Raw genomic sequence first — 115,032 nt, 5'->3', positions numbered from 1 at the left:
ACCACGCTGCCGGCGTCGGCCTGGTCATAGCCGGCAATGATGTTGAGCAGCGTGCTCTTGCCGCTGCCCGAGGGGCCGGTCAATGCCACCAGCTCGCCGGGCTGGATCGAGAACGAGACACTGTCGAGCGCGGTGAATGCCTGGGCGTCGCGCCGGTAATGCTTGGACAGGTCGGTAACATGGAGGGCAATCATGATCGCCTCTCAGTATTTCAGCGTGACCGGTACCGTCACGGCGCTGGCGCCGACGGTGACGGTCGCTTGTTTGAATTGCGGCGGACCGAACTTGGCGCTGGCGTTGTGCGAGAAACCGTAGCCTTCGCTCGGGATCCCCATTTCATTACGGTCCATCTTCTGGTTGTCGTTTTCGTCGTGGTAGGCCATCACCGCCCAATCCCCGGCCGGCACGTCCGGCACCTCGACGGTGACCGACCCGGTGCGGGCCGGCGCCATGGCGCCGATCGCGCATTTCTTCAGGAAGCTCGACTGATCGCACACGGCGACGCGCAGCTTGCCCTTGTTGCTGGCCACGCCATCGATTTTCACCTGCAAGGTCGCAGCCGACGCAGCGCCCGACACCAGCAGGGCGCCCAGCAGCGCCATCGTTGGTAAAGATTTCATGATGTTTTCCTTTGTGTGAATGGTGGGACACGCCTTGTGCGGCGATGTGACCATCTTAGGCAAGGGCAGGCAGGGCGGGAACTAGCAGGACTGATAGGGCGGCCGGCTGCGCTGCATGGCCGCAGCGCCAGAAATTGCTAGTAGAAAATAAAAAACGCCGCAGCAGCGGCGTTCGGGCGTCTCGTGGACAGCGGTATTCAGGCCGCAAGCGCCTGTTCGTGGACTTGCAGGTGACACAGCGCCATGCGCAGGCACGGATGGGCAACCCCGGCGGCGGCCGCCCGCCTGGCCATGTCGCCGACGATATGCTCGGCTTCGGTGTTGCGGCCGGCCTGCAGGTCACGCAGCATCGAGGCGGCAAAGCGCGAACCTTTTTCCGTGAAGGCCCGCGTGGCGAACCTGTGTGCCGGCAGACGCACCGGGTGGCCGCTCGCTGCCGCCACCGCTTCGCACTCGGCCAGGGCGTCGCGCATCAGCCGCTCGCCGGGCGCGGTGGCAACGATGCCGCCGACGTCGCTGCGCAGCGCACAGGTCATGCCGGCCAGCGTGGCGATGAAGACGAATTTTTCCCACATGTCCTGGCCGATGTCCTGGCTCAATACGCTATGGAAGTGGGCCACCCTGAACACCTGTGCGACAGCCTCGGCGTCAATGGCGCCGGGCGCCGCTGCCCGCGCACCGAAGCGCAGCTCGTCGAAGCGGTTGTAGTGTTCGATGGTGCCGTCTGCCGCGCGGCCGACGCTGATGTTGCACATGCCGCCCAAGGTACGGGCGCGGCCGAACACCTGGTCCAGCCGCGTCAGGTGGTGCAGGCCGTTGAGCAACGGCAGCACCAGCGTATGCGGCCCCACGGCCGGCGTGACGGCGGCAATCGCCGCCTCCAGGTCGTATGCCTTGCAACTGAGGATCACCAGGTTGGCGCTTTCCTCGACTGCGGTTACGGTCCGCACCGCCAGCGTGGCGTCGCCGCGCACGCTGGTCAGCCTCAGTCCGTCGCGTGCGATGCGCCGTGCGCTGTCCGGCCGCAGCAGGAAGGTGACATCGCAGCCGGCGGCGGCCAGCCGCGCGCCGTAATAGCCGCCGGTGCCGCCGGCGCCCAGGATCAGGATGCGCATCGCATTCTCCTCAGGCGGCCGCGCGCGCGCCGTAGGCTGCCAGCAGGTCCGTCACCAGGATGCCTTCGATGCGCAAGCCCTCGTAGTTCGAGGCGCGGATGTCGGTGTTGACGAAATTGACGTTCTCGAAGCGGGCATTGTCGAAACGGATGCCCTTGAAGCTGGCGTCGGCCATGCTGACCTTGGTGAACGCGGCTTTTTCCATCGAGACCAGGTTGAAACTGGCGCCGACCAGGCCGACATCTTCGAAGCTGCTGCCGGCCAGGTTGGTGTCTTCCACCTCGAGCAGATGGTGGCAGCGTTTGAGTACGATTGCGCTCATGATAGGGTTCCTTTCGTTGTGATGGGTAGGGGTGGTGGTCAGGCGGCCTGCATTTCCAGCGCGTCGTAGAAGCGCTCGCACAGTTTGCGGCGGCGTTGCTCGAAGTGGTCCATGTCGTTGCAGCTGAAGACAAACAGGCCGAGGAAATCGGTGCAGTGGGCCGCTGCCGGCTTGAACACGCCCTGGCCGATATCGATCTGGCGCACGTGGATCCAGTCCTCGCTGAAGTCGCTCTGTTCGGCGGCGCGCTGGATGAAGGCCGACTCCGCGCTGCGCAAGCCCATCAGGCCGACCAGGCCGTGCTGGCGCTGGGGAGGAATGCGCACCTGCGCGCCGTGGCCGGCTTCGAGCATCATCAGCGCGTAGTTGTAATTGATTCCGCAATGCTGTTCGATCATCCATACGATGCCGCCGCCGCCGGGGCGGGCGCCGACCTCGCAGAACACGATTTCGCCGGCCGGGGTGACGAAGCATTCCAGATGGGTCACGCCATCGCGCATGCCGAGCGCGGCGATTACCCGGTCCGAGAATGCCTGCAGCCGTGCCTTGAGTACCGGATCGGTCACCATGGCGCTGACGAACGGCGTGCCGGCCGAGAAATCGATGTTGCCCATGCCGGGCACATAGATGGCACTGGCCGTCAGCAGCGGTACGCCGTCGCGTACGACCGCGTTGACGTGATACAGCACGCCATCGATGAACTCTTCGGCTTCGAATTCGGCGGTGTTTTTTCCCTGTTCATACCAGGCGTTGAGCTCGTCGAGGCTGGCGATGAACACCACGTCGCGGGCGCCCAGGCCGTTGATCGGCTTGACCACCAGCTTGCCGTGGCGGGCCAGCAGCGTTTCCACCGCGGCGCGGTCCGAGACGTGGCAGGCTTGCGGGGTGCGCACCTGCACCTGGTCGAGCACGGCTTTCATGCGGATCTTGTTGCGAAACAGCTCGGCCACGTCGGGCGCCATGCCGGGCAACCCCAGTTCGGCGCGGATCTGGGCTGCCAGGCCCACCAGCTGCTCGTCGAAGGTGGTGACGGCCGTGAAAGGCACGCCGGTATGCAGTTCAACGGCGCGCTTGACGATCGACGGTTCGTCGCTCCAGCGCACCACCTCGATTTCGTGCTCGCCTTCGAGCGCACGCAGATCGGGGCCGTTGCCGCGGTCGGCGAACAGGGTGACGTCGAACGGCAGGCCGTCGAGCAGCGAGCGGCCGTCAACGCCACGGTAGGTGCGGGCATCGCCGCGGGCCAGAATTAACAGATGTTGGTTCATGATGAGATCCTGTAAATAGATTGAAAAATTCGGTTCAACAAGGTGCAGCCAGTTTTTCTCGATCAGCCCGCAGCGGCCACTGGCCCGCCGGCCCGCAGCGCCTGTTCGGCCAGTGCCGCAGCGCGCTCCCTGGCCCGGGCCGGATAGCGGTCGGAAAAGGCGATGGCGGCTGCCAGCGAGACATAGCAGGCCAGCTGCGCGGTCAGTGGCCAGGCCTGCAACCACAGCATCAGTACGCCATTCAGGGCAAACGTCACCGCCCAAGCCAGCGACAGGTGCTGATTAATCCGGATAAACCCCGGATGCAGCCAGAATTCGCGTGGCACGTAGCGACGGCCCTGGCTGGCGGTAAAGGGCGCCCGCAACATGACCGACACCAGTGCGGTGAGCGCCAGCACGGCATAGCACAGTGCACCGGCATATTCATTTGCCCAAGGCAACGTCCCGGTGTAGCCGTTGACGAACAGGGCCAGGAACAGGGCCAGGGCCACGACCGCCACGGGGTTGCCCTCGCGCAAGGCGCGCCATCCGAGGACCAGCTGGCTGGCGATCAGCAGCAGCCAGACCAGCAACAGGTAGCGCGGCGGCGTAAAGTGTAGCAGCAGATTAAAAGTGGCCCACGGCAAGATACCGATGGCCATTTTGCGAGCCAGTTCCATGTCATGCTCCCATCGGGGTCAGCGCAGGCCGCACCCGGCCGTTGAGCAGCTGGGCAGCGCTGGCGCCCCACAGCAGGCCGCCGGTCATGCCCGATACCGCGCCCGTCAGCAGCGCACCGCCGAGTCCCGACAGCGCGACGTGTTGCATTCCTGCAAGCATGCCCAGCCCGAACTTGAGGCAGAACGCTGCCAGGCTGCAGCCGAGCATGCGCCAGCTGCCAGGACGGTACAGTTCGCCAGATGCGCCATCCCATGCATAACCGGGGCGACCGGCAAACAGGGTCCAGCCGGCAGCAGCGCCGATCAGGATACCGCCGAGCGATGCCAGCAGGGCGCCCGGCAGCAGGGGGCCGACGCGCGCCAGGCCCATGATGCCGAGCACGGTAAACACCAGCGGCAGCAACAGCAACCGTGACAGCGTGATGCGATTGGGCTGGGCGGCAGCGATACCACGCTGTACCAGCAGTGCCAGCACGCCCCACACCCACAGGGGCACATGGGTCAGCACGGTACTCATGCTGCCACCTCGGCCGTTTCGCCGTGGGGCGCGGCCAGTCCGACCGGCAAGCCCGCGAAGTGGAACACGCCCTGGGTGTGCACGTCGCCACTGGCGCTGCCGAGCACGAAGCGGTAGCGGCCAGGTTTGCCGTCCGCCGCCAGCTCGCGCAGGGTGCAGAGGTAGTCGATGCCGGGCGTGACGGGACGCACGAAGCGGGCGTCGTCGATGCGCAGTGCGTTGCCGCGCACGCCGAGGCGGCGCGCCACCTGTTCCCAGACGAACGCCAGCACCAGCGAACCGGGCGCTACCGCAAAACCGGGGAAATGCTCTTCCAGCAGCGGGCAGCCGGGATTGACCTGGAAGCCGTAGCGGTCGAGCTGGCCGAACGGTGCCGTCAGGCGGAACAGCGGATCGTCGTTGACCTGCCACTGCAGCGGCGGCACGCCGTCGGCATGGGCGGTGGTGCCGTCTGCCACCGCTGCGGCACCGGCCACGGCAGCAGCAACTTCGGCCTCCATCAGGATCGGCGTCGCTTGCGCGGCCATCTTGCGCACGGTGATGCGCACGCGCGCGGTCGGCCCGAACTGACTGACATCGCCTTCGACCAGGAACGGGCCGAGACCGAGTTCACCGTGCGTGGCCAGGTTGCGTATGCCGACGGGCAATACGCGCAGGCGCCCCTCCATCACCTTAGGCAGCACGGTGCGGGCGAAGCGCACGGCAAACTGGTTGATGCCCTCCGTCAATAGTGCACTCATCGGCAGATCGCGCCAGTTCGAGAAACGTTTCACGTCGATTTCAGCGCAGGCCCGGTAGGGCGAGGTGTGGACCGGCAAGCTGCACATGTCCAGAAAATTCAAAGCCATGGTGTTCTCCAAGGTAAATGATGGGACGTTCAGGTACGGTAGTCGAGGATCTGGCGCTGTTTCTGGCGGCCCGACAGCACGGCCTGCTCCAGCAGCGCGCCGCAGACCGCGACCCGGCCGGCATTCTTCTCGGCCGCTTCGCGCAATTCCGGCAGCGAACCGACCAGCTGGCGCGCTTGCGCCAGGTCGGCGTCGGCAACCCCATAGACGCGCACGGTCAATTCGTCGCGGCCGTCGTCACCGGTGCGCAGCACCACGTCGATCAGCGGATCGGTGACGCCGGTGCTTTGCGCGACAGCGGCGCGCAGGCTGCGCAGCTCGACCAGGTTGCCCATGAAGTTGAAGTCGAGGTTGCTGCGTTCGATGTGGCGTATCCAGGCGCCCTCGGCCGTGGTTTCAAGCGTGATGCGGTCACCGGGCATGTAGCGCACGATCGGGATCGGAGTCGACGCATCGAGGCAAGTCAGCAGCAGACGGCCGTCGGTATCGGTTTCGAGCAGGTAGGCGTTTTCGCGCACCTTGTGGCTGCCGCTGCCTTCATCGCCGATGGCCACGAAGCCGGCTTCCGAAATGCCGTACAGGCTGATCACGCGCACGCCGGGGAACACGCTGCGCAGCAGCGCCAGCTTGGTCGAGCCGAGCCGCTCGCCGGTGAAGGCGATACGCTCGATCGGCACCGAGATCCCGGTACGGCGTACAGCGTGGGCGATCTGCACCAGCGTGCCCGGGGTACCGACCAGCACGTTGGCGCCGACCTGGGTCAGGAAGTGCAGCTGGCTTTCGACGCAGCTCTCGTCCAGGGTGCCAAGCGGAACGATACTCGCGCCGCAGGCTTCCAGCACCCGGTTCATACCGTGGTGCAAGATCGAGAACAGGCCGACCATGAAGCCGTTGGCCACCACGTCGCCGGGCCGGAACACGCCGTTCTGGCGCAGGTTACCGATCAGTTCGCGTTGCTCGTCGGTCGGGGTCGTGCCCAAGCGCGGGGTGCCCGACAACACCAGCTTGGGCTTGTTGGTGGTGCCGCTGGAGCCGCCGACATAAAAGCCGACCGCGGTTTTCTGGGCAAACGTTGCTTCGGCCAGTGCTGCATAGGCGGCGTTGTCGGTGACCGGCACCAGGCGGGCGAAGTCCTCGTAGCTGTTAATTTCCGGAATGCTGTCGGCAGGGCGGCCGCTCAGCGCGTACAGGCGTTGCAACAGGGCGCGCACCGGTGCCGCGTCAAAACGGCTATGGGCGGTGGTACGGACTGCAGCCGGTGCGGCAGCCTGGGTAAGCGTCGGGTTCATGCGAGTTCCTTGGCAAGTGTCAGGTTGAGTTGTTTGAAATCGATCTTGCCGCTCTCGGTGCGCGGCAGCGCCGGCACGATGCGGATGTCAGAATGCTTGCCGCGCAGCGTACGCGCCACCACCCGGCGCAGCTGCACGGCCAGGTCGCTGGCGGGCTGCTCGGCCTCGACGAACAGGCAAAGTTCGTCGACCTGGCCACGCGCATAACCGACGCCGGTCACGGTCTGGTGCGCAAGCAGGTCGTCGGCCAGCGTGCGCAGCGAAACGAATTGGCCGTTGACCTTGATGGTGTGGGCGGCGCGGCCGGCCCACAGGTAGGCGCCGTTGGCGGCGCGGCGGAACAGGTCACCGCTGGCGATCCATTCCGGCGCCGGCGTAACGCTGCCGTCGTCGTTCAGGTAGCCCAGCATGGCGTACGGCGTGCGATAGTGCAGTTCGCCGCAACCGTCGGTGTCGTCGCCGTTGGCGATGCGCAGCTGCAGCGCTTCGAAAGCGGGGAAGCCGGGGGCGATGGTGCCGTGGTAGGTCACGCTGCCGAGGTCCTCGACCTGCGACAGGTTGACAGCGAACATGCGTGGTCCCGACTCGGTCTGGCCGAAATTGTTCCATAACGCGCTCGCGTAAGGCATCAGGGTTTCGGCCTGCCCCCGTGTCAGCCGGTCCGATGCATTAAGCAGCAGCAGGCGGCGCGGCGCATGGCCCAGCTGTTGCCAGCGTTCGGTCAGCCCCTCGGCCCAGTCGCCGATCACCGGCAGCACCGTGACGCCGTGTTCGGCTGCCCTGCTGGCGAGCAGGCCCGGGTGCTGGAAGTCGCAGTAGTCGATGTGGCCGCCGGTCAGCATCGTGCACAGCGACGTCGACAGGCCGTACATGAAGTGCACGGGAAAGGTGCACAGCGTGCGGTCGCTGGACTGCAGGCCGAGGTAGGCGGCCACCATGGCGGCGTTGTCGATGAGCCGGCTTTCGGCGCACAGTACGCGCTTGGGCTTGCCTGTAGTGCCAGAGGTGCTGAACACCAGGCGGCATTCCTGCGCCGGAACCGGGACCGGAACCGGAACCGGGACCGGGACCGGGAGCGGCTCCGCGTCCTCCGCAGCGGCGGCCGGCGACGGCGCCAGGTCGATCAGCAAGGCACCGTGGCGCTCTGCCACCTCAGGCAGCTTGTGGCCGGACGGCGCCACCAGCCGCACTGCCAGGTCCGGGCCGAGATCGTCGAGGAAGCGCGGCAAGGTGCGCGGCGAGAGCACTGCCGCCAGCAGGCCGAGGCGGGATGCGATGCCGTAGCACAGCAGCGTCTCGAGCGGCGTGAAGGCGCAGAACAGCGTCAGTTGCGGCGTCTGCGGTACGGCGGCGGCGCCGGTTGCCGAGCGCAGGGCAACGTGCGCTGCGCACTCGGCCTGGTGCAGCCGAAGGGCGGCCCGTTCGACCAGACGACGCGCCTCGGGCGGCGTCAGCGTGACGTCGCGGTAGCTTGCCTGCCAGGTCGCGTTGTTGAGCAAATCGACGAATCGCATGGCGCGTTCCTCCTGTCAGTGCGGCAAGCGCGGGTTTTGCAGCACCAGCGATGCTGCCAGCCCACCCATGCCGAACGAATTTTTCAGCACGTTATGGACCGGTCCTTCGCGGCGCTCGCGCAGCAGCGGCACGATGGCTTCCTCGTCGCTGTCGCCGAGATTGCGGATGGCCGGCAGGAAGTCGTCGCGGAACGAACCGATCACGCCCAGCACCTCCATGGCGCCAGCGCTGGCGATCAGGTGGCCATGCTGCGACTTGGTGGCCGCCACCGGCGGAATCTTGAAGCCTTCGAACACCTCGGTGATGGCGCGGCTCTCGTGGTGGTCGTTGAGCTTGGTGGACGTACCATGGGTGTTGATGGCCGAGAATTCTTCAAGTGGAATACCGGCGTCGGCCAGCGCCCGTTGCATGCACAGGCGCATTTCGGTGTTCAGGGTGTGCGGTGCGACGATGTGTTCGGCCGACAGACTGGCGCCGTAGCCTTTCAGGCGGGCATAGACCTGGCCGCCGCGGGCGCGTACGGCCGCCTCGCGTTCGATCACGAACAGCACCGCGCCCTCGGCCGGCATGAAGCCGGAGCGGCGACGGTCGAATGGCCGCGAGCGCTCCGGACCGGCCAGCGCCGGGTCGGTACACACCGCGCCGATCGCTTCCAGGCGGGCGATATTCATCGGCGTGACCTTGGCCGAAGCACCGCCGACGATGGCGGCGTCGATGCGGCCGCTGCGGATGGCGTTGAACGCCATGCCCAGCGCCTGCAGCGAGGCCGAGCACAGCCCGACGTGGGTGCGGGCATAGCCGGAGAACGGCACCGCCTTGTGGATCGTGCGCAGCACGGTCGTGGTGTCGATGTCGAGCAGCTCGGAGATGCGCACGGCATTGACCGCGCTGTCGATCAGCGCGCGGCGCTTGCCGATGTTGTCGCGGCCTGCGCGCTGCACGATGTCGATGCAGCGCTGCGGGTTGATGGCCGGTTCGTCGACACCGATCACGCAGCCGACGCGGTCGGCGGCGTAAGCATCGAGCGGATTGAATTGCGCCAGCAGGCTCTCGATGGCACGCTCGGCGTACAGCACTTCGCCGGGACGGGCGCTGTAGCGCCTGTCGTGGTCGGGCCAGCGCATCAGCTCGTTGGCGATGGGCGGCAGGCCGGCCCACTTGGTGTCGAAGGTGTCGGTGTTGAATTTTTCGATCGCTCGGATACCGCTGCGGCCGTCGTAAAAGGCTGCCGTCACGTCGTCCAGCGTATCGCCCAGCGGAGTGACCGCGCCGATCGCGCTGATGCAGATGGGGGAATTATCGTAGTCCATGGTATGCAGTTCTCGTCTGTCGTAAAAGGTTCGATGGCGCGGGCATGCGGGGTCCCGCCGGGCGGCTTGCAGGCCGTCCGTTCGGTCGTCGCGGAAAAAGGGGGGCGCCGGCGCGCTGCTTATTGCAGGACCGGCTGGCCCAGCTTGCGCACCAGCAGGTAGCCGATGCCGAACCCGAAGCCTGCGCCGCATAGCAGCACCGTGGTTCCGGGGGCGATGCGCTCGTCGGCCAGCACGGCGGCCAGGTCGAGCAGGTTGTTGGCCTTGCCCGTGTAACCGAAGTAGCGCTTGTAGTTGCGCGTCGGCACGTTGCCGAATACGGCGTCGCGCGCCGCCGTTTCGGTTTCCTCGAGCTGGCGTGCGCCGTTGGCGTAGGTGACGATCAGGTCGGGCAGGCCGTGGCGCGTGCGCGCGGCGGTAAACAAGGCAGTCCAGGTCGCTACGGAGACGAACGGGTCGGGGGCGAACTGGGTTTGCACCGCCAGCACCTCGGCGACCGGCGCCGGGCCGTCGTCGGCGGCGGCGCTGTCGATGACCAGTGCTGCCGCGCCGTAGGCAGGATCGACCTGCGGGCGGCCGGCATTGTCGTCGAGCAGGCCGAGCTTGCCGAAGACCACCAGCGAATCGAAGCTGCGCATATTGCCGGATGCGACCACGACTGCACGTTCGCTGATGCCGGCGCGCAGGGTGTGCACCGCATCCTCGAGCGCGCTCAGGCCCGACAGCGACATGCTCTGGTTCGGGTAGCCGCCGCCCTGGGCGCCGAAGCGCTTGGAAACATGGTAGGTCGAATTGGTCGACAGCAGGCGCATCATGTTGATCGGGTTGGTCAGCGACTTCAGCTCGCCGAGCCGGTCGATCGCAGCGTCGCCGGCGCGGTCGATCAGGCCGCCGATGGCGGCGAAGGTCAGCTCGGCGCCGTCGGTGCCGGTAAACACGGCCACGTTGTCGGTCTCGCCCATCCAGTCGGTCCCGGTATGACGCAGCGCGTCCGAGATGGCGTTGAGGACGCCGGTCGAGAGTTCATTGAGGGTCGAGCGGTCCTCGCGGCCGATCACGGCCAGACCGTCGGCGCCGAGCCGGATCGCTGGCGCGCTGTAGCGGTCTGCCGAGACGGCGGCCATGCCCGTGCCGAGCTGCGCGGCCAGCTGTGCCGTATCCTGGCAGCGCTCGCTGTTGATGCCGATGGTGCGGATGTAGACTGAAGTCACGATAGTCCCCTGGGTGGCCGATGATCAGAGTGCGCGCAGGCGGTGCTCGACATAACCGACCGAGAACAGCGCGTACAGTTCTTCTGCGCCGGGCGCGGTCGGCACGCTGGCGTGGCCGTCGAACAGGCGCACCAGTTCGGCACGGCCTTCGTCGGTCCAGGCACCGGCGGCATAGAACGACGGGTTGTTCATCATCGTGTTGATCGGCCACAGCTGGTCAGGATCGAACTCCTTGTTGGCGGCGGCCTTGAGCTCGTAGGTGAAGTCGACGAAGTCGAGCGAGGACATGCCGTATTCCTTGAACAGCGACTTGCCGGTGTCGATGGCGCTGACGTCGTCCAGGTACAGCACCGATGCGGCGATTTGCGAGATTTGGTTGGCGTTCATGATGATTCCTTTAAGTGGTTAGAAAAAACAGTTGTTGTGAAGCGGTGCAGCGGATTAGAAAACCAGTTCGCCGTTACCGAGTACCAGGGTGGTGCCGGTGGACTTGATCTGGCCTTTGACAAACAGCAGCACAGTCTCGGCGACCTGGTCTGCAGTCAGTATTTCGCGGGTGGGCATCTCGCGGACGATGTCGCGCGCATTGGCTCCCGAAAACTTGTGGAACATCGGCGTGTCCACGAAGCCCGGCGACACGCACAAGGTACGGACCTTGAAGCGCGCCACTTCCAGCGCCAGCGTGGCGGTGAAGCGTTCGAGGGCGGCCTTGGCGCTGCCGTAGATAGCGTTGCCGGCCTTCGGACGTTTCGCCGCGATCGAGGTGATGTTGACGATGGTCCCGCTGCGGCGCCCGGTCATCAGTTTGCCGATGTGGCAGGCGATGATGACCGGCGCCATGTAGTTGATGGTGGTGGCGTGTTCGAGCCTGGCCCGGACATCGCCGAGCGACAGCGCGTCGGCCGACATGCCGGCGGAGTTGACCAGCACGTCCGGCGCGCTGGCGCTGTCGATGGTGGTCAGGAAGGCCGATACTGCGTCCAGCGAGCCGAGGTCGAGCTGCGAGCAGGTGCACTGTTCGCCATATTGACGGCGGATCGTGTCGGCCTGTTCGCCGTTGCTGTTGTAGGTGAAGTGGACGGCATAACCGGCCTCGATCAGGCCCTTGATGATGGACTGGCCGATTCCGGCGGTTCCGCCGATGACGATGGCTTTAGGCATTGCTTGCTTCCTTCAATCGTTAAGATTTGAGTGGTCCGGCTTGCGCTGCAAGCGCTGTTACCGTGGAAGCATTAAACCAAACTGGCGTTTTTTACATCACTAGTAATGCTGATAGGTAGGGGGAGGGACAGCCAGCGCCGCGCGCCCGGCAACTGGCCGGCAGCCGGTCGGTGCTACTGGCTGGCGGCCCGGCGGCGCACCGCGATGAATTGTTCGAGATCGCGGCTCGCATGCGCGATATGCCGCTTGAGCAGGGCTGCCGCGCCGCGCACGTCGCCGCTGCGGCACAAATCGACCAGCTGCTGGTGTTCCTGCTGCGCCTGGCGGATGCTGTCCGCGCTCAGCGACAGCTGCAGGCGCGTGTAGCGGTCCGTCTGCAGCAGCAGGGTGTCGACGATGGCGGCCGTGCGCGGCTGGTCGGCGCGTGACAGCAGCACCGCGTGCAGCCGCGTGTTCAGTTCACCCCAGCGCGTGGTGTGCTGGCCCGCCAGTTCCTGCCGGTAGTCGGCCAGGATGGCGTCAAGCTGCGCGTAGTCGTTTGCCGTGAGGCGGGGCGCGGAGCGCTTGAGCAGCAGCGGCTCGAGCACGCTGCGCAGCATGAACAGTTCGCTGATCTCGTCGATCGACAGGCCCGCCACCACCGCGCCCTTGTGGGCGACGATTTTCACCAGTCCTTCGCCTTCGAGCTGCACCAGCGCCTCACGCAACGGGATCCGGCTGATGCCCAATTCGGCCGCCAGGGCGTCCTGGCGCAGCGAGCTGCCTTCGGCCAGCTCGCCGGCCATGATCTTGCGCCGCAGCGCGTCTGCCGCCTGGTCGGCAACGGTGGTCACCGCCAGGGCGGCGCGGTTCACGCGGCCACGTCTTTCGACCAGTCGGCGTACCAGCTGCGAAACAGCGCGTACTGCGTTTCGGCGTAGCGGCGCTGGCTGGCGCTGAGGACATCGGACTCGTTGAAGTGCAGCGTGTACTCGGTGTCGCCGTTGAGCACCATCAGGTATTTGTAGAACAGCACCAGGTCGGTGCCCTCGTCGAACGACGACAGCACCAGCAGCGCCGCTTCCAGTTCGCGCGCCTGGCGGCGGGCCACGGCGTCGCCGGCAGCCGCCTTGCGCGACAGGTCCACCAGTTGCAGCACTTCGCGCGGCAGCGCATTGCCGATGCCGGTGATGGCGCCGGTCGCGCCGCAGTTGACGAAGCCGTGGAATACCTGGGTGTCCACGCCCACCATCAGCGTGACGTCATCGTCCTGGCTGGTGATGTGCTCGGCCGCATAACGGAGGTCGGCGGCGCCGCCGAATTCCTTGAAGCCGATCAGGTTCGGGTGGCTGGCGCGCAGTGCGAAGAACAGGTCGGCGCGGGTGGCGAAGCCGTAGTACGGGCTGTTGTAGATCACGGCCGGCAGCTGTGGCGCAGCCTGCAGGATGGCCGAGAAGTGGGCTTTTTGCGCGGCCGGCGACGAACCGCGCGACAGCAGGCGCGGGATCACCATCAAGCCTTGCGCGCCGACCCTGGCCGCGTGGGCCGCGTGCGATACCGCTTCCTTCGAGTTGACCGCGCCGGTGCCGACGATGGTCGGCACGCCGGCCGCCACCAGGCGCGCCACGCCTTCCTGGCGCTGCGCCTCGGTCAGCAGCGGCCAGTCGCCCATCGAGCCGCAGTACACGACGGCGCTCATGCCGGCATCGACCAGCGCGCGGCCCTTGCGCACCAGGGCGTCGAAGTCGGGCGTGCGGTCGGCGCTGCAGGGAGTCATCAGGGCCGGGATGGTACCGGTGAAGATATTGTCGCGCATGGTATTCCTTCAGATCGGGTGAGGGGAGGGCATCGGCGCGATCATACTGCGGTTTTGGATATTGTATACAATCCAAACGCCGATTATGCCGATTTCGTCGTCCCGGCTGCGTAGTTCGGGCGCCTGCTGCGTGCAGCTGCCCTGTGCTGCCTGGCGCTGCCGCTGCTGCGCCGCTGCCCTCTGCGGCCTGCCGGGCCGCAGGCCTCAGCGCCAGCGCGCCAGGCTGCCGGTGGCGCGCAGCATGGCGATGCCCGTTTCCACGCGCGCGGCGGCATGGGCCAGCACCGCGTGCTGCGGTTCGCCCAGCATGGCGCGCAGCAGCAGCGGCGCCAGGACCGCGTCGAGGAACTGCTGCGCCGCCACCCGGGCTTGCGCCATGGCGCCGGCATCGTGCAGGGCGATCACGGCCGCCACGCGCCGCACGCCCGACTGCAGGAACAGCTGGTCGGCGCGGGCGCCGTCGCCCAGCCGCGGCAGCTCGGCCACCAGCAGCCGCAGCAAGGCCAGCGCATCGGGCGCCAGCGCATCCTGCACCACCTGCATGCCCACTGCCGCCAGCCGCTGCTCGAGACCGAGTTCCGCGGCCACCGCGTCGTGCGCCGGCGTGCCGGCCAGCAGCTGGTCAATGACGGCCGAAAACAGCGCCGCCTTGTTGGCATAACGCGCATAGATACTGGCCTTGCCGGCGCCCGCATCGAGTGCGACCTGGTCGCAACTGGTGCCGTCGTAGCCGCGCGCCAGGAACAGCCGGCTGGCCGCTGCCAGCAAGCGTGCTGTCACATCGCCGGCGCTGTCGGCCGGCGGCCGCCCGCGCCGGCGCGGTTGTTGTTGCTCATCCACCATGCTGCCTCTTCCACATTTCAATCGAATCCGCTTTACAAACGGCAAGTTGGCGATTAATCTAGACTGGTCAGTTCAATTAGTGCGCCCGGTGTCTGCCGGCCCGTAACATATCACGCCCAGGAGGCATGTTGTCCACTACCGCCATTCACCCCTTCCACCTTGCCATCCCCGATGCGGCACTGGCCGATCTGCAGACGCGCCTGGCGCTGACGCGCTGGCCCGACGCCGAGACGGTGGCCGACACCAGCCAGGGGCCGCAACTGGCCAGCCTGCGCGCACTGGCCGCCCGCTGGCAGGACGGCTACGACTGGCGCCGCTGCGAGGCGCTGCTCAACGGTTTCAACCAGTACCGCACCGCCATCGACGGCCTCGACATCCACTTCCTGCACGTGCGCTCGCCCGAGCCGGGCGCCATGCCGCTGCTGCTCACGCACGGCTGGCCCGGATCGGTGCTGGAATTTCGCGACGTGATCGGCCCGCTGACCGATCCGGTCGCGCACGGCGGCGTGGCCAGCGACGCCTTCCACCTGGTCATCCCGTCGCTGCCCGGCTTCGGTTTTTCCGGCCAGCCCAGGGAAACCGGCTGGAACGTCAACCGCATTGCCGACGCCTGGACCGTCCTGATGGCGCGCCTCGGCTACGACCGCTATGCCGCGCAGGGCGGCGACTGGGGCGGCGCCGTGACCACGGCGCTCGGCTACAAGGCGCCCCCTGGCCTGGTCGGCATTCACCTGAACATGCTGATGTTCCACCCGACCGAGCAGGAACGGGCCGAGGCGACCGCGCACGAACAGGCCATGCTCGACGACGCCCAGCGCTACGACCAGCAGTTTTCCGGTTACTTCAAGGTGCAGGCCACGCGCCCGCAGTCGGTCGGCTTTGCGCTGGCCGATTCGCCGGTCGGCCTGGCGGCGTGGATCTATGCCCTGTTCCAGGATGTGTCGGACAGCGGCGGCGACGTGGCAAGTGCGTTCGAACTCGATGCCATCCTCGACGACATCATGCTGTACTGGCTGCCCAACACGGGCGCCAGCGCCGCGCGGCTCTACTGGGAAGCGATGCAGGCGATGCGCGAGGGCGGCACGCCGACCGCGCCGATGACCACGCCGGCCGGCATCAGCATGTTCCCCGGCGAACAGCTGCGCCTGTCGCAGCGCTGGGCCGAGCGGCGCTTCGCCCACCTCGTCCACTTCAACGAGCTCGAACGGGGCGGCCATTTCGCGGCCATGGAGCAGCCGGCGTTGTTCGTCGAGGAAGTGCGGGCCACGTTCCGCCAGCTGCGCTAGCAACCGAATCAGAAGGGATTGCGTTTCCCTTTGATCCACTCGGCCAGCCCGGCGATGAATTGCGGAAGGTAGTTTCTCTCCGGCGCCTGAAGTGCGTGCCCTGCGCCGGGATATTCGACAAACGTGAATTTGTTGCCGGGACGGCTGGCGAAAAAGGCGTGCAATTTGCGGCCTGATTCGATTGGGACGCTGTCGTCCTTTTCGCCCATCGCTACGACCACGGGAATGTCGAGTTTTGCATACGTGGGCAGTGGATCGTAGAACAAATGTGAACGCCAGTACCGGTAAGGGTGGCCGAAGAAGCGCTTATCTAGGCTTTCCGGATCAGCCTTGATGGCGGCATACGTCCGCAGCAGCTGCGCACGTGAGAACAGCGTCGCATAGGGGGCAACGCCGCGCGCTGCGAAGATTAGGAACTCTTCGCTTTGCGGCAGCCCGCCGCTGCCCGCCACCGCAAGCCAGCCGATCTTTGCGCTGCCCGCGGCTGCAAGCGGCGCGACCGTGCCGCCCTCCGAAAAGCCGACGATCGCCAAGCTGCGCGGGGCCAGGGAATGTAGTTGGGGCTCGACATCGATGAATGACAGCGTGTCGCCTACCCGACGCTCCAGGACGTCCTCGCGGCTGTACGTCTCGGAACAATGAGCGCCGTCGTCGCCCTTTTCGATGCCCGCCTTTTCCAGGAAGTAGAGATTGATGGGCGCCGGGTAGTGCTCAAAAAAGGACGGCACGCGCGATGCGAAATCGCGGCAGCCCGAGCCGCTGACGAGCACGATCGGCGTGGCTGTTCCTTCCGCGGCGCTGTCGTACAGATGGTAGTAGCGGCGCGATTTGCCATCGATGCGGATCGTAGACTCGTCGTAGACACGTGCCGCTAATGCGGACGTCGCGGCCAGTGCGCCACACAGGCTCAACAGCAGATTAGCGAGGAATCGCCGCGTCATGAGAACGCCAGCTGAACGATAGTTTGATTTTTCGGCATGTATTTGTCCAGTAATTTTGTTGTCCGCGGTTTGCTGTTTGCTCGCTGCGATAGCTCGAGCCTGCCCATCAATCTTAATACGGCCGAGGCGCACGCGTTTCGAGCGACCGCTCTTCGCCGAGATCGGAAGTTCGACCAGTGTACGACAAGCGTTGCCTGTGCCGTAACATCGTGCGGACTATCGCATTTTTCCCGGTAAATTCGGCACGCGGGTTTCACTGATTTGTCGCAGTTTTCATGTTCTGTGTTATCCGACGTGTGCGGCGCGCACCAGGTCCACGAATGCGCGCAGCGTGGCCGGCATTTGGCGGCGCGGGAAATACAGCTGCGGTCCTTCGAATTGCGGCCACCAGTCTTGCAGCACCGGCGCCAGATCGCCGCTGGCCAGGTGCGGATCGAGCCAATTGCGGAAGGTGCAGATGATGCCATGACCGGCGCGGGCCAGGTCGATTGCTGCCGGTGCACCATCGACGCCGATGACCACGCGCGCCGGCGGATCCACCGTCAGGCGCTCGCCGTCGCGCGCGAACTCCCACTGCGTCAGTGCGCCGCTGGAAAAACGCAGGCGCACGCACGCGTGCTCAAGCAGGTCGTTCGGATGGGCGGGATGGCCGCGCCGGGCCAGGTAGACCGGTGCGGCGGCCAGCGCCAGCTGCTGGTGGCGGGGTCCGATCGGCACCGCGATCATGTCCTGGGCCAGGTGCTCGCCGTAGCGGATGCCGGCCGCGCAGCCATCGGCGATGGCGTCGACCAGGCGGTCCTCCACCACCAGTTCCACCCGCACGGCCGGGTAGGTGGCGAGAAAACGGTCGATCAGCGGCGGCAGGATGTCGACCATCACGGCGCCCGTGACATTGAGTTTGAGCAGCCCCTGCACCTGCTGCCCGGCGCCAGCCACGTCGCGCAAGGCGGCGCGGGTGTCGGCCAGCAATGGCGCCAGGCGCGCTGCCAGCGCCTGCCCGGCCTCGGTCGGCGCCACGCTGCGCGTGGTGCGGGTCAGGAGTGGCACGCCAAGCAGGCGTTCCACACGTCCAATGATATCGCTCACGTTGGACGGCGACATGCCGAGCCGGATGGCGGCGGCCCGAAACCCGCCCGTGCTGCATACGGCCAGGAACACGGCCAGGTCGTCGAGTGACGGTTCGCGATTGTTCTCCATGGCGATCAGTCTATTCGATGCGGGCCCCGTTATCAAAGTCCTGCGGGATCGCTACCATGGCGCTCACCATCTTCCCTGAAAGGTCACAGCATGTCGCACCATCCCGACGTTCCACCAGCAGACCGTGCCAGCCCGTTCGCCTCGTGGCACGGCGATCACGCCGGCATCCGCGTCCCGGACTTCGACAGCGCCGTTGCCTGGTACACGGGCAAGCTCGATTTCCGCGTGCTGAGCACCATGGCGCTGGGCGAGAAGACGCTGGCCATGCTGTGCCCGGCCAACGACGACAGCTTCCGCATCGAATTCATCGCCGGCCCCGGCTGCACCGCGCGTCCCGCGTTTGACGAATTGATCGACACCCACGCCATCGGCGGCTGGCACCATCTGTGCCTGCGCGTGGACAGCGTCGACGACGCCATCACCGAACTGCGCCAGCGCCAGGTGCGCATCGTCAGCGCCCCGAAAGACGCGCCGGCGCTGGGACTGCGCTTCGTCTTCATCAGCGATCCGTGGGGGAATCTGATCGAACTGGCGCAGCAGCTCTGATCCGCTTACACCGTCCGCGCCATGCCGGCGGCCGGCGCCTGGCGCCGCTCCATCCACACCGACACGCCGAGCACTGCGATGCCGCCCAGCGCCAGCATGGCGCCCACCAGGCCGGTCGATTGCAGGCCGAGGCCGTGAGCGATCGCCATGCCGCCGAACCAGGCGCCGGCCGCGTTGGCGCAGTTGAAGGCCGAGTGGTTGAGCGCTGCAGTCACGGTCTGGGCGTCGCCGGCCACGTCCATCAGGCGCGTCTGCACGGCGGGCGCCACGGCAATGCCGCAGCCGATCAGGAACAGGTTGATTGCCACCGCCCAGGCATTGGCACTGGTGTAATAGAAGGCCGTGAGCGCGGCCACGTTCCAGACCAGGGCGCCGAAAATGGTGCCCACGCGCGAGCGGTCGGCCAGCCAGCCGCCCACCAGGTTACCGAAGGTCATGCCGACGCCGATCAGCGCCAGCATCACCGCCACCATGTTCGGCGACACCCGGGTCACTTCGAGCAGCGTGGGCGTGACGTAGGTGTAGACGGCAAACAGGCCGCCGAAACCGACCGACACCATCAGCAGCGTCACCCATACCTGGGCGCGGCGGAACACGCCGAGTTCGCGGCGCGGGCTGGCGTCGCCGGCAGCGATGAACGGCACATAATGGCGCACCATCAGCGCGGTGACCACGCCCAGCACGCCGACGACCAGGAACGCCGACCGCCAGCCGAACGCCTGGCTCAGCCACGTGGCCAGCGGCACGCCGAAGATATTGGCAATGGTCAGCCCGAGCAGCACGCGCGAGACGGCCTGGCCGCGTCTTTCCGGCACCGCCATGGCAGCGGCCACCAGCGCGGCCACGCCGAAATAGGCGCCGTGCGGAATGCCGGCCACGAAGCGCGCCAGCAGCAGCGCGCCGTAGCCCGGCGCTGCCGCGCTGAGCAGGTTGCCGGCCGCGTACAGCGCCATCAGCAATACCAGCATCGCCTTCTTCGGCATGCGCGCCAGGAAGATGGCGATCAGCGGCGCGCCGAACACCACGCCCAGCGCATAGGCGCTGATCATGTGGCCCATGTGGGGCAGGTTGGTGTGCAGGTCGCCGGCGACGATCGGCAGGATGCTCATCGAGGCGAATTCGCCGGTGCCGATGGCCAGGCCGCCGATGGCCAGCGCCAGGTTGGCCATGCCGGCGCCGTGCGGCGCAGCGATCGGAACAGGGGGGAGGGAGGTGTCGGAAACAGGATCGGAATGCATTGCTAAGGCCTGAAAATCGTTGGCAAAAAGGGTCAACCTTAGCATGTTTGGCCAAGCTGCGTTGGCGTCCGGTCCGGCCTGCGTAGTGTTACTGAGGTTACTGAGGTTACTGAGGTTACTGAGGCGGCGCCGACGCGGCGCGTAAAAAAACGGCAGGCGTGAGGCACGCCTGCCGTCGATTGCGACGCGAGGGGAATTGCTTAGAACTTGTAGCGTACGCCGACCGACACCATGTTGGCTTTCAGGTTGCCGTTGCTGTCTTCGATTTTCGCGACTTTGCCGAAGTATTCGTATTCAGCAACAACGCTGAAGTTGGTGTTGACCGCGTAGGCAGCGCCAACCGACAGGTAGGCGGTGCTGCGCGATGCTTTGTCGTCTTCGCTGAGGTTGCCGACGGCAAAATTAGCTTTTACTTCGGTGCGCGCTACGCCAGCCTTGGCGAACAGCGCGAACTGCGGATCCAGTGGCAGGGTGCCGGTGGCAGCGAAGTAGACCGAGGTTGGCTCGAAACGCACGCGCGCGACGCCGCCCGAACGCTCCATTTTGCCCAGGTCAACGTAGCCGGCTTCCAGGCCGAAGTTCTGGTTGAAGTTGTAACCACCGTACAGCTTGAAGCCAGTGTCGTGGTCCTTGATCGAATCGCCTTCGATCGACAGCTTTTGCTCTGCACGGCCGACGTTGCCGCCGATGTAGGTCGATTGGGCCGCTGCGGTGCCGGCCAGTGCCGCCAGCATGGCGAACAGGATGGTGTTTTTCATATGTCTCTCCTAAATGGGTCACATCGCGAAATGGCTTCTGGCGAATTTCGCGAAGGAAATATTATAGGTATAAATAATTTATTTGGTAAGGTTTTGTCCCGTTTTGGGGCAGGCAAAAGGGCAAAGTGTCTCTTTTGGTGCACGTTGCTGCGATGTCGCGTGCGTGTGTGCCGCCACAGACAGCGGGCGGGCAGCGCGGCATGATGTGCAACCCAGCCAACCAGCCAGCAGGATACCCCCATGGATTTCCCCACCCGTCACCTGAAACAACCATTGCCCTACGATCCGTCCTACGAAGTGCCCGAGGAAGACGAGGCCGAAACCATTGCCGGCCTGCAGGAGCAGATGCGCGATATCGCCGGCACCGTGCACAAAGACAGCGGCCACGCGCCGCGCGGCGTGCATGCCAAGAGCCACGGCCTGCTGCGCGCCACCTTGCGCGTGCTCGACAACCTGCCCGCCGACTATGCCCAGGGCCTGTTTGCCGCCAGCGGCGAATACCCGGTGGTCATGCGCCTGTCCACCACGCCCGGCGACCTGCTCGACGATAAGGTGTCCACCCCGCGCGGCATGGCGATCAAGGTGATCGGCGTGCCTGGTGCACGGCTTGACGACGGCCAGGGTGACGTCACCCAGGATTTCGTGATGGTCAACGGCCCCGTGTTCCAGGCCCCGACCGCCAAAAAATTCCTGGGCAGCGTCAAGCTGCTCGCGGCCACGACCGACAAGGCGCCGGGCCTGAAAAAAGCGTTATCGGCAGCCTTGCAGGGCGCCGAAAAGGTGATCGAAGCGGTGGGCGGCGAGAGCGCCACCCTGATCAGCATGGGCGGCCATGCGCAAACCAACATCCTCGGCGAAACGTTTTTTACCCAGGTGCCGATCCTGTTCGGGCGCTACATGGCCAAGCTGCAACTGGTGCCCGTCTCGCCGGAGTTGGCCATGCTGACAGACCAGCCGGTCGACCTCGACCACAAGCCCAACGGCCTGCGCGGCGCGGTGGTCGATTTCATGACCGAGCACGCGGCCGAGTGGGAGCTGCGGGCGCAGCTGTGCACCGGCCTCGACGAAACGCCGATCGAAGACCCGACCGTGGAATGGACCACGCCCTGGGTTGCGGTGGCGCGCATCGCCGCGCCGGCCCAGGCCGGCTGGACCCACGGCTTGTCGGTGCTGGTCGATGACGGCATGCAGTTCAGCCCCTGGCACTGCATCGCCGATCACCGTCCGCTCGGTTCGATCATGCGCGTGCGGCGCGCCGTGTATGCGGCGTCGGCCCGCTTCCGCGCCGAGCGCAATGGCACGCCGCTGGCCGAGCCGCACAATCTCGACCACTGGAAGGAACACTGATCGCCGGCGCCGCCGCGACTGCGGCCGTGGCAGGGTGTGCACGCATCCCGGCCGGCTGCCGGCCCCGGGAGGTCATGGTGCCGGGGCAGGGAGCCGTCCTTGCGTTCGCGCCCCGGGTGGACGAAAATGAGCGATGCCCGTGTCTTGCAGCGGTGCAGTGACCACCCGTGGTGCTGCTGCCCGCTTGCCAGGCCCGGTTCTTCCACCCGACCAGAAAGCTCGTGTTGACCTCTGTGCTGGAAATCGCCGCCAATGCGGTCATGACGGTGTCGATCGTCCTTGCGGGACGCAACAATGTGCACTCGTGGTGGCTGGGCATCGTCGGCTGCGGCCTGTTTGCCGTGCTGTTCTACGACTCGCACCTATATGCCGACGTCACCCTGCAAGGGTTTTTCATCGTCACCTGCGTGATCGGCTGGTGGCGCTGGCTGCGCGGCAGCACCGGCGCGCCGCTGCCGATCACGCACGCGCAGCCGCGCGCGCTGATCTGGATGGGATCGCTCGGCCTGGCGGCCACCGCCATCTACGGTCTGCTGCTGCAAGCCTATACCAGCGCCTACGCGCCTTTCCTCGATTCCGGCGTGCTGATGTTCAGCGTGATCGCCCAGCTGCTGCTGATGGGCCGCCGCCTGCAAACCTGGCAATTTTGGCTGCTGGTCAACACCATCGCCGTGCCGCTGTACGCCAGCCGCGGCCTGTACCTGACGTCGGTGCTGTACGGCGCGTACTGGTTCAATGCGCTGGCATCGTGGTTTTTCTGGCGCCGCAAGATGCGCGAGGCCGCGCTGCAGTCGCCGGCCTGAGCCGCTGCGCGGCGGCGCCCTTCAATTCAACGACGACCGCCGCTGCTGGATCGCCTGGCGGTAGGCGCTCGGCGTGACCCCGAGCCGCTCGCGAAAAGCGGTGGCGAAGTTGCCCGCATTATTAAAGCCGATCAGCAGGGCGATGTCCTGCACGTCGATGTCGGTATCCTTGAGCAGTTCCTCGCCGCGCCGCAGGCGCGCTTCGCGGATGAAGGCAAACACCGTCATGCCGGTCTGCTCGCGGAAGATCTGCGACAGCTTTTCGCGGTAGGTGCCCACGCTGCGGGCAATTTCGGCCAGGCCCGGCAGCGAGGCCAGGTTGTCGGCGATCAGGCGCTTGACGGCCGCCACCGTGACGGCGTCCGGATCCACGCCATACGGCGAGACGGGCGCCGATGCCGCCGCAGCCGTCACGCTTGCCGCAGTAGCATCGTTGGCGGGCGCTGGCGGGGCGCCGTGGGCGCGCTGGGCCAGCGTCAGGTGCACCTGGATGCGCGCCGCCAGTTCGCCCGGCGAAAACGGTTTCGAGACGTAATCGACGCCGCCGATCGACAGGCCCATGATGCGCTCCTCGTCGGCGTCGGCGCCGCTGAGAAAAATCACCGGAATGTCCTGGGTGGCAGGATTGGCCTTGAGCAGGCGGCAGGCCGTGTAGCCATCCATGTCGGGCATGCGCACGTCGAGCAGGATCAGGTCCGGCCGGTTGGCCAGCGCCAGGTGGTAGCCCTGCAAACCGTTCGAGGCCGCCGACACCTTGTAGGGCAGCTCGCTCAGCAGATCGACCAGCAAGCGCTGTTCGAACGCCGAATCGTCGACGATGAGAATCTTGCGCATGGGAGTATCGGCAGTCTGCATGGGCTCACCCTGAAGGTTGGTCATCTTTTGATACGGAGTGTTGCGCGCCTGTCGTTATTATGCCCAACTTTGCACATTTTTTTGAGCAGTTTCTACGCACGCAAAATCTTCCTCGCCGCCAGCAAAAGCATGGTTTACCGAGATCATCAATAATGGTATCAAGTGTTGGGAATGGGCAATTTTTAGACGCCCGGACCCGGCGATTCCTTGCATGATCCACCAACCGAGGAGGTTATATGATCACCCGTAAAACCCGCCGTGCCGCGCTGGCCACCGCAACGGCTGTCACGCTGGCGGCCACCCTGGCTGCGGTGGCGCCGCTGGCCGACGCCGCCGTGTATTCGAACGGCAGCAAGACGGCAACCTTCGATGTCACGCTCAAGATCATTGCCGATTGCACCATTTCCGCCACGGCGCTGGACTTCGGCCAGAGCCAGGGCGTGCTGGCCAGCACGGTCACGGTCAACAGCCAGCTCAGCGTTACCTGCACCAACACCACGCCGTACAACGTCGGCCTGAACGCGGGCACCGGCACCGGTTCCACCACGTCCGCACGGGTGATGAGCGGCACCGGCGCCAATACCGGCACCGTCGCCTTCAATCTGTACCAGACTGCCGGCGCCACCAACTGGGGCAATACCCAGGGCACCGACACTCGTTCCGGCACCGGTACCGGCACCGCGCAGACGCTGACGGTCTACGGTTCGATCCCGGCCCAGGCCACGCCGCAGCCCGACACCTACAAGTCGACCATCACGGCGACCGTGTATTTCTAGGCGATGAACTTGTCCTTGCGCCTGGTGTGCTGGATAAAACTCGGTATTCTTGCGCTGATCGGAATGCTGGGGTTGGAAGCGAACGCTGCAAATTTGCAGATTTCGCCCGTCATGATTATTTTGCGTGCAGGTCAAAGTGCCACCGGCATCACCATGCAAAACATGGGCGAAACGCCTGTGTACGGCCAGGTACGCGTATTTTTGTGGGACCAGAGCGGCACCGAAGATGTGCTGACCCCCACCCAGGATGTTGTAGCAAGCCCTCCCATATTGCAGATCGGGCCCAAGAGCAGCCAGATCATTCGCCTCGTGCGACGCAGCAGTCAACTCCCCAGCCGCGAGTTGAGCTACCGGATACTGATCGACGAAATCCCGCGCGAGGGCGAAGGCCCCGCCAGCGGCGTCGATATCCGCCTGCGCTATTCCGTTCCCATGTTCGTCCAGCCGGGCGATGAGCGCAGTGCGCCGTCGCCGGCGCTGACCTGGGCCGTTTTCCGCAAGGACGACCACTGGCACCTGAAGGTGCGCAACAGCGGCGCTGCGCGCGCGCAGATCGGCGCGTTCGAGCTGGCCAACGCCGCCGGCAAGCAGTTCATGATTGCCGAGGGCCTGTTCGGCTATGTGCTGGCCGGCCGCGACCGCGAATGGCGCCTGCCGGTGCCGGCCGACGCCGACCTGCGCGGCACGCTGACGGTCAACGCCAACATCAACGCCAAACCCGCGACTGCCAGCACCGTGGCGGCACTGGAGTAGTCGCCCGATGCGGCGCAGGCTGTCCTGCCTGTCCCAGCTGCTGCTGTCGGCCGCGCTGGCCGGCGCCGCCGTGGCGGGCGCGCGCGCGCAAGCGCCTGCCGCACCGCTGCCAGCAATGGCATCCGACGAAGAGCTATTTTTGGAGGTGACCTTGAACGGCCAGGAAACCGGCTTGATCCTGCGCTTCACGCGCCAGCCCGGCACGGTGCTGGGCAGCTCGGGGCTCAGCAGCACCGTGCAGAACCTGCGCGACCTCGACCTCGACCCGCAGCGCCTCGGGGTGGCGGACCGCGAGGCGGTCAACCTCGACGACGTGCGCGGGCTGCACTACACGTACGACGCGGCCACCCAGCGCATCGCGCTGCGCCTCGACGACGCGCTGCGCGCGCCGGTGGCGCTGTCGGCGCGCAGCCTGCGCGAACCGGGCGAGGCCACCGTCTCGCCGGGCGCCGTGTTCGGCTACGACGTGTTCGCGCGCCGCGGCCAGGAACGCTACCTGTCGGTGGCCAACGAGCTGCGCTACTTCAATGCCAGCGGCGTGTTCAGCACCACGGGCGTGTTCAGCAGCAGCGACCAGCTGCGGCGCTTCGTGCGCCTCGATTCTTCGTGGGTCCATTCGGACCCGCACACGCTGGAAACCTGGCAGGTCGGCGACCTGATTTCATCGTCGCTGACATGGACCCGCTCGCTGCGCATGGGCGGCGTGCAATGGCGTAAAAGCTTCGACCTGCGGCCCGATCTGCTGACGTTTCCGGTCGCCTCGCTGGCCGGCTCGTCGGTGGTGCCGAGCGCGGTCAGCCTGTACGTCAACGGCGTGCGCCAGCTGGAGACAGCAGTGCCGTCGGGCCCGTTCGTGATCAACCAGGTGGCGGGCCTGAGCGGCGCCGGCCAGGCCACGCTGGTCACGCGCGACACGGCCGGCCGCGCGGTGACCACGGTCTTGCCGCTGTACGTCGACACCCGCCTGCTGGCAGCCGGCCTGACCGACTATTCGCTGGAACTGGGCGTGCTGCGGCGCGACTACACGACCCGGTCTTTCGGCTACGACCGCTCGCCGGCACTGAGCGGCTCGCTGCGGCGCGGCGTGACCGACCGCCTGACCGTGGAAGCGCATGGCGAGGCCGGCAACGGCGTGGTCAACGGCGGCGTCGGCGCCATGTGGCGCATGGGCCAGATCGGTGTGCTGACCGGCTCGGTTGCCGGCAGCGCCGGCGGCGGCGCCGGTGCCCAGGCCAGCATCGGTTACCAGTACCTGAGTCCGGGCTTCAGCCTGGACCTGGAAACGCTGCGCGCCAGCCGCCGCTACAGCGACCTTGGCACGGCCGATGCCGGTCCCGGCGTGCTGGCCAGCCATCGTCTCAATCTCAACCTCGGCCTGTTTGCCGGCCAGACCCTGGGCCTGTCGCTGATCGGCCAGCGCACGCCGGCAGCGCCACCGGCGCGGGTGGCGGCGCTGTCGTATGCGGCCACGCTGGGACCGCGCCTGTACCTGAGCGTGAGCGCCTACCGCGATTTTCGGGACCAGCGCGCACGCGGCGTGTATTTTGGCCTCAGCGGTTCGTTCGGCGACCGCTACGCGGCCAATGCCAGCTTCGGCCACCAGAACGGCGTGCAGGCCAGGAATGTTACGCTGGGGCGCACGGCTGACTATGGCGGCGGCTTTGGCTGGGGCTTGCAGTCGCTGCAGAACGATGGCGCGGTCGTGCGCCAGGCCCAGGGTTCCTACCTCGGCAACTACGGCCAGGTGGGCGCCTTTTTGCAGGAGAGCGACGGCCGGCGCGACAGCTCGCTCAGCGCCTCCGGCTCGGTGGTGCTGATGGACGGCAGCGTGCATGCGGCGCGCCAGGTCGGCGCCGGCTTTGCACTGGTCTCGGCCGGCGTGGGCGGCTTGCCGGTGCTGCAGGAGAACCGGCCCATCGGCACCACCAGCAGCAGCGGCTATCTGCTGGTGCCCAATCTGACGCCTTATCTGGCCAACCAGATCTCGATCGACACCAGCAGCCTGCCGCTCGATGCGCGCATCGCCCGCACCACGCTCACCGTGGTCCCGGCCCGGCGCGCCGGCCTGCTGGCCGCGTTCCCGGTCGAAACCTATGCCGCCGCCAGCGTGATCCTGCACGACGCCGTCGGCCGGCCGCTGGCGCCCGGCCTGGCAGTGCAGCACCTCGAGAGCGGCAACACCACCGTGACCGGCTTCGACGGCGTGGCCTTCATCGACAACCTGGCGCCGCACAACCGCGTGCAGGCGACCGTGGCGGGGCAGCGCTGCGTTGCCGAGTTCGCGTACGTGCAGGAGCCGGGCAACGCCTTGCCGACCATCGGACCGGTCGTGTGCCGGAGCGTGCAGTGATGGCCCGCCGCCTGCTGTCGGCGCTGCTGACCTTGTTCCTGGCGCTGTTGTGCTGTGGCCAGGCGCGTGCCGACAATTGCGCCATCACGCCCGCCAATGTCACGTTCCCCAGCGTCAGCTCGATCAGCACCGGACCGGTGTACGCGTCGTCGAGCTTCAAGATCACCTGCACCTGGACCGACATTGTCGGCTCCCTGCTCACGCCCAATGTGACGATCTGCCTGAACCTGGGCGCCGGTACCGGCAACGCCAGCACGGCCAACACGACCATGCGCCAGCTGTCGAACGGCAGCTTGCGCGTCAATTACAACCTGTACACGGACGCCACCTATGCGTCATCCAGGATATGGGGCGGCATGGCCGGCACCACCACGTCGGGCAACGGCATCGTGCTGACCATGACCAAGAGCGGCGGGGTGGGCAGCCTCGACCAGTTCGTCAACATCTACGGCAAGCTCGAGGCGGACACCACGCTGTCCGGCCTGACGGTGGGGCCGGACAACCTCAGCTTCACGTCCAGCTTCGGCGCCGGCAGTGCAGTGATGCAGTACCAGTTTTCGCTGCTCGGGGTGCTCGGCTGCGCGGTGCCGCAAACGGTGGCGATCCCGTTTACGGTCAGTGCGCCGGTGATCAACGATTGCAACATCAATATCGGCAACCTGGCGTTTCCGCAAGCGCGGCTGCTCACCAGCGCCGTGCGCACCACGTCCAGCGTATCGGTCACCTGCAGCAAGAATACCGCCTACCGCATCACGCTGGCAGCCGGCGCCAACAGCGCCAGCACCACCGCGCGGCGCATGCGCAATACCGGTACCACCGAGACGGTCGATTACGTGGTGTCGAATGCGCTGGACGGCCCCAGCTGGGGCGATGGCAGCGGCGGCACGGTGGCGGTCACCGGCACCGGCACCGGGGTGGCGCAGGCGATGACGGTGTATGGCATGGTGCCGGCGCAGAGTACGCCATCGCCGGGGGATTACAAGGATACCGTCACCGCCACCGTGTCCTTCTAGTCGGGGCTGAATCAGCCTCCATGGCGGCGTTGCAGCGGCTTGCCGTACTGCGCGTACTGTCTGCGTCGCTGGGCCTTGCCCTGGAGGCTTATGCGGCCCCTCCGGGGCTGTCCGTGGCGGGGTTGCAGCGGCTTGCCGTGCTGTGCGTATTGTCTGCGTCGCTGCGCCTTGCCCTGGAGGCTGATTCAGCCCCTCCGGGGCTTTCAAAGGTGCGCGTCGGTCAGAAGGTGATGGTCCAGTCCTGGGTGCTGGCTGGGCGTGCGGTGGCGGTGTCGGCGGCGGCTGGTGCGGGTGGGGTGGCGGTGGTCAGGTGAGGGGCGTTGAGCTGGCAGGCCACGGTGGGCGCCTTGGTGGCGGCGGTGCTCGCCTGTACGGTGCAGGCATCGGACACGGTGAAGCTCACTTGCATGGCAGCGGTCTTGGTACCGGCGCTGGCCAGCAGCGGCAGGGTCATCAGGACTACGCTCAGTGCTTTAACAAGAAGTTTCATTTTGTGTCAGGTGAGTAAGTATGCAGCAATCGGAAGTGCTTGTTATCTCGTGCAACAATGAAACGAATTTTAACCTGCATCAACATTCTATCGAATGTTCACATTTCGCGAAGCAATCAACTTCTCGGCAAATAGTGGAATTTGGATAGTTTGTGCGCCCTGTTTTTAGCCTATTTTTGAGGGGTGTCACACCGAGTTAAACATCAAGTTTTCATAGAGAAACATCAGGGTCAACTATCACGACAGGAGAAAGAAAATGAGACACCAAAATACGCACAATGTCACGGATCCTCCGGCAACTGGAAAAGTCACACATTTTCACCTCAATCATGCAAGTCACTGGATTCTCACCGAATCTCACCGGGCACGATGAAGTGACTATCAGGCAGTTTTTCCGACAAATCTGGAACCGAGGAGTACAACATGAAACATACCGACTTTGGCCGCATGCCTTGCCCGATCGCCCGCAGCCTGGGCAAAGTGGGCGAGTGGTGGAGCATCCTGATCCTGCGCGACGCCTTCTATGGCCTCAGCCGCTTCGACGAGTTCGAAAAGAGTCTCAAGATCGCGCCCAATATGCTGACCCGGCGCCTGAACGGCCTGGTCGAGGGTGGCCTGATGGAACGGCGCCAGTACAGCGCCCGTCCGCCACGCTACGAATACGTGCTCACCAAGTCCGGCCGTGACTTCAAACCGGTGCTGCTGGCATTTATTGCCTGGGGTAACGATCACCTGGCACCGGAAGGCGCCAGCCTGCTGGTGGTCAGCCGCGAAACCGGCAAACCGGCCGACCAGGTGCTGGTGGACGCCAACAGCGGACTGGCCATCAACGATGAGGACTATATGTTTGCGCCCGGCCCGGCCGCGACCGACAGCATGCGGATCCGCCTCAACGAGATCAGCAAGCACGCTTCCTGATCGTCCGGTGACCCGTCAGACGCCGGCCTGCAGCGCCGGCGTTTTTTTTATCCGTCAGGCGTGCGCACACGAACCCTGTACGCGATTAAAGATAACAATAATTTCCAAAAAGAAATAGTGTTGCCGGTGACCTGTGGAATAATGCAGCCACGGTCCGGGGTTGGCCGTTTGACAGCAGGAGGAATCACCGTTTGGAAATGTTCGTGCACGATGCAGACCTGGTGCAATGGGAAGCCCCATTGCCCGATTCGACCGCCGCGGCGCGACTGTCGCACCTGACAGCGCTGGCCTGGCACCTGCGCCAGCGCGATCCCGCCCGCGCCCGCCTGCTGTGCGACGATGCCCTGGCCCTGCTGTCGGCTGTGCCATCGGTACCGCCAGCGGGAGTGCCGGTCGTCAGGGCACGGCTGCTGCTGGTCGCGGCCGAGCACGCATGGGTAGCCGGCGACCTCGCCACTGCCCGCTGCCACGCCGACCAGGCGCTGCACCTGCTCGCGCATGACGCCGGCGCTGCCGCACTGCCTGCCGACGCCGCCCGGACCCGTGCCGATGCCTGCTGGGTACAGGCCTGGGTCGCCAATGACCACGGCGACACCCCGGCTGCCAGCGCCTGGCTGGTGCAGGCGGGTGCAGCGGCCGACGCCGCCCACGACCGGGTACGCGGCGACATCATCGCCGCCGCTGCCGGCATCTGCGCCGCATTCACCGACGGCGCCGGCCAGCAACCGGACACCGGCGGGACGCCAGCATGGCGCCTGCGCCTTGCCGCGCTGGGTGTCGAAACGGGGGCGGCAGCGGGGGACGCCACCGCCACCGCAGCGGCAAGAGGAACCGGTACTGGCACGGATGCCGGGACTGCCGCCGAAACCGATGCCGGAATGGACCCTGGAGCGGACCCCGTAGCGGACCCCAGCGCAGGACCCGCAACCGACGTCAGGGGAGATGGCGCAGGCAACGCCAGCCCTGGTGCCGCACTGGACGCGCTGCCGGCCATCGCAGCCGGCTGGATCAGCGATTTTCTCGGCACCCGCGCCTTCCAGCACAGCGAATACGGCGACGCCATCGGCCATCTGATGCGCAGCTTCGACAGCGCCCGCACCAGCGGCCAGCTGCGCCGCGCCATCATCATCGCCACCAATATCGGCAACGCGCTGACCTGCCTGAACGCCCACGAAGCAGCGCTCGAGTGGCTGCAGCGCGGGCTGGACCTCGCCCGCCCGACCGGCTGGCCGCTGTCGATCGGCATGTGCCTGATGCAGACCGCCGAAGCGCTGCGCCAGCTCGGTCAGCGCGAGGCCGCGCAAACCCTGCTGCGCGAAGCGCTGGAGGTGATGACGCCGTTGTCGGGCTCGCGCGCCTACGCGGTGGCGCTCGAATACGAGGGCGACCTGGCGCTGGACCTGGGCAACCACGCAGCGGCGCTCGACAGCTTTACCCGGCTGGCCGCGCGCGGCGATGCGCTGGGCCAGGCCGACTTCCAGAGCAGTGCCCGGCGTGGCCAGGCGCACGCGCTGGCGCACCTGGGCCGCTGCCGCGAGGCGCTGTTCGTGGCAAAGGGCGCACTGACGCTGGCGCGCGCCCAGGGCGACACCCTGGCGCAGATCGCCGCGCTGCAGGTGCTGGCCGACATCCACGCACGTCCGCCAGGCGCCGACGAGCAGCGGCTGGCGCCGCCGCCCGGCATGACCGTGCCCAGCGCGCCGCTCCACTACCTGCTGCTGGCGCTGGACATCGCCGCCACCATCGACGGCTACATCGTGCCCGGCGCCCTGCTCGAAGCCACCGCGCGCGCCTACGCGGCCGTCGGCAACCACGAACGGGCGTATGCGATCGCGCTGCAGGCCGGCGCCGCGCGCGACCTCACCCACAGCCGCGAAGCGACCAGCCGCGCGGTCGCCATGCAGGTCCAGTACCGGACCGATCGCGCCCGCATCGAGGGCGAACACCACCGCCAGCTGGCGGCGGCCGAGGCGCGCCGGGCCGAAGACCTGCAGCGCACCAGCGCCACGCTGGCGCACCTGGGCGCGGTGGGACAGGAAATCACCGCGCACCTGGAATCGGCGGCCGTGTTCCGCGCACTGGACCGCCACGTGCACGGCCTGCTCGACGCCACCCTGTTTTCCATCCTGCTGATCGAGCCGGAGGGCGGCTGGCTGACCAGCGCCTTCGGCGTGGAAGCGGGCCGGCCGCTGCCGCAGCTGCGGGTGGCGCTGGCCGACCCGCATGCCTATTCCGCGCGCTGCGCCCGCGAACGCCGCGAGCTGGTGGTCGCGCTGGCGCCGGGCCAGCCCGATGTCAACCTGATCCCGGGAACGCTGCCCACGCTGAGCATGCTGTTCGCGCCCCTGGCGGTGGGCGACCGGGTCCTGGGCGTGATGACGGTGCAGTCGATGCGCGCCCATGCCTACGGCGAGCGCGAACGGCTGATCTTCCGCACCCTGTGCGCCTATGGCGCCATCGCCCTCGATAACGCCAGCGCCTACCGCCAGGTGGCGGCCACCCGGCAGCAGCTGCTGGACAAGAATCTGGAGCTCGAACGCGCCTACCAGGCGCTGGAAGACGTGAGCCTGACCGACCAGCTGACCGGCCTGCGCAACCGCCGCTATTTCCTGCGCCACGTCGATGCCGACGTTGCCATGAGCTTGCGCGGCTACGACAGCCTGCAGCGGCGCGGGCCTGCCGAGCAGCGTGATCGCCAGGTGCCGCGCGACCTGGTGTTCTACATGGTCGATCTCGACCACTTCAAGCAGATCAACGACCGTTACGGCCACGCCGCCGGCGACGCCGTCCTGGTGCAGATGCAGGCGCGCCTGCGCGAAGTGTTCCGCGAATCGGACTACCTGATCCGCTGGGGCGGCGAGGAATTCATGGTGCTGGCGCGCGCCACCCAGCGCGGCGAGGCCGCGGCGCTGGCCGAGCGCATGCGCCGCGTCGTGGCCGACCGCGACTTCGTGCTGCCCGACGGCGAACTGCTGCGCAAGACCTGCTCGATCGGCTTCGCCTGTTTCCCGTTCCTGCCCGAGCAGCCGCGCCTGTTGTCGTGGCCGCAGGTGGTGGAGCTGGCCGACCAGGGCCTGTACATCGCCAAGCGCTCCGGCCGCGATGCCTGGGCCGCGCTGTACGCCACCGGCGCCGGCGCCGCCGTGGACATCTTCCCGCGCCTGATGCATGCGCTGCCGCAGGCGGTGGCGGACGGCGTGGTGCGCGTGATCAGCAATCTGGCCGGTCCGCTGGAGCTGGACGGCGAGCGCCGCCGCACGGGACTGTCGATCGACCTGGAAGCGTAGGACGTGCCGCGCGGCCGCGCCGGCGCGGTTGTATACTGCTGCTTCGCTTACCGACCGAGTTCCCCCATGACCCTCATCCGCTGCAGCTGGGCCAAGCCCTCCAACCCGCTGTACCTGGCCTACCACGACAACGAGTGGGGCGTACCGTGCCACGACGAACTGCGCCTGTTCGAGATGCTCAACCTCGAAGGCGCGCAGGCCGGCCTGTCGTGGGAAACCGTGTTGAACAAGCGCGAGAGCTACCGCGCCGCCTTCGACCAGTGGGATGCCGAAAAAATCGCCGCCTACGGACCGGACAAGGTGGCCGAACTGCTGGCCAACCCCGGCATCGTGCGCAACCGGCTGAAGGTGGCCGCAGCCATCACCAATGCCCAGGCCTATCTGCGCCTGCGCGCCGGCGGCGGCAGCCTCGATCGACTGCTCTGGTCCTATGTCGATGGCCGGCCGATCGTCAACGACACCGGGCAGCGCATCGTCAAGACAGCGCTGTCGGACCGCCTGTCGAAGGACCTGGCCCGGCTCGGCTTCAAGTTCGTCGGTTCGACCATCGTGTATGCCTACATGCAGGGCATCGGCATGGTCAGCGACCACGATGCTGCTTGCTTCTGCCGTCACCGATGACCGCACCGTACGTCATACTCGACACCGATTTCGGCGACGGCGCGCGCTTTGCCGCCGCCCGCGAACATCATCCGGCGCTGCACTACCTGGCGCTGACGGCGCGCGTGCCCGATGCCGCCACCGTCGCCGATCCGGCATTGCGCGCCCTGTGGCCGCTGGACGTACCGGGCTTTCACCGCATCATTCTCGACGGCGGCCGCGTCACGCTCGACCTGCTGGCCGGCGCTACCGACGCCGTGCTGCCGCAGGTGCGCGCCCGCGTCGACCGCTTCCACGTCGGTGCGCTGGAGCCGGCGCAGGCACGCATGCTGGCGCAGCTTGCAGCGGCCGGCGCCACCCTGCACGCGCGCGCGCCCGGCGACTTGCTGGTGTGGGCGCTGACCGCCGCCGGTTTCGCCTGCCGCCGGCCGCCCGACAGCGACGACATCGCTGCCGACTACCGGGGCCGCCGCGCGCGCCCTTTTGCCGCTGCCATGAGCGCGCCCGCTGCCGCTGCCAGTCCGGACGTTGCTACCGCCACCACTTCGGCTGCATCCCTTGTCAGCACGGCCGCCGCTACCACTTCGACTGCGCCCCCTGTCAGCACAGCCGCCGCTAACGCTTCGGCTGCATCCCTTGTCAGCACAGCCGCCGCTAACGCTTCGGCTGCATCCCTTGTCAGCACAGCCGCCGCTAACGCTTCGACTGCGTCCCCTGTCAGCACAGTCGCCGCTAACGCTTCGRCTGCGTCMCCTGTCAGCACAGCCGCCGCTAACGCTTCAGCTGCGCCCTCTGTCAGCACGGCCGCCGCTAACGCTTCGGCTGCGTCACCTGTCAGCACAGCCGCCGCTAGCGCTCCGACTGCATCCCTTGTCAGCATCGCCGCCGCGTCGCTGCGCGACAGGCGCGCGGTGGTCATCGGCGCCGGTCTGGCCGGTTCCGCCGCCTGCCGGCGCCTGTGCGAAGCTGGGTGGGAGGTGACCCTGGTCGAACGCCACGCGCAGCCGGCGCAGGAGGCGTCCGGTAACCTGGCCGGCATCTTCATGCCGCTGCTGTCGAAAGATGACAATATTCCGACCCGCCTGGCGCGCGCCGCTTACCTGTTCGCGCTGCGCGAATGGCGCCGCCTCGGCGGCGTGGGCCGGGCCTTCAAGGGCGCCGACTGCGGCGTGCTGCAGCTGGCGCGCGACGCCAGCCACGCCGAGGTGCAGCGCGCTGTGCTGGCGCATTGGCGCTACCCGCCAGCTTATGCGCGCTGGGCCAACGCCGCCGAAGCCGGTGCGCTGCTCGGCGGCCCCACGCCGCACGGCGGCTGGCTGTTCGCGCAGGGCGGCTGGGCGCGGCCGTCGTCGCTGTGCGCAGCCATGCTCGACACCTGCGGCACCCGTTTGCGGCGCGTGTTCTGCAGCGAGGCGATCACCTTGCGCCGCACCGGCGCGGGTGGTAAAAATGGCGGACACGGTCGCACTGGTGGCATTCGGGGTAATGGTGACAATATTGGCGAAGATGGCACCAACGGCACCAACGGCACCAACGGCACCAATGGGACTAATGGCACCAATGGTATCAGTGGGACCGAAGGCGAGTGGCTCGTGCACGACGCGAGCGGCGTCTTGCTGGCGCAGGCGCCTGTGGTCATCCTGGCCAACGGTGCCGGCGCCGTGGACATCGCCCAAGCGGCGCTGCTGCCGCTGCAGGCGCTGCGCGGCCAGGTAACCCATCTGGCGCTGGACACGGTCGGGCAGGCGCCCCGGCTGCCGCTGGTGGTATGCCGCGAAGCCTATGTCACGCCGGCCGCCGACGGCATCGTATCGGCCGGCGCCACCTATGACAACGACGGCGACCGCGCGCTGCGCGCCAGCAGCCAGCAGGAAAACCTGGCGCGGCTGGCGGACATCGTGCCGGGCGCGCACGTGGCGGCCCTGGCCGATACCGCGCCGCTGGCCGGCCGGGTGGGCTTTCGCAGCGCCGCGCCTGACCGCCTGCCCCTGGCCAGCGCATTGCCCGACCACGCGTCGGCCGGCCGGCTCGAACACCTGCGCGACGTGCCGCGCCATCCTGGCCTGTACGGCCTGCTCGGTTACGCCTCGCGTGGCCTGATCTGGGCGCCGCTGATGGCCGAACTGCTGGTGTCGCAGCTCGAAGGCGCACCGGCGCCGCTCGAAGCAGCGCTGGTCGATGCACTCGACCCGGGGCGCTTCCTGCTCAAGCAGCGGCGCCGCAGCCAGTAGGCGTCATGGCGCCGCCGCCGTGCCTGCAGGCGCGAGCAGCTGCGCGATCGCGCCTGCCACGATGTCGGGCGAGGTCAGCGCCATCTGGTGGCTGGAATCGGCCACGATCCGCCTGGCATTGGGGTACAGCGCGCGGGTGGCGGCGCGGGTGGCATCGTCCATGCGGAAGGCGCCGAAATCGACCGCGATCGCCGTATTCGATGTCGGCTGGTTGACGAGTTTGACGACAGGCTTGTCATCGATGGACGGCAGCCGCAAGACCATCTCGCCGGTGGCGTCGATCTGCTCGATCTCGCGCCATACCGGGGTGGAGAACGCCAGGCGACCTGCCACGCGTGTCAGCCACGGAAAGTCCTGCGGGCTCTTGACCATGCCCGGGTACATGGCATCGACCAGCACCAGCGCCTTGACCTCGTCCGGATAGGCGCGGGCGAACAGCTGCATGTACAAGCCGCCCAGCGAGTGCCCGACCAGCACATATGGCGGCCTCAAACCCTTGAAGCGCAACACGGTGCGCAGTTCCTCGACGATGGTGCGGCCGTCGCGCGGCGTGTCGGCTGCCGTGCTGTTGCCGTAGCCGGGCCGGTTGTAGGTGAATACCGACGCCGCGTGCGCCAGCCGCTCCGGCACCTCGCCCCATTTGTCGATGGTATTGCGGGATCCGGCCTCGAACACCACGACCTCGCGCGAGTAAGGATGGCGAACGGTCAGCGACTCGACCTGGCGGCCGGCGATGGTATCGATGGCCGGGGCGGGCAGGGCGGCGAATGCCGGGGCGGCGGACAGCAGGAGACAGCGTAACAGTGGCTTGAACATGGCGGGCTTTCGGGTGATAAAACCCCAGCATCGGCGCCGGCGCGCCGGCGTACCAGCGCGCTGCGACGAATCGACAGCCGGGCCGACGAACGGCAAGCGGCGGTGACGATGCAGGCCCTACATGGCCTTGAACAGGTGGACAAAGGCCCGGCTGACCGGCAGCTCGCCCGCATGACCGCGCATGCGCAGGAACAGGCGGCTTGCTGCATCGCGGCGCGTCCCCTCCAGCCAGGCCAGGTTGATCAGGGTGGACCGGTGCACCTGCCAGAACTGGCCGGGATCGAGTTGCGCGGCCAGTTCGGTGATCGGCGTGCGTATCAACAACTCGCCGTGGACGCTGGCCACGACCGTGTACTTGTCGTCGGCGTGGAAAAAGCGCACGTCCGCCACGTCGAGGTGGCGCGTGCGGTCGCCCTGGGACGCGAGCAGGTAGCGCAGCCGGGGCCGCGCCGGCACCGCCAGCAGCTGCTGCAAGGCGTGCGCCATGGCCGCTTCCGGCGGCGGCGCTGCGGCGGCGACGGCGGCGCGCAGCCGCGCGACGGTGCGCGTCAGCCGTTCGGTGGACACCGGCTTGAGCACGTAGTCGAGCGCCGCATGCTCGAACGCCTGCAACGCGAATTCGTCGAACGCGGTGACGAACACCACGCGGGTATGTCCCTCGATACCCTGCGCCACCTCCAGCCCGGACAGGCCCGGCATCTGGATATCGAGGAAGGCGATATCCGGTTCCAGCTCGGCGATGCGGGCGGCAGCGTCCACGCCATGGCGCGCGACGTGGACGATATCGACGCCCGGCCACAGCGCCAGCAACTGGTCGCGCAGGTAGTGCGCCAGGTGCGGCTCGTCGTCGGCGATCAGCACCCGGGTCATGGCGTCACCTGGCGCCACGGCAGGTCGAGTATCGCTTCGGCGCCATCGCCTTCCGCGCGGTTGCGCAGCGTGATACTGGCGCTGGCGCCGAATTCCGTGTCCAGCCGCGCGCGCAGGTTGGCCAGCGCCACGCCGGCGCCGCGACGTCTGTTGCCCGCATGATCGAGGCCCACGCCGTCGTCGGCGACCCGCACCAGCAGGCGCTCACCGTGGACCTCGGCGTGGATGGTCACGCTGCCGCCTTCGAGCCTGGGATCGAGACCGTGATGGATGGCGTTTTCCACCAGCGGTTGCAGCATCAGCGTGGGCATGCGCGCCCGGCGTGCCTGGTCGCTGGCGTCGATGTGAAAGCGCAGCCGGTCGTCCATGCGGATTTGCAGCAGCGCCAGGTAGTTGCAGGCCATGTCGAGTTCCGTCGCCAGCGTGCTGTCGGCCTGCCGCAGCTGCGACAGGCTGGCGCGCAGGTAGCTGGAAAAGGTTTCGACCATGCGCTTGGCGCGCGGCAGGTCGTAATCCATCAGGCTCTGGATATTGGCCAGGGTGTTGAACAGCAGGTGCGGCTCGATCTGGCCCTGCAGCAGCTGCAGGCGGGCCGCCGTCACCTCGCCCTGCAACTGCTGCTGGCGCAGGCGCGAGCGCCACCAGGCCCAGTTGGCCGCCATCACGAACAGCAGGAATACGGCAAACTTGGTCAGCGCGGCCGGCAGCGAGACGAACATGCCCCACACATTGAAACCCACCAGTATCGGCACGATGGTAAAGCCGACCGTCATGCCGAGGATGATGCCGGCCAGTGCCAGCGCACTGAGCGCCATGCCGGCGCGGATGTCGCGGACATCGGCCATGCGCGCGACGAACGGCGCTGGCAGCACGCGCGCGGCTAGGCGCAGCATGCCGAACATGGTGTGCACGATGCACAGGCAGATGCCGATGTTGGGCAGCAGCGACGCCCACCACCAGCCTGCGCGCGACACCCGGCCGAAGATGGCGACAAACGACATCAGGCCCAGGGCCAGCGCGACCGACAGCAACGAGGCGACCAGCAGGCGCATGGCGGCGGAGGTATCGTGGTGCGGACGCAACTCCCAGAGTGAACGCCAGCCCTGGTGCAAGATGGAATTTCGGTTCATGGGCATAGTGTAGAGCCAATGGCGTACATTCGGTCATCGGACCGTCATATATAATCCGAATTTGAATCCCCGGAGCGCGAAGCGATGGATGACGACTTGTCCCAGCACTATCAAGGCTCGCCGGAACTGCTGATGTTCCTGGCGTCGACCGTGCACGACATGAAAAATTCGATCAGCGTCCTCAGTGGCACGCTCGAACACCTGCTGGTCGCCAGCCCCGCAGCACAAGCCGCACCGGCAGCGCCTGCGGCCGATCCGGCGCAGTACCAGCAGCTGGGCCAGATGCTCTATCAGACGCGCCGCCTGAACGACAGCCTGATCCAGCTGCTTGCCCTGTACAAGGAGGTGGGCAAGCCGGGCTACCCGTTCGATCCGGGGCCGCGCAGCGTGCGGGAGCTGGTCGAGCAGGTGGAGGGGCAGGCCCGCATTCTGCTGCAATCGCGCGGCATCGCCTTCGAAACCGACTTTGCGCCGGACGCCATCTGGACCTTCGACGAGGAACTGGTGATCGGGGTGCTGGTCCACGCCATCAACAACGCCATCCGCTATACGCGCGACCGCATCCGGCTGTCGGTGCGGGTGGACGGCGATTACCTCGAACTGCGGGTGGAAGACAATGGCAGCGGCTTCCCGCCGGCAATGCTGGCAGCGGGCGCCGGCGCCATGGACGCGCGCGAAGCGCAGGACCTGCGCGTGCGCTTTTCCAGCAACAGCAGCGGCCTGGGGCTCTACTTTTCCAGCGAGGTGGCGCGCATGCACCGCCACCGCCAGCGCACCGGCGCCATCGCCCTCGAGAATGGTGGCGACGGCAGCGATGGCAGCCTCGGTGGCGGCTGCTTCATATTGCGTCTGCCATGACGGCCATGGTGCAGGCCGAGGACAAGATCGACTGGGCCGAGAAACGCTACCTGATCGTCGACGATTTCGTGGGCATCCGCCAGCTGTTGCGCGAGTCGCTGCGCAATCTGGGCGCGAAGCATATCGACCAGGCGGCCAGCGGCGGCGAGGGCATGATGTTGCTGGCCAAAACCCGCTACGACGTGGTGCTGTGCGATTACAACCTCGGCGACGGCAAGAACGGCCAGCAGGTACTGGAGGAGGCGCGGATCCGCAACCTGATCCTGCCCAGCAGCGTGTGGCTGATGGTGTCGGCCGAAAAAAGCGTGGAGTCGGTCATGGGCGCGGCCGAGCACCAGCCCGACGCCTACATCATCAAGCCGATCACCGAGGGCGTGCTGCTCACGCGTCTCAATCGCGTGTGGCTCAAGAAGCAGATTTTCAGCGACATCGACCAGGCCTATGCCGACAAGGATTACCTGCGCGCGGCGCGCCTGTGCGAGCAGCAGATTCCCGTCAATCCGCTGCACGAAATCGACCTGCTGCGCATGAAGGCTACCTTGCAGCTCAAGGCGGGCGACCCGCTCGGTGCGCGCAGGGTGTACGAACAGGTGCTGCAGGAGCGCGATTACAACTGGGCGCGCTGCGGCCTGGCGAAGATCATGATGCACGACGGCGAAGTGGAAGAGGCGCAGAAGATGTTCCAGTCGGTGATCGCCGACAACCGCTTTTATATCGACGCGTTCGACCAGCTGGCGCGGGCCTTCCAGCTGCAGGGCAAGCACGAGGAAGCGTTCGACGTGCTGCAAAAGGCGGCCAAGCTGTCGCCCAATTCGGTGCCGCGCCAGCGCACGCTGGGCCAGACCGCCCTCAGGCTGGACAACATCCCGGTGGCGGAAAAAGCGTTCCGCAAGTGCATCGACATCGGCGAATACTCGGTGGCCAAAACCGTGGACGCCTATTTCGGCATGGCGCGCGTTTGCGCCAGGAAGAACGACACCAAGGAGGCGATCCGTCTGCTCAATGCGGCGGTCCACCAGTTCGGCGGCGACCAGGTAAGCTTGCGCGCCAAGATCACCGAGGGACTGGTGTACCACGAAACGGGCGACTTCCGGCGCGCGCGCAAGGCGGGCGACGAACTCGAAGCGATGCTGGCCGACGACAGCCTGCCGCGCCCCGATACAGGCTCCTGCCTCGACATGGCGACCCTGCTGTTCGCGGTGGGTGTGAAGGAAGCGCCGGTGGGGCTGCTGTGCTACATCGCGCGCAACAATCATGATAACTTGCCCCTGATGGACGAAGTCCAGAAGATCTTCGACAAGGCGCGCCTGGGCGACGAGGGCATGGAGCTGATCAGCGCTTCGCGCAAGGAGGCGGCCGACATGATGAACAAGGGTGTGCTGCTGTGGAAGTCCGACCGGCTCGATGAAGCCATCGACTGGATGCGCGTGGCGCGCAAGGCGCTGCCGCATAATATGCGCATCCTGTTCAATTCGGCGCAGATCCTGATCTCGCGCCTGCAGCAAACGGGCTATGTGCGCGAACTGGCCGACGAGGGGATCGAGGTGCTGATGCATGTCGACGCCATCGCCCCCGGCCAGCCGCGGTTTGCCCAGCTGATGGAGCAACTGGCGCTGCTGGCGCCGGTGTCCGGCGTGGTGGCAGCAGCTGCTGCCAGCGAGTACGAGGCGGCCAACGGCGCGGTGCCCGACAGGTAAGTGGATTACAACAGGTGCGGCATCAGGACCGCACCATCAGAGAGAGGATGTACATGTATGCGTGATATCGCAAAAGAAGTCTATACAAAAATGAAAATCGGCAGCGTGTCCTGGATAAAACCGGTCACCGCCAAGGGTGACACCATCGAAAGCTTCCAGGGTGCGCTCGACAGCGCCAGGCAGCTCGAGGAGGAGGGGTTGATTGATGTGCAGAAGGTGCAGCGGCAGGCGGATGGGTTGATAGACGCCATCCGCATCCTGCGCCTGGCGTAGAGGGGCTGACAAAGCCTTCATAGCGTCGTTGCAGCGACTTGCCGTACTAACGTACTGTCTTCGTCGCTGCGCATCGCTCTGAAGGTTTGTCAGCCCCTCTACGTGGGGGATTGCCCAACCCTCGATGGTATCGTTGCAGCGACTCGCCGTATCAGCGTACTGTCTTCGTCGCTGCGCCTTGCCCTGAAGGTCGGTCCGGCTGTTTCGCAGCGTGACCGGCCTTGCTGACTATTTATCGGCCAGCGGCTTGCCCGGTTTGGGTGGGGGGCGCCTGGTGGCGGGTTTCTTGTCGGCTGGCGGTTCCTCGGCCGGCTGCGGGGCGGCGGCCGGCGGTTGCGGTGCGCTGGCTTCCGTTGCCGGTGCTGGTGCCGGCGCCGGTTTGGGCGTCGCGGCTGCCGCGAACTTGGCGGCGGTTTCCGCCATCATCGATTCCGATGCGGCGGCGGTCGATACCGCCTGCTTGAACTGCTCCTGCAGCAGATTCCACCACAGTGCCGCGGCGCCGCCGGTGGCGTCGGCTTGCGGCCGGGCTTCCCCGGTGGCGGATGCGGCTTTGGGGTCCGGAGCCGGCGCTGGCGGGGGGGCGGCCGGCTTTTGCCTGTCGGCGTCGCGCGCGTGCTGGAAGAAGGCCGAGGTATAGGGGTTGGCGTCGAAAATCGACTTGTGCTCGCCGGCGCTGTTCGTCGCGCCCTGTGCGCCATGCTGGTTGACGGCGGCAGCCAGGCTGGCGCCCACCGACTTGAGCGTGGCGATGGTATTGCGCTGCACTTCCAGCGCATGGATGCTACCGCGCAGCATATTCATGTTCAGGGTCAGCCACGCCTCGACCGCTTTCAGGTCGTTGATCTTCTTGTCCAGTTCTTCGACCGACAGGGTGGGGGTGGTCAGGCCGGGCACGCCCATGCTGCCCCACAGGTTTTTCACGAAATCGAGCGTGTCGTTCATTACTGCTGCGCCGGGCAGCTGCGGCATCTGCGGTTGGGCCATGAAAGTCTCCTGTAGTAGTGGGTTCAGCGTAGCAGATAACGGTTGGCCGATCAAAGTTTTCTGACAACATTGCCTGTCGCGGGCGGCCGTCGGCGGCAGGCAGCGCAAGCATCGGGCCGACACGTTAAACTAGCGCCATGACGATCGCTTCCTTCATCTCCCGACGCCGCCGCCTGCTGCTGTTTTGCGCGGCCACGGTGGTGCTGCACGGACTGGCGATCGACTGGGCCGCCAGCCATCTCGCGGCATCGACCGGCGACGCTGCCCGTCCGCCGGTGGTGACCGCCCAGCTGCGTCTGGCGCTGCCGGCGCGCCCGCCGGCGGCCAGCGCGCCGCTGCAGGAGATCGCCCCGCTCGACGCGGGCGCCGGCGCAGCTGCCGCGCCGCCGGCGGACCAGACCCCAATGCCCGCCAGCGCCAGGCAAGCGCCGCTTGCCATCCCCGCGCAGGCGCAGGCCGGCGCGGCCATCACGCCGATCGCCAGCGACGCGTCTGTGCCAGCGCTCGACGCTGCCGATCCGGCGCTGGCCGTGGCGCCGGCGCCTGGCGCGGCTTCGGCGCCGGCCGCGGGCCAGGCGTCTTCCGCCTCGCCGGCAGCACTGGCAGCATCAGGCCTGGCAACGCTTCCCGGCGCCGGCGAGGCCGCCAGCACCGAACCGGTGCCCCAGGCGGCGCGCCGCTACAAGGTGCAGCTGCCGCCGTCGGCCACCTTCGAGATGGACGTGGCGCGGGTCGATGCCGACGGCACCAAATGGACGGGGTCCGCCGTGATGACGTGGCATACTGACGGCAGCCGCTACCGGGCGTCGGTGGAGGCGGGCGTGAGCCTGCTGGTCACGCGCCTGAACCTGCTGGTGCTGCGCAGCGAGGGCACCATCGACGACTACGGCATTGCGCCCGATCGGACCACCGAAAAACGCGCGCGCCGGTCGGAGACCGCCACCCATTTCAACCGCGGCGGCGCCGACGCCGGCACCATCTCGTTCTCGGCCTCCGGCAGCCGCTTTCCGCTGCTGGCAGGGGCGCAGGACAAGGCCACGGTGCCGTTCCAGCTGGCCGGCATCGGTCAGGCCGACGTCAACCAGCTGGCCGGCGACATCGACATCCAGGTGGGTGAGGACAAGACCGCCAGCATGTTCCGCTTCCAGCTGGTGGGCGAAGACGAACTCGAAACCAGGATGGGCAAGCTGGTGACTTGGCACCTGACCCGGCCGCCGAAGCCGGGCACCTATTCGTCGCGGCTCGACATCTGGCTGGCCCCCGCCATGCAGTGGTACCCGGTCCAGATGCGCAATACCGAAGCGAGTGGCGCGCTCACCACGCAGACCATCTCCAGAATAACGATGACAGGACAATGATATGCAGATAACTTCCACCATGCGCCCCCTGATTGCCGCCGCAGCGGCCTGCGTGGCGCTGACCGCCACCACCCTCGGCAGCGCCCATGCTGCCGACACCGACCATCCGTCCGTCAAGCGCGCTTTCAGCGCGCCGCCGTCGGCGGACCTGAACTTCGCGATCAAGGCCAGGCAGCACGGCCTGACGCTGAACGGCACGGCCGCCGTGCAGTGGCGCGCCGGCGACGGCAAATACGCGATCGTCGCCGAGAGCCGGGCGCCGATCTTCGGCAAGATCCTCGACACCCGCAGCGAGGGCGTGATCGACGACTACGGCCTGGCGCCGGTGGCGTTCATGGAAAAGCGCTTCCGCAAGGACCCTACCACCGCCACCTTCAAGCGCGATACCAAGACCATCAGCTTCAGCGTGGGCGACGAAACCTATCCGATCAAGGGCGGCGAGCAGGACCGGGTCAGCATCCAGTGGCAGCTGGCAGCCAATGCCCGCGCCGCGCCCGAGAAATTCAAGCCGGGCAGCGAATGGGCGTATTTCGTCACCGCCCGCCGCAATGCCGAGCAGTGGGTGTTCAAGGTCGTCAACACCGAGACCATCACTGCGGGGGGCAGCGAGATCAGCGCGCTGCACCTGGTGCGGCTGCCATTGGACGGCGACGATTCGAAGGTGGACCTGTGGCTGGCCCCGACCATGGACTGGTACCCGGTGCGGGTGGTGTTCAAGGACAGCGATGGCGATTACGTGGACCAGACGCTTGATAAATTAACAAAAAAATAAGCGGCCGAAAAGCGCGAATCGCCGGGCCGCGGACCGCAACTGCTATACTGTCGCCCCCGCGAGCAGCCTGCTGAATGCGGTGATCGTTGCGACCCACATGGCAAAGAATGACAGACATTATGAAAACCGAGTCCGCCGAGTCTGCGCCCGACCCGGCGCTGGACGCGCAGCAGGACGGCCTGCAGGCTCACTTCAAGCCCAATATCTCGGCCGATGAAATCGAGCAGGTCTACCACCTGAAACGCGCGCAGCCGCTGCTGCAGGTGTTTACGGCGCTGTTCCACGGCGGTTTCGACGGCGTGCTGGTGCGCCTGCTGGTGCTGCGCGAGCTGGCGTCGGACACGGCGTCGTCGAGCTTTACGCGCCCCGACATCAACACCCGCCTGGCCTACCTGCTGCCGGAAAGCCTGGAGACGGTGCTGATGCGCCTGCGCACCAACCAGCTGCTGGCGTGGGATGCGCAGCAGGCCGTGTACCGGGTCACGCCGATGGCGCGCAACGTGCTCTCCGCCATCGACGCGCTGCTGGCCATGGGCAAGGAGGAAGACCCGGCCGACATGGGCTATCTGCTGTCGCAGGTGGCCGGCTCGCAGATGATGGGCGGTGTCACCGTGGAGCAGCTGCACCATCTGCTCGGCCGTCTGGTGGAACTGACCGAGGAATTCGCCGATGCGATTGCGTCCGGCTCCGAGTTCCGCCTGCGCGAGTCGCAGGCCAAGTGGCACGTCGCCTGCGACTGGGTGGAAAAGGGCTCGGAAATCCTGCGGGCGATCACCAGCGACGAAAACGCCGACCACGCCACGCACCGTGCGGCGCAGGCGATCGGCCGCGCGCAGTCGTCGCTGCTCAATATGCAGGGCATGTTCTCGCGCGCGCTGAACCAGATCGAGCGCCAGCGCGTGCACTTGGGCCAGTCCGGCCTGTCCACCACCGACATCAAGCGCTGGCTGCTGCTGCACGACGACCTGGCCTCGCTGGCGGTGGGCGCCATCGACCTGCCGGTGGTGCCGCAGTTTATTACCCCGGCCGAGATGATCGACGTGGCCGAAGCCGAGCTGCTGTCCGACCGCGCCGCCAGCGCAGTGCAGGGCGGCCTGCCCAGCGGCGAAGATGCGCCCACCACCATCAGCGACGGACCACCGATGCAGAAAGAACTCGACGAATGGCTCGACCGCCTGGCCGATTTCGCCGCGCCAGCCAGGTTCGCGGCCGGCACGGACGGTGCGCCGCCGTCGATCCAGGTGCACGAGACGCTGCTGCCGGCATCGTTCGCAGTGGCGTCGTACCGCGCCTCGATGCTGCCGTTGCTGGGCGACGCCGACGAAGCGCGCCTGCAAGGCGCCACCGGCGACCTGGCGCGCCTGCCCGTCACCTTCAACCCGAGCGACGAAATGGTACAGCTGCCCGACCTCGAAGTGGCGGCTATGTCCATGGCGTCCCTCACCCTGTCTTTGAACCCGGAAGGCGACAAGTCCGATGAATGATGATGCACAAATCCTGATCGCGCGCCTGCTCGCGCATCAGACCCTGCGCCGCGACGACCGCCTGGTCAAGCGCGCCCTGGCGGACGAACAGTTCCGCATCGAAGTCGATGCCCGCCTGCTGGCCGTGGGCCTGAAACTGCTCGACAATGTGTATGCCGACCATGTCACCGTGGCGCTCACGCGCAATATCGAACCGAAGATTTTCGGCGCCAAGGATGTCTGGCAGAACAATAACTTCGGCCTGTCGCGCGACGGCGTGGCCTTGCTGGTGGTGCTGTGGGCGCAGATCATCCTGCCCAAGCGCGAGCGCCAGGAAAACCACCAGCACGCCGACGACAAGCAGAACGACATGTTCGGCACCGAGCGCCCGCTGCCGCGCGCCGAAGACACCTCGATCGGCATCGCCTACAAGGCGCTGCTGGCCGATTTCGGCGACAAGCTCGGTAAAAAGACCCGTCTCGACATGAACCTCAGCATCCTGGCCAAGCTCGGATTCATCGAGCGCCGCGGCGACGTGGTGCTCGAAGGCCCGCTGCTCGATCTGCTGATGGATACCGACCTGCTCAAGGAGCGCATCATCAACGGTGCACTGGCCGACGTGTTCAAACGCACGCCGCCGCAAGTGGTGGCCGTGCCGCGCCGCGCACCCAAGCCGCGTCCCTACGAGGACGATGCGCCGAACGCCGTCGATACCGCGGAGCCGGAGCTGGAGAACCCCGACTTCGACGCCGATGGCAATGCCGTGCCGGTGTTCGATGTACCGTACGACGCGCCGCAAGCACCGCAAGAACCATCCAAGGATTAAGCCATGTTTCATATCAAATCGCTGGAGCTGGTCCACTGGGATTACTGGCAGCGCATCAAGAACATTCCGCTCGACGCCAAGATCATCACCATCGCCGGCCAGAACGGCTCCGGCAAGACCACGCTGCTCGACGCCTTGCGCACGCTGTTCGGCCTCGATTGCTCGATGGGCCGCACCTATAAACACTACGCGCGTCACAGCGGCCAGCAAACGGCCTGGCTGCGCGCGGTGGTCGATAACAAGGCCGTCGGCCGGCAGCTGTCGAACCGGCCGTTCCGCAGTTCCGGCTTCTTCAGCGACGACGAAGTGACGCTGTTCTGCCAGATCCAGAAAAACGGCGGCGACTGGAAGCGCCAGTACCTGATGCGACCCGGGAATGTGCAGATCGAAGACATCGGCGAGGTCGGCAACGACTGGCTCGGCGTGGAAAACTACCGCAAGCGCCTGGCCAACGCCGGCCTGTCGCCGGCCATGGCCAAGGTGCTGGCACTGGAGCAGGGCGAGACCGACAAGCTGTGCGAGTACGCGCCGCGCCAGTTGCTCGACCTGGTGTTCCAGGTCTTCGGCGACAAGGAAGTGCTGGACGCCTACGATGAAGCCAAGCGCCACCAGCGCGATACCGAGGAAGAACTGAAACGCTTCGAAGCGGAACTCGACGCGTCCAAGACCAACCTGGAAGGCTTGCGCCTGCGCGTGGCCAACTACCACCAGTGGGAAGACCTGAACAAGGAACGCCGCAACCTGCAGGAAGAAGCGCTGCCCACGCTCGAATACCACGAGGCGCGCGAGAAGCAGGCCAACATCAGCCGCCAGCTGCGCGAAGCGCGCAAGCCGCTGCAGCAGGCCGACGCCCAGCTGGCCGACAAGCGCAACGCCGTCACCAGCTTCGCCAAGGCGCTGACTGAGGCGCAGCAGCACGAGACGGTGCTGGAGCAGGAATCGACGTCGCTGCAATCGCGCCTGAACCTGATCAACGGCAAACTCAAGCCGCTCGACAGTCTGCTCGAACAAAAGGCGCGCCTGCAGAAGCTGGCCGCCGATTCCGGCGCCGACCTGGCCGAAGTGGCGCAGCAGCTGCAGGAAAAGGAAATCGAACTGGCGCGCCAGCGCACCGCGCGCGATGCGGTGGCCGCGAAAATCGCCGGCGAGATGGCCACCATCTCGGCCCTGCAAGGCAAGACCGCGATGCCGGAACCGGAAGCGCAGCGCAGCATGCGCCGCGCCCTGAACGACGCCGGCATCAGCCACGCCATGCTGTCCGATATCGTGGAAGTGACCGACCCGCGCTGGCAAGGCGCGGTGGAAGGCGTGCTCGGTGGTTATGCATCGGTGGTGCTGCTCGACAAGGCCAGCGACGCCACGTCGGCCTACCGCCTGGCCGAGAAGGAGCGCTATCGCCACTTCATCGTCACCGACCTGGTGACGGCCCATGCCACGCGCGACGACAGCCTGATGTCGGTGGTGAAGTTCGCCGCCAAGGTGCCGAGCTGGCTGGTCGAACAGCTCTCGCGCATCACCCGCGTCGACAGCGTCGATGCCGGCGCCAAGCTCGGTAACAACGACGAATGGATCACGCCGGACGCCTACCACCGCGAACGCCGCGGCGGCCGCTCGCTGTTCGTGGAAGCGTCGCGCTACCGCTTCGGCACGGCCGGCCGCACCCAGCGCATGGAAGCAATCCAGAAGGCCTTGCCGGCGCTGGAAGCGCAGGAAGACACGCTGACGCTGGCAGTATCGAAACTGGCGTCCGAGATCAGCGCCCTGAAAACCCGCCTGGCGGGTGTGGATGCGGCCAAGGAGCTGGCGGCGCGTCACGACGAGTTCGAGGAAGCGGCGCGCAACGCGGTGCCACTGCGCGCCGAGCGCACCGAGGTGGGCAGCCGCCTGGGCGAATTGCAAAACCTGATCAAGACCGCCGTGGTGGCGCGCACCCGCGCCGACACCACCTGCCAGAACGCGCGCTTCGCGCTGTCGGAGGCGGAAGCGGGCACGCGCCTGAACCTCAAGCGCCAGATCGAGCAGCGCGCCGATCATGCCCGTGCGCTGCTCACGCTGCGCAAGAATTGGCGCCACCTGCCCAAGGCCTGGCGCCGCCTCGAGCGTCGCCTGGCGCTGGTGGCCGAGCACCAGAACACGCACCAGGTCACGCTGCGCCTGCACACGCTCGAAGCGAGCCTGGCGCGCAGCGACTGGGAACTGGACGCCACCGTGATCGACCAGTACCAGCGCCTCAACGAGCAGCTGAGCGGACGCCAGTCGGAAACCGAAGAGCGCCGCTACCAGAACAACCGCGCCATCGAAGCGACCGGCAATGCGCGCGGCGCCTACATGGAGCGGCTGCGCTACACCATCAAGACCTATTCGAAGAACATCAAGGAGCTCGGCGAACTGGCCGGCATCGAGGTGCACGCCGATCCGGTCAAGCTGGAAAACGACGACGTGCTGCTGGCCCAGGCCGGGCTGCACGTGCGCTTCAAGTTCGACGGCAAGGGCGTGATCGGCATGAACGACGGCGAAGCATCGGGCGGCCAGCAGGTCATGAAGTCGCTGGTGCTGCTGATCGCGCTGCTGAAATCGGAAGAAGGTTCGGGCGGCTTCGTGTTCATCGACGAACCGTTCGCCCACCTGGACATCCGCAACATCCAGCTGGTCGGCGAGTTCCTCAAGAACACCGACGCCCAGTACCTGATGACGACGCCGCTCACGCACAACACCGACGTCTACGACCCTTCCGAACTGACGCTCATCACCAGCAAGAAGAAGAAGGACACGCAGTGGGCGCAGCCGATCTTCGTGCTGCAGCGGCGTACGCCGGAGCCGGGGGATACCAAGGCAGCCAAGGCAGCCTGATCGCCGAGCGGGAAGTCAACAGGGCAGGGAGTTTGCACTCGCTGCCCTTTGTTTATTTGATGTCGAAGATGTTGATCGGCTTTGGCAGCGGCGTCTGGCGCTTGTGCCAGCGCGCCAGCAGCACGCTGTACGTCAGGTAGAAGCCGGCCAGCAGGCCGAAGACCACGGTGGTGACCGGGCTGCCGAGGAAGTCGGGATCGAGTGCGATACCGTCGTGCATGTGCAGGTAGGCTTCGAACAGGCGGTAGATCAGGCGGCTGACGAACAGCATGATGATCAGCAGCGGCAGGCGGCGGTCGGGCGTATAGAAAAAGCCTTCCGGGATATTACGCAGGCGGGTGAGGGCGAACTGGCGCCGGCCCAGGTAGGCGCCCAGCACGGCGCCAGCCACCAGGGCGCCCAGCGCCGGCCATTTGCCGATCGAGACCACCACCAGCGCCACCAGCGCGGCTGCCATCACGGCGCCGACCGCGTAGTGCTTCCACAGTTCGGACTGGGTGCGCACCAGCATGGCCTTGACGCGCGAGTAGATGCGCCACACGGCCACCGGCACCAGCAGCAACAGCACGATAGTAGTCATTTCCATAAGCAGTCCACGGCGATTTTTCGAGAACAGCGATTGTACGCCAGAGTGGTGCGGGCGGCGATTGACATTCGCTGCCCGCATGCGCACACTCGGGTGGCAAACGCGACCTGCGCAGCGCCCCGATTGCCGGCCACCGGGGTGCCGGCCACCGGATTGCCGGCCACCGGACTGCCGGCCACCGAAAGGACCTTCATGACACTACAGCCCACCGCGCTGCCCGCCGTGCCTGCCATGCCTGCAACAACTGGCCTGATGGCCACTGCGCCCGATCCCGCCACACCTGGGGCCACCCGGCAAAGCGCCGCCGATACCGGCGGCTATCGGCTGCCACCGGCGGCACTGCAGGCCATCGTCGATGCGCCGCGCACGCCGGCGTTGAGCCTCAGTCCCCGCCGCGACCTCCTGGCCGTGGTGCAGACGCCGGCGCTGCCCGGCATCGCCGAGGTGGCGCAACCGGAACTGAAGCTGGCCGGCCTGCGCATCAACCCGCGCACCTGCGCCGGTTCGCGCGTTGCGTTCGGCACCGGCCTCGCGCTGCTCGATATCGCCAGCGGCGAAGAAACCACGCTCGCCGGTCTGCCGCCGGCCCTGCGGCTGTCGGACCTGGCCTGGTCGCCCGACCAGCGCCACCTGGCCTTCACCCATGTTGCCCTCGAGGGCGGCGCTGGCAACCCCGCTGGCGCAGTCGAACTGTGGCTGGTCGATATCGCCGCGCGGCGCGCGCGCAAGCTGTCGCCGCAGCCGCTGTCGGCGGTGCTCACGCGCGGCTTCAACTGGCTGCCCGACAGCAGCGGCCTGCTGGTGCACTGGCGCCCGGCCGGCATCGGCAAGCCGCCGCAGGCGAGCGCGGTGCCCACCGGTCCGGTCGTGCAGGACAGCGAGGCCGATGGCGAGGTGCGCCAGCTGCGCACGTACCAGGACCTGCTGCGCAGCGAAGACGATGCGCGCCTGTTCGAGTATTACGTCACCGTGCAGATGGTGATCGTGAACCTCGATGGCAGTGCGCGGCCGGTCGGCGCACCGGGGCCGTTCTCGCGCACCTCGGTGGCGCCCGGCGGCGCCTACCTGCTCACCCACAGCATCACCCGCCCGTACTCTTACCTGGTGACGGCAGCGAGCTTCGGCGAGCGGATCGAGGTGCGCGACCTGCACGGCGCGGTGCTGCATACGGTGGCAGTGCTGCCGCTGGAAGAAGGTCTGCCGCCGGGGAACGACGCCGTGTCCGAAGGCGTGCGCCATGTCGCGTGGCGTGCCGACGCACCGGCCTCGCTGGTGTGGGCCGAAGCGCAGGATGGCGGCGATCCGGCGCGCCCGGCGCCCGACGGCGTGCGCGACCTGGTGTATTTGCAGGCGGCGCCGTTCGCGGCGCCGCCGCTGCTGCTGGCGCGCCTGAGCATGCGTTACGCGGGTGTGGCCTGGGGCCGCGACGACGTGGCGCTGCTCAACGAGCGCTGGCACAAGACGCGCCAGTACCGGCAGTGGCGCATCGCACCGGATCGGCCGGACATCGCGCCGGAACTGCTCCACGCCGGCTCATCCGAAGACCGCTACAACAGCCCCGGCGCGCCGGTCATGCGCGCCGACGCCAGCGGCTACCCGCGCCTGCTGATCGGTCCCGGCACCACCATCCTGCTCGACGGCGCGGGCGCCACTCCCGACGGCGACCGGCCGTTCCTCGATCGTCTGAACCTGATCACGCGTGAGAAGACCCGGCTGTTCCAGAGCGCGGCACCCGTCTTCGAAAATGTCGCGGCTGTCCTCGACGCCAGCGGCACGCTGCTGCTGACCACGCGCGAGTCGCCGCTGGAGCGCCCCAACTACTATCTGCGCGACCTGTCGCAGCCGGCCGAGCGCCAGCTGCGCGCGCTGACCCGTTATCCGCATCCCACGCCGCAGCTGCGCGACATCCGCAAGGAGCAGATCCGCTATGCGCGCCACGACGGCGTGGAGCTGACCGCCACCCTGATGCTGCCGCCCGGTTACGACAGCGCCCGCGACGGCCCGCTGCCGCTGCTGATGTGGGCCTACCCGCACGAGTTCAAGTCGGCCGGCGCGGCCAGCCAGACCACCGGCTCGCCGTACCGCTTCAATGCGGTCAGCTACTGGGGCCCGGCCGCCTTCCTGGCGATGGGCTACGCGGTGCTGGACAATCCGTCGTTCCCGATCGTCGGCAGCGGCGAGCAGGAGCCGAATGACACGTATCTGGCGCAGCTGGTGGCCGATGCCGAGGCGGCGGTGGAAGAAGTCGTGCGGCGCGGCGTGGCCGACCGCGACCGGCTGGCCATTGGCGGCCACTCGTACGGCGCTTTCATGACCGGCAACCTGCTGGCCCACACGCGCCTGTTCCGCGCCGGGATCGCCCGCAGCGGCGCCTACAACCGCACCCTGACGCCGTTCGGCTTCCAGGCCGAGGAGCGCTCGTACTGGCAGGCGCCGGCCGTGTACCAGGCCATGTCGCCGTTCAACCATGCAGACCGCATCAAGGACGCCATGCTGCTGATCCACGGCGCCGAAGACAGCAACTCGGGCACCTTCCCGATGCAGAGCGAGCGCATGTTCCAGGCCATCAAGGGCCTGGGCGGCACGGCGCGGCTGGTGATGCTGCCGCACGAAGCGCATGCCTACCGGGCGCGCGAATCGATCCTGCACATGCTGTACGAGACCAATGCCTGGCTGGAGACCTATGTGAAAAACGCCACGCCCCGCGCGCAGGGGGCGTGACGTCGCAGCTCAATCGAACGCCCAGCTGTACAGGATGTCGAGCGCGTTATTGGTCCCGGTCTGGAACTGCAGCGAGATGCGCGGATTGAGCTTGTATTTGAGCTTGACCAGGCTGGTGGCTGTGCCTGCACCCTGCTCGAAGCTCAGGTAGGCGCGCGACGAGATCCGCTTGCCCACCGTGACCACCGTGTTCTGCAGGCCCGTGGCGGCGGCACCGGTGCCGGCCGCGCCGGTACCGCTGGCCTGGCCAACACCGAGTTCGTCGAGCCCCAGCGAACTGGCCAGCTTGCCCTGGCCCTTGCCGCCGAACAGGGCGCCGGCGGCGGTGCTGAGCAGCCCCATCTCGTTGCCCTGGGTGTTTTCGATGCCGTGGCCGAGCACCAGCCAGGACAGCTTGTCGCTGTCCGGTACGGTCGGCGTGGAGATCAGCTTGGCCGACGGCGCCAGTGCCGTGCCGCGCACTTCCACGCCCGCTTCGACATTGGTTTCGCTTAGCGGCTCGCCCTCGGGGCGGCGGCGCACGGCCACGATGTTCAGGCCCGGATTGTCGTAGGCGCCGGTGAAGTTGATCACGCCGCGGTCGATCGCCAGCTTCTGGCCATACGCGGCGTAGGTGCCGCCCACCACGCGGATCGAACCGTTGACGCGCGGCGGACGGCGGTCGGTGATGCGCACGCGCACCGCGCCAGCCAGTTCGGTCTCGATGCCCATGCCTTTGAGCTTGAAGGCGTCGCCGAGGTCGGCCTCGATATCGATATTGAGGGGCAGGCCCTGCGCCGGCTTGGCGGCAGGCGCCGGGGCGCCCTTGCCGAGGACGACCACGTCTTTCGACAGCGTGGGCGTGTTTTCGTCACCGAGTTCGATATTGGCGCGGTCGGCGCGGAACTTGCCATCGAGCTCGAAGTGGCGCGCATCGCGCACCAGCGTGCTCTGGCCGCTCAGGACCAGCAACCGGTCGGGGCGCGACAGCACTTCGAGCTGCTCGGCGCTCAGCTTGAGCTGCATGGTCGCCTCGTTGCCTGCATAGCGGATCCAGCCGTCGGCCTGGGCGCGGCCCTGCTGGCCCTCAAAGCTCAGCGTTTGCAGCTGCAGCTGGTCGCCGGTCAGGTGCGCCTGCAGCACGCCGTTGCGCAGCTTGATGCCCTGGTCGGGCAGGTTGACCACGAGCTTCTGGCCGTTGATGTCGCCGGTCAGCTGCGGCGCACCGATGGTGCCGCTGCCCTCGAGCGCCAGCTTGAGGATGCCGTCGATTTCGAGGCCCGGCTGGCCTGCCAGCGGCGCCAGCCACGCCAGCGACCCCATATTGGCGCTGCCGCTGACGGTAAACGGGCTGTCGTTGGCCAGGCGGCCGTTGCGCAGCTGGGCAGTGCCGTCCAGGCGCGCCTGGCCCACGCGCGTGCCGTCGACATTCAGCTGCACGCGCAGTGCGCCGTCGTTGACGGTGGCACGCGCATCGAGTGTTTTCAGGCCCAGCGACTGCGACAGGTCGGCGCCGATGATGGTGATGTCGCCCTGTTCGCGGAATACGTGGACCGATCCGGCCAGCACCGGCGCGGCAGATTTGCTGCCGGCCTGCAGGCTCAGGCCCCAGTCGGCGCCGATGGTCATGTTGCCGCGCACGCTGTCGCGCCAGGCGTCCGACAGCTGGCCCAGGTACCACACCGGCAGGGCCGTGACCTGGCCCTTGCTGCGCCAGGTGGCGCCGTTCTTTTCCAGGCTGTCGATGCGCACGCTGCCGTCGCGGATCTTGATGGTGGTGGCGCCCAGCGCGATCTGCTCGGGGCGGGCCAGGCCGGCCACGCCGCTGTCTTTCGGTGCGACCAGGCGCAGCGGCGCCGGCGCCGCCAGCGCCAGCGCGAAGCGGCCCTTGTTCTGCAGCGCGTCGATGGCGCCGGTCCAGCTGTCGTTGGCCCAGCCGCCCTTGACGCGCACGGTGGCGTCGAAGTCGCTGTTGCTGGCGCTGACGGTAATGGTGTGGGCGCTGCGCGTGCCGGCCGTCTGCAGGCGGGCCTTGGCAATCTTCATCGACGGCGATTCGTAGCCGGCCACCTCGATATCGCTGATCAGCGGTACATCGGCGGTGCCGGCGGCGGCGCGGCTGCGCGCACCGGCCGACGCCGTGGCGGCGGTGGCTGCCGTGCTGCCCAGCGTGGCGCTGCCGCGGATGCTCTCGAGCTGCTGCTGGCCCGGCGCACGCAACTTGCTGCCATCGAGCTTGAGCGACACGGCCGGACGGGCCGTGGTACCGGACAGCGTGCCGCTGGCGTGCAATACGCCGGCAAACTGCGGACCGAGGGCGGCCAGCTGCGGCGCATCGAGCTGCCAGTCCAGTTTATCGAGCGCGCTGCCGAAGCTGCCCCTGGCGGTGAGGCGGTTCGCCCCCAGGTGCAGGTCGATGTCGGCGCTGCTGATGTCCTTCGCATTGGCCGACAACTTGGCGTAGCCAGACAGTGGCGCATTGGCCAGCGTGGACGGCTGCAGCGTCAGGTTCAGGCCCGCGCGCCAGTCGGCCGACAGGCGCGCATCGGCCGTGAAGGCGGCGTTGATGGCGCCGGCCTGCGCGGCGCCGAAGGCGGCTGGATTGAACCGCTGCACGGTGCCGGTCATGTTCAGTTCCGGCACCATGGCGGCACCCTTGGCGCCCGCCATGGCGACGTTGCCGCTGGCGTGGAGGGCGCTGTCGTTGGCGGCGCGCCTGGCCGAGGCCAGGCCCAGGCCGCGCGCATCGGCCTCGAAACTGGTGCGTGGCGATGCCATCGAACCGGTGACCACGCCGCTGGCGTTGATGGCGCCGATCAGGTCGGGGCTGACGGCAGCGAGCTGGCGCGCATCGACCTTCCAGCGCAGCTGCTCGCCCGGTGCGCCGAAGGCGCCGGCAACGGTGGCCGTATTCTGGCCCATGGCCAGGCGCGCATCGACGCCGCTGATGTGGGCGGCATCGGCAGCGAGCTTGCCGGCGCCCGTCAACGGCTGGCCACCCAGCTTGCTCGGCTTGATCTCGAAGTCGGCCGCCACTTTCCAGGCCGGGGCAACATGGCCGGTGGCGTTGACGTCAATATTGAGGTCGCCTGCGGGATAGCCGGCGCCCAGCGCCGACGGATCGAAGCGCTGGGTGCGCACCTTGGCGCTGAACGCCTGCTGGTCCTTCAGGCTCAGCTGGCCGGTGGCGTCGATGCTGCCGTTCTTGGCCACCAGCCGCAGCTGCTGCAGTTTCAGCAGGGCGTCGGCCAGGGTGGCGCTGGCGTCCAGGCGCAAGCCCTTGTCGGCCAGCGCCGCTGTGAGCGACTGCGTGGTGGCGGTGCTGGACAGGACGATGTCGCCGGCGATCGCCGTCTTGTTGGCGCTGGTGTGCAGCAGCGACAGGTCGAGGCGGTCGGTGTGCAGCTTGAAGACGGCGGTGTCGATGCCGGCGTCGATGGCCTTGCGATCGACGCTGCCGGCGCCATTGAAGCGGCCGGCCGGGCCCAGGTCGAGCAGCACCTTGTCGAGCGTGGAGGCGGTCAGGGTGCCGCCCAGTACGCCGCGGAACACGTCGAGCGGCAGCAGCTGCTGGTCGAGCGGGCCGGCCTTGCCCTGGTTGAGCAGTTCGAATTCGCCGGCCAGTTTCTGGTCGGCGCCGATCGAGGCGTGGACCTTGAGGTTGAACTTTGCCGGCGGCAGGCCGCTGTCGAAGCCGTTCGGATCGACGTCGTGCGCCACCAGGTCGATGGCGCGCAGGATCACCGGGTCGAACGGCGCCAGCGACAGCGCGGCGGTGCCGGTGGCGGTGCCGGCGTCGCCCTTGGCTTTCAGTTCGAGCAGCGCCAGGCTGCCGCCGGCCTGCAAGCTCAGTTGCGCCGGCGTGGGCGCCTGGCCCACCGGCGTGGCGGCGGTCCCGGGCGGGGCCGGCCTGGCCACCAGCGCCTGGGTCAGCGAGGCCGTGCCCTTGAGCGCGAACGGGCGCGCGCCGGCAATCGTCAGATCGGCCCTGGCCAGGCCGAACGGCGTCTGGGCCGACGCGTCCTGCAGGTGCCAGCCGGTTTTGTCGCCATCCAGCGCAAAGCGCAGGTTGTTGATCTCGGTGGTGCCGGTATCGCTGGCCAGCACCAGCTTGTCGAGCCGCGCATCGGACAGGCTCAGACGGAACGGCGCGGCCAGCGACGCGGGCAGGGTGGCCGGTTCATCGGACTTTCCGGTGCTGCGCACGGTGAGTACCGCCACGTGCAGTTCGCTGATCTGCAGGCCTTCCGAAAAATACTGGAGCGGCGACCAGTTGATGTCGATGCCCTGCGCGGTGACGGTGGAGTCCTTGGCCTTGTACACCAGCTGGCCGATATGCATGCGGTGGTACAGCGAGCCGGTAACGCCGGTGACGGCAATGCTGCCGCCGCTGGCGCTGGAGACGCGCTGCACCAGCTGCTGCAGGGTCGATTCGCGGCCCAGCAGCCAGAAGGCGCCGCCGAGCAGCAGCACCAGCACCATCAGCGCGATGAATACGCGGCGCGGCCAGCGGCGCGGCTTTTTTTCAGGGACCGATTCCGGCACCGAGCCCGGATCCTGATGGTCGTTATGAGGTTGGTCGGACATCAGAAAGTGAATCCCAGCGAGAAGTGCAGACGATATTTTTGAACCGCGTGGCCATACGCCACGTCGACATTGAGCGGACCGACCGGGCTTTTCCAGCGCGCGCCCACGCCGTAGCCGGACTTCGGATGCAGGTCCTTGAAGCGGTCGCCGGCGTTACCGGCGTCGTAGAACACGGCCGCGCCCCAGGCGGGCTTGAACCAGTACTGGTATTCGGCGCTGGCCGTGGCCAGATAGCGCCCGCCGATGGTGGCGTCGCCCTGCTTGACGCCCAGTTCCTGGTAGGCATAGCCGCGCACCGACTGGTCGCCGCCGGCGCGGAACAGGAACACCGATGGCACGCCGTTCTTGCTGCCCGAGGCCAGCGCGCCCGCTTCGCCGCGCAGGATGATGTTGGAGCGGGCGCCGAACGGCTTGTAGTACACGCCGCGCAGATAGCTGCGGATGAATTTTTCGTCGGTCAGCACCGGCAGCAGCGCGCCGCCGATCTGGGCGTTGATGGCGTAACCCTTGGTCGGCAGCAGCAGGTTGTCGAGCCGGCGCCAGGTGACCGCGTACGTCAGCGGCAAACTCTTGCTGGTGGACTTGGGGATGTTGTCCACCGACTTGGTTTCCGACAGCAGCTCCAGCGTGAAGCTGCGTTCGAGCAGCGGCGTGCCCCACGCGCGCTTGCCGGCAATGCTGGAGACGGCCGTCACTTCGCCGGCGATGTCGCTGCGCTCGTAGGTCAGGCCGATGCTGTGGTTGTAGCCGTCCGGCGTGATCGGGAAATACAGGTCGGACTTGGCGGTCTGCTTCTTGGTCTCGAGCGTGAGCGCGCTTTTCATGCGCAGCCCGAACACCTGCAGGTCGTCGTAGGTGAGCGAGGCGCGGTTGCCGGTATTGGTGCTGAAACCGAGACCGGCGCTGACGTTCTTGCGCTTGTTCTCGGTCACCCGCACCAGCAGCGGCAGCGGCTCCATCGCCCTGGCGGCAGCCTGCGGGTCGGCCGGGTCCGATGGCGTCGGCGCACCGTCGGCATTGGCCAGCTGCTGGTCGAGCACCGCGCTCAGGTCGGCGCTCACTTCCACGCCGGCGAAGTAGCCGGTGTCCTGCAGCTTGGACTGGTACGCCTGCAGCGCCGCCTCGCTGTAATAGTCGCCGGGCTTGATCGGGTTCAGGTTGCGCACCACGGTGTCCGGATAGCGCTTGAGGCCTTCGATGCGCAGCTCGCCGAAGCGCATCTCGGGACCGCTGTCGAGCACCACGCGCAAGTTGGCCGTGTGCTGCTCGGGATCGACGGTGGCGCGGCTGTCGGTGAGCTGGGCGCGCGGGTAGCGCGTTTGCACGACCTGGCGCAGGAAGGCGCGCTTGGCGCTTTCCCACTCGTCCTGGCGGAAGATGGCGCCTTTCTTGAGCGGCCAGCTGGCCTTGAGGGCGGCCGTGTCGAACTGCTGGTCGGCCGGCTGCCCGGGATTCGGCGCAAAGCCTTCGAGCACCAGGTCGGTCTCGCCCACGCGTACCGGTTCGCCCGGCGCCACCTTGACCTGCACCACCGGCGGGGTAGCGGAGCGGTCGAACTGCACCGACACCTCGGGCGTGTAGTAACCGCTGGTGGAGACCAGCGTGCGGATCTGCTCGGGCGCGGCGCGTACCAGCCGGAACAGCTGCTCGCGCGTCATGCGCGGGCTGTCGCGGTAGCGTTCGAGGTCGAGGTTATCTTCGAGCAGTTCCTGCAAGTCCTTGGGCGCGTCGATGCGCACCGTGTACCTGATGATGACCGGCGCGGCGTTGGCAGGTACGGCGGCATCGTCGGCGGCCGCCGGTACGGACGGCGCCGACGATTGGGCGCCAGCTGCAGACGCTTCGGCAGCCGCAGCGGGCACAGATGGGCCTGCAGCGGCGGCAGAAGCAGCGTCGGCAGTGACAGCAGCGGCGGGCTTAGTGACAGCGGCGGACCCGGTGGCAGGCAGCAGCGCGGCGGACGGTCCGTCCTGCGCCATCGACAGCGATGGAACCACGGCGGTGACTGTGGTTGTTGCAAGCAGCACCGATACTTTTGCCACAAGTTGTGCCAAAATTCGTGGTCTTGCCGATTTATTTGCGGGCGATGCCGGTAACATGAGACTCCATCAGGGGTGGTGCATTGAGCGCATGGTACCGGAATGCCCCGAATCATGGCGTACTAATAATAGTTGAATCATCTGGAAAGAAAAGCAATGTTGCCAACCGATTCCGCCCTGGTCCTGTTCAGCGGTGGCCAAGACTCCACCACCTGCCTGGCCTGGGCGCTCAAGCACTACGCCCGCGTCGAAACCATCGGCTTCGATTACGGCCAGCGCCACGCGGTCGAACTGACGGTGCGTCCGCAACTGCTGGCCAGCCTGCGCGCGCTCGATCCGGCGTGGGACGCCAAACTGGGCGAAGACCACATGATCGACCTGTCGCTGATCTCGCGCATCTCGCAGACCGCGATGACCCACGATATCGCCATCGAAACCCAGGCCAACGGCCTGCCCAACACCTTTGTCCCGGGCCGCAACCTGCTGTTCATGACGGTGGCCGCCACGGTGGCCTACCGGCGCGGCCTGACGGTGCTCGTCGGCGGCATGTGCGAGACCGATTTTTCCGGCTATCCGGACTGCCGCGACGACACCATGAAAGCGCTGCAGGTGGCGCTCAACCTGGGCATGGACACCCGCACCAAGCTCGAAACCCCGCTCATGTGGCGCGACAAGCGCCAGACCTGGGAACTGGCGCAGGAGCTGGGCGGCGCCGCGCTGGTGGACCTGATCCGCGCCGGCACCCACACCTGCTACCTGGGCGAGCGCGGCGCGCTGCACGACTGGGGTTACGGCTGCGGCGCCTGCCCCGCGTGCGAGCTGCGCGCGCGCGGCTACCGGCAGTTCGTGAACGCCGGTCACTAGGTGGATCCGGCCGCGCTACGGCCGTTGCACCGGCGCCCGCTGGCGGCGCTGGTGCAGTCGCCCCGTTTCCTGTCGGCGCTGGTGCTGACGGTGAGCCTGGGCGTAACCGGCGTGTTGTGGCGCGACGCCCGCCAGGATGCCGACCAGGAGCAGCAGGCCGATTTCGAGATGCGGGTGCGCGAACTGGTCAATCAACTCGACCAGCGCATGCAGACCTATGTCCAGGTGCTGTATGGCGTGCAGGGCCTGTTCTACAGTTCCGACCAGGTCTCGCGGCGCGAGTTCCGCACCTACCTCGAAGGCCAGAACCTGGCGCGCCGCTGGCCCGGCATCCAGTCGATCGGTTACATGCAGCTGGTCCCCGCCAACGAACGTGCCGCGCACGAGGCGGCGGTGCGGCGCCAGCCCGACATCCGGCCCGGCTACCGCATCTACCCGGAAGGCGACCGTCCCTGGTACGCGCCCACCGTGTACAGCGAGCCGCCGAATGCGCTCAGCCTGCGCGCGCTCGGCTACGACGGCGCCAGCGAACCGCTGCGCCGCGCCGCGCTCGAACGCGCCCGCGATACCGGGCTGCCGGCCATGACGGCCGCCGTACGCCTGCTCAACGATCCTGCCGAGACGCCGCGCTCGGCGTTCCTGATACTGCTGCCGCTCTACGCCAGCGGCCAGCCGGTGACCACGGTGGCAGCGCGGCGCGCGGCGATCGCGGGCTGGGTGTTCGCGCCGTTTCGTCTGCGCGACGTGATGGCGCGCCTGGACAGTCCGCACACGGCGGGGCTGGCGGTCGAGGTGTACGACGGCGACCGCGCCAGGTCCGACATGCTGGTCTACCGCAGCGCCGCCGACGGCGCCCAGGCGCCGATGCGCACCAGTGTCCAGCAGCTGTCGCTGGGCGGTCACCGCTGGACCCTGCGCATCGGCGCGCCGTACGCCGCGCATGCGGTGGCCTCCGACCGCATGCACCTGATCGCGCTGTGCGGAATCCTGCTCAGCGCGCTGGCGGCCTGCCTGACCTGGACCCTGGCGCACGGCCGCGTGGGGGCCCACCAGGCGCTGGCGCGCAGCCACGCGCTGGCGGCGGAGCTCGAGGAAGGGCAGAGTAACCTGCTGGCCATGGCCGACAGCGCCGGACGCAGCCAGGCCATGTTGCGCAGCATCCTGGACGCCACCATCGACGGCATCCTGGCCGACGACTTCAAGGGCGCGATCCTGAACGCCAACCGGCGCTTCCGCGAGCTGTGGAATGTGCCCGAATACTTCGACTGGGACAGCGACGGCGCGGTACTGATGGCGCATCTGCGCGCCCAGCTTTCGCGTCCCGAGGACGGCCAGTTCGATCTCGATCCGCCGCTGCAGGACCGGGACGGCCAGTGGCAAAGTCCGCAGCACGCCTTGCTGCGCCTGAAGGACGGCCGCGTGATCGAGCAGCACACGCGCGGCCTGCAGCTGGGCAGCGAGCCGGCGCGCATCTGGTCGTTCCGCGACGTCACCGAACGGGTGCATGGCGAGCGGCGCGAGCAGACCCGCCGCCGCGTGCTGGAACTGCTGGCCAGCGCCGCGCCGCTGGCGACCATCCTCGAAAGCGTGGTGGCGGGCGTGGAAGCGGCCAACGACGACCTTCTGTGCTGCGTGATGCTGCTCGACGAGCAGGGCGAGCGCCTGCTGGTGGCGGCGGCCCCCAGTCTGCCGGCATTCTTCACCGCCGCCATCCACGGCATCGCGCTGCACGGCGAGCAGTGGCCGGCGCCGTGCGTGCAAGCGGTGCTGACCGGGCGCCGGGTGATCACCGAAAACCTGCATCATGCGCCGTCGTGGATCGCGCATCGCGACCTGGCGCTGCGCGCCGGCATCGCCTCCGGCTGGTCCGATCCGATTCTGGGCGCCGGCGGCGCGGTGATCGGCACCTTTGCCGTGTACCACCGCGACGCGCGCCAGCCCAGCATGGCCAACATCGCCCTGATCGAGCAGGCCGCGCGGCTGGCCGGCATCGCCATCGAACAGGCCCAGGCCGCGCAGGCCGTGCGTGCCGGCGAGGCGCGTTTCCGCCGGCTGTACGACCACGCGCCGGTAGCGCTGTGGGAGCAGGACTGGTCGGCGCTGTATGCCGCGCTGGGCGAGCTGGCCGCGTCCGGCATCGACGACATGGCCTGCTACCTGGACGCCAATCCGGGCCAGGTGGCGCGGCTGGCCGCGCTGGTGCGCATCGTCGACCTGAACGCGGCGGCGCGCCGCCAGGTGGGCGCCGGTCCGCAAGGGCTGGTCGACGTCACGCTGGCGCAGAATTTCGAGGCTGCCGCCATGCCGGCGTTTGCCCAGGCGCTGGCGGCGCTGGCGCGCGGCGAACATTTCTTCGTGTGCGAGGGCAGCTTCCGCCGCCTCGACGGCGTGGTGCGCCACAACGAACTGACCCTGATGGTCATGCCCGGCCACACCGACAGCCTGGACTTCGTCATCGTCTCCACCGTGGACACCACCGAAAAGCGCCGCATGCACGACGAATTACGGCTGCTGGCCACCACCGACTTCCTGACCGGCCTGGCCAACCGGCGCGAATTCATGCACCGCCTGGCCGACGAGGAAGCGCGGCTGCGGCGCGACCTCGGCGCCTGCGCGGCCGTGCTGCAACTCGATATCGATCACTTCAAGCGCATCAACGACGAACATGGCCACGCGGCAGGCGACACCGTGCTGCGCCAGCTCGGCGTGCTGATGCTCGAAGAGCAGCGCAAGATCGACATGGTGGGCCGCATGGGCGGCGAGGAATTTGCCATGCTGCTGCCGGGGACCACCTTGCCGGCTGCGAGCGTGTTTGCCGAGCGGCTGCGCCAGCGCGTGGCGCAGAGCCCCTTGCAGCTCGACGGCGGCGTGCGCCTGCACGTCACGGTCAGCATCGGCATTGCGGTGATGGGAGGGGGGCAGCCCGGTGGTGACGCGGCGCTGATCCGCGCCGATCAGGCGCTGTACCGCGCCAAGCGCGCGGGGCGTAACCGGGTGGCGTTGCAGGACAGTGTGGGGGCGGACCGGCCGGGCCCTGACGGCCCGGCCGCTTCCGCTTGAAACGGTTAGGCGATCAGGCGGCTGGCTGGTAGCTGGCGCGGCGCTGGCGGCGGGCCCGCGCGGTGAAGAGCCAGTACAGGCCCACGGGAATGAGCAGCGGCAGCAGCAGTGGCGAGATCGCCGCCACCACCAGCACCGAGGCCAGCACCAGCGCACTGACCAGCACGATGCCGACGCCGGCGCACACCACGCCCACGAACAGGGCGGCGCAGACGATGGCGACCACCGCGATCAGCAGGCCGCCGCCGGCCAGGGCCAGGCCGAACAGGGTGCCGAGCGGCCCGTCGAAGTCCTCGTCGCCCAGGTGGACATGCAGATCGCTGCCCCACAGGACGTCCCACAGTGCGATGGCGGCCACGAAGACGATGGCGGCGGCTAACAGTTTTTTGGCAGTGTTGTTCATGGTATGACCCCGTGGTTGGTTGCTTTGCTCGATGCCGTTTGGCATGGTTGAACTGTAGCGAGCGGGGCCTGGCGCAGCCAGCGGATTGCGACAGGGCGCCGAAATGGCGGCCTGGAACGCATGCAGGCGGGCACCAGTGGCGCGGCAGTGAGCGGCGGTCCGGCGGCCCGGCGGTCCGATTGTTCCTTGATTTAACGTTACGCCGTTCTATACTGAATGTCTGACCAGTTGAGGGAGGGCCACAACATGGCATGGCTTGCATGGTGCGCGGGGCAATCGATCCCCGCCGCGTCTCCACACCGTACCCGGCGCCAACGCAGCGCCCGGCGCTCGTCGGGCGGCGGCCCCAAGGGCCCACCGTCCGCGCCGCCGGCGATTCCACCCATCATCATCACGCCGTTCAGCTACCGCAAGCCGGAACCGGCGATCGACCCGCGCTACAAGCCGCCGAAGCCGCCGCAGGTGCCGCACCGGCCCGGTATCAGCTGCCTCAGTTGCCTTAGCTGCCTCGGCTGATTTAGCTGCAGCGTTGGCTGAAGGCGGGCGGCGCGACGGCTTTTTCGGGGTTCCGCCTGGCTGGCTATTGTTGTTCCGGTAGCGGGGGCTTATCATTTCACCCCCGATGCCAAGACAGCCGAGCCACAGTATGCCCAACGATTTCCTTGAAGCACCAGATACGCCCGACGACGACGCCCCGGTCCAGGAGCCGCGCCTGTGGCAGGGCAATGGCTGGACCGCGCGCGTGATCAAGAACGATGACGACGAAGGCTGGGCCGTGGCGATGATCAAGGATGGCGAGCCGGAGCCGGCGCTGGTCGGTCCCTGGACCATGGGCCGCGACAAGAAAAATCCCAAGCCGCTCGATGTCGGCGCCTTCAACACGCTGGTCAAGACCGCCAACGAGGTGATCCGCCGCCACGAGCAGCAGCTGCATGCGCAGCTGCACAAGAACGTGTTCGTCAACACCGATGACGGCGGCCAGGTCAAGGTCACGCTCGACATCGTGCCCGACGAGGACGATCCGTACGCCATGCTGACCGCCCTCGATCCGTATGGCGAAGAGCTGGCCCGGGTGCGGGTGGCGCCCACCTTCAAGCTCAGCGTGACCAGCGCCGCCACATGGATCGCCAACGATTACCGTAAACCGCAATGATTGCTGGCCGTTGGCCGGGCTGACTGATAATATTTCCTGTGCGTACTAATTACAGGACATTGAATGGAAGACCGTCTCGCCCGCCTCGAAGCCGTCCAGGCCATCCTGCTGGAAATCGGCCGCAAATCGAGCAGTTGCACCGATATCAGCGAATTCTTGCAGTCGGTGCATGCGGCGCTGGGGCGCATCATGTATGCGGCCAATTTTTTTGTCGCGCTCAGCGATGAAGAGGGGCCCCCCAACCAGGTGCGCTTCGTGTATTTCGTCGACGAGGTCGATGCGGCGCCCCCTGCCGACGAGCTGTTCGAAATGGTGGCCGGCGAATCGCCGACGGCTGCTGTCATCAGCAGCGGCCGGCCGATGGTGATGACGGCGGCCGAGCACGTCTCCAGGCGCCTCGACAACGCCGCCTTCGGCATCGGCACCATTGCCGAGCACTGGATGGGGTGCCCGCTGCTGGACCAGGACCACCAGGTGCTGGGCGCGATGGTCATCCAGAGCTACGACCGCCGCCATACCTTCAACAGCGAAGACCAGGCCCTGTTCGAGCTGCTGGCCGACTACGTTTCGGCGGCGCTGCGCGGACTGCAAAGCGTGGACCGGCTCGAACGCGCGGTGCAGGAACGCACGGCGCTGCTGGCGCACGAGGTGGCCGAACGGCGCCGCGCCGAGGACGACATCCGCCACGCCAACGATGCGCTGGCAGAGCGGAATGCCGCGCTGGAACACGCACTGACGTCGCTCAAGGACGCCCAGGGCGAGCTGGTACGGCAAGAGAAGCTGGCCTCGCTGGGCCGGCTGGTCGCCGGTGTGGCGCACGAGATCAACACGCCGCTCGGCATCTGCGTGACCGCCACCAGCCATCTGGTGGAAGAACTGCGGCTCACCCGTGCCGACCTGGCGGCCGGCATCCTCGACGAAGACGGCTTGAACCAGTTCTTCGACATTGTCGACCAGTCGCTGCGCATCATGACCACCAACACCCAGCGGGCGGCGGCGCTGGTGCGCAGCTTCAAGCAGGTGGCGGTGGACCAGTCGTCCGACGATATCCGCAGCTTCAACCTGCGCAAGTACCTCGACGAAGTGCTGCTGTCGCTGCAGCCCAAGCTCAAGGGCAAGCCGGTCACGATCGCGATCGACTGCGACGACGACATCAACCTGGCCAGCTTCCCCGGCGCGGTCTCGCAGGTGCTCACCAACATGGTCGTCAATTCGCTGGTGCACGGCTTCGAAGAAGGGCAGCCGGGACGCATCACCATTACCGGCAAGGCCGACGGCGACTTCGTCAACTTCGACTACAGCGACGACGGCGTCGGCATGGACACGTCCACCCTGGGCCAGCTGTTCGACCCGTTTTACACCACCAAGCGCGGCACCGGCGGCAGCGGCCTGGGCGCCCACATCCTGTTCAACCTGGTCACGGGCGCCCTGGGCGGCACCGTCAAAGTCGCCAGCGCCCCCGGCATGGGCCTCCACTACAAGCTGCGCTTCCCCAAAATCAAGCGCAAATAAATCTACCTCGAAGTTTATTTTGCGGCCGATGCGATCAGCCTGGCGACTTCGGCGGGGTGCGAGGTCATGACCACGTGCGAGGCGCCCTGGATGACGATGGTTTCTTTTGAACTGGCGCGCTTGGCCATGAAGTCCAGCGCGGCGGGCGGGATGTTCTTGTCGCCGGTGCCGTAGATGAACCACGACGGGATGGTTTTCCAGGCTGGCGCGGGCGACGCTTCGTTCAGTGCCGCGTCGGTGATCGGGCGCTGGCCGGCCGCCATCAGCCTGGCCTTGGCGGCCGGCACGTCTGCGGCAAACTGGGCCGGGAATTTGTCCTGCTGGATGTACAGGTCCTTGCCGCCGTCGGCCAATGCGACCGGTGGCGCCAGGGCCGGGCCCAGGGTGCTGCCCGGGAATTTGCCCGACAGGCCGACGGCCGTCTCGCCCGCTTCCGGCGCAAACGCGGCCACGTACACCAGCGCCTTGACGTTGCTGGCGCCGGTGGCGGCAGCGCTGATCACCGAGCCGCCGTACGAGTGGCCGACCAGCACCACCGGGCCCGCAATGCTGTTGACCAGCGCGGCCACGTAGGCGCCATCGCCCTGGACGCTGCGCAGCGGATTGGCCGCCGCTACCACGGTGTAGCCGTCCTGTGCGAGCCTGGCGATCACGCCGTCCCAGCTCGACGAATCGGCAAACGCGCCGTGCACCAGCACCACGGTGGGCTTGGCGCCAGCGGCGGCGCCGGCGGACGGCAAGGCAAAGGCGGAAGCGGCAACCATTGCGGCCAGCGCAGCGCGTTTGCCCAGGCGGGCGAAGGATGTGGTCATGTCTACTCCTGGTATCGGATGGCGCGGCCCCTGCCGCGCCGGAGGCCCGATACTAGCAGCGAACATCGCCCTGACCGGCGTAAAAACGCGCGTGCCGGTCTTCATGCAGGGACCGGGCCTGGCCTTTCGACCAGGTCCGCGACACCATCCCTGCCGCTGCGGAATCAGTCCGGAAAACGCTCGTTGATCGCCAGCGCCTGGTCCATATTCGCCACCAGCAGGTCGACGTAGTGCGGATCGAGGTGGTGGCCGGCCACCTCGCGCAGGTGCTGCACCACCTGCGTCACCGGCCAGGCATCCTTGTAGCAGCGCTTGTGCATCAGGGCGTCGAACACGTCGGCCACGGCAACGATGCGCGCGTACAGGTGAATGGCGTCGCCTTTCAGGCCCTGCGGGTAGCCGCTGCCGTCGTATTTTTCGTGGTGCTGGTGCGCGATCACGGCCGCCGCTTTCAGGATCGGCCGCTGCGAGCCGTCCAGGATCGACAGGCCCACCGTCGGATGCTGCTTCATGATCTCCCACTCGGCCGGATCGAGCTTGCCCGGCTTGAGCAGCACGGCGTCGGGCGTGGCGATCTTGCCGATGTCGTGCATCGGCGCGGCGTGGCGCAGCACCGCCGTTTCGTCGTCGGGCAGGCCGGCGGCCGTGGCCAGCAGGTGGCAGACCTCGGCCATGCGGCGCACGTGGTTGCCCGCTTCGTGCGAGCGCGATTCCACCACGTCGCCGAGGCGCAGGATCAGCTCGGCCTGGGTGTCGGTGATTTCCTGGGTCAGCAGGATATTGTCGAAGGCGATCGCCACGCCCGAGCAGAAAATTTCAAGCAGCTTGGTATCGATCTCGGAAATCTCTTCCACCCCCTTGAGGATCAGTAGCGAGGCCTTGCCGCTATTGTTGGGGAAGTAACCGACATAGGTGTCGCCCTGCAGGCGCGAGATCTTGTTGCTCTTGGCGACATCGAGCTGCGCCAGCACGTCGGGGCTGAGCAGGGTGCCGTCCTCATCGCCGATCTGGGCCAGGATCTCGTAATCGTTGACGCTGGAAATGGCGGTGGCCGCGCGCAGCCGCAGCAGCATGCTGTGCTCGAGACGCAGCAGCGCCACCACCTGCTGCAGCAAGCCGTTGGCGAAATCTTTTAGATTGCGCTGCTGGAAAATATGGGCCGAGGCGGCGATCACGCGTTCCAGGCCTTCGCGGTAATTGAGCTGCTGCACCCGCGCCTCTTCCACCTTCATGATGTCGCGGTAGGCGCGCAGCGCGGCAAACGTGGTGGTAAACAGCTTGGTGCGATCGAGCTCGGTCTTTTCCTTGTAATCGTTGATGTCGTAGTTGACGATTACGCGCTCCTCGGGGGCCTGGCCGGGCTGACCGGTGCGCAGCACGATGCGGGTGAACTGGTTGTTCAGATCCTCGCGCATCCAGCGCGCCACTTCCAGGCCGCTGTCTTCCTTTTCCATCACCACGTCCAGAAAGACCAGCGCGATATCGGTCTCGCGCGCCAGCACTTCCTTCGCTTCGGCGCCGCTGTAGGCGTGCAAAAAGGTCAGTGCGCGGCCGTCAAGGCGAAAGCGGGTCAGGGTCAGCTTGGTGATGTCGTGGATGTCGGGTTCGTCATCGACCAGCAAAACTTTCCATGGCGCTAACTTGGGCGTGGCAGAGGACAAAAAAGACATGGGAACGTTCCGCTTGAAAGTGGCTGGACCAGTGAGCGTTCGATTGTAGTCCCAGTTATTGCTATTAACAACAGGCAACAAACAAAGCTGTTACGCCGTGCAACACTTCCGTGCAACAGTTCGTTAACAAAAAAACCCGCAGGGCGCGCGCGCTGCGGGTAACAGGACCACTGAAGGAAACGTTGGCCGGTGCTAGCCGAGCAGCGGGAAGCCGGTCAGGTAGCCGACTGCTGCGCCGTAGCGGTCGCGGTAGTTGGCGCGGATCAGCGGGTCGAGCGTGGTGCGCACCTTGGCGTGCAGCGTGCTCGACCAGTCGCCGGCGTGCTGGAAGTTGCTCATCACGTAGGCAAAACCGTTCATGTCGTCCACCGCGTGCAGCCCGGTCGATTCGGCGCCGGACGGCGTGGACAGCAGGCGCGTGAGCACCTTGGTATCGACGTTGTAACCCCACAGGAAGTTGTTGACGTGGGTGCCGCTGTCTTCGCCGATGAACAGCGTGCGCAGCTTTTCCGAGAACTTGATGTTGTCCGGGTTGGCCACCTTGTCGGCATTGGCCGTGTTACCGAGCGCATCGGGCGTAGCCAGGTCTTCGCTCAGCAGGGCCGGCACGGCCGCCATGTCCACCGGCACCCAGGCGCTGTCGATGGCCGCGCCGCCGGTGTCCTTTTGCCCGTCCTTGAGGTTCAGCGCATACACGGCGCCGGCGCTCGGCCCCTTAATCGCAATTCCGCCCGAACCGTTGGTCATGGCCGATCCGATCGCCGAGATGGCCGTGTAGGCGATCTTGTCGCGGGTGTTGACGGTCGTGCCTTCCATCTTGGTAAAGCCCATGCTGCCGCCGGCCAGCGCGGCGTAGCGGTGGGTTTCCAGGAACGCGGCGGCCTTTTCCATGCCGGGCTTGATCCGGATCCAGTTGCTGCGGCCGCTGAACGGAATCCGGGTAAAGCTGGCGTCGGCCGGATCGGTGGTGCGCACGTCGAGGATGTCGGCCGCCTTCAGGGTGTCGGCCAGGGCCTTGATCTCGGCGCTGCTGGCCTGGCCCAGCTTGATCCATTGCAGCGTGGCGGCGCCGCCGTTGGCGACCGACGTCTGCTGCCACCTGGCCACGTACAGGGTGCCGCTCGACAGGTCGCGCGCCTTGTCGGCGATGAACATGAACAGGCCGCCGTTGGTGGCGTCGTCGCCCATCAGCGCGGTGCGCTCGTCGGGCATCACCTGCACCAGTTCGTGCGAGATGCGGCCCATGCAGTAGTGCTTCTTGCAGCTGCCGGTGCCGTCCGGGTTGACCGTGATTTCCGGCATGTGGCCGTAGTGGTAGGGGTTGGCGCGGGTGGCGTCGCCGTACAGGCTGCGCGAGAAACCGGCGAACTGGCTGTCGGTGGCAATCGCGGTGGCGTCCGGTTCGTATTCCTCGCTCGACAAGTGGGTGTTCCACGGCGAGCGGCTGGCGCCGCAGGTGATCCACAGGCCGTTGGCCGCGCTGGTATCGACGTTGTGGTATTTCACCAGCGTCAGCGCACCGGTGGTCTTGTCCTGGTCCAGCGTCAGCACGGCGATCGGCGACGGCAGCATGCCGTACATCGAGTCGCCCTTGAGGTTGGCGGACGTGTATTCGAACTGCACCACCGCGAACACGGTGTTGCCCTTGACGCCGGCCACCGTGGGCGCGTCGAGCTTGAGCAGCGAGGTGCCGTCGGGGCAGTCGGAGAAGAACTGGCGCGGGCTGCTGCCGCTGTTGTCCATGATCGGACGGTTGTTGATGTCGTAGTAACCACCGGACAGGGTGGTGCCGCCGCTGCCGTTCGGTACCTGGGCGCCGGTGATGAAGAAGGTCTGGTACGCCAGCGCGTACGGCTGGGTCTTGCCGTCGGAGTAGGTGGCGTTCATGCCCGAGCCGACCGTGGTGGTGGCCATCTTGGCCGGATCGGCCAGCGTGGGCGCGGCCATGCCGGTAAAGGTGACGGCCATCAGCCTGGTGGCGGGGGCGGCGCTGTCGTTGCCGCCGCCGCAGGCGGACAACAATGCGGCGGCCGCGCTGCCGCCGGCCAGCGGCAGCAGCGGCAGGCCGGCAAACAGTTGGACGATACGGCGACGGGAGACATCGGGCTGCTCGGTCATATTCATTCCTGGAGTTAAGGCTTGGGTCAAGGCTCGGGCGAGGGGATGGCGCTGCATCCCGACGGCCGCAATGTTAGCGACCGCAGATGACCGCAGCGTGACATCGGCGCGCGATTGGCGATGATTGGTAACAAATCGCATCAAACTGCGCGGCGCGTCGGCAAACGGGCTATATTGTTTACTTCCCCATGATGTCTGCGAAGGAGTGCGCGATGCGCCCGACGATCAAATCTTCCCTGGTGGCCCTGGCGCTGCTGGCCGCCACCACCGGCGCGGCCTGGGCCCAGGTCAGCGTCAGCTATGTGAAGCCCGACGAATTCATCGATGTGCCGCGCAGCCAGATCGAGCGCGAGCGCCTGCTCAAGGACTTCACCCAGTATTTTTCGAGCTTCGACAACAAGCTGGCGCCGGGCCAGCAACTGAAAATCGAGGTGCTCGACATCGACCTGGCCGGACGGCTGTGGCCGCGCCGCTCGGGCGGCGACGATATCCGCGTCATGACCGGCGGCGCCGACTGGCCGCACATGACGCTGCGTTACACGCTGGAGGAAAACGGCGCCGTGCTGCGCAGCGGCGAGAGCGAGCTGTCGAACATGATGTACCAGCAGCGCCTCACGCGGCTGTCCGACAGCGACCCGCTGCGCTACGAAAAACAGATGATCGACGACTGGTTCGAGAAAACCATCGCGCCCAAGACGGCCGCCAGGTAAGCCTGGCAGCCGGCCTGGGCAATCAGGCGATGCGGTTTACGCGCGGGAACTTGGCCGCAAACGCTGCCGGCATCGGCGTGACCGCGCCGGTGCGGTAGTTGAAGAACACGAAGCCATACTTGGCCATGGCCACCAGCGTGGCGTCGCGCGGGCGCGTGACGCGGAACGTGATATCGCCGCCGTAGCGGTTGAAATCCATCAGTCCCACTTCGAACAGCAGGTGGTCGCGCGCATGCGCTTCCGCGCGGTAGGCCGTGGCCAGGTCGGTGACGATGATGCCGGCGCCGCTGCTGTCCATTTCCTCGACGCCAAATTCCGCCAGAAACTGGGCGCGCGCTTCCGAGATCATCGACACCATCGAATCGTTGCCGAGGTGATTGGCGGCATTGATGTCGGTGTGGCGCACGGTGAGCTGGGTGGAAAAATAATATTGATCGTCCGGGAAATCGAGTTGCAGGCGGGCCATGGCGGTCCTTACAGTTGTTCGCTCAGGAAGACCAGCGTGTGGCCGTGGGCTTCGACGGCAGCGCGCTGGTTGTACGAATCGCGGTGGTTGCAGTTGAAGCCGTGCTCGGCGCCGTCGTACACATGGATTTCCACCGTTTCCACGCCCTCGAAACGCTCGGCGATGGTTTTCACGGCCTCGTTCGGGATGTGGCTGTCGGCGCTGCCGAAGTGCATCAGCAGCGGCACCTGGATGTCGTCCGCGCGATCGAGACCGTTCTGGATGCCGCCGCCGTAATAGGCCACGGCTGTATCGACCAGGCCGTCCGCGGCGGTGCGGTATGCCAGCAGGCCGCCCATGCAGAAGCCCAGGGCGGCGATCTTCTGGCCAGCCGTGCCTTCGTGGGCGCGCAGCGTCTTGACGGTGGCAGCGATATCGGACTGGGCCTTGTCGAAGTCCAGCGCGTTCATCAGCGCGATCGCGCGCTTCCAGCCGGCTTCGTCGTAGGTCAGCTCGATGCGGGCGCTGTCGCGCCAGAACAGGTCGGGAGCGATCACCACGTAGCCGTCGGCCGCGTACTGGTCGGCCACGTTACGGATGTGCTGATTGACGCCGAAGATTTCCTGCAGCAAGACGATGCCGGGACCCTTGCCGCCGCGCGGCAGCGACAGGTAGGCGCCGAAGCTGCCGTCGTCGGTCTTGATGTCGATCCATTGCGAATTCGTTTCCATGGTGCTCCTTGGTAGATGGGGAAAACGGCCATCGTACCGTGTTTTTTACCGCGCTGCCGTACGCCACCGGCGCGTGCGGCCGGCTAGTAGACTTCGCGCGTATAGATCACCGGGCCGGCGCGGTAGATGCCGAAGGTGAGGTTGCCAACCGTGCGCGGCAGGTAGCCGATCCAGTCGGTCACGGCGCACGTGGTACCCGTCGCACACGGTGCGCGCAGCGACATGCCGACTGCGCCGGGGCCGACCTGCGGACCTTGCACGAAGAAGCTGGCCTTGCCGTTCTTGAAATTCTGCTGCGCCTTGCCGGACAGTTTCAACTGGCCGGCGCTGTTGCAGGCGCCGGTCTTCGGATCGGCGGCCAGTGCTTTCTGGCAATTGCTCAACAACAGCGCGCCGCTGACCACCGCCGGCGTGGGGCCGTTGAAGGCGGGGTTGATGCGGTAGGCGCCGTTTACGTAAAACCGCGCTTCCAGGTTGACCGGCATCGGCGCCGTGGCGGAACCGAAACCGGGGGCAATGTACAGCTGGCCGCTGATGGCGGTGAGTTCCTGCTCGACCGGCACGCTGCGTTGCGACGACACGCCATCGCCATCGCTGGCGCGCACCACGAAGCGGGTCGGATTGCTGGGCGTGCTGGCGGCGGCAAAGGCAAAGTAGGGCAGGTTGGATTTGCCCTGGGCGTCCGGGACCAGCTTGCCCACACCATCGGTAAACGTGTAGCGGGTGGCGCCGGCCGCACCGGTCCAGCCGATGCTGGGGATGGCCACGGCCTTGGTGGTGGCCGTATCGTTGGAGTCGCTCCAGCTGCCCAGCGTAATCGTCTTGGCATAGCTGCCCGTGTAGTTTTTCGTGACCGCACCGGCGCCGTTGTAGGCAGTCACGATTAGCTGGAACGGCTGGCCCGAATAGACCAGGCGCTTGTTACACGGTTGCACCAGGCCGCCCGTGTTGGTGCAATCCATGGTGTCGCCTTCGTTGGTGTCGGTGAGCGGCGCGGGCAGGGCGGTGTCGAAATGGTCGGGAATGAAGCGCCCCGGGTTCAGCGTGCCGCGGGTATTGAAGCCGCTGGCCTGGATGCCCAGGTAATAGCCGCTGGCATTGGCACTGACTGCCGTGATGGCGAGCGTTGCCGTTTCGTCGAAACTGTAGGTGCCGCTGGCAACGCCGTTGACGAGCACGAAGCTGCCCGTCAGCGTGCCCCCGCCACCGGCCGGCGCGGTCACGGTGATGCCGGGCTTGACGCTTTCCGGTGTGTTTTCCTTGCCAAAATTCTTGGTGACATTGGCATCCGGATTATTGGGGTCGTCCGGCAGCGCATTGACGGCTGCAATCTGCAGCGTGAACGGTTCGCTGGCGCGGGCGAACACGCCGGCAGGCAGGACCGGCGTGGTGGTGCTGCGCGTGGCCTTGAGCCGGAACGCGAACGGCGCCACCGTGAAGGCGGTCGCTGCCGGCGTGCTGGCGCCGAGCGTGCCGCTGGTGTAACTGGCCGACAGGCCGACATTGCCCGCTTCCGGATATTGCAGGCTGGCGACAGCCAGGCCGTTGGCGTCGAACTTGAGCGGCACGCCGGTACTGCCGCTGCCGCAGCTCACGCTGGTGTAGCCGGCAGCGTCCTGGTTCTTCAGCGCCACCGGCGGCTTGGCGCCGTTGGCCGGGTTGAGCTGGCTGCAGCTGAAATTGACGGTGGCCGTGGTATTGGCCAGCAGCGGCACGCAGCTCTTGCCGGCGTTGGGGGCGGACGCCGACTTGAGCGCCTGGACCGTGACGCTGGCGGTGGTCATCGACACGTGATCGGGCACGGACAGCGTCAGGCCGCGGTCGCTGAACACCATGTCGCACGACGTGCCGCCGGCCACCGCGTTGACGCAGGTGGACGCATTTGCGGCACCGCTGGCCGACAGCGTGGCCGTGCCCGCCGTGCTGCGGCTGACGGTGGCCGCGTTGTTGCTGCCGTTGACGACGGTGAACTCGGCACCGCCCGGTTGCAGCGTGGTCTTGACGCTGCCCGTGTAGTGCGGCGCGGTGCACGCGGCGTTGGCGCACGCGGTCACGGTGACCGTCTGCGGCTGGCAGGTCAGCGCATTGCCGCTGTGGGTGATCTGGAAATGGTGGACGCTGGCGGGCGGCGGCGGGGAGCCGGCGGCGCAGGTGGGGCTGTACGAGTAAGTCGAGGCGGTCGTGACGCAGCTGCATTTCGGCGCATTGGGCGGCGGCGCCTTGCAGGTAATCACTTTCGACACGGTGCCGCCGTAGCCGAAGTAAATCGAGTTTACCGCTGCGTTGCCGTTGATCTTGGCGTAAGAGTCGCCGGTCTTGACGTTGCTGGCATCGAGGTCGCCATTGATCACCGTGCTGTTTTCCAGCGTCACGTCGCCCGTGACCTTGACGTTGCCGTTGATGGTGGCGTTGGCCGACTTCAGCACCAGCGAGCCGGCGTTGACGGTGCCGTAGACGATGCTCTGGGAGTCGAACAATGCCTGGCCGCTGACATTGACCGGGCCGTTGAGCGTCACGTTCGAGGACGTGGTGATCGAGCCGCCGGAGACGGCGCCGGCGATCGTGACTGCCGATTCGAGCGTGATGGCGCCGCCGTTGTTGACGGTCAGCGTGCTGCCGAGTTTGGCGTTGGAACGGACCACGGCAGACCCGGCCGACACCGCGCCCGTCACTTCCGAGCCGCTGACGATATCGACCGCGCCGCTGGCGGTAATCGTGCCGGTAAGCTTCGATGACGAGCCGACCAGGCTGACGTTGGTGCCGATGATGTTGGCGGCCATGGTTTTGCCATTGCCCAGCGAGAAGTCGCCGCCCGCCTTGATGGTGGCGCCGTTGGTACTGAAGTTATTCTGCTGCGTATTGGTGATCGCGATGTCGTAGCTGCCCGTGGTCTCCAGGCGCGCCGTGGCGGCCATGCGCAGGTCCTGGAAGTAGCCGAACGTGAGGTCCGATGTCACCAGCACGGTGATGCCGCCGGCGATATCGGCAACATCGTTGGCATCGGCAAAAATCGTGGCGCAGGTGTAGGTGCTGCCATTGAGCGTGCAGGTGGCGGGCGCCTTGCCCTTGCCATCGAAACTGGTGGCTTGGGCGGTGACGGCAACCGACATCATCCAGCCCAGCCACAGGGATCGCCATAGGTATCGCCATATCAATCGCCATATTACGCGCAACATTATTTCTCTCAGGTAAAACGCCTGCCTGAATTATAGGCGCTTTACCTCTAGGAGTTGCCTGCTGGCATATTCCGCTGTGGCTAAACTGCACGCTTACCGCTTGCGTTTGACCTTGCCGAACGCTTCGCCGGCCTTCCAGGTCTGCATGGCCGGGGCATTGGCCACGTAGTAGCCGAGGTTGAGCGTGAACTGGGCCTGCTGCACCATGCCCAACAGGTCCCACTGCGGACGGTATTCGTCGGTCACCTGGTGGTAGTCCTTTTTGAAGGCGACCAGCTTGGCGCGCGAGGCGTCCAGGTCTTTCACGAACGTGAAGTGGCCGTCGCCCGAGAACACGGCCGAGCCGACATTGAAGGCCGGGATGCCGGCCTTGGCGAAGACGAAATGGTCGGCGCGGAAGAAGGCGCCCGACAGGTCGGGCACGGCCGGCGCCAGCGTCAGCCCCATCTGTTTGGCGACGGCAGCCGAGGCGTCGTACAGGCTGCTGCGCTCGGCGCCGGCCACGCCGATGTCGGAGGTTTTGCCGACGAAGTTCATGCTGTCGAGGTTGAGGTCGGCCGTGGTTTTGTCCAGCGGCCAGGCCGGGTGTTGCACGTAGGCGGCCGCGCCCAGCAAACCTTGTTCTTCGGCGGCCGGCCACAGGAACACCTGCGTGCGCCTGGCCGGATGCCTGACCGCTTCGGCAGCCATCACCAGCAGGGCGGCGCTGCCCGAGGCATTGTCGATGGCGCCGTTGTAGATGCGGTCGTGCTGGCCGTGGTCGGCGCCAGCGTCGTCCATGCCCAGGTGGTCCCAGTGCGCCGAATAGATGACCGCCTGCTCCTTGAGCGTGGCGTCGGTGCCGGGAACGATGCCGGCCACGTTGAATTCCTCGATCTGGCGCACGGTGCTGCGCAACTGGCCATGGACGCGGGTGTTCAGGTCCACCGGCTTGAAATCGCGCCGCTCGGCGGCTGCGCGCAGCGTGTCGAGATCGAAGCCGGCGGCAGCGAACAGCGTGCGCGCCGTCTCTTCCTGCAGCCAGCCTTCCACCGGGTTGCCCTTGCCCTTGAGGTGGAAGCGTTCGTGGCCGAAACCGTTGGCCGGCACGCTCCACGGATACGAGGCCGACGGCGTGGTGTGGATCAGCAGCACGCCGGCAGCGCCGCGGCGCACGGCTTCCTCGTACTTGTACAGCCAGCGGCCGTAATAGGTATAGGCCTTGCCGGCAAAACGGTTCGGTTCCTCGGCGGTCGGTTGCGGGTCGTTGACCATCATCACCAGCACCTTGCCCTGGACATCGACGCCCTTGTAGTCGTCCCACCGTTCTTCCGGCGCCTCGGCGCCATAGCCGACGAAGACCAGCGGCGCATCGATGGTCACCTGCTCCTTGCCGCTCATGGTGCCGATCAGGATTTGTTCGCCGACCTTGGGCGTGATGGTCTTGCCGCCGCTGTCGAAACTGAGGCTGCTGCCCGGCAGCAGCCGGGTGCCCTCGATGTTGACGGACTGGCGGTAGGTGCCGTTTGCCAGCGGCTGCAGGCCGATCACGGCCGCCTGGGTTTCCAGGTAGCGCACGGCCAGCAGCCCGCCACGCTGACCGGTGCCGCGTCCCTCGAACAGGTCGTCGGCCAGGAACGAGAGGTGGGCGCGCAGTGGCGCCTCGGTGACGACCGGCTGTCCGGCCTGGTCATCGGCCATGACGGGGGCGGCGGCCTGGATGGCGAGGCCGGCGGCGAGGGCGAGCGGGGTAAGACGCATGAGGACTCCGTGACGTGAAAGCGGACCATCTTACTGCACTTTCGCGCCGTCTGTAAGCAACTGTAAGTATCGCCGGCAGAGTGTAAGGGAGTGTAATCGCGGTCAACGCCGGGCGGGGCGGCGGCGTTTTTTGCTCATGACCGACACAACAGGCGGCCATGAAGAAAAAAAGCAGGGTCAGTTACTAAAACCATATAAACCAGATAAACGTTATAAACGATTTTAAGGATTTCATATCATGAAGAAAATCATTGCCTCCCTGATCGCCACCGTCGTCGCCGGCGCCGCCTTTGCCCAAACCCCTGCGCCTGCCCCGGCAGCCGCCCCGGCCCCTGCCCCGGTCCACGCAGCAGGCCATGGCCCGGCACCGGTAGCACCAGCGCCGGCAGCAGCGCCGATGGGTGCACCGGCAGCGCCAGGCGCCACCACCCCGGCGCCGGAAGCCAAGCACGCTGAAAAACATGCAAAGAAAACGCATGCCAAAAAAATGAAGCCGGCCGCGCCGCCAGCTGAAAAAGACGGCGCACCAGTGCCGCCAGCCCCGGCGCCGGGCAAGGCAGCACCGGCAGCACCAGCAGCACCAGCGACCCCGGCCGCGCCAGCAGCGCCAGTCAAGTAAGGCACCGTCAGCGCTTGATCCGTCATCCCCGCGCAGGCGGGGATCCAATGCCCGTCCGAGCCACCCGCGGAAAAAGACAGCGCACCGGTGCCACCAGCACCGGTGAAAGCTGGCAGCACGGCTGAAGTAGGCAGCACCGTCATCCCCGCGCAGGCGGGGATCCAATCTCAACGTGCCGCGCGCGTAAAACTGGATTCCCGCCTGCGCGGGAATGACGGGTTCGGCCGCTGCTATGACAGGGAGGCTGGCGCTGCGATCCCGCAAGTTACGCTACCGAGCTTGCCCTGGCGAGCTGACATCCGCGCTACTCAGCGCCCCAGCTCCTCCAGCAACGCCCGGTGAAACATCGCCGGGTCTTCCATTTGCGGGGCATGACCTTTGCCGGAGAATTCCACCAGGCGGCTGCCTGGAATCGCCCTGGCCGCCTGCTTGCCCAGCAGCTTGTAGTGGCCGAGTCTGGCCTTGACGTCGGGCGGGGCGATGTCGGCGCCGATGGCCGTGGTGTCGGCGTCGCCGATCAGCAGCACGGTCGGCACTTTCAGCAGCGGGAATTCGTACACCACGGGCTGGGTGTAGATCATGTCGTAGATCAGCGCCGAATTCCACGCCACCAGCTGCTTGCCCGGACCGTTCGACAGGCCGGCCAGCATGTCGACCCAGCGCTCGTACTCGGGTTTCCAGGTGCCGCCGTAATAGGTCTTGCGCTCGTAGGCGCGGATGCTGTCGGCCGTGGTCTTCAGTTCGCGCTCGCGCCACTGGTCCACGCTGCGTGCCGGCACGCCGAGCGCCTTCCAGTCTTCCAGCCCGATCGGGTTGACCATCACCAGCTTGGCTGTCGCCTGCGGATACATCAGCGCATAGCGGGTGGCCAGCATGCCGCCGGTCGAGTGGCCGATCATGATCGCCTGCTCGATGCCCAGGTGCTTGAGCAGGGCGTCGGTATTGGCGGCGAGCTGCTGGAAGCTATACTGGTAGTGCTCCGGCTTGGTGGACGCGCAAAAGCCGATCTGGTCGGGCGCCACCACGCGGTAGCCGGCCCCGGTCAGCGCCTTGATCGTGTCTTCCCAGGTGGCGCCGCAGAAGTTTTTACCGTGCAGCAGCACGGCGGTCTGGCCATCGCCCTGGCCGCGCGCTGTCGGCGCCACGTCCATATAGGCCATCTGCAGCGGGACGCCCTGCGACGTGAGATCGAACTGCTGCAGCGGATACGGATAGCGAAACCCTTCCAGGCGCGGGCCGTAGCGGTAGTCGTGCTTGACGCTGTTCGCCGTGGTGGCTTCCACAGCGGCGCCGGCCGGCGCGCTCTGGCCCAGGACGGCGAGGGTGATGGCCAGCGCCAGTGCGCGCGGCGTGGTGGATACGACCATGTTGAAGTTCTCCTATCGTGGGATGCGGCCAATCTAGTGTAAATCGGCAGTTTTCTCGCTTAAACAGCGCTTAAATGGCCGGAATTCAAGCAATTTGCCGCTGGCACAGCTGATACAGGGTAAACTATGCGCAAATTTCTTTCGCAATCAGGCGATTCGAACATACTTGCGAGTGACGCCATGTCTGACACCCCCATCTCCCCCGTTACCCTGTTTTCCGACCTCGATCTGAGCGAACCGCTGGTGCGTTCGCTCAAGGACGTCGGTTACGAAACGCCATCGCCGATCCAGGCCGCCACCATTCCGCTGCTGCTCGACGGCCTCGACGTGCTGGGCCAGGCCCAGACCGGCACCGGCAAGACCGCCGCCTTTGCGCTGCCCATCCTGTCGCGCATCGACATCCGGCAGACCGCGCCGCAAGCGCTGGTGCTGGCGCCCACGCGCGAACTGGCGATCCAGGTTGCCGAAGCATTCCAGACCTACGCCGCCCACATCCCCGGCTTCCACGTGCTGCCGATCTACGGCGGCCAGAGCTACGGCCCGCAGCTGTCGGCGCTGCGCCGCGGCGTGCACGTGGTGGTCGGCACCCCGGGCCGCGTGATCGATCACCTGGACAAGGGCTCGCTCGACATCTCGAAGCTGAAAACGCTGGTGCTCGACGAAGCCGACGAAATGCTGCGCATGGGCTTTATCGACGATGTCGAACGCATCCTGCAGGAGACGCCGGAATCGCGCCAGACCGCGCTGTTCTCGGCCACCATGCCGTCGGCCATCCGCCGCATCGCCAACACCTACCTGCACAATCCAAAGGAAGTGACGGTGGCCGCCAAGACCGGCACCAACGAAAACATCCGCCAGCGCTACTGGCTGGTGTCGGGCATGCACAAGCTCGATGCGCTGACCCGCATCCTGGAAGCCGAAGATTTCGACGGCATGATCATCTTCTCGCGCACCAAGCTCGGCACCGAGGAGCTGGCGCAGAAGCTGCAGGCGCGCGGGTTTTCCGCGGCCGCCATCAACGGCGACATCCAGCAGGCGCAGCGTGAACGCACGATTGCCCAGCTCAAGGACGGCAAGATCGACATCCTGGTCGCCACCGACGTCGCCGCGCGCGGCCTCGACGTGGAACGCATCAGCCACGTGGTCAACTACGACGTGCCGCACGATCCGGAAAGCTATACCCACCGCATCGGCCGCACCGGCCGCGCCGGCCGCAGCGGCGAAGCGATCCTGTTCATCACGCCGCGCGAAAAAGGGCTGCTGAAAATGATCGAGCGCGCCACGCGCCAGCCGATCGGCATGCTCGAACTGCCGACCATCCAGGCCGTCAACGACGTGCGCATCGCCAAGTTCAAGCAGCAGATCACCGACACCCTGGCCCAGGGCGAACTGGAACAGTTCCAGTCGCTGATCGAAGACTTCGAGCGCGAACAGAACGTGCCGGCCATCGAAATCGCTGCCGCCCTGGCCAAGATGGCCCGCGGCGACGTGCCGCTGCTGCTCGATAAAAAGCAGGTCACGCAGTGGGAAGAGCGGCCGGCGCGCGCGGGCAGCTTCGACCGCCCGGAACGTGGCGACCGCTTCGACCGTGGCGACCGCCCGGACCGCAGCGAGCGCTTCCCGAAAAAGGAACGCATCGTGCGCGCGCCGGACGCCGGCATGGAAACCTTCCGCATCGAAGTCGGCTACCAGCATGGCGTCAAGCCGGGCAATATCGTGGGTGCCATCGCCAACGAAGGCGGCATCGACTCCAAGCACATCGGCCGCATCGAAATCTACGACGATTACAGCGTGCTGGACATGCCGAACGACCTCGCCGGCGACGTGCTCGAGCACCTGGCCGGCATCAAGGTCGCCGGCCAGGCGCTGCGCATCCGCCGTGACAACGGCGGCGTCGCCCCGGCAGCCGCGCCGGCTGCACGCCCGGTCCCGGCCCGCGCTGCCCAGCCTGCAGCAGCCCCGGCAGCTGCTGCCGGTCCGGCCGCATCGCCGCTGTCGCGCACCGTGGCGGCCGCCGCCAGCGAGGCAGGCGACGCGGCGGCGAAGAAGAAAAAGGAAAAACCGGCCAAGGTCAGCGTGCCGATGAGCGCGTTCCGGGTGGAAGTGGGCAGCGCCAACGCCGTCACCCCGGCCAATATCGTCGGCGCCATCGCCAACGAGACCGGGCTGGAAGCACGCCTGATCGGCCGCATCGAGATCTTCGATACCTACACGATGCTGGAACTGCCGGACGGCATGCCCAACGAACTGTTCAAGAGCCTCGGCAAGGTCTGGGTGGGCGGCGCCCAGCTGAAGATCAGCCACGCCGACCGCATGCCGCCGGAGTCGGGCAAATCGACGCCGCCGAAACCGGCAGCGGCCAAGAAAAAGGCCGCGCCAGGCAAGAAATACTGACCTGCCGCGCACGCTGTACCAATGAAAAGGGCCGTTAGGCCCTTTTTTTATTTCCGCACGAACACGGTGCAGGCGCCGCCGGCCGCGCGCCCGGCCGCACCAGAAGCAGCTTGTGAAAGTACCAACATGGTGCCTGGCACGCTGGCGTCACGCTGCTGTCATCGCGTGGACAGGGTGGCCCGCTTTTTGCATATTGATTTCATACAAATGTCATAAACGGTGCGCCTGACGCACCTCAACCTGGAGACATGTCGTTTGGACTGGAGCTCGCAATGACGCCATTCAGGAAACTGTGGAATACCTTGATCGACGCGATCAAGCCGCCGCTGCTGCGCGATAAGGCCGGTGTCGGCCAGCACGCCATCATGGTCGATACGCGGCCGTTCGGCGCTGGCGGCAAGGGGCGCTGATGTTACTGCGCAACGATTTGCTGCATTACCCGCAGCCATCGGCGCGCACCGTCCGCGTTTTGTGGATCGATCCCGGTCAGCGCCACGCCTACGTCTACGACGTCTGCGCCCGCACGGCGGACGTGGTGCTGGTCCAGCTGCCGGACCTGCTGGACGACCTGCGCGCCGGCCGCGCCAGCGTCCTGCCGGCCGATCCTTACCTGATGGTGGTCAGCCAGGAACTGCTGCCACCCAAGTACCTGCAACTGCGCGCGCGCGCCTGGCAGATCATCGCCGCGCTGGTGGCGCAGGAGCCGGACATCTACGACCCGCGCCAGCGCGGCCAGATGATTGCCCGCGCCACCGCCGAACACCAGGTGTCGCATCCCACCGTTTACCGCTACCTGCGCCGCTACTGGCAGCGCGGGCAGACGCCCAATGCGCTGCTGCCCGATTACTGCAATTCCGGCGGCAAGGGCAAGGTGCGGCAATCGTCGGAAGGCGTCAAGCGCGGCCGGCCGCGCAAGAACGGCGCCGACGCCGGACCGGGCGTGAACGCGGACGAGGAGGTGCGCCGCGTGTTCCGGGTGGCGATTGCCCGCTATGCGGCCGGTCACCGCAAGTTTTCGCGCCTGGGCGCCTACCGGCAGATGCTCGACGAGTTCTTCGCCGAGCGCCACATCGATCCGGCCAGCGGCCGGGTGCAGGCGGCGCCGCAGCGCAGCGCCGCCATGCTGCCCACCTTCGGCCAGTTCAACTACTGGCTCGACCACGACCATGACCATCCGCCGGAAGTGGCGCGCCGTCACGGCGGCGCCGCGCCGCCAACCATGGCCGCTGCGGGCCAGCGCCATGCGGGGCCGGCGGCGTCCGCGCTGGCCGTTGCCGCCGGCGCCGCAGCCCGCGCCCAGGTCTATCCCGTCGCGGGCGCCCAAGCCGGCCCGGCACCCGGCGCCCAGGTCGATCCCGCAGCCGGCACTCAAGTCGACCCCGCCGCCGGCACCGAAGCCGACCCCGCTGCCGGCGTCGCGCGGGCGGCCTGGCGCTCGATTGGCGACCGGCCCGGCGCCAGCTACCGGCTCGACGTGGTGTGCGCCGATGTGCAGCTGGTGTCGCGCGCCGACCGCGCACAGGCCATCGGCCGCCCCCATCTCTACGTGGTGCAGGACACCTACAGCGGGCTGGTGACCGGCATCCATGTCGGGCTGGGGCCGGCCGACTGGCCGCAGGCGATGCTGGCGCTGGCCGGCTGCTGCATCGACAAGCAGCGCTACTGCCAGCAGTTCGGCCGCCGCATCGAGGCTGCGCAGTGGCCGGGCCGCCATCTGCCCGACATCCTGTTCGCGGCCGCGCCGATTGCCGGCCTGGCCGGCGCCGAGTGGGGCGACTTCGGCACGCTGCACACCAATTTCAACCTGCGCTGCGTGACTGCCGACCATGGCCCCGGCAACTGGCAGCAGGTGCTGGCGCGGCGTTTCCGGCTGCTGGCGCCTGAGCTGGTGCAGGGGGCGCATGCCGCCGGCAAGCCGTGCCGGCTCGACGGCGTGCTCGATGTGGCGCAATTGACCCGCATCGTCATCGACTGCATCCTGTACTACAACAACTGCCAGGGCAGCGACGGTTCGCCGGCGCCGGCGGTGCTGTGGCACTGGGGCACGCAGCACCGGGGCGGGGCGCTCAAGACCTATCCCGAGCACCTGGTGCGCTGCAGCCTGATGCCGGTGGCGCCGGCGCTGGTCGGAAGCGACGGTCTGCATTTCGCCGGCAGCATCTATACCTGTGCGCGCGCGGTGCAGGAGCGCTGGTACGACCGTGCACGCCAGCGCGGCGGCTGGCAGGTCAAGGTGGCGTACGACCCGTCCAGCCTCGACACCATCTACCTGCTCGACACTGCCGCGCCGAGGCAGTTCCACGCCTGCCACCTGGCCGACGCCAGCGGCGTGCGCCACCACCTGAGCGCGGTGGAAATGGCCTATCTGCCTGCCGCCGTTGCCGTTGGCGAGCCTGCGGCCAGCGCCGGCACGCGCAGCAACGCCCGTGCCCAGTTCAGCTTTGCCGGCTGACTCCTTTCCCTTATTTTTCGTCCTGCCGCAATGCACCGCCGCCATGTGGTGGTGCGCGGCTGCGCGCACGGATCCATTTGCGGTGACCTGCGGGGCCGTCAATAAAGTCTGTTCCAGAAAAATAAAGTGTGGCGGCGAACGGGTCTCGCGGCCGACCGCCGCCGGGAACATCGCAGTGACGTAACGACTTTTTTCGCACGCCGGTACTGCCTGTCGACCGCCAGGAATGATGTTTATTTGGCTTTCAAATATGGCATGCCGTTTGCTATGAGAGGACTATGGGGACGCAAGTCACCCCAGGGATTTTTCAGCAGACTGGCGAGGAAAGCAGATGGATAGCAAAACAGTAAAACCGTTTACACCGTTTAAATCGTTTAGTTCATTTGGGTCGGCCGGGTCGGCTGCTTCTTCTGGCCCTTCCGGCCCGGGCGCAGCCGTCACCCGCAGGGATTTCCTGTACCGGGCGGCGGCGGTGGGCGGCACCGGCCTGTTGTTGACCACCATGAACGCCTGGGGCATGGGCATCAATTCCACCGTATCCGGGCCGCCGGCGCTGACCGGCAGCGGCAAGGGCAAGAAGGTCGTGATCCTCGGTGCCGGCCTGGCCGGCCTGACCGCGGCCTACGAACTCGGCAAGCTCGGTTACCAGTGCCAGATCCTCGAAGCGCGCGAGTTTGCCGGCGGCCGCTGCCAGAGTGCGCGCCGGGGCTTCGCCCTGACCGAGCTCGGAGGAGAGAAACAGACCTGCGCCTTCGACGCCGGCCATTACATCAACCACGGCCCGTGGCGCATCCCGCTGCACCACCAGTCCACGCTGCACTATACGCGCCTGTTCGAAGTGCCGCTCGAAGTGATGGTCAACGAGAACGACCACGCGTACGTGTATTCCGAAAACGCCGGACCGTTCTCGGGCAAGCGCATGCGCATCAAGGAGGTCAAGGCCGATATGCGCGGTCACGTCGACGAGCTGCTGGCCAAGTCGATCAAGAACGGGCAGCTGGACCAGACCCTGAGCGCCGACGACCGGCGCCTGCTGCTCGACTACCTGGTGCACGAGGGCCAGCTGTCGGCCGGCGATCTGACCTACCGTGGCCGCCCGGGTCGCGGTTACGCCGTCTATCCGGGCGCCGGCATGGAACCGGGACCGGGCAAACCGTCGGACCCGCTGGGCTTTCACGACCTGCTCGAATCTAAGCTGGGCAATGTGTACAGCGCAGTGCACGACTTCCCGATGCAGGCGACCATGTTCCAGCCGGTGGGCGGCATGGACGCGATCCCGAAGGCGTTCGAAAAGCGCCTGGGCAAGGTGATCCGCTACCGCGCCGAAGTGCAGACCATCCGCCAGAACGACCGGGGCGTGACCATCGCCTTCAAGGATACAGCCAGCGGCAAGGGCGGCACCGTCACGGCCGACTACTGCCTGTGCACGATACCGCTGTCGGTGCTGCGCCAGATCGACACCGATTTCTCGGACAGGTTCAAGCAGGCCGTGGCTACCGTGGCTTACGCCCCGGTGGGCAAGATCGGCCTGCAGATGAAGCGCCGCTTCTGGGAAGAGGACGAGCAGATATACGGCGGCCACGTGCTGACCGACCTGCGCGGGATTAACACGATCTCGCTGCCGTCGTCGAACTGGCAGAAGCAGAAGGGCGTGGTGCTCGGCTATTACCAGTACCAGACCGCCGCCATCGAGGTCAGCGCCCTGTCGCCGGCCGGACGCGCCGAATTCGCGCTCGCTGCCGGCGAAAAAATCTTCCCGCAGTACCGCAAGGAATACGAGAACGCCTTTTCCGTGGCCTGGCACCGGGTCCAGTACAACCTCGGTGGCTGGGCCGAATGGACCGACAAGACCCGCGCTGCTGCCTACCCGACGCTGGTGGAGGGCGAGGGCCGCATCATGCTGGCCGGCGAACACCTGAGCTATCTGACCGGCTGGCAGGCCGGCGCTATCGAATCGGCCTGGCAGCAGATCGCCCGCATCCACGCGAGGGCCAGCGCATGAAGCCCCTCTTCACCACTTCCCTGATGAGCGCTCTGGTGACCACGGCGCTGCTGGCCGCTGCCCCGGCCCTGGCCCAGGGCCCGGACGGCAAGGCGCTGTTCATGAAAAACTGCGCGGCCTGCCACCAGGCCAGCGGCAAGGGCATTCCGGGCGCGTTCCCGGCGCTGGCCGGCAGCAAGTTCGTCACCGGCGACCACGCTGCCGTGGCGGGCGTGCTGCTCAAGGGACGCGGCGGCATGCCCGACTTTTCCGAAACCATCGACGACCGCGACCTGGCCGCCATCCTCACCTATGTGCGCAGCGCCTGGGACAACCGGGCCGATGCACTGACCGAAGACGAGATCCGCCAGCTGCGCACCACGCTGGGCGTGGCGCAATACGGCGCCGCCGAGATGTCGAACAAACACTAACCACCGGAGAGAAAGATGAAGAATATCGCTGCCACCGTTCTGACCCCGATCGCCTTTGCGGCAGCCGGCCTGTGGTCCGGCGCCGTGCAGGCGGCCGTACCCGCCAAGCCCGCCGCGCCGGCCGCGGACATCGTGCGCCACAAGATTCCGAACTCGGATTTCCCGATCGCGCTGGCCGTCAGCATCCCGCCCACCGCCACCATTCACTTCATCAGCGGCCAGGTGCCGGCCGTGGTGGACAAGGCGGCTGCAGCCGATACGCCGGCCGCCTTTGGCGACACCAGGACCCAGACCGCGACGGTGCTCAAGAAAATCAAGGACATCCTCGAAGGCATGCAGCTGCAGATGTCGGACGTGGTCAAGATGCAGGTGTTCCTGGTCGGCGATCCCGCCAAGGGCGGCAAGGCCGACACCAAGGGCTTCATGGACGCTTATACCCAGTACTTCGGCGGCAGCCAGCCCAACCTGCCGGCGCGCGCCGTGGTGCAGGTAGCGGGCTTGAGCAACCCGGGCTGGCTGGTCGAAATCGAGGTGGTCGCGGCGAAAAAATAAGCACGGCTTCACGTCTTGCCTTTGTACTGTTCTATCTAAAAATGGGGATCTAAAACTATGCACAAGACCACGATGAAGGCTGGCGCTGCCGCCGTCCTGTCCGCCCTGGCCACGCTGGCCACGCTGGCACTCAGCGCTGCCAGCGCGCATGCGGCGCCGGCCGCTGCCGACAACGGCGCCGACGCCACCACTGCCACCGCAGCAGCAGCGGTGACGCCAACCGACGCCGCCGCCACGGCGACGGCGGCTGCCACCACGTCGGTGATCGTCACCGGCACCCGCGCCAGCGGCATGAAGGCCGAGAACAGCGCCTCGCCGATCCAGGTGCTCGACGCCGCCTCGCTGCAGCGCACCGGCCAGCCGGACCTGATCCAGGCGCTGGCGCAGAACCTGCCGTCGTTTACGGCCCAGGCCTTCGGCGGCGACACCGCCAACCTGACCCTGTCGGCGCGCCTGCGCGGCCTGTCCCCGAACAACACGCTGGTGCTCATCAACGGCAAGCGCCGCCACGGCACCGCCAACCTGGCCGTGCTGGGCGGACCGTACCAGGGCGGTGCAGCGGCCGACCTCAACTACATCCCGGTAGCCGCCATCGACCATATCGAGGTGCTGCAGGACGGCGCGGCCGCCCAGTACGGCTCCGACGCCATCGCCGGCGTGATCAACATCATCCTCAAGTCGAACAACCACGGCGGCAGCGCAACGGCCACCGGCGGCGGTTACGGCGACGGCGGCGGACGCTCGGCCAGCGGCGCCGTCAACTTCGGCGTGGAACCGTTCCCCGACGCCTTCCTCAACGTGACCCTCGATTCCAAGTACCACGGCCACAGCGACCGTGGCGGCATCGATCCGCGCGTGGTCGATCCCGGCAACATCGCCAAGATACCGGGCCTGACGCAACTGCCCGGCTACCCGTACCTGAACAAGATCCAGGGCGACGCCGCCTACCACCTGCACGTGCTGGCCGCGAATTTCGGCTGGGACCTCGACCCCAACAGCCAGCTGTATGCGATCCTGACCGCCGGCCGCAAGGAGGCGAGCGCCTACGAAAACTACCGTCTGCCGAACCGCGTGCCGGCCCTGTACCCGCAGGGCTTCTCGCCGAAGGAAGCGATCAAGCAGGACGACGTAGCGATGACCATCGGCGTGAAGGGCAGGATCGGCGACTGGCGCACCGAGATCAGCACCACCTATGGCCGCGACAAGTCGCGCATCGGCGTCGAGGATTCGGTCAACGCGTCGCTGTTTGCCGATACCGGCGCCTCGCCGACCGAGTTTTCGGCCGGCGCCTTCATCGCCACCCAGACCACCACCACGCTGGAAGCGAGCCGCGAAGTCGACGTCGGCTGGAGCAAGCCGCTCACCGTCGCCGGCGGCCTCGAATACCGCGTCGACCAGTACGAGATCGAGGCCGGCGATCCGGCCTCGCGCTACAAGGAAGGCTCGCAATCGTATCCCGGCTTTTCGCTGACCGACGCCGGCAAGCACCATCGCAGCAACAAGGCCGCCTACGTGGACATCGCCGGCAATCCGATCCCCGACCTGACGGTGGACCTGGCCGGCCGCTACGAGCACTTCAGCGACTTCGGCAGCGCGCGCGTGGGCAAGCTGACCTCGCGCTACGAGGTGTCGCCGATGGCGGCGGTGCGCGGCACCCTCAGCAACGGCTTCCGCGCGCCGACCCTGGCCGAATCGTACTACTCGGCCACCAACGTCGGCCCGGTCAGCGCCTTCGTGCAGCTGGCGCCCAATTCGCCGGGCGCGCGGCTGGTGGGCGTCAACGGCCTGAAAGCGGAAAAGTCGAGCAATATCAGCCTGGGCATGGTGCTCAACCCGGCCAGCAACCTGAATCTGACACTGGACCTGTACCAGATCAAGATCCGCGACCGCATCGTCGGCTCCGGCGCGCTGTACGGCTCGGGCGGTGCAGTCAATTCGCCGGCCGTGACGGCAGCCATCCTGGCCAACGGCAATGTGCTCGACAGCACCGTCAGCCAGACCGGCATCAACATCTTCTCGAACGCCGTCAACACGCGCAGCCGCGGCCTGGAATTCGTCGCCACCCTCAACGAGAGCTATGGCACCTACGGCCGCGTGGACTGGTCGGCCGCCGCCAACTACAACAAGGTGGAGGTAACCAAGATTAACCAGGCGCCCACCGAGCTGGTGCCGCAAACGCTGCTCGACAAGACCGCCATCTCCAACCTGGAGACGGCGTCGCCCAAGCTGCGCCTGAACCTGGGCGCGCTGTGGAAGATCGGTAACTGGACCGTCAACCTGCGCGAGGCGATCTACGGCAAGTCGAGCAATTACGACAGCGAAGACGGCGCCGTGTACCACAAGACCGAGATCAAGCCCCGCGTTATCACCGACCTCGAGGTGGGCTACCGGATCGATCGGGCCTGGTCGGTGGCGGTCGGCGCCAACAACCTGTTCAACCTGTATCCGAACGGCGTCAATCCCGCGCTGCTGGCCGACCAGCGCGCGGCGCTCGACAACGCCGCCGTCACGGTGCTGCCGTCGTTCTCGCCGTTCGGCATCAACGGCGGCTACTACTACGCGCGCGCCAGCTACAAGTTTTAACCCGGCACGACGGGTTGGTCGTTGGGGGGATTGGCCGTCCGCTGTCCGGGACGGCCTTTTTTTCGTGTAGCATGGCCGCTTCCCCACTGACGCCCACCCGGAGCCGACCCCTTCATGAGTCTGATCGCCACCACCGTGCTGGCCGCCGCCGTCACTGCCCCGATGTCGCTCGACGACTACCTGGCCATGACCGGTCCGGCGCCTACCGCGCACATCGCCTACGGCGCCGCGCCGTCCCAGTTCGCCGAGCTGTACGCACCGGCCGGACCGGGGCCGCACCCGGTGGCGGCCATCATCCACGGCGGCTGCTGGACCAAACAGTTCGGCGGCATCGTCCAGATGCGCAATATGGCTGGTGCGCTGGCCGCGCAGGGCGTGGCGGTATGGAATATCGAATACCGCCGCTACGACGAGGAGGGCGGCGGTTATCCAGGCATGTACCAGGACGTGGCCACGGCCATGGACCGCCTGCGCGCGCTGGCGCCGCAGTACCGGCTGGACCTGGCGCGACTGGTGCTGGTCGGGCATTCGGCCGGCGGCCATCTGGCGCAGTGGGCCGCGTCGCGCGCGCGCCTGCCCGGCGCCAGCCCGTTATATGTGGCCGACCCGCTGCCGGTGCCGGTGGTGATCAGCCTGGGCGGACTGGCCGACCTGCGCAACGAGGCGGCGCTGATCCAGACCAGCTGCGACCGCAGCACCGCGCAGCTGGCCGGCCTGCCCAGCGCGGCCCGGCCCGACGTGTATGCCGACACCTCGCCGGCCGAGCTGCTGCCGGCCGGCGTGCGCACGGTGCTGATCCACGGCGAGCGCGACACCATTGCGCCGCCGCGCGTGGGCCAGGACTACGCGCGCCGCGCGCGGGCCGCCGGCGATGCCGCCGACGTCGTGGTGCTGCCGGGCGCCAGCCACTACGACGAAGTCTCGGCCACCTCCAACGCCTGGCGCATCGTCGGCGCGCAGATCCGCCAGGCGCTGGGGATGCCGGCCAAGTAGGACGCTGAGCAGTACTGAGGGAACTGTCATCGTTGCCGCTGCTGCTGCCGACGCTGCCGCTGTTGCTGCCGCCGCTGCCGCTGCCGCTGCTGCCACTGCTACCGCTGCCGCCACTGCCGCGACTGCTACCGCTGCTACCCCAGCAGTCCTGACGGTTGCGGTGGGCGCGGTGGCGGCGGCGGGACCAACAGTGTCGGGCCGGTCAGCGTTTTGCGGGAAGGCCGGCCGATGGGTCGGCCGGGTATTTCGCCGCATTGAGCGCCATCTTTTCCAGCGCTGCGGCGTGCAGGTCCACGCCGGTCCGGTCGGCCAGCTGCACCAGGTAGAGCAGCACGTCGGCCAGCTCGTGGCGGATGCCGAGGCGGGCGTCGTCATCGAGTTCGGCGTCGGCGCCGGTGGGCAGCCACTGGAAATGTTCGACCAGTTCGGCCACTTCCACCGACAGGGCCATGGCCAGGTTTTTCGGCGTGTGGAACGGCGCCCAGTTGCGCTCGCGGGCGAACTGGCGGGTGAGGGTGCGCAGGTGCGCCAGGCTGTCGGGGGTCGGGTTCATGGCCGCCATGGTAGCACCGGCGCCGGCCGCGCGAAAATGCAGTTCAGTCCCCGAATCCGACCGTCCGTCGCATGGCGTCCTGGCGCGCCCGGTGTTGCCGCTACAGTGGCCCTATCGACATCATCACTGACAGGAATTTTGCCATGCGCCGTTTCGCCCTTACTTCTTCCGCCCTGGTTCCGCTGTTCGCACTGATCGCCGGCTGCGCCGTGATCGTGGTGCCGGAAGACGGCAACGCCCAGATCAAGTCGGCCTTCGGCGGCGATGCGGTCAGGGGCAACGGCCAGGTAGTGACCGAGCAGCGCGCCGTGGGCGCCGGCGTGGACGGCGTCGACATCAACGGCTCGCTGATCGTGACGGTGCGGGTGGGACCGGCGCCGTCGCTGACGGTGGAGGGCGACAGCAACCTGCTGCCGCTGCTGCGCACCGACGCCAGCAGCGGCACCTTGCGCGTGCGTACCGAGGGCAGCATCTATACGACCTCGCCGCTGCGCGTGACGCTGACCGTGCCGCGCCTGCGCCAGGCCGAGGCCAGCGGTTCCGGGCGGCTGCTGGTGAGCGGCCTCGATGGCGGCGACTTCGACCTGCGCCTGAACGGCTCGCGCGAGGCCGAGATCGCAGGCCGCGTGGGCCGCTTCGATGTCCGTCTCAACGGGTCGGGCAGCATGAACGCCAGCGGCCTAGCCAGCACCGCCATCGACGCCACCCTGAACGGCTCCGGGCGGCTGCAGCTGGGCCGCCTGCAGGGGCAGTCGCTGACGCTCGATCAGCGCGGGTCGGGCAGCGCCAGCGCCAGCGGCAGTGTCGAACGGCTGCGGGTTCGCCTCAGCGGTTCGGGCAGCGCCGACCTGGCCGGTCTCGCCAGCCGCGACGCCGACATCGCCACCAACGGGTCGGGCAGCGTGACCGCGATGGCCAGCGGGTCGCTGGTAGCCGGCAGCAATGGCTCGGGCAGCATCACCGTGTACGGCAACCCGGCCCAGCGCAGCGTCAGCGGCAAGCGCATCACGCTGGTGCAGTGAGTCAGTCGCCGGCGCTGACGCTGCCGATGCCCGACGCCGACTTGTTGACCGTCTTCGGTTTGCCGTAGTACGTCAGCGACCCCATGCCCTTGGCCACGGCGTTGACGGTGTCGCTGGCGTACACCTTCACATCGCCGACCCCGCTGAAGTTGACGTCCACGCGCTCGGCGTGCAGACCTTTGGTGTCGACTTCCCCCACGCCCCTGGCGTTCAGGCGCAGGTACTGCACCTTGCCGCTGGCGGTCAGCCGGCCGGCGCCCTGGTAGCCGATATCGAGGCGGTCGCTGGCCACGCCGGTGATGATGGTCTCGCCGGCGCCTTCCACCTTGACGCGGCTGAGCGACGGCAGCGTGATGGTGACGTGGGCGTTGCTGCTGCCGCTGCGCGGCAGCTTGCCGCTGACCGTAATTTCCAGTTCGTTGTCCACCACGCGCGTTTCCAGCGCATTCACGAAGGCGTCGTCGCCGCTGACCCTGACCGATTGCGCCTTGCCCGCTTCCACCGTCATGGCAAACGCGCCGCGCGCGTTGACCGCGATGAAGGGCGCCACCTGGCGCGTCGCGTCGGCAGCGTGCACGGTCCAGGGCAGGGGCAGGGTGGCGGTGAACAGGGTGGCAAGCAGGATGCGGCGCATGGTTTCCTCGATCGAAGTGCAGGTTTTTCCGTCGCGACGATTTTACTGGCACGCCATGGCGGCAGCGAAGAATCGTTGCGAAATACCTAATTTGTTGCAGCCCGGCTACGCAAGCAGGGGCGGCGCCGCAAAAACACTGGCAAAACTACCGATTTACTTTACAAATGAAAAAATCAATAATGGCAGACAGTTTTTTAACGCAGAGGTAGCCATGTCAGCCATTCCTTCCAGCATTTCCAGCCCGCCGCCCGCCGCGCCATCGCGCATCGGCACCGTGTTCCGTGTCGTCAGCGGCAATTTCATGGAGATGTTCGACTTCTTCCTGTTCGGCTTTTATGCCAACGCCATCGCCGCTGCCTTCTTCCCGGCCACCGACGAAGTGGCATCGCTGATGATGACCTTCATGACCTTCGGCGCCGGCTTCCTGATGCGGCCATTGGGCGCCATCATCCTCGGCGCCTATGTCGACCGCGTGGGCCGCCGCAAGGGGCTGATCGTGACGCTGGCGCTGATGGCGGCCGGTACCCTGCTGATCGCCTGCGTGCCCGGCTACGCCACCATCGGCTACGCTGCGCCGCTGCTGGTGCTGACCGGCCGGCTGCTGCAGGGCTTCTCGGCCGGCGTGGAACTGGGCGGCGTGTCGGTCTACCTGTCCGAAATGGCGCCGCCGGGCCGCAAGGGCTTTTATGTGAGCTGGCAGTCGGCCAGCCAGCAGGTGGCCATCGTTGCCGCTGCCGCACTGGGCTTCGGCCTGAATCAGCTGCTCGCTCCCGCCCAGGTGAGCGAGTGGGGCTGGCGTCTGCCGTTCTTCGTCGGCTGCCTGATCGTGCCGGTGCTGTTCGTGATCCGCCGTTCGCTGCAGGAGACCGAGGAGTTCAAGGCCCGCAAGCACCGCCCCGAACTGCGCGAGATCTTCCGCTCGATGGCGGCCAACTGGGGCCTGATCGTCGCCGGCATGATGCTGGTGTCGATGACCACCGTGTCGTTCTACCTGATTACCGTGTACACGCCCACGTTCGGCAAGTCGGTGCTGCATTTGACCACCAGCGCCGCGCTCCTGGTGACGCTGTGCGTGGGGGTGTCGAACTTCATCTGGCTGCCGGTGATGGGCGCGCTGTCGGACCGCGTGGGCCGCCGGCCGCTGCTGGCCGGCTGCACGGTGCTGGCCATCCTGACCGCCTGGCCGGCGCTGCACTGGCTGGTGCAGGCCCCGAGCTTTACCCGCATGCTGGAAGTGGAACTGTGGCTGTCGTTCCTGTACGCCAGCTATAACGGCGCAATGGTGGTGGCGCTGACCGAAGTGATGCCGGTGGAAGTGCGCACCGTGGGCTTCTCGCTGGCCTACAGCCTGGCCACCGCCGTCTTCGGCGGCTTCACGCCGGCCGTGGCCACCGGCCTGATCGAGGCCACCGGCGACAAGAGTGCGCCCGGCTGGTGGCTCACGTTTGCCGCCGTCTGCGGCCTGCTGGCAACGCTGTTCCTGTACCGCCGCCGCAGCGCTGCGCAAGGCACTGCACAACCGTAAGGTGGTGACAGGCCGGCCGGACGCAGCGTCAAAGCCCGGCCCCGCTACCGGGCGTCACAACCCCAGCCGCAAGGCCAGCCGTTCCAGGTCGATCGCCTCGATCAGGAGCTTGCCGCCGTTGGCCGTGATCAGGCTCGGCGCCAGCGCCTGGCTGCCTGCGCCAATCGGCGAGGCGGTCAGCGCGCTGTCGGCGAACTGCTGCACCGAGTGCAGGTCATCGACCAGCAGGCCGATGGTGCCGGCGCCGCTGCCCCCGCTGCGCAAGTTTACCAGCATCACCTGGCTGTTGTCGGTGATGGTGGCGGCGCTGCCGGTGGCCAGCAGCGCCAGGTCGAATACCCACACGAACTGCTTGCTGCCGCCGCCCGGCGCCACGTCGAGCATGCCCACGCGGGCCGGGTAGTTGCCCGCCGCCCGCTGCACGCGGGCGAACGGCACCGCTTCCTGCACCGCGCGCGCTGCGAGCGCCATCAGTGCGCGGCCGGCGTGGAAAATGGCGTAGTCGGCGCCGCCGCTCGCCACCGCCTCGGCCTGTTCCACCGGCGCCCCTTGCGCGCTCAGCGCCGCCAGTTCGCGCCGGTCGCGCACCGGTCCGAACGATTCCAGCAGCAGCGCCAGTACCGGCTGCTCCACCCCCGCACCGCGCCGGAATTCGCGGTAGCCGGATGCGCGCGAGCAGGCCGCAATCACGTACTGGCCGTCATACTCCATGATCTGCGAACCGCTGCCCCGCCCGCAGCGGTCGACTGCCGCCAGCAGCGTGGCCAGTTGCGCGGCCGGCAGCGCCAGCGTGGCGCCGGGCGGGTGGGCGGCGTCGGTGCTGGCCAGCACCTGCCGCTCGGGCGTGATGAAATAGGCGTGCATATTGCGCCGTCCCGCCACGCCGCTGTGCAGCATGTTGGCCAGCTCCGGGCCTGCATCGAACACCACGCCGATGCCGCCCACCACGGTGGATGGCTGCCCCGGGTGGCGGATGGCGGCGTGATAGATGAAGGTCGGCGCATCGCCGTACAGGGGCGATGGCGCAAACGGCTCGACATGGTGATCGAGGTCGCTGCGCAGCGCGCAGACGCGGCCCAGCGTGGCCGCATCGACCTGGCTGCGCGGCAGCGGCTGCGTACCGGTGGCAGCGACGATACGGCCCTGGCGGTCGTACAAGAACAGCCGCGCATACACGGTGTACAGGCGGTTGATCTGGGCCAGCACGGCGCCGATCGCCGCTTCCTGGCCGGGGCCCGGCTGCGCCAGGCCGCTGCGCAGCTGGGCGGTGAGCGCCCACCAGCGGCAGTCGTTGGCACGCTCGTAGAGGTTGCGGTCCAGCATGTCCACCAGCAGTTGCGCGGTCAGCTCGGCCTGGCCGATGCTGGCGGCCAGCACGGTCTGGTACAGGTCGCGGATCGAGCGCGAGAACAGCGCATCGCTGCGCGCGCCGGTGCCGGTAATCTGGTCGAGGATGGTGTTGAGGCGGTTGCGGCCCGCTCCCGCCCCCGTATTGACGTCGTCATCGGCGCCGCTGCGGCTGGTGATCTTGCCGTTCCAGACGATGCGTCCGATGGTGCGCGTGGTGCGGGTGACGGCCGTCATCAGCGCATGCAGGGGCGGGCTGAAGGCCTGCGCGTGCGAGAGCAGACCCTGCACCAGGTCCGCATCGATGCCGTCCATGGCGTCGGCGCCGCTGTCGCGAAAGGCCAGGTCGAGCGGCACCATCAGCTGCGCCTTCCAGCCGGCGGGCCCCGGATAGCCCTGGTAGTCGGTGCAGCCGAACGTCTGCACCAGGTATTCGCGGCCGCCGAACAGCAGCGGGCGGGCGGCGCCGCCGGCATTGACCGGCACCCGCACGCCGGGCGGGATCCACAGCGGGTCGGCGCTGCTGACCACGCGGTTGTCGGCGTCGAGCAGCAGCATGTTGGCGCGGTGCGACGGATCGCGGTAGGCGGCAAAGATGGCGTCCATCTCGTGCTCGAAATTGAAGCACAGGCACAGCACGCCGACCGTCTCGCCGCTGCGCGAGTCGCGCATGCGGTGCGAGTACACGAGCGCGCGCGATGTGCCGGGCCGCAGGTCGGTGGCGCGGAAGGTTTCCACGTAGCCGTCGGCGGCCAGGGTGGCGGCCAGCAGCGGATCGGCGCTGCGCAGCACCGGCGTGCCCATGTCGGCCTGCACCAGCACCCGGCCGGCGGTATCGAGCAGCACGATATCGTCGTACACGGTGTACTTGTCGCGGTAGGCGGCCAGGCGCCGGCGCGCCGCGTCCAGCGCGGCGCCGGCATGGTCGCTGCCGGCAACGAAGGCGCACAGGTCGGCATCGGTGGCCAGGAAGCCGACATCGGCGGTGCGCTCGAACAGGTTGCGCACCAGGATGTCGATCGCATACCGGGCCTGGGTGCCGAGCCTGGTCAGCACCTGCTTGACTTTTTCCTGCACCAGGTTGGTGATCAGCGACTGTTCCAGCTGCGCGAAGCCGGTGCGGGTGGTCACCATGGCAGGCAGCAGCAGGCGCGCCTCGGCCGGGCAGTTCATCCTGGCCGACGATTCGATCAGCTGCCACATCTGGTTCAGTTCGCGCAGCGACAGCTCGCAGCGCGCGACGTCCGGCATGTAGGGTAAAAACATGTCCGAACGCGGTAGGGGATGTGCGTTCATTACTCGTGGTCGATCACAAAAAGTATGTTTAGTGCAATTTATGTGCCAGCCCGGCAATGTGCGGGTGCGCGAAAAAAAACGCCAGCCGGCGCAGGGCACCGGTGGCGTTCTGGGATACGGCTGACGTCGGTCGTGTTACTTGGCGCTCAGGCAGGCTTTCATGAAGACCTTGCGCTCGTCGCCTTTTTTGCCGACCGCGTCGTTATTGCATTTTTTCATCTTGTTTTGCTGGCTCAGCGGAATCTCGGGTTCCGCCGCGGCTGCTGGCGCCGCGGGCTTGGCGCTCAGGCATTGCTTCATGAATGCCTTGCGCTCCTCGCCCTTCTTGCCCGTGGCTTCGGCGTTACAGGTTTTCATCTTGGTTTGCTGGGCGGTGGGCTCGGCGGCAAACGCCGCGCCGCTCAACGCCAGCAGCATGCCGGCAACTAACAGCTTTTTCATGAGTGACCTCGCATTGATAGGATGGCGCGACAGAAAATGTGTCGCCAAATCACTATACGCCGGTTGGCCACGCGGGGAACAGCTTTATTTTGCCAGCAGTTTCAGCAGCGCCTCGGCCGCCGCTTCCGACGAGGCCGGGTTCTGGCCGGTCACCAGGATGCCGTCGGTGATCGCGTACGATTGCCAGTCGCCCACTTTCGAGTAGTTGCCGCCGTTTTGCTTGAGCATGTCTTCCACCAGGAACGGCACGATCTTGGTCAGGCCGACCGCTTCTTCCTCGGTGTTGGTGAAGCCGGTGACCTTCTTGCCCTTGACCAGCGGCGTGCCGTCGGCTGCTTTCACGTGGCGCAACACGCCCGGCGCGTGGCACACGGTGGCGACCGGCTTGCCGGCAGCGATCATGGTTTCGATCAGCTGGATCGAATCGCGGTTCTCGGCCAGGTCCCACAGCGGGCCGTGGCCGCCCGGGTAGAACACGGCGTCGAAGTCCTGCGCCTTGACGTCGGCGAGCTTGCCGGTATTGGCCAGCACGGCTTGCGCTTCCGGGTCGGCCTTGAAACGCTTGGTCGCTTCGGTCTGGGCATCGGCTTCGTCGCTTTTCGGATCGAGCGGCGGCTGGCCGCCAGCCGGCGACACCACGGTCAGCTTGGCGCCGGCGTTTTTCAGCGTGTAATACGGCGCGGCGAATTCTTCGAGCCAGAAGCCGGTTTTCTTGCCGGTGTCGCCCAGTTGGTCGTGCGAGGTCAGTACCATCAGTATGTTCATAGCGTGTCCTTGTCGGTCGTCAGTTGAGGTGGTGGATCAGAGTGCTGCCTGTAAAATTTTGCGGCTGCGCGCCAGGTCGATATCGCCATGCTCGCCCAGCGCCGTCATGCCGTGCGCCTGCAATTGCTTGAGGACGGCTTCCACGGCCTCGTCGCCGAGCTGGTAGGCGGCCAGGCGGGTCGGAATACCGAGCCCCTCGAAGAAGGCGCGGGTGCGGGCGATGGCCGCGTCGATGCGCTGCTCGTCGCTGCCGTCGGTGATGCCCCACACGCGTTCGGCAAACTGTAGCAGCTTGCCGCGTTTTTGCTCGCGCTGTACGTCGAGCAGAGCCGGCAACACCAGCGCCAGCGTGCGGGCGTGGTCGATGTCGTACAGTGCCGTCAGTTCGTGGCCGATCATGTGGGTGGCCCAGTCCTGCGGCACGCCTGCGCCGATCAGGCCGTTCAAGGCCAGGGTCGCGGTCCACACCAGGTTGGCGCGCGTGTCGTAGTCGTTGGGCGTGGCCACGGCCTGCGGCGCGATCTCCACCAGCGTTTGCAGCAAGCCTTCGGCAAAGCGGTCCTGCACGCGGGCATCGACCGGGTAGGTCAGGTACTGCTCGGTGGTGTGGACGAAGGCATCGACCAGGCCGTTGGCGATCTGCCTGGTGGGCAGGGTATAGGTCTTGCGCGGATCGAGAATCGAGAACGCCGGGAACAGCAGGGCGTGGCGGAACGCCAGCTTGGACTGGGTGGCCTTGTGCGTGACCACGCCGCCGTTGTTCATTTCGGACCCGGTGGCCGGCAGCGTCAACACCGTGCCGAACGGCAGGGCGCGCACGACATTGGCGCCGCCCTGCCGGGCGATGTCCCACGGCTCGCCGTCGTACAGCGCGGCCGCCGCGACGAACTTGGTGCCGTCGATCACGGAACCGCCGCCCACGGCCAGCAGGAAGTCGATCTGTTCTTCGCGCACCAGCTGCACGGCGCGCATCAGCGTTTCGTAGCTGGGATTGGGTTCGATGCCGCCGAACTCGCGCACCGTGCGCTCGCCGAGCGCGGCGCGCACTTCGGCCAGGGTGCCGGTTTTCTCGGCGCTGGCGCCGCCGAACAGGACCAGTACCCGGGCGTCGTGCTGTACCAGGGTGGCAAGCTTGCCGACGGTGTCGGCGCCGAACACGATGCGGGTCGGGTTATGGAAGTCGAAATTGTTCATTGTTGCTCCTTATTATTAGACTGGTCGTCTAGAATCGGTGTCAAAAAAAAACGCCGGCGGTTTATCCGCGTGCCCGATAGGCAGACGGCGCCAGCTGCAGCAGTGCGAGCGTGGTGCGCCAGGCCGAATGCAGGGCGCTCGGTTCGCGCCGCAGCTTGGTCAGCAGGGCAGCGCCCAGCCACAGCTGGTACAGCGTTTGCGCCAGGTCGGCCGGATCCGGCACGGCCGGCAGCGAACCGTCGGCCACCCCGCGGTCGAGGGCGGCGGCTAGGCGGGCGATGATCTGGTCGGTACCGTCGCGCAGGGCCACGCGCATCGGCTCCGACATATCGGCCACCTCGCTGCTGAGCTTGACCACGAGGCAGCGGACATTACAGCTGTCCGCCTCGCCAGTGGCCTCGCCCATGTCGCTGAACCAGCTGTCCCAGTAAGCCATCAGGCACGACGCCACCGGTTTGCCCGGCTGCACCAGCAAGCCATCCATGTGCACCAGGTACTGCGCCACGTAGTCGGCCAGCAAGGCCTCGCCATACAATTCCTTCGACTTGAAGTAATGGTAGAACGACCCCTTGGGCACGGCCGCCGCCGTCAAAATCTCGTTCAGGCCCACGCCGGCAAAACCCTTGCGCGTGATGATGGCCTTCCCCTGATCGAGAATGTGCTGGCGAACGTCGGTGTAGTCAGCTTTCATGGCCACCATCATAGCATGATTAGACCAGTCGTCTAGTTCTGTAGGCTCACTTCATCGCGTCGGTCAGGCCGGGCGCGAATTCGGCGCCGTATTTGACCTCGGCGGTGGAAGCCTTGATGGTGCCGCCGATCGGTTCGGCGCGGCCGCCCAGGCATTTACCGAGGAAGTTTTCGGTCACCGCGTTGAAGGCGATGTTGTTGACCGGGCGCGCGAAGCCGTGGCCTTCGTCGGGGAATTCGACGTAGGTGACCGGGATATTCCTGGCCTTCATCGCGTCCACGATCTGCACCGATTCGCGCACGTTGACGCGCGGGTCGTTGGCGCCCTGGCCGATCAGGAGCGGGCGTTCGATGTCGGCGGCGAAGTTGAGCGGCGAGCGTTCCTTGAGCAGGGCGCGGCCTTCTTCGGTGGTCGGGTCGCCCATGCGCTTGTAGAACTGCTGCTTGCCCGCCTCCCAGTACGGCGGGATCGTCTGCAGCAGCGTGAACAGGTTCGACGGACCGACGATGTCGACGCCGCAGGCAAATACCTTGGGCGTGAAGGCCAGGCCGGCCAGCGTGGCGTAACCGCCGTAGGAGCCGCCCATGATGGCGACCTTGTCGCGCGTGGTGACGCCGTTCTTGACGGCCCAGTCCACCGCGTCGAGCAGGTCGTCGTGCATCTTGCGGCCCCATTGCAGGTCGGCTGCCGAGATGAAGTTCTTGCCGAAGCCGGTCGAGCCGCGGTAGTTCACCGACAGCACCGCGTAGCCGCGATTGGCCAGCCACTGGTGGTAGCTGTTGTAGCCGTAGCGGTCGCGCGCCCACGGGCCGCCGTGCACCATCAGCACCAGCGGCACCGGCTTGCCGGCACGGCCCGTGCCCGCCGGATCGACCGACTTGGGCAGGGTCAGGTACGACACCAGCGTCAGGCCGTCGCGCGCCTTGATTTCCTGCGGATGCATGGCAGCGAGCGGCGCGCCGTCGAGTTCCGGCCGGCTCACGTACAGCTGGCTGAGCTTTTTGGCCTTGCGGTCGTACAGCCAGGTGGACGAAGGCGCCGTGACCGGATCGACGGTGACCAGCCACTTGTCGTCGGCCTCGTTGCGCGAGCTGAGGAAGAACTGGCCCTTGATGTGCTGCTTCAGGTAGGCCAGGTCGGCCTTGAGTTCGTTCGTGAGCGGCACGTATTCCTGCTTCAGATAATCGACGCCGTAGGCCAGCACGCGGCCGCTGCGCTTGTCGAGCAGGGCGTTGGAGATATCGGCGCGCGGGTCTTCGGCCACCACGGTGGTCTTGCCGCTGGCCACATCCTGCGCCAGCAGCGCCGAGGTGTTGCGGTTGCGCGAGTCGGTCCAGTACAGGGTCTTGCCATCGGTGGTGAACCCGAGCGGCGCGGTGGTCTGGGAATCGTCGAGCCCGACCTCGGTCACCGGGGCGGTCTCGATCTTGCCGTTGACGATGCGGTAGTAGCTGGCGCCGCCGTCGGGACGCGCCTTCATCGCCAGGCGCAAGGTGAGCTGTTCGTCTGCCACGAAGCCGCCGTAGCCGTCGTTCTGCTGCACCAGCGTCAGCTTGCCGGTCTTGAGGTCGAGGCTGTGCACGTCGTGCCACTTCGGATCGCGGTTGTTGACGCCGATGAGGATGCGGTCCTTGATCTTGTCGCTGATGTTGACGATCTGCACCCGGGTCTTCTCGAACGGCGTGTAATTGGTCTGCTTGCCGGACACCACATCGACGCCGTACAGCAGGAAGTTTTCATCGCCGCCCTTGTCCTGGATGTAGAGCACGGTGCGCGAGTCGGGCGCCCAGAAGCTGCCGCGGATCGGCCGCGACTTTTCGTCGGTGAGCGGCTTGGCGCGACGGAGGTCGCTGCTCGGCGCCACCCACACATTGAGCACGCCGTCGCGCGGTGCGATCCACGACAGCCACTTGCCGTCCGGGCTGATGTTGGCGCCGGACTTGCTGGCGTTGCCGAAGATCTTGGCGCGCTCGATCAGCGGTACCTCGGCCGCCGGCGCCGCGCTCGCCGCCGGTGCGGCAGCATCTTGGGCATGGGCGGGCAGGGCGCCGCCCAGCAGCAGTGACAACAGCGGGAAAGACAGGTGCAGGACGTTGCGGTTCATGTATACCTCGTCGAAGTGGCGGAATGATCAAGCATGGCAATTTGCACACGCACAGCTATGGTAGCGGCAGTTGCCGCGGTTGCGGCCACCATGCGACAGACCGTCGTCGGCGCGGCTTGAACGGCAAAATAACGGCCAAATGCCGGGATGGCAGGTGCGCCGGCAGAGCGTTGTAGTGATGCCAAAACCGGCTTTGCCGATGCTGCCCGTTGTTGCATCGCGTCAATTAAATCGCTACCATCGGTCGATGCTGTCGGTCGGCAGCGGTAACGGAGGACGTATGCGCATCCAGGATCTGAAGATAGGCACCCGGCTGGGTGCATGTTTTGCAGCGGTGTTGCTGATGATGGCCGCGCAGGCCGTCATCTCGATCACGCGCATCACCGGCATTGGCGACCGCAGCGAACAGCTGGTGCAGGAAGACATGGTCAAGGCCGACGCCGTGGCCCTGATCGACGCCACCACCCGCGCCAACGCGCGCTACACCATGGAGCTGTTCATGGCGCCCGACCGGGCCTACAGCGAGCGCCTGCGCGCCAAAATCGACGGCAACAAGCAAACCATCACCGACGCCGTGGCCGTGCTCGACGCGCTGGTGCGGCGGCCGGAAGGCAAGGCGCTGCTGGCGCAGTTCAAGACCGACCGCGCCGCGTACGTGAAGTCGTTCTCGCAGGTCAGCGCGCTGCTGGCCGACGGCCGGCGCGAGCAGGCCAGCGCCCAGCTGATGGGCAGCACCCTGCCGGCACTGGACGCGCTGCAGGCCACCATCGGCGGCCTGGCCACGCTGCAAAAACAGATCGCCCACGACGCCGTGACCGAGATCGGCGCGCGCATCGCCGCCACGCGCCTGACCATCATCCTGCTCGGCGTGCTGGCGCTGGCGGGCGGCGCTGCCGGCGCCTGGCTGATCACGCGCTCGGTCGTGGTCCCCATCGGCACGGCCGTGACGCTGGCCGAGGCGGTGGCCGCCGGCGACCTGCGCACGCGCCACCAGCGCTTTGCGCGCGACGAGACCGGGCAGCTGCTGCACGCATTGCACATCATGAGCGGCAACCTGCAGCAGATCGTCGGCCGCGTGCGCGGCGGCACCGAGACCATCGCCTCGGCGTCCACCGAGATCGCCAGCGGCAACCAGGATCTGTCGGCCCGCACCGAGCAGCAGGCCAGCGTGCTGGAGGAAACCGCATCGTCGATGGAAGAGCTCACGTCCACCGTGCGGCACAATGCCGACCATGCCCGCGAGGCGCAGCGCAAGGCGCAGACCGCGTCCGAGGTGGCCGCGCGCGGCGGCGCCGTGGTGTCGAGCGTGGTCGATACCATGCAGTCGATCCGCGCCTCGTCGGGCAAGGTGGCCGACATCATCAGCGTGATCGACAGCATCGCCTTCCAGACCAACATCCTGGCCCTGAATGCGGCCGTGGAAGCGGCGCGCGCCGGCGAGCAGGGACGCGGCTTTGCGGTGGTGGCGACCGAGGTGCGCAATCTGGCGCACCGCTCGGCCACCGCCGCCAAGGAAATCTCGACCCTGATCAACGCTTCGGTGCAGCAGGTGGGGCAGGGCAGCGCGCTGGTGGAGCAGGCCGGCCAGACCATGGCCGAAGTGGTGGCCAGCATCGACAGCGTGACCGCCATCATGGCCGACATTGCCGCCGCCAGCGCCGAGCAGGGGCAGGGCATCGAACAGATCAACCAGGCCGTCACCGAGATGGACGGCGTGACCCAGCAGAACGCAGCGCTGGTGGAACAGGCGGCAGCGGCGGCCGAATCGATGCAGGACCAGGCGCGGGCGCTGGCGCAGATCGTCAGCCAGTTCCGGCTCGACGGCGGCGATGGCCGCGACGGCCGCTCGTCAGCGCCGGCGCGGGTTGCGCTGCCGGCCTGACTGTCGGCCTGGCTGCCGGCCAGACTCCCGGGCTGCTGTGCGGTCCTGGCTTGCCGCCCCGACTTCCGGTTGTGCCGGTTTCCCTACCGATTGGTAATCTTTGCACTTCGACACATGGAGTAGACTCGGCAGTGTCGCCGGCAGTGTGGCGACGTGCTACACAGGACGGTGTCGCCAAGTGACCAGCAAGGGAACCCCGTAAAACCTGCTGCGCGACCCGCTATCGCCTCGCCGTTGCTGAGCGTACCTCCGTGCGCTTGCGCTACGCAAGACGATAACGGGCCGCGCGCTGCGGTTTTTACGAGGTCCCGCAAGGGAGACTGTAGCCGATGAAAAATATCACCTTGCGCCAGTTCCGCATCTTCGAGAGCGTGGCGCGCAACCTGAGCTTTTCGCGCGCCGCCGAAGACCTGCATCTGACGCAGCCTGCGGTGTCGATGCAGATCAAGCAGATGGAGGGGCTGGCCGGCTTGCCGCTGTTTCGCCAGACCGGCAAGCGCATCGCCCTGACCGATGGCGGGCGCGTGGTGCTGCGCCACTGCCAGGTAATTTTGGCCGACCTGCGCGCTGCCGAGCAGTCGCTGGCCGGCCTGCTGGAGAACGCCGCCGACCAGCCGCGCCAGCGCCTGCGCGTGGGGCTGATCACCTCCGGCAGCTGCTGCTTTCCGCAGCTGATCCGCGCCTTCCTGCAGAACGATGGCCAGGTCCACCATGCCGGCCATGACATCGATCTCGAACTGACCGTCCGCAGCCGCGACCAGCTGGTCGCCATGCTGCGCTGCGATGCGCTCGACCTGGCGCTGATGCTGCATCCGCCGGAACTGGGCGGGGTCACCGCCACGCCGTTTGCCGACAATCCGTTCGTGCTGGTGGCGCCGGCGTTGCATCCGCTCGCCGACGCGCGGCAGATTCCGGTCGCGCGCCTGGCCGCGGAATGCCTGATCGTGCGCGAGCCCGGCACCGATACCCGCCAGGTGGCCGACGATACGCTGCTGCGGCCCGGCGCCCGCGCACAGTACGGGCTTGCTGCCGCGCCGCGCTTCATGGAACTCGGTTGCAGCGAGGCGATCCGCCAGACCGTGATGGCCGGTATGGGCATCGGCCTGCTGTCCGCCCGCGAGGTCCAGGCCGACCTGCTCGGCGGCCGGCTGCGCGTGCTTGATGTGCAGGGGTTTCCGGTGATGCAGCGCTGGCACGCCGTGCACCGCGGCCTGGCTGCGCTGCCGCGCGCGGCGCGCGATTTTCATGGCTTCCTGCTCGCCGAAGGCGCAGCGCGGCTCGCTGACCTGGCGCCCGCGCCGAACAGCCTGTCCCACCTGCCTACGCCGCAGTCGCTGCCTGCCACAACAGCGCCCCATTGAGCAGCACGATGGCGGTGGTGGCCAGTGTCGCTGCCGTAGTCTGCGTGCGGCTGGCCGCAAAGCCCTGCATGACCGAGCGGCGCGACGACAGCACCACCAGCGCGATGAGCGGCGCCGGCAGGACCAGGCTCAGGACGATCTGGCTGTCGAGCATGGCGGTCATCGGATTCATGGTGGCGCACACGATAAATGCCGGCACCATCGTGACCAGGCGCCGCGCCAGCAGCGGCATCCTGAAGCCGACGAAGCCCTGCATGATGTGCTGGCCGGCCATGGTGCCCACCACCGAACTCGAGATGCCCGAGGCCAGCAGCGACACCAGGAACAGCACGCCGGCGCCGGCGCCCAGCGTCGGCACCAGCAGGTGATAGGCGACGGCGATGTCGGCAATGCCGGGTGACGTCTTGCTGAAGGCGGCAGCCGCCATCGCCACCATCGCCATGTTGACCAGGGCGGCCGCGCCCAGCGCGACGGCCACCTCGCGGTGCGAGAACGCCACCAGCTGGCGGCGCTGGACGTCGTTGCGGGCCGGCGCGCGGTGCGTGGTGAGCCCCGAATGCAGGTAGATCGAATGCGGCATGATGGTGGCGCCGACGATGCCCACGGCCAGCATCAGCGCATCCTTGCCGTGCAGTTGCGGCACCACCGTGTGGAACAGCGCCGCGTGCCAGTCGGGCGGCACCACCACCAGCTCGGCCAGGTAGCTGAGTCCGACCACCGCCACCAGCGCGGCAATCACGATTTCCAGCGGCCGGAAACCGCGGGCGTCGAGCGACACGATGGCGAAGGTGAGCACGCCCGTCGCCACCAGTCCCCAGCCCAGCGGCACATCGGCCAGCAGCGAGATGCCGATGGCGCCGCCCATGAATTCGGCCAGGTCGGTGGCGATGGCGCCGATTTCCGCCGCCAGCCACATCGCCACCACCAGCGGCTGCGAAAACTCGTCGCGGCATACCTCGGCCAGGCTGCGGCCGGTGACGATGCCCAGCTTGGCGGACATGGCCTGGAATAGCATCGCCACCAGGCTGGCCAGCAGCACCACCCACAGCAGCTGGTAACCGCAGGTGGAACCGGCCTGCAGGTTGGTGACGAAATTGCCGGGGTCCATGTATGCCACCGACGCCACCACCGCCGGTCCGGCAAACGCCAGCACGGCGCGCGGGCCGCGCCGCCGGTGGTCGAGGGCGGCGCGCATGGTGGCGACGGTATCGGCGGTGCTGACGGTGGCGGCAGTGTGCATGGTGGCGGTCCCGAGGTTTTACCGAGGTTGACGTCAGGCGATCACGTCGCGGCGGTTCTTGAGCTGGTGGATCACGTCGAGCGTGGCGTCGTCCACCCGCAGATGTTCCTTGACCAGCTGGCGCGGCGTGTTGGCCAGCCACTGCGCCAGCGTCACTTCCGAGAAGTGGTCGGACTTGAACAGCTCGAGGAACACCAGGTCCGTGGTGCCGGTATTCTTGACGTAGTGGCCCAGGCTTTTCTGCACGTAGCCGACATCGCCGGGGTTGAAGTCCACCGTCTGCGCCACCGGCCCGGTATTGAACACCGTCATGCGGCCGGAGCCCTTGATGAAGTACTGCCATTCGTCGGCGTCCGGGTGCCAGTGCAGTTCGCGCAGGCCGCCCGGGCGCAGTGTGACCAGCGCTGCCGCCACCGTCTTCGAGATCGGGAAGTTGTTGGTATCGACGATGCGCACTTCGCCGCCGGGCTGGGTGAGCGTGGGCTTCATCGCCCCCATGCGGAAGATGAACGGGTGGTCGGGACGGCCGTTGGTGCCGGCCGCATACCGCTGGTCGGCCTTCAGCGGTCCGGCCTGCGCGCCCTGGTAAATCCACAGCTGCTCGAGCGGGATGTTCTTGAACCGGTCTGCCGGCACGCCGAAGTTTTGCGCCAGGATCTCGGGCGGCGTGTGGGCCAGCCAGTCGCTGAGCATGAGGGTATTGAATTCGCCCGAGGCGCCGTCATCGAAGGCGAGCACGAACTCGCCGCCATTGTTGCCAAGGCCCTGCAGCGAGTGGGGCAGGCCGGGCGGGAAGTACCAGATGTCGCCCACGCCGACATCGGCCACCTCGGCGCGGCCCTGGCTGTCGAGGGTGGTGATGCGGACCTCGCCCACGGTGACGATGGCCCACTCGGCCTGCTGGTGCCAGTGCAGCTCGCGCACGCCGCCAGGTCCCAGGCGCATGTTGACGCCGGCGATGTCCTTCGAGACGGGAAAGGCCTTGGTGGTCACCTCGCGCGCCCAGCCGCCATCCTGGATGCGCTTGTGCGCCATGTTGAACGAGTTCCAGGGAATCGGCATGCCGCCGACATCGGTGGCCGGCGGATTGGTAAACGACGGCAGCACATCGCGCAGCGCCGGGTTTTGCGGGCCCGGATCGGCGTTGGCGATCGCTGAAGAATTGATGGCGCCTTGCGGCGGCCGGCTCGGGTTGCCGAACTCGGCCGCTTTGGCCGCTGCCGCAGCGCCCAGCGCTACCGCACCGGCAGCGGCGCCGGCCAGGATGCCGCGACGTGTCATGTCGGTCATACGATTTCTCCTCGAAGAGTTGCCGCTGCTCGGGACCGGCAGCGGGGACCTGCCGGAGCGCGCTGCACGGTGGATGTCGCCGGCAGGTACTCCATGGAGAAATAGTAGGGCGGGGCGGGCGTGACGGATAGTCAGTAATTCTTTGGGTGATCCATAAGCGGCGCTGATACGGAACCGGGGTGCCGGCCTGCAGTTGGCAGGACCCACGCGAACTGGCGCTGCTGCCATCTCTGGCCGCCAGGCGGGGCATGATAAGTTTTGTTTTTTATATAATTCTTCTGGGAATTCAGTTATGCTTAGGCAAGCGATTTTGTATCGCGCTGGTCTATCTACAACCGATTGCCAAGGATTGAATCATTCCATGCGTATGCCGACGAACAGCCTTGTCATCCTCTTGAGTATGCCGCTGGTGGCAACGGCTGCGGGGTTTTCCGATCAGCTTGCGGAAGGCGGCGTGCCCCTGTTGATCGTGCTTGCCCTGTCGGTATTGTTTTTGACCGTGAGTGCCGAGCGCCTGGTCAATTTCCGCACAAAGTCGGTGATTCCGGAAGGGCTGGTAGAACGTGTCCAGCCGCTCTGGGAGGCGCGCAACTTTGCCGCGATCGAGCAACTGCTGGCCGAGGAAGACAGTACGCTGGCGCGTGTCATGCGCTACATGGTGGCCTATCACGACCGGGGGTTCGACTTTCTCAACAATGGAACAGGCGATATCGCTTCCATGGAGTTGCGCGGGCACCAGCAGAAAGCGTATGCACTCGCGATCGTGGCCACGGTCGCACCGATCGTCGGCCTGCTCGGTACGGTGCTGGGCATGATCGAGGCGTTCCGCGTGATTGCCTACGCCAACGGCATGGGTAACCCGGCATTGCTGGCAGGCGGTATATCGCAGGCGCTGGTCAATACTGCAGCCGGCCTGGCCGTCGCGCTGCCCGCACTGGGCATGCATCACTTTCTCAAGCACCGGATGGCGACGCTGGGGCTGCGACTCGAAAAGCAGATCAACGCGCTGCTCAACGCATGGTTTTTGCCGGCCGCGACCGCGAACCAGCGACTGAAAGAGGTGCAACTTGCGCATTGATCTCGTCGATGACGAGCAGCCTGAAATCGGTCTGATCGCGCTGATCGACTGTATTTTCTTTCTGCTCATGTATTTCATGATTGCCACCTCGTTCAAACAGCCGGACGCTGCCAAACAGGACAAGGAGCTGCCTGTCGTCCTGCCCACCGCACAGGTCAGCCTCGATCGCGCTACAGCGAGTACCGCACCGTTGGTCTTAGGCGTCGACCGCAGCGGCGCGCTGTACGTCGAAGGTCGTCAGGTGACGACCCAAGGCATGCTCGACCGGCTCAAGGCCGAGGCGGCGCTTCATCCCCAGCGGCCCATCCGCATCGATGGCGATCAATCGGCCCGTTACCAGGACATTGTGCGCGTGCTCGAGATGTGCCAGTTCGAAGGTTTCACCAGGCTCTCCATGCATACGCGCTGACGATGTTCCCCGACGACCCCCGCAGGCACGGCGATGCAGTGCGCGCCCATGTCGGGCGCCACCGGTTTCTCTATCTGTCGCTGGCGCTGCACGCGCTGCCGCTGGCGGCACTCGGCTATTTTGGGTACACCGGCAAACTCCGCGTCGAAGCGGCGCAGCGCGAGCGCCTGGTCGAGTCTGGCATGCAGCAGACGGAGCAGGCGCGCCTCGAAAAGCGCGTGCAGGCGATGGCGCAGATCAAGTCCCTGCTCGAGCAAAGCACGGGCGGCAAGCATCCGGCGCCAAGCGATCCTCGTCAGCACGAGGGACAGATACTGCCCGGCGCGCAACAGACGGGGACGAACACCTTGATGGCACAGGCCAGAGCGCTTTCCCGCACCATTGAAACGATTGAACAGGACATCAAGGCCGAAGAGCTGGCGAAGCTGCTCCAGCTTTCCAAGGAAAAGGCCGTCGCGCGTCTCGCAGAAATGCGCAAGCCTGCCCAACCGGAGACCGAACCGACAACGCGCGCCGAGGCTGCCGAGAAGATTGCGCAGCTTGAGGCCAAGGCGCGCCAGGTGCTGGCGCAGCGTCGTCAGCAGCTCGAGCGCCGACGCGATGGCATCGCGGTGACGGCAGCCGCATCGCCCAAACGCGATCATGGTCGGCCGGCGGCGGCGGCGGCAGGGCAGGAGGCGGGCGTGGCGGGAGACGGAGGCGGGGGCGGCGCTCCCGCACCGACCACGCTCGAGCGGATCGCGGCATTCACCAATCCCGACCTGCCGGATCGCCAGACCACCGAATACAAGGCTGGCGGCATCTTCAATTATGTCGATCGCGGCATCGGTCATATTCCCGCGGTCGATGCGCAGCACACGGTAAACGGTACCGGGAGAATCATCGGTGCCGGTGGGGAGTACGGCAACCGGATCTACGTCAATGCCTGGTACCTGATCGGTCCGTTCCAAGGCAAACGCCTCGGCGAGCTGTTCTCCAATTACCGCTATCCGCCCGACGACGCCGTGGTGCTCGATGCCGTGTATCGCGGCAAGGGCAATCGTCTGCTCAAGTGGGAATACGTCAATCTGGCTACCTATCCATTGATTCCGTCTGACGAGGCCGAAAACGCCGTGTATTACGGCTATACGGAAGTCATGCTCGACGAGGAGCGCGATATGACGATCTGGGTCGGCGCCGATGACGATGCGCAGCTGTGGATTAACGACAAGCTGGCCTGGAAAGGCGGGAACTACCGCAAGCAATGGTTTTTCGACGAGATTTACGAGACAAAAAATACCTATGTCGCCGATTACAACCTGTCCGAGGGCAAGCGCGTAGTGCGCTTCAGGAAAGGCCGTAACCAGCTGCTTTTCAAACTCTCGAATGGTCCGACGCGGCTGTTTTTTTCGCTGGTTCTGACGAGCGCCTCATAGCTTCATCAGCACGGTGACGATCGTGCGGGACCGGGACGCCAGGATGCCACATGCCGTGCATGGCTGGCCTGGGCCAATCATGCCGGTCAGGCGCCGGCCGCTGGTGCTTCGCGCCAGGAACGGTCCGGCGTCCACCATCGGCCAAGCGCGACGCCGCAAGCGCTGCTGCCCGACGGGCAAGCTCAGGCGCCGAGCAGGCGCAGCCCGCCCAGTTGGCGACCCGTACGTGCCTGCGGTACCCGGACCGGGGCGGAACGGTTATCGCGGCTGTCGTGGCTGTCGCTGGCGGCCGCTGGCGCAGCATCGGCCGGCGCCAGCCGGAATACGCTGACTGCCTGCGCCAGCGCTGCGGCCTGCTCCTGCATGGCGCTGGACGCGGCGGCCGCTTCTTCCACCAGTGCGGCATTCTGCTGCGTTACTTGGTCCATCTGGATGATGGCGTCGTTGACCTGCTCGATGCCCTGGCGCTGTTCGGCGCTGGCAGCGGCGATATCGCTGATGATGTGATTGACCCGCTGCACGCTGTCCACCACCTCCTGCATGGTGGCGCCGGCGCGGTCCACCAGCCTGCTGCCCGTTTCCACCTTGCTGACCGAATCGTCGATCAGCGCCTTGATCTCCTTGGCGGCGCTGGCCGAGCGCTGCGCCAGATTGCGCACCTCGGTGGCGACCACCGCAAAGCCGCGCCCCTGCTCGCCGGCGCGCGCCGCTTCCACCGCTGCGTTGAGCGCCAGGATATTGGTCTGGAAGGCGATGCTGTCGATGACACTGATGATGTCGACGATCTTGTGCGCCGAGGCATTGATCGACCCCATGGTCTGCACCACTTCCGACACCATGGCGCCGCCGCGCACGGCCACGCTGGAAGCGCTGTGGGCCAGTTCGCGCGCCTCGCTGGCACTGTCGGCGTTCTGCTTGACGGTGGCGGTCAGCTCTTCCATCGACGACGCGGTTTCTTCGAGCGATCCGGCCTGCTGTTCGGTGCGCGACGACAGGTCCATATTGCCGGCTGAAATTTCTGCCGATGCCGTGGCGATGGTATCGGTGCCGCTGCGTACTTCCTGCACGATGTGGTACAGCGACGCGTTCATGTCGGCCAGCGCCTGCAGCAGCGCGCCCGTTTCATCCTTGCTGGTCACCACCACCTGAGTGCTCAGGTCGCCTTTGGCGACACGCTGGGCCAGCGCCACCGCGCCTTGCAGCGGCACCGTGATATTGCGCGTCAGCAGGAAAGCCAGCACCGCCGCGATCAGGGCCGCCACGATGCCGCCGCCGATCAGCAGGATGTCGGTGCGCGTGCGCTGGGCGGCCAGGTCGGCCGAACGCTGCACGAGCAGCGCATGCTCGGCTTGCATGATCTGGCCCAGCGTGGCGCGCATGCCGTCCATTGCCGCCTTGCCCCGGTTCGACTGCTCGAGGTGCACGACGGCGGCCATGGCGTCGGGCTGGCTGCCACCGTTGCGGCGCAGTGCGATGGCCGGCTCCAGCGCTTGCGTCAGCCACTGCTGTTTGGCGGCAGCCAGTTCGTTCAGCCGTTGTTGCTGGGCCGGGTTATCGCTGGTCAGTTCGGTCAGCCTGGCAACGTGGGCGGCAAAGGCGGTCGTGCCGGTGTGATAGGGATCGAGCGACGCCTCGTTGCCGGTCAGCGAAAAGCCGCGCTGCCCGGTTTCCATGTTGAGCAGGCTTTCCTGCAGCGCGCCGGCCTCGCCCAGCACTTCGTAGGTGTGCGTATTCAACTTGCTGGCCGCGCCGAGACGGCTGAAATTGACCTCCGCAACCACCACCAGGGTGACCAGCATGGCGACGATGACGGCGAACGCCAGGTACAGGCGGACACCGATTTTCAGATTGGACAAACGCATGAGAACTCCTGTCATAAACGGGAAAATACTGAGAATAGGGCCAGGATTCACGACGTCCTCCAGATGATTTTTAGATATCAGTGTTTCCTTGTGGATATATTCTAGGAGGCTTTTCCGGCGCGGTTTGTACGTTGTTTCACAGACCGGCGTTACGCGGCGTCATCGTCGGCGGCAGATGCAGGTTGATGCGGGGATACGCAGGAAGCGGGCGCTTCCTGGTTGGTGATAGCGGTCAGCGGCCCCGCATCGCGAGGCGTGACCATCGGGGAAATGCTACAGCGCCACCGCACGGCGACGCAACGACGGCAACGGTTTAACGGGCGCCGCTGCAATTGCCCGGTTTGGCCATCTCAAGCTTGGCAACGTCGGCCTTGCCTGGCGGCGCGGCAAAGCCGCATTGGAATTCCAGGGACAAACAACAACGCCACCCGAAGGTGGCGTTTGTGTATTCTTGGTGGCCCGGGGCGGAATCGAACCACCGACACAAGGATTTTCAATCCTCTGCTCTACCAACTGAGCTACCAGGCCAAGGCGCGCAATTATAGCAGCCCGGTTGAAAATTGCCAAATCTCTGACAGCGGATGCGGGAATCGCTGGCCAGGCGGTGGTGACGCGGTGCGCCGTCGTTCAGCAGGTCCGGGCCCGTGTGCAGGCGCTGGCGGCGCAGCGTGGGCCGGCGGACCGATTTGATGCCCGCAGGCGCCGCCTTTGCTATGCTAGCGGCTTCGCGCCGGCGCAGTCGGCGGTTTCAACATCGGAGCAGAGGACATGGTCTCCTTACAAGAGCAGTTTTTAAAGGCGGGCCTGGTCGACAAGACCAAGGCCAAACTGGCCAGCCAGGAAAAGAGCAAGCAGAAAAAGCTCGAGCGCCGCAGCGGCGAGCAGGCGGTGGACGGGGCGCGCCTGGCGGCGCAGGAAATCCAGCGCAAGAATGCCGAGAAGGCGCGCGAAGCCAACGCCCAGCGCGACGCGGCCGCGCAGCAGAAAGCCATCGCCGCGCAGATCGCCCAGATGGTGCAGCAGAACCGCCAGGACAAGACCAAACATGGCAAGGACGACATCGCCTACAACTTCACCCACGGCACCAAGATCGAGCGCATCTACGTGTCGCCGGCCGTGCGCGAGCACCTGGTGGCGGGGCGGCTGGTGATCGTCTGCCTGGGCACGGCAGTGGAACTGGTGCCGCGCGTGATCGCCGACAAGATCGAAGAACGCGACCCGTCGCTGGTGGTGCGCGTCAAGCAGTCGAGCACCGCGGTCGATGAGGATGATCCGTATGCGGCGTTCCAGATTCCCGATGATCTGATGTGGTAAAGAAAAAGGCGGAACCGGGGTTCCGCCTTTTTTTACTCCTTGCCCTTCAGGGTCCGCTCGAACAGCTGGTCGATCCGGCGGTACTGGTCATACCAGCTCTCCGGGTGCACGTAGCCGTGGCGCTCGAGCGGGTACGAGGCCAGTTCCCAGTGGTCTTTTTTCAGCTCGA

General features: G+C 66.8%; 95 protein-coding genes and 1 tRNA gene (2 of these 96 only partly in view). 44 read left to right on the top strand and 52 right to left on the bottom strand.

Translation table 11 applies throughout. The features are described from left to right. The 17 genes from ASF61_RS17535 to ASF61_RS17455 all read right to left on the bottom strand — a co-directional run. On the bottom strand, positions 1-194 hold the start of the coding sequence (locus ASF61_RS17535; RefSeq protein ID WP_056158652.1) for an ABC transporter ATP-binding protein. The gene continues 475 nt to the left of window position 1, outside the view; only the first 194 of its 669 coding nucleotides appear in the window; it begins with the start codon at positions 192-194; its stop codon lies beyond the left edge, outside the window. A gap of 9 nt (positions 195-203) precedes the next feature. Then, on the bottom strand, positions 204-620 hold the full coding sequence (locus tag ASF61_RS17530) for a DUF2141 domain-containing protein (protein WP_056158648.1): 417 nt from the start codon (positions 618-620) through the stop codon (positions 204-206). Positions 621-817: 197 nt separating this feature from the next. Beyond that, positions 818-1,735 (bottom strand): ketopantoate reductase family protein, encoded by a 918-nt coding sequence (locus tag ASF61_RS17525; RefSeq protein ID WP_056158644.1) that lies wholly within the window; start codon positions 1,733-1,735, stop codon positions 818-820. 10 nt (positions 1,736-1,745) lie between these two features. Then, positions 1,746-2,057 carry a pentapeptide repeat-containing protein gene (locus tag ASF61_RS23635; protein ID WP_056158642.1) on the bottom strand — a complete coding sequence of 104 codons (312 nt, stop codon included), beginning with the start codon at positions 2,055-2,057 and terminating at the stop codon, positions 1,746-1,748. A gap of 38 nt (positions 2,058-2,095) precedes the next feature. After that, positions 2,096-3,325 carry an acetyl-CoA carboxylase biotin carboxylase subunit family protein gene (locus ASF61_RS23470; RefSeq protein ID WP_056158638.1) on the bottom strand — a complete coding sequence of 410 codons (1,230 nt, stop codon included), beginning with the start codon at positions 3,323-3,325 and terminating at the stop codon, positions 2,096-2,098. 62 nt (positions 3,326-3,387) lie between these two features. After that, the gene (locus ASF61_RS17510) at positions 3,388-3,984 is read right to left on the bottom strand and encodes a hypothetical protein (protein ID WP_056158635.1); all 597 of its coding nucleotides are present in this window, start codon (positions 3,982-3,984) and stop codon (positions 3,388-3,390) included. A gap of 1 nt (position 3,985) precedes the next feature. Continuing rightward, on the bottom strand, positions 3,986-4,501 hold the full coding sequence (locus ASF61_RS17505; protein WP_056158632.1) for a hypothetical protein: 516 nt from the start codon (positions 4,499-4,501) through the stop codon (positions 3,986-3,988). After that, the gene (locus ASF61_RS17500; protein WP_056158628.1) at positions 4,498-5,349 is read right to left on the bottom strand and encodes a hypothetical protein; all 852 of its coding nucleotides are present in this window, start codon (positions 5,347-5,349) and stop codon (positions 4,498-4,500) included. Before ASF61_RS17500 ends, ASF61_RS17505 begins: the two co-directional genes overlap by 4 nt. Positions 5,350-5,378: 29 nt before the next feature. Beyond that, positions 5,379-6,638 (bottom strand): hypothetical protein, encoded by a 1,260-nt coding sequence (locus tag ASF61_RS17495; RefSeq protein WP_056158625.1) that lies wholly within the window; start codon positions 6,636-6,638, stop codon positions 5,379-5,381. Next, a complete protein-coding gene (locus ASF61_RS17490) occupies positions 6,635-8,152 on the bottom strand; it encodes an AMP-binding protein (RefSeq protein WP_056158622.1) in 1,518 nt (505 codons plus the stop codon). Before ASF61_RS17490 ends, ASF61_RS17495 begins: the two co-directional genes overlap by 4 nt. Positions 8,153-8,167: 15 nt before the next feature. After that, positions 8,168-9,463 carry a beta-ketoacyl-[acyl-carrier-protein] synthase family protein gene (locus ASF61_RS17485; RefSeq protein WP_056158619.1) on the bottom strand — a complete coding sequence of 432 codons (1,296 nt, stop codon included), beginning with the start codon at positions 9,461-9,463 and terminating at the stop codon, positions 8,168-8,170. Positions 9,464-9,582: 119 nt separating this feature from the next. After that, the gene (locus ASF61_RS17480) at positions 9,583-10,674 is read right to left on the bottom strand and encodes a beta-ketoacyl synthase N-terminal-like domain-containing protein (RefSeq protein WP_056158616.1); all 1,092 of its coding nucleotides are present in this window, start codon (positions 10,672-10,674) and stop codon (positions 9,583-9,585) included. 24 nt (positions 10,675-10,698) lie between these two features. After that, positions 10,699-11,061, bottom strand: a complete 363-nt coding sequence (locus ASF61_RS17475; protein ID WP_056158612.1) for an acyl carrier protein — start codon at positions 11,059-11,061, stop codon at positions 10,699-10,701. Positions 11,062-11,115: 54 nt separating this feature from the next. Further along, the gene (locus ASF61_RS17470; RefSeq protein WP_056158609.1) at positions 11,116-11,835 is read right to left on the bottom strand and encodes an SDR family NAD(P)-dependent oxidoreductase; all 720 of its coding nucleotides are present in this window, start codon (positions 11,833-11,835) and stop codon (positions 11,116-11,118) included. 173 nt (positions 11,836-12,008) lie between these two features. Then, on the bottom strand, positions 12,009-12,689 hold the full coding sequence (locus ASF61_RS17465) for a GntR family transcriptional regulator (protein ID WP_056158606.1): 681 nt from the start codon (positions 12,687-12,689) through the stop codon (positions 12,009-12,011). Further along, a complete protein-coding gene (locus ASF61_RS17460) occupies positions 12,686-13,630 on the bottom strand; it encodes a dihydrodipicolinate synthase family protein (protein ID WP_056158603.1) in 945 nt (314 codons plus the stop codon). The genes ASF61_RS17465 and ASF61_RS17460 overlap by 4 nt, the downstream gene beginning before the upstream one ends. 204 nt (positions 13,631-13,834) lie before the next feature. Further along, the gene (locus tag ASF61_RS17455) at positions 13,835-14,473 is read right to left on the bottom strand and encodes a TetR/AcrR family transcriptional regulator (protein ID WP_056158600.1); all 639 of its coding nucleotides are present in this window, start codon (positions 14,471-14,473) and stop codon (positions 13,835-13,837) included. A gap of 125 nt (positions 14,474-14,598) precedes the next feature. Between ASF61_RS17455 and ASF61_RS17450 the strand changes: the two genes are divergently transcribed. Further along, a complete protein-coding gene (locus ASF61_RS17450; protein ID WP_056158598.1) occupies positions 14,599-15,759 on the top strand; it encodes an epoxide hydrolase family protein in 1,161 nt (386 codons plus the stop codon). Between the two features lie 8 nt (positions 15,760-15,767). Here the strand turns inward: ASF61_RS17450 and ASF61_RS17445 are convergent, their stop codons facing one another. Then, positions 15,768-16,700 carry a S9 family peptidase gene (locus tag ASF61_RS17445; protein ID WP_082491783.1) on the bottom strand — a complete coding sequence of 311 codons (933 nt, stop codon included), beginning with the start codon at positions 16,698-16,700 and terminating at the stop codon, positions 15,768-15,770. Positions 16,701-16,985: 285 nt separating this feature from the next. Continuing rightward, positions 16,986-17,897, bottom strand: a complete 912-nt coding sequence (locus ASF61_RS17440) for a LysR family transcriptional regulator (RefSeq protein WP_056158592.1) — start codon at positions 17,895-17,897, stop codon at positions 16,986-16,988. A 90-nt stretch (positions 17,898-17,987) separates the two neighbouring features. Between ASF61_RS17440 and ASF61_RS17435 the strand changes: the two genes are divergently transcribed. Beyond that, the gene (locus tag ASF61_RS17435) at positions 17,988-18,443 is read left to right on the top strand and encodes a VOC family protein (protein WP_056158589.1); all 456 of its coding nucleotides are present in this window, start codon (positions 17,988-17,990) and stop codon (positions 18,441-18,443) included. Between the two features lie 5 nt (positions 18,444-18,448). On the opposite strand, the gene ASF61_RS17430 is transcribed toward ASF61_RS17435, so the two are convergent. After that, positions 18,449-19,681, bottom strand: a complete 1,233-nt coding sequence (locus tag ASF61_RS17430) for an MFS transporter (RefSeq protein ID WP_082491782.1) — start codon at positions 19,679-19,681, stop codon at positions 18,449-18,451. Between the two features lie 200 nt (positions 19,682-19,881). Continuing rightward, complete coding sequence (locus ASF61_RS17425) at positions 19,882-20,439, bottom strand: outer membrane beta-barrel protein (protein WP_056158584.1); 558 nt, start codon at positions 20,437-20,439, stop codon at positions 19,882-19,884. A gap of 240 nt (positions 20,440-20,679) precedes the next feature. Here ASF61_RS17425 and ASF61_RS17420 point away from each other — a divergent pair, with 240 nt between their 5' ends. Beyond that, positions 20,680-21,786: a catalase family protein gene (locus ASF61_RS17420; protein ID WP_056158581.1), complete on the top strand. Its 1,107-nt coding sequence runs from the start codon at positions 20,680-20,682 to the stop codon at positions 21,784-21,786. Between the two features lie 224 nt (positions 21,787-22,010). Further along, positions 22,011-22,589 (top strand): nicotinamide riboside transporter PnuC, encoded by a 579-nt coding sequence (pnuC, locus tag ASF61_RS17415; protein ID WP_082491781.1) that lies wholly within the window; start codon positions 22,011-22,013, stop codon positions 22,587-22,589. 21 nt (positions 22,590-22,610) lie between these two features. Here pnuC and ASF61_RS17410 read toward each other — a convergent pair whose 3' ends face one another. Beyond that, positions 22,611-23,444, bottom strand: coding sequence for a response regulator (locus tag ASF61_RS17410; protein ID WP_056158579.1), 834 nt, complete (start codon positions 23,442-23,444; stop codon positions 22,611-22,613). Between the two features lie 236 nt (positions 23,445-23,680). Here ASF61_RS17410 and ASF61_RS17405 point away from each other — a divergent pair, with 236 nt between their 5' ends. Genes ASF61_RS17405 through ASF61_RS17390 form a run of 4 tightly spaced genes read left to right on the top strand, consistent with a single transcriptional unit; the run spans position 23,681 to position 28,336 of the window. Beyond that, complete coding sequence (locus ASF61_RS17405) at positions 23,681-24,220, top strand: spore coat U domain-containing protein (protein ID WP_056158576.1); 540 nt, start codon at positions 23,681-23,683, stop codon at positions 24,218-24,220. A gap of 3 nt (positions 24,221-24,223) precedes the next feature. Continuing rightward, on the top strand, positions 24,224-24,973 hold the full coding sequence (locus ASF61_RS17400; protein WP_255354578.1) for a molecular chaperone: 750 nt from the start codon (positions 24,224-24,226) through the stop codon (positions 24,971-24,973). Positions 24,974-24,980: 7 nt separating this feature from the next. Further along, complete coding sequence (locus ASF61_RS17395; RefSeq protein ID WP_229205904.1) at positions 24,981-27,323, top strand: fimbria/pilus outer membrane usher protein; 2,343 nt, start codon at positions 24,981-24,983, stop codon at positions 27,321-27,323. Then, positions 27,323-28,336 carry a spore coat U domain-containing protein gene (locus tag ASF61_RS17390; RefSeq protein WP_056158573.1) on the top strand — a complete coding sequence of 338 codons (1,014 nt, stop codon included), beginning with the start codon at positions 27,323-27,325 and terminating at the stop codon, positions 28,334-28,336. Before ASF61_RS17395 ends, ASF61_RS17390 begins: the two co-directional genes overlap by 1 nt. A gap of 220 nt (positions 28,337-28,556) precedes the next feature. Here the strand turns inward: ASF61_RS17390 and ASF61_RS17385 are convergent, their stop codons facing one another. Continuing rightward, complete coding sequence (locus ASF61_RS17385; protein WP_156369628.1) at positions 28,557-28,826, bottom strand: hypothetical protein; 270 nt, start codon at positions 28,824-28,826, stop codon at positions 28,557-28,559. A 423-nt stretch (positions 28,827-29,249) separates the two neighbouring features. Here ASF61_RS17385 and ASF61_RS17380 point away from each other — a divergent pair, with 423 nt between their 5' ends. The 4 genes from ASF61_RS17380 (at position 29,250) to mnmC (ending at position 35,862) form a co-directional block, all read left to right on the top strand. After that, entirely contained in the window at positions 29,250-29,744 is a 495-nt protein-coding gene (locus ASF61_RS17380) for a helix-turn-helix domain-containing protein (RefSeq protein WP_019923340.1), read from the top strand. Positions 29,745-29,947: 203 nt separating this feature from the next. Further along, a complete protein-coding gene (locus ASF61_RS24410; RefSeq protein ID WP_373994558.1) occupies positions 29,948-33,031 on the top strand; it encodes a diguanylate cyclase in 3,084 nt (1,027 codons plus the stop codon). 66 nt (positions 33,032-33,097) lie between these two features. Beyond that, positions 33,098-33,652, top strand: a complete 555-nt coding sequence (locus ASF61_RS17370) for a DNA-3-methyladenine glycosylase I (protein WP_056158567.1) — start codon at positions 33,098-33,100, stop codon at positions 33,650-33,652. Continuing rightward, a complete protein-coding gene (gene mnmC / locus ASF61_RS24180) occupies positions 33,649-35,862 on the top strand; it encodes an FAD-dependent 5-carboxymethylaminomethyl-2-thiouridine(34) oxidoreductase MnmC (protein WP_229205903.1) in 2,214 nt (737 codons plus the stop codon). Before ASF61_RS17370 ends, mnmC begins: the two co-directional genes overlap by 4 nt. 3 nt (positions 35,863-35,865) lie before the next feature. On the opposite strand, the gene ASF61_RS17360 is transcribed toward mnmC, so the two are convergent. From ASF61_RS17360 to ASF61_RS17350, 3 genes are all read right to left on the bottom strand, one after another. Continuing rightward, positions 35,866-36,678, bottom strand: coding sequence for an alpha/beta fold hydrolase (locus ASF61_RS17360; RefSeq protein ID WP_056158563.1), 813 nt, complete (start codon positions 36,676-36,678; stop codon positions 35,866-35,868). Between the two features lie 117 nt (positions 36,679-36,795). After that, positions 36,796-37,548, bottom strand: a complete 753-nt coding sequence (locus ASF61_RS17355) for a LytTR family DNA-binding domain-containing protein (RefSeq protein ID WP_056158560.1) — start codon at positions 37,546-37,548, stop codon at positions 36,796-36,798. Beyond that, positions 37,545-38,678, bottom strand: a complete 1,134-nt coding sequence (locus tag ASF61_RS17350) for a sensor histidine kinase (RefSeq protein ID WP_162242007.1) — start codon at positions 38,676-38,678, stop codon at positions 37,545-37,547. Before ASF61_RS17350 ends, ASF61_RS17355 begins: the two co-directional genes overlap by 4 nt. 84 nt (positions 38,679-38,762) lie before the next feature. On the opposite strand from ASF61_RS17350, the gene ASF61_RS17345 reads away from it, so the two are divergent. From ASF61_RS17345 to ASF61_RS17335, 3 genes are read left to right on the top strand one after another with little or no spacing between them, the layout of a single operon-like run. Continuing rightward, a complete protein-coding gene (locus ASF61_RS17345; RefSeq protein WP_056158554.1) occupies positions 38,763-39,536 on the top strand; it encodes a sensor histidine kinase KdpD in 774 nt (257 codons plus the stop codon). Further along, positions 39,533-41,233, top strand: a complete 1,701-nt coding sequence (locus ASF61_RS17340; RefSeq protein WP_056158551.1) for a tetratricopeptide repeat-containing response regulator — start codon at positions 39,533-39,535, stop codon at positions 41,231-41,233. The genes ASF61_RS17345 and ASF61_RS17340 overlap by 4 nt, the downstream gene beginning before the upstream one ends. 57 nt (positions 41,234-41,290) lie before the next feature. Beyond that, on the top strand, positions 41,291-41,506 hold the full coding sequence (locus ASF61_RS17335) for a hypothetical protein (RefSeq protein WP_056158549.1): 216 nt from the start codon (positions 41,291-41,293) through the stop codon (positions 41,504-41,506). A gap of 228 nt (positions 41,507-41,734) precedes the next feature. Here the strand turns inward: ASF61_RS17335 and ASF61_RS17330 are convergent, their stop codons facing one another. Beyond that, positions 41,735-42,493 (bottom strand): PhaM family polyhydroxyalkanoate granule multifunctional regulatory protein, encoded by a 759-nt coding sequence (locus ASF61_RS17330; protein ID WP_056158546.1) that lies wholly within the window; start codon positions 42,491-42,493, stop codon positions 41,735-41,737. Positions 42,494-42,630: 137 nt separating this feature from the next. Between ASF61_RS17330 and ASF61_RS17325 the strand changes: the two genes are divergently transcribed. The 5 genes from ASF61_RS17325 to ASF61_RS17305 all read left to right on the top strand — a co-directional run bounded on the left by ASF61_RS17325 (position 42,631) and on the right by ASF61_RS17305 (position 49,762). Continuing rightward, positions 42,631-43,851 carry a DUF3108 domain-containing protein gene (locus ASF61_RS17325; protein WP_056158544.1) on the top strand — a complete coding sequence of 407 codons (1,221 nt, stop codon included), beginning with the start codon at positions 42,631-42,633 and terminating at the stop codon, positions 43,849-43,851. 1 nt (position 43,852) lies between these two features. After that, the gene (locus ASF61_RS17320; protein ID WP_056158541.1) at positions 43,853-44,623 is read left to right on the top strand and encodes a DUF3108 domain-containing protein; all 771 of its coding nucleotides are present in this window, start codon (positions 43,853-43,855) and stop codon (positions 44,621-44,623) included. Between the two features lie 119 nt (positions 44,624-44,742). Beyond that, positions 44,743-46,107 (top strand): hypothetical protein, encoded by a 1,365-nt coding sequence (locus ASF61_RS17315; protein ID WP_156369626.1) that lies wholly within the window; start codon positions 44,743-44,745, stop codon positions 46,105-46,107. Continuing rightward, positions 46,100-46,912 (top strand): hypothetical protein, encoded by an 813-nt coding sequence (locus ASF61_RS17310; protein ID WP_056158533.1) that lies wholly within the window; start codon positions 46,100-46,102, stop codon positions 46,910-46,912. The genes ASF61_RS17315 and ASF61_RS17310 overlap by 8 nt, the downstream gene beginning before the upstream one ends. Before the next feature lie 3 nt (positions 46,913-46,915). Then, positions 46,916-49,762, top strand: a complete 2,847-nt coding sequence (locus ASF61_RS17305; protein ID WP_056158528.1) for an ATP-binding protein — start codon at positions 46,916-46,918, stop codon at positions 49,760-49,762. Positions 49,763-49,814: 52 nt separating this feature from the next. Here the strand turns inward: ASF61_RS17305 and ASF61_RS17300 are convergent, their stop codons facing one another. Beyond that, positions 49,815-50,348 carry a hypothetical protein gene (locus ASF61_RS17300; RefSeq protein ID WP_056158526.1) on the bottom strand — a complete coding sequence of 178 codons (534 nt, stop codon included), beginning with the start codon at positions 50,346-50,348 and terminating at the stop codon, positions 49,815-49,817. A 192-nt stretch (positions 50,349-50,540) separates the two neighbouring features. Here ASF61_RS17300 and ASF61_RS17295 point away from each other — a divergent pair, with 192 nt between their 5' ends. Beyond that, positions 50,541-53,069: a prolyl oligopeptidase family serine peptidase gene (locus tag ASF61_RS17295; protein WP_056158977.1), complete on the top strand. Its 2,529-nt coding sequence runs from the start codon at positions 50,541-50,543 to the stop codon at positions 53,067-53,069. 9 nt (positions 53,070-53,078) lie between these two features. Here ASF61_RS17295 and ASF61_RS17290 read toward each other — a convergent pair whose 3' ends face one another. Together ASF61_RS17290 and ASF61_RS17285 are read right to left on the bottom strand one after the other, a co-directional pair. Continuing rightward, positions 53,079-57,635: a translocation/assembly module TamB domain-containing protein gene (locus ASF61_RS17290; RefSeq protein ID WP_056158523.1), complete on the bottom strand. Its 4,557-nt coding sequence runs from the start codon at positions 57,633-57,635 to the stop codon at positions 53,079-53,081. After that, positions 57,635-59,632 carry an autotransporter assembly complex family protein gene (locus ASF61_RS17285; protein WP_229205902.1) on the bottom strand — a complete coding sequence of 666 codons (1,998 nt, stop codon included), beginning with the start codon at positions 59,630-59,632 and terminating at the stop codon, positions 57,635-57,637. Before ASF61_RS17285 ends, ASF61_RS17290 begins: the two co-directional genes overlap by 1 nt. Positions 59,633-59,830: 198 nt before the next feature. Here ASF61_RS17285 and queC point away from each other — a divergent pair, with 198 nt between their 5' ends. Together queC and ASF61_RS17275 are read left to right on the top strand one after the other, a co-directional pair. Beyond that, positions 59,831-60,538, top strand: a complete 708-nt coding sequence (gene queC / locus ASF61_RS17280; protein WP_056158520.1) for a 7-cyano-7-deazaguanine synthase QueC — start codon at positions 59,831-59,833, stop codon at positions 60,536-60,538. A gap of 51 nt (positions 60,539-60,589) precedes the next feature. Beyond that, positions 60,590-63,598, top strand: a complete 3,009-nt coding sequence (locus tag ASF61_RS17275) for a CHASE domain-containing protein (RefSeq protein WP_229205901.1) — start codon at positions 60,590-60,592, stop codon at positions 63,596-63,598. A gap of 13 nt (positions 63,599-63,611) precedes the next feature. On the opposite strand, the gene ASF61_RS17270 is transcribed toward ASF61_RS17275, so the two are convergent. Then, on the bottom strand, positions 63,612-64,001 hold the full coding sequence (locus ASF61_RS17270) for a hypothetical protein (protein WP_056158517.1): 390 nt from the start codon (positions 63,999-64,001) through the stop codon (positions 63,612-63,614). 246 nt (positions 64,002-64,247) lie between these two features. Between ASF61_RS17270 and ASF61_RS23450 the strand changes: the two genes are divergently transcribed. The 3 genes from ASF61_RS23450 to ASF61_RS17260 all read left to right on the top strand — a co-directional run bounded on the left by ASF61_RS23450 (position 64,248) and on the right by ASF61_RS17260 (position 66,666). Then, positions 64,248-64,517 carry a hypothetical protein gene (locus tag ASF61_RS23450; protein WP_156369625.1) on the top strand — a complete coding sequence of 90 codons (270 nt, stop codon included), beginning with the start codon at positions 64,248-64,250 and terminating at the stop codon, positions 64,515-64,517. A 130-nt stretch (positions 64,518-64,647) separates the two neighbouring features. Beyond that, complete coding sequence (locus ASF61_RS17265; protein ID WP_056158514.1) at positions 64,648-65,154, top strand: hypothetical protein; 507 nt, start codon at positions 64,648-64,650, stop codon at positions 65,152-65,154. A 63-nt stretch (positions 65,155-65,217) separates the two neighbouring features. Continuing rightward, positions 65,218-66,666 carry a GAF domain-containing sensor histidine kinase gene (locus ASF61_RS17260; protein WP_056158511.1) on the top strand — a complete coding sequence of 483 codons (1,449 nt, stop codon included), beginning with the start codon at positions 65,218-65,220 and terminating at the stop codon, positions 66,664-66,666. A 14-nt stretch (positions 66,667-66,680) separates the two neighbouring features. Here the strand turns inward: ASF61_RS17260 and ASF61_RS17255 are convergent, their stop codons facing one another. The 3 genes from ASF61_RS17255 to ASF61_RS17245 form a co-directional block, all read right to left on the bottom strand. Then, complete coding sequence (locus tag ASF61_RS17255; RefSeq protein ID WP_082491779.1) at positions 66,681-67,478, bottom strand: alpha/beta fold hydrolase; 798 nt, start codon at positions 67,476-67,478, stop codon at positions 66,681-66,683. A 164-nt stretch (positions 67,479-67,642) separates the two neighbouring features. Next, positions 67,643-69,148: a response regulator gene (locus ASF61_RS17250; protein WP_056158508.1), complete on the bottom strand. Its 1,506-nt coding sequence runs from the start codon at positions 69,146-69,148 to the stop codon at positions 67,643-67,645. A gap of 192 nt (positions 69,149-69,340) precedes the next feature. Beyond that, positions 69,341-71,266: a PhoX family phosphatase gene (locus tag ASF61_RS17245; RefSeq protein WP_056158505.1), complete on the bottom strand. Its 1,926-nt coding sequence runs from the start codon at positions 71,264-71,266 to the stop codon at positions 69,341-69,343. A gap of 212 nt (positions 71,267-71,478) precedes the next feature. Between ASF61_RS17245 and ASF61_RS17240 the strand changes: the two genes are divergently transcribed. Then, on the top strand, positions 71,479-71,976 hold the full coding sequence (locus tag ASF61_RS17240) for a DUF3016 domain-containing protein (protein ID WP_056158502.1): 498 nt from the start codon (positions 71,479-71,481) through the stop codon (positions 71,974-71,976). A gap of 22 nt (positions 71,977-71,998) precedes the next feature. On the opposite strand, the gene ASF61_RS17235 is transcribed toward ASF61_RS17240, so the two are convergent. The 4 genes from ASF61_RS17235 to ASF61_RS17220 all read right to left on the bottom strand — a co-directional run bounded on the left by ASF61_RS17235 (position 71,999) and on the right by ASF61_RS17220 (position 78,068). Then, entirely contained in the window at positions 71,999-72,442 is a 444-nt protein-coding gene (locus tag ASF61_RS17235; RefSeq protein ID WP_056158497.1) for a thioesterase family protein, read from the bottom strand. An 8-nt stretch (positions 72,443-72,450) separates the two neighbouring features. Then, positions 72,451-73,152, bottom strand: coding sequence for a dienelactone hydrolase family protein (locus ASF61_RS17230; protein WP_056158492.1), 702 nt, complete (start codon positions 73,150-73,152; stop codon positions 72,451-72,453). An 83-nt stretch (positions 73,153-73,235) separates the two neighbouring features. Further along, positions 73,236-76,265, bottom strand: a complete 3,030-nt coding sequence (locus ASF61_RS17225) for a polymer-forming cytoskeletal protein (protein ID WP_056158488.1) — start codon at positions 76,263-76,265, stop codon at positions 73,236-73,238. Between the two features lie 156 nt (positions 76,266-76,421). After that, the gene (locus ASF61_RS17220; protein ID WP_056158485.1) at positions 76,422-78,068 is read right to left on the bottom strand and encodes a M28 family peptidase; all 1,647 of its coding nucleotides are present in this window, start codon (positions 78,066-78,068) and stop codon (positions 76,422-76,424) included. A 238-nt stretch (positions 78,069-78,306) separates the two neighbouring features. On the opposite strand from ASF61_RS17220, the gene ASF61_RS17215 reads away from it, so the two are divergent. After that, complete coding sequence (locus ASF61_RS17215) at positions 78,307-78,687, top strand: hypothetical protein (protein WP_056158482.1); 381 nt, start codon at positions 78,307-78,309, stop codon at positions 78,685-78,687. Positions 78,688-78,995: 308 nt separating this feature from the next. On the opposite strand, the gene ASF61_RS17210 is transcribed toward ASF61_RS17215, so the two are convergent. Continuing rightward, the gene (locus ASF61_RS17210; RefSeq protein WP_156369624.1) at positions 78,996-80,054 is read right to left on the bottom strand and encodes an alpha/beta fold hydrolase; all 1,059 of its coding nucleotides are present in this window, start codon (positions 80,052-80,054) and stop codon (positions 78,996-78,998) included. A 180-nt stretch (positions 80,055-80,234) separates the two neighbouring features. Here ASF61_RS17210 and ASF61_RS17205 point away from each other — a divergent pair, with 180 nt between their 5' ends. The 8 genes from ASF61_RS17205 to ASF61_RS17175 all read left to right on the top strand — a co-directional run bounded on the left by ASF61_RS17205 (position 80,235) and on the right by ASF61_RS17175 (position 91,440). Then, entirely contained in the window at positions 80,235-82,448 is a 2,214-nt protein-coding gene (locus ASF61_RS17205; protein ID WP_056158479.1) for a DEAD/DEAH box helicase, read from the top strand. Positions 82,449-82,720: 272 nt separating this feature from the next. Further along, positions 82,721-82,858, top strand: coding sequence for a hypothetical protein (locus ASF61_RS23445; RefSeq protein ID WP_156369623.1), 138 nt, complete (start codon positions 82,721-82,723; stop codon positions 82,856-82,858). Further along, on the top strand, positions 82,858-84,900 hold the full coding sequence (locus tag ASF61_RS17200; protein ID WP_056158474.1) for a Mu transposase C-terminal domain-containing protein: 2,043 nt from the start codon (positions 82,858-82,860) through the stop codon (positions 84,898-84,900). The genes ASF61_RS23445 and ASF61_RS17200 overlap by 1 nt, the downstream gene beginning before the upstream one ends. 331 nt (positions 84,901-85,231) lie before the next feature. Continuing rightward, positions 85,232-86,902, top strand: coding sequence for a flavin monoamine oxidase family protein (locus ASF61_RS17195; protein ID WP_082491778.1), 1,671 nt, complete (start codon positions 85,232-85,234; stop codon positions 86,900-86,902). Beyond that, positions 86,899-87,312 (top strand): cytochrome c, encoded by a 414-nt coding sequence (locus ASF61_RS17190; RefSeq protein ID WP_056158472.1) that lies wholly within the window; start codon positions 86,899-86,901, stop codon positions 87,310-87,312. The genes ASF61_RS17195 and ASF61_RS17190 overlap by 4 nt, the downstream gene beginning before the upstream one ends. 15 nt (positions 87,313-87,327) lie before the next feature. Beyond that, complete coding sequence (locus ASF61_RS17185; protein WP_082491777.1) at positions 87,328-87,864, top strand: RidA family protein; 537 nt, start codon at positions 87,328-87,330, stop codon at positions 87,862-87,864. A gap of 57 nt (positions 87,865-87,921) precedes the next feature. Beyond that, positions 87,922-90,447 carry a TonB-dependent siderophore receptor gene (locus ASF61_RS17180; protein WP_056158469.1) on the top strand — a complete coding sequence of 842 codons (2,526 nt, stop codon included), beginning with the start codon at positions 87,922-87,924 and terminating at the stop codon, positions 90,445-90,447. A gap of 114 nt (positions 90,448-90,561) precedes the next feature. Then, a complete protein-coding gene (locus ASF61_RS17175; RefSeq protein ID WP_056158466.1) occupies positions 90,562-91,440 on the top strand; it encodes a S9 family peptidase in 879 nt (292 codons plus the stop codon). A gap of 202 nt (positions 91,441-91,642) precedes the next feature. On the opposite strand, the gene ASF61_RS17170 is transcribed toward ASF61_RS17175, so the two are convergent. Next, entirely contained in the window at positions 91,643-91,993 is a 351-nt protein-coding gene (locus ASF61_RS17170; RefSeq protein WP_373994557.1) for a nucleotide pyrophosphohydrolase, read from the bottom strand. 143 nt (positions 91,994-92,136) lie between these two features. Between ASF61_RS17170 and ASF61_RS17165 the strand changes: the two genes are divergently transcribed. Further along, the gene (locus ASF61_RS17165; protein ID WP_056158463.1) at positions 92,137-93,015 is read left to right on the top strand and encodes a head GIN domain-containing protein; all 879 of its coding nucleotides are present in this window, start codon (positions 92,137-92,139) and stop codon (positions 93,013-93,015) included. Position 93,016: 1 nt separating this feature from the next. Here ASF61_RS17165 and ASF61_RS17160 read toward each other — a convergent pair whose 3' ends face one another. After that, positions 93,017-93,649, bottom strand: a complete 633-nt coding sequence (locus tag ASF61_RS17160) for a head GIN domain-containing protein (RefSeq protein WP_056158461.1) — start codon at positions 93,647-93,649, stop codon at positions 93,017-93,019. Positions 93,650-93,860: 211 nt separating this feature from the next. On the opposite strand from ASF61_RS17160, the gene ASF61_RS17155 reads away from it, so the two are divergent. Beyond that, positions 93,861-95,174 carry an MFS transporter gene (locus ASF61_RS17155; RefSeq protein ID WP_056158458.1) on the top strand — a complete coding sequence of 438 codons (1,314 nt, stop codon included), beginning with the start codon at positions 93,861-93,863 and terminating at the stop codon, positions 95,172-95,174. Between the two features lie 54 nt (positions 95,175-95,228). On the opposite strand, the gene ASF61_RS17150 is transcribed toward ASF61_RS17155, so the two are convergent. The 6 genes from ASF61_RS17150 to ASF61_RS17125 all read right to left on the bottom strand — a co-directional run bounded on the left by ASF61_RS17150 (position 95,229) and on the right by ASF61_RS17125 (position 103,012). Continuing rightward, positions 95,229-97,787: a chemotaxis protein CheW gene (locus ASF61_RS17150; protein WP_056158455.1), complete on the bottom strand. Its 2,559-nt coding sequence runs from the start codon at positions 97,785-97,787 to the stop codon at positions 95,229-95,231. Between the two features lie 165 nt (positions 97,788-97,952). Continuing rightward, positions 97,953-98,276 carry a PsiF family protein gene (locus tag ASF61_RS17145; protein ID WP_162242010.1) on the bottom strand — a complete coding sequence of 108 codons (324 nt, stop codon included), beginning with the start codon at positions 98,274-98,276 and terminating at the stop codon, positions 97,953-97,955. Between the two features lie 66 nt (positions 98,277-98,342). Further along, positions 98,343-99,023, bottom strand: coding sequence for a type 1 glutamine amidotransferase domain-containing protein (locus ASF61_RS17140; protein WP_056158449.1), 681 nt, complete (start codon positions 99,021-99,023; stop codon positions 98,343-98,345). 36 nt (positions 99,024-99,059) lie between these two features. Further along, on the bottom strand, positions 99,060-100,217 hold the full coding sequence (locus tag ASF61_RS17135) for an iron-containing alcohol dehydrogenase (protein ID WP_056158445.1): 1,158 nt from the start codon (positions 100,215-100,217) through the stop codon (positions 99,060-99,062). Positions 100,218-100,278: 61 nt separating this feature from the next. Further along, a complete protein-coding gene (locus tag ASF61_RS17130; RefSeq protein ID WP_056158956.1) occupies positions 100,279-100,908 on the bottom strand; it encodes a TetR/AcrR family transcriptional regulator in 630 nt (209 codons plus the stop codon). Positions 100,909-100,954: 46 nt separating this feature from the next. Continuing rightward, positions 100,955-103,012 carry a S9 family peptidase gene (locus tag ASF61_RS17125; protein ID WP_056158442.1) on the bottom strand — a complete coding sequence of 686 codons (2,058 nt, stop codon included), beginning with the start codon at positions 103,010-103,012 and terminating at the stop codon, positions 100,955-100,957. 280 nt (positions 103,013-103,292) lie between these two features. On the opposite strand from ASF61_RS17125, the gene ASF61_RS17120 reads away from it, so the two are divergent. After that, entirely contained in the window at positions 103,293-104,894 is a 1,602-nt protein-coding gene (locus ASF61_RS17120; RefSeq protein WP_056158439.1) for a methyl-accepting chemotaxis protein, read from the top strand. A gap of 329 nt (positions 104,895-105,223) precedes the next feature. Continuing rightward, positions 105,224-106,255, top strand: coding sequence for a LysR family transcriptional regulator (locus ASF61_RS17115; protein ID WP_056158436.1), 1,032 nt, complete (start codon positions 105,224-105,226; stop codon positions 106,253-106,255). Here ASF61_RS17115 and ASF61_RS17110 read toward each other — a convergent pair. Together ASF61_RS17110 and ASF61_RS17105 are read right to left on the bottom strand one after the other, a co-directional pair. Beyond that, positions 106,215-107,495 carry an Nramp family divalent metal transporter gene (locus ASF61_RS17110; RefSeq protein WP_056158432.1) on the bottom strand — a complete coding sequence of 427 codons (1,281 nt, stop codon included), beginning with the start codon at positions 107,493-107,495 and terminating at the stop codon, positions 106,215-106,217. The two genes, ASF61_RS17115 and ASF61_RS17110, sit on opposite strands and share 41 nt — an antisense overlap. Positions 107,496-107,528: 33 nt before the next feature. Further along, on the bottom strand, positions 107,529-108,785 hold the full coding sequence (locus ASF61_RS17105) for a cupin domain-containing protein (RefSeq protein ID WP_056158428.1): 1,257 nt from the start codon (positions 108,783-108,785) through the stop codon (positions 107,529-107,531). Between the two features lie 361 nt (positions 108,786-109,146). Between ASF61_RS17105 and ASF61_RS17100 the strand changes: the two genes are divergently transcribed. From ASF61_RS17100 to ASF61_RS17090, 3 genes are read left to right on the top strand one after another with little or no spacing between them, the layout of a single operon-like run. After that, the gene (locus ASF61_RS17100) at positions 109,147-109,863 is read left to right on the top strand and encodes a MotA/TolQ/ExbB proton channel family protein (protein ID WP_162242006.1); all 717 of its coding nucleotides are present in this window, start codon (positions 109,147-109,149) and stop codon (positions 109,861-109,863) included. Further along, positions 109,853-110,272, top strand: a complete 420-nt coding sequence (locus ASF61_RS17095; RefSeq protein ID WP_056158421.1) for a biopolymer transporter ExbD — start codon at positions 109,853-109,855, stop codon at positions 110,270-110,272. The genes ASF61_RS17100 and ASF61_RS17095 overlap by 11 nt, the downstream gene beginning before the upstream one ends. Positions 110,273-110,274: 2 nt before the next feature. Next, positions 110,275-111,687 carry a cell envelope integrity protein TolA gene (locus ASF61_RS17090; protein ID WP_056158418.1) on the top strand — a complete coding sequence of 471 codons (1,413 nt, stop codon included), beginning with the start codon at positions 110,275-110,277 and terminating at the stop codon, positions 111,685-111,687. A 182-nt stretch (positions 111,688-111,869) separates the two neighbouring features. Here ASF61_RS17090 and ASF61_RS17085 read toward each other — a convergent pair whose 3' ends face one another. Both ASF61_RS17085 and ASF61_RS17080 read right to left on the bottom strand, forming a co-directional pair. Then, entirely contained in the window at positions 111,870-113,549 is a 1,680-nt protein-coding gene (locus ASF61_RS17085) for a methyl-accepting chemotaxis protein (protein ID WP_056158415.1), read from the bottom strand. A gap of 452 nt (positions 113,550-114,001) precedes the next feature. Continuing rightward, positions 114,002-114,077, bottom strand: a tRNA-Phe gene (locus ASF61_RS17080). Between the two features lie 240 nt (positions 114,078-114,317). On the opposite strand from ASF61_RS17080, the gene ASF61_RS17075 reads away from it, so the two are divergent. Further along, entirely contained in the window at positions 114,318-114,863 is a 546-nt protein-coding gene (locus ASF61_RS17075; RefSeq protein ID WP_056158413.1) for a DUF2058 domain-containing protein, read from the top strand. A 32-nt stretch (positions 114,864-114,895) separates the two neighbouring features. Here ASF61_RS17075 and ASF61_RS17070 read toward each other — a convergent pair whose 3' ends face one another. Further along, positions 114,896-115,032, bottom strand: the 3' end of a protein-coding gene (locus ASF61_RS17070) for a S9 family peptidase (protein ID WP_082491775.1). It continues 2,290 nt past the right edge of the window; the window shows 137 of its 2,427 coding nt (coding positions 2,291-2,427); its start codon lies off the right edge, out of view — the gene reads right to left on this strand; it ends in the stop codon at positions 114,896-114,898.

It is taken from the genome of Duganella sp. Leaf126 (assembly GCF_001423125.1).
GTDB lineage: Bacteria > Pseudomonadota > Gammaproteobacteria > Burkholderiales > Burkholderiaceae_D > Rugamonas.
Note: the sequence above shows the minus strand (reverse complement) of the source record. Positions and strands in the feature narration are given on the sequence as shown.

Bases quoted from the DNA above. Each gene is read 5' to 3' on its own strand.
- ASF61_RS17530 (WP_056158648.1), bottom strand. From the start codon at position 620: ATGAAATCTTTACCAACGATGGCGCTGCTGGGCGCCCTGCTGGTGTCG.
- ASF61_RS17525 (WP_056158644.1), bottom strand. From the start codon at position 1,735: ATGCGCATCCTGATCCTGGGCGCCGGCGGCACCGGCGGCTATTACGGC.
- ASF61_RS23635 (WP_056158642.1), bottom strand. From the start codon at position 2,057: ATGAGCGCAATCGTACTCAAACGCTGCCACCATCTGCTCGAGGTGGAA.
- ASF61_RS23470 (WP_056158638.1), bottom strand. From the start codon at position 3,325: ATGAACCAACATCTGTTAATTCTGGCCCGCGGCGATGCCCGCACCTAC.
- ASF61_RS17510 (WP_056158635.1), bottom strand. From the start codon at position 3,984: ATGGAACTGGCTCGCAAAATGGCCATCGGTATCTTGCCGTGGGCCACT.
- ASF61_RS17505 (WP_056158632.1), bottom strand. From the start codon at position 4,501: ATGAGTACCGTGCTGACCCATGTGCCCCTGTGGGTGTGGGGCGTGCTG.
- ASF61_RS17500 (WP_056158628.1), bottom strand. From the start codon at position 5,349: ATGGCTTTGAATTTTCTGGACATGTGCAGCTTGCCGGTCCACACCTCG.
- ASF61_RS17495 (WP_056158625.1), bottom strand. From the start codon at position 6,638: ATGAACCCGACGCTTACCCAGGCTGCCGCACCGGCTGCAGTCCGTACC.
- ASF61_RS17490 (WP_056158622.1), bottom strand. From the start codon at position 8,152: ATGCGATTCGTCGATTTGCTCAACAACGCGACCTGGCAGGCAAGCTAC.
- ASF61_RS17485 (WP_056158619.1), bottom strand. From the start codon at position 9,463: ATGGACTACGATAATTCCCCCATCTGCATCAGCGCGATCGGCGCGGTC.
- ASF61_RS17475 (WP_056158612.1), bottom strand. From the start codon at position 11,061: ATGAACGCCAACCAAATCTCGCAAATCGCCGCATCGGTGCTGTACCTG.
- ASF61_RS17470 (WP_056158609.1), bottom strand. From the start codon at position 11,835: ATGCCTAAAGCCATCGTCATCGGCGGAACCGCCGGAATCGGCCAGTCC.
- ASF61_RS17460 (WP_056158603.1), bottom strand. From the start codon at position 13,630: ATGCGCGACAATATCTTCACCGGTACCATCCCGGCCCTGATGACTCCC.
- ASF61_RS17455 (WP_056158600.1), bottom strand. From the start codon at position 14,473: ATGGTGGATGAGCAACAACAACCGCGCCGGCGCGGGCGGCCGCCGGCC.
- ASF61_RS17450 (WP_056158598.1), top strand. From the start codon at position 14,599: ATGTTGTCCACTACCGCCATTCACCCCTTCCACCTTGCCATCCCCGAT.
- ASF61_RS17445 (WP_082491783.1), bottom strand. From the start codon at position 16,700: ATGACGCGGCGATTCCTCGCTAATCTGCTGTTGAGCCTGTGTGGCGCA.
- ASF61_RS17440 (WP_056158592.1), bottom strand. From the start codon at position 17,897: ATGGAGAACAATCGCGAACCGTCACTCGACGACCTGGCCGTGTTCCTG.
- ASF61_RS17435 (WP_056158589.1), top strand. From the start codon at position 17,988: ATGTCGCACCATCCCGACGTTCCACCAGCAGACCGTGCCAGCCCGTTC.
- ASF61_RS17430 (WP_082491782.1), bottom strand. From the start codon at position 19,681: ATGCATTCCGATCCTGTTTCCGACACCTCCCTCCCCCCTGTTCCGATC.
- ASF61_RS17425 (WP_056158584.1), bottom strand. From the start codon at position 20,439: ATGAAAAACACCATCCTGTTCGCCATGCTGGCGGCACTGGCCGGCACC.
- ASF61_RS17420 (WP_056158581.1), top strand. From the start codon at position 20,680: ATGGATTTCCCCACCCGTCACCTGAAACAACCATTGCCCTACGATCCG.
- ASF61_RS17410 (WP_056158579.1), bottom strand. From the start codon at position 23,444: ATGCAGACTGCCGATACTCCCATGCGCAAGATTCTCATCGTCGACGAT.
- ASF61_RS17405 (WP_056158576.1), top strand. From the start codon at position 23,681: ATGATCACCCGTAAAACCCGCCGTGCCGCGCTGGCCACCGCAACGGCT.
- ASF61_RS17400 (WP_255354578.1), top strand. From the start codon at position 24,224: ATGAACTTGTCCTTGCGCCTGGTGTGCTGGATAAAACTCGGTATTCTT.
- ASF61_RS17395 (WP_229205904.1), top strand. From the start codon at position 24,981: ATGCGGCGCAGGCTGTCCTGCCTGTCCCAGCTGCTGCTGTCGGCCGCG.
- ASF61_RS17390 (WP_056158573.1), top strand. From the start codon at position 27,323: ATGGCCCGCCGCCTGCTGTCGGCGCTGCTGACCTTGTTCCTGGCGCTG.
- ASF61_RS17385 (WP_156369628.1), bottom strand. From the start codon at position 28,826: ATGAAACTTCTTGTTAAAGCACTGAGCGTAGTCCTGATGACCCTGCCG.
- ASF61_RS17380 (WP_019923340.1), top strand. From the start codon at position 29,250: ATGAAACATACCGACTTTGGCCGCATGCCTTGCCCGATCGCCCGCAGC.
- ASF61_RS17370 (WP_056158567.1), top strand. From the start codon at position 33,098: ATGACCCTCATCCGCTGCAGCTGGGCCAAGCCCTCCAACCCGCTGTAC.
- ASF61_RS17360 (WP_056158563.1), bottom strand. From the start codon at position 36,678: ATGTTCAAGCCACTGTTACGCTGTCTCCTGCTGTCCGCCGCCCCGGCA.
- ASF61_RS17355 (WP_056158560.1), bottom strand. From the start codon at position 37,548: ATGACCCGGGTGCTGATCGCCGACGACGAGCCGCACCTGGCGCACTAC.
- ASF61_RS17350 (WP_162242007.1), bottom strand. From the start codon at position 38,678: ATGAACCGAAATTCCATCTTGCACCAGGGCTGGCGTTCACTCTGGGAG.
- ASF61_RS17345 (WP_056158554.1), top strand. From the start codon at position 38,763: ATGGATGACGACTTGTCCCAGCACTATCAAGGCTCGCCGGAACTGCTG.
- ASF61_RS17340 (WP_056158551.1), top strand. From the start codon at position 39,533: ATGACGGCCATGGTGCAGGCCGAGGACAAGATCGACTGGGCCGAGAAA.
- ASF61_RS17335 (WP_056158549.1), top strand. From the start codon at position 41,291: ATGCGTGATATCGCAAAAGAAGTCTATACAAAAATGAAAATCGGCAGC.
- ASF61_RS17330 (WP_056158546.1), bottom strand. From the start codon at position 42,493: ATGGCCCAACCGCAGATGCCGCAGCTGCCCGGCGCAGCAGTAATGAAC.
- ASF61_RS17325 (WP_056158544.1), top strand. From the start codon at position 42,631: ATGACGATCGCTTCCTTCATCTCCCGACGCCGCCGCCTGCTGCTGTTT.
- ASF61_RS17320 (WP_056158541.1), top strand. From the start codon at position 43,853: ATGCAGATAACTTCCACCATGCGCCCCCTGATTGCCGCCGCAGCGGCC.
- ASF61_RS17315 (WP_156369626.1), top strand. From the start codon at position 44,743: ATGAAAACCGAGTCCGCCGAGTCTGCGCCCGACCCGGCGCTGGACGCG.
- ASF61_RS17310 (WP_056158533.1), top strand. From the start codon at position 46,100: ATGAATGATGATGCACAAATCCTGATCGCGCGCCTGCTCGCGCATCAG.
- ASF61_RS17305 (WP_056158528.1), top strand. From the start codon at position 46,916: ATGTTTCATATCAAATCGCTGGAGCTGGTCCACTGGGATTACTGGCAG.
- ASF61_RS17300 (WP_056158526.1), bottom strand. From the start codon at position 50,348: ATGGAAATGACTACTATCGTGCTGTTGCTGCTGGTGCCGGTGGCCGTG.
- ASF61_RS17295 (WP_056158977.1), top strand. From the start codon at position 50,541: ATGACACTACAGCCCACCGCGCTGCCCGCCGTGCCTGCCATGCCTGCA.
- ASF61_RS17290 (WP_056158523.1), bottom strand. From the start codon at position 57,635: ATGTCCGACCAACCTCATAACGACCATCAGGATCCGGGCTCGGTGCCG.
- queC (WP_056158520.1), top strand. From the start codon at position 59,831: ATGTTGCCAACCGATTCCGCCCTGGTCCTGTTCAGCGGTGGCCAAGAC.
- ASF61_RS17270 (WP_056158517.1), bottom strand. From the start codon at position 64,001: ATGAACAACACTGCCAAAAAACTGTTAGCCGCCGCCATCGTCTTCGTG.
- ASF61_RS23450 (WP_156369625.1), top strand. From the start codon at position 64,248: ATGGCATGGCTTGCATGGTGCGCGGGGCAATCGATCCCCGCCGCGTCT.
- ASF61_RS17265 (WP_056158514.1), top strand. From the start codon at position 64,648: ATGCCCAACGATTTCCTTGAAGCACCAGATACGCCCGACGACGACGCC.
- ASF61_RS17260 (WP_056158511.1), top strand. From the start codon at position 65,218: ATGGAAGACCGTCTCGCCCGCCTCGAAGCCGTCCAGGCCATCCTGCTG.
- ASF61_RS17255 (WP_082491779.1), bottom strand. From the start codon at position 67,478: ATGACCACATCCTTCGCCCGCCTGGGCAAACGCGCTGCGCTGGCCGCA.
- ASF61_RS17250 (WP_056158508.1), bottom strand. From the start codon at position 69,148: ATGTCTTTTTTGTCCTCTGCCACGCCCAAGTTAGCGCCATGGAAAGTT.
- ASF61_RS17245 (WP_056158505.1), bottom strand. From the start codon at position 71,266: ATGACCGAGCAGCCCGATGTCTCCCGTCGCCGTATCGTCCAACTGTTT.
- ASF61_RS17240 (WP_056158502.1), top strand. From the start codon at position 71,479: ATGCGCCCGACGATCAAATCTTCCCTGGTGGCCCTGGCGCTGCTGGCC.
- ASF61_RS17235 (WP_056158497.1), bottom strand. From the start codon at position 72,442: ATGGCCCGCCTGCAACTCGATTTCCCGGACGATCAATATTATTTTTCC.
- ASF61_RS17230 (WP_056158492.1), bottom strand. From the start codon at position 73,152: ATGGAAACGAATTCGCAATGGATCGACATCAAGACCGACGACGGCAGC.
- ASF61_RS17225 (WP_056158488.1), bottom strand. From the start codon at position 76,265: ATGATGTCGGTTGCCGTCACCGCCCAAGCCACCAGTTTCGATGGCAAG.
- ASF61_RS17220 (WP_056158485.1), bottom strand. From the start codon at position 78,068: ATGCGTCTTACCCCGCTCGCCCTCGCCGCCGGCCTCGCCATCCAGGCC.
- ASF61_RS17215 (WP_056158482.1), top strand. From the start codon at position 78,307: ATGAAGAAAATCATTGCCTCCCTGATCGCCACCGTCGTCGCCGGCGCC.
- ASF61_RS17210 (WP_156369624.1), bottom strand. From the start codon at position 80,054: ATGGTCGTATCCACCACGCCGCGCGCACTGGCGCTGGCCATCACCCTC.
- ASF61_RS17205 (WP_056158479.1), top strand. From the start codon at position 80,235: ATGTCTGACACCCCCATCTCCCCCGTTACCCTGTTTTCCGACCTCGAT.
- ASF61_RS23445 (WP_156369623.1), top strand. From the start codon at position 82,721: ATGACGCCATTCAGGAAACTGTGGAATACCTTGATCGACGCGATCAAG.
- ASF61_RS17200 (WP_056158474.1), top strand. From the start codon at position 82,858: ATGTTACTGCGCAACGATTTGCTGCATTACCCGCAGCCATCGGCGCGC.
- ASF61_RS17195 (WP_082491778.1), top strand. From the start codon at position 85,232: ATGGATAGCAAAACAGTAAAACCGTTTACACCGTTTAAATCGTTTAGT.
- ASF61_RS17190 (WP_056158472.1), top strand. From the start codon at position 86,899: ATGAAGCCCCTCTTCACCACTTCCCTGATGAGCGCTCTGGTGACCACG.
- ASF61_RS17185 (WP_082491777.1), top strand. From the start codon at position 87,328: ATGAAGAATATCGCTGCCACCGTTCTGACCCCGATCGCCTTTGCGGCA.
- ASF61_RS17180 (WP_056158469.1), top strand. From the start codon at position 87,922: ATGCACAAGACCACGATGAAGGCTGGCGCTGCCGCCGTCCTGTCCGCC.
- ASF61_RS17175 (WP_056158466.1), top strand. From the start codon at position 90,562: ATGAGTCTGATCGCCACCACCGTGCTGGCCGCCGCCGTCACTGCCCCG.
- ASF61_RS17170 (WP_373994557.1), bottom strand. From the start codon at position 91,993: ATGAACCCGACCCCCGACAGCCTGGCGCACCTGCGCACCCTCACCCGC.
- ASF61_RS17165 (WP_056158463.1), top strand. From the start codon at position 92,137: ATGCGCCGTTTCGCCCTTACTTCTTCCGCCCTGGTTCCGCTGTTCGCA.
- ASF61_RS17160 (WP_056158461.1), bottom strand. From the start codon at position 93,649: ATGCGCCGCATCCTGCTTGCCACCCTGTTCACCGCCACCCTGCCCCTG.
- ASF61_RS17155 (WP_056158458.1), top strand. From the start codon at position 93,861: ATGTCAGCCATTCCTTCCAGCATTTCCAGCCCGCCGCCCGCCGCGCCA.
- ASF61_RS17150 (WP_056158455.1), bottom strand. From the start codon at position 97,787: ATGTTTTTACCCTACATGCCGGACGTCGCGCGCTGCGAGCTGTCGCTG.
- ASF61_RS17140 (WP_056158449.1), bottom strand. From the start codon at position 99,023: ATGAACATACTGATGGTACTGACCTCGCACGACCAACTGGGCGACACC.
- ASF61_RS17135 (WP_056158445.1), bottom strand. From the start codon at position 100,217: ATGAACAATTTCGACTTCCATAACCCGACCCGCATCGTGTTCGGCGCC.
- ASF61_RS17130 (WP_056158956.1), bottom strand. From the start codon at position 100,908: ATGAAAGCTGACTACACCGACGTTCGCCAGCACATTCTCGATCAGGGG.
- ASF61_RS17125 (WP_056158442.1), bottom strand. From the start codon at position 103,012: ATGAACCGCAACGTCCTGCACCTGTCTTTCCCGCTGTTGTCACTGCTG.
- ASF61_RS17120 (WP_056158439.1), top strand. From the start codon at position 103,293: ATGCGCATCCAGGATCTGAAGATAGGCACCCGGCTGGGTGCATGTTTT.
- ASF61_RS17115 (WP_056158436.1), top strand. From the start codon at position 105,224: ATGAAAAATATCACCTTGCGCCAGTTCCGCATCTTCGAGAGCGTGGCG.
- ASF61_RS17110 (WP_056158432.1), bottom strand. From the start codon at position 107,495: ATGCACACTGCCGCCACCGTCAGCACCGCCGATACCGTCGCCACCATG.
- ASF61_RS17105 (WP_056158428.1), bottom strand. From the start codon at position 108,785: ATGACCGACATGACACGTCGCGGCATCCTGGCCGGCGCCGCTGCCGGT.
- ASF61_RS17100 (WP_162242006.1), top strand. From the start codon at position 109,147: ATGCGTATGCCGACGAACAGCCTTGTCATCCTCTTGAGTATGCCGCTG.
- ASF61_RS17090 (WP_056158418.1), top strand. From the start codon at position 110,275: ATGTTCCCCGACGACCCCCGCAGGCACGGCGATGCAGTGCGCGCCCAT.
- ASF61_RS17085 (WP_056158415.1), bottom strand. From the start codon at position 113,549: ATGCGTTTGTCCAATCTGAAAATCGGTGTCCGCCTGTACCTGGCGTTC.
- ASF61_RS17075 (WP_056158413.1), top strand. From the start codon at position 114,318: ATGGTCTCCTTACAAGAGCAGTTTTTAAAGGCGGGCCTGGTCGACAAG.